The sequence below is a fragment of the Vibrio sp. 10N.286.46.A8 genome (assembly GCF_041470165.1).
In the GTDB taxonomy this organism is placed as follows: domain Bacteria; phylum Pseudomonadota; class Gammaproteobacteria; order Enterobacterales; family Vibrionaceae; genus Vibrio; species Vibrio tasmaniensis_A.
Genome location: NZ_JBFRLX010000009.1, coordinates 1 through 115,343 on the forward strand (window position 1 = coordinate 1; position 115,343 = coordinate 115,343).

Here is a 115,343-nt window from a genome sequence, read left to right on the forward strand (position 1 = left end):
ATTTCAGGACGGGACACATAAATGAAAAAAGCCCCGCTGACGTGCAGCGGGGCTTTCAAATCGAACTCGATAGCTTGTCAGTGTGCTTTCTAGTAGCAGACTACTGAAACTGTACTTAAGCGATCTTAGTCATCTCGTTAAGTGTAAATGACGTAACACTACCTTCGGTTGCTGCCATGTATTCAGCAAGGTGAGTATTACCCATGTGTGTTTGCCAAAGTTCACGTGATGTCCAGTTTTCGTAGAAAGTGAAATGTGCTGGGTTTTCATTGTCTTGGTGAAGGTCGTAGTTGATGCAGCCTTCTTCAGCGCGAGTAATATCAATCAGTTTTAGCAGCTCTGCTTTAACCAATTCAATTTTGTCTTCGTTAGCGACGATGTTTGCGACGATAGTTAGTTGAGTCATGTTCGTACCTATATTATTTTTCACCGAAATGGTGATTTGTCTGTGTTTACAGCGCCACTCTTTGTTTATTGAGCTGCAGTCTGTGTCGATGGATAAATAATAGTAGGAATATTTGTAACGATAAACAGTGCTACATTTGAATTATTGTCAAAAAATAATTGATAATAACTTGGGTATTATGTGCTATTGGGCGTAGGTTAGGAGTGTTTAGAAGCCGCCCGCCCACGCATCAAAATCGTCAATGTTGTCGAGCTCTTTTTTAGTTCTTGGGGCTGGGTAATAAGGCAGAGCCAATCTTTGAGCGGAAGGTTGCAGTTCCCAATCGGGTGTAATCTTGAGTCGGGTTAATTCATCGTTGAGGCGCACAAACATATAGTAGCCGTCGGCATGGGTATTGGCGTAACTCGCGATAGTTGCGATATCACCAGAAGGTAACTTTACGTCTCGACCGAGTGGATAGAGTTGGTGCAATGCGAAACTCACTTTGGGATCTTCAAGTTTGCCTTGCTTAAAGCGTTCTAATCCGATGGCGGTTGAAGTGGTGCGCGGCTTCCACCCTGTGAGGAACAATCCACTCAAGTTATCTTGGAACGGCTTACCCTTCCGATTGCCTTCATTGGTAATGAATTGAACCGTCAGCGTGTCTCCCGATTCTTGCAGAATTTCTAAAAACTGTTCACCAGTGCGATCGACCAAAAGCTTCATAAGACATAAATACCATTAAGAATGAAATACGATAAAGGGTACTACTTTAGGGGAGGTTTTAGTAGGGGCTATAAAGGTTATGCAGCGTGAACAATGTTTTCGGTGTTGATCCTTTCATGCCCTTAGAGCAACAACAGCTTTAACGCTTACGTAAGTAATGCGTTTGCACTATTTCATCAAGGTATGTCGTGACGCCTTTCAATGTAAAATCGACAGGGGAAACTAAGTCACCAAATAACGGAGATCCACCACCAAGTAAGACTGGAATGGTCGAGATGATCAGCTCATCAATCAAGTCTTCTTTCATGAAGTTTTGAATGGTGATGCCGCCATCGATGTACAAGTTCTTTAGGCCTTTGTTATTCAAATCCGCGACAATCTGTTTAAGATCGCCCTTCATCAAAAATACTTTACCTTCAAGATCTTGAGGTACTTCATTCAAAGTGTTGCTCAGTACATAGACTGGCTTGCTGTAAGGCCAATCAATGCCAAAGCTCAACACCATGTCCATTGTATTACGCCCCATAACCAGTGCATCGATACGATCGGTGTGGGCGTTGTAGCCCATGTCTTCACCGTCTGGATTTGGAATCGCTTGCAGCCAATCTAAGCCACCTTGTTTGTCTGCAATGTAACCGTCAAGGCTGGTTGCTATGAATACAATATTTGACATTTTTAACTCCGATAGCGATGAGAAACTTGGCATCTACACGGTAATAAATTAAAATATTCTACAGTGTAGAAATAAAGTTTAAGAGGTGACGGTATGACTGTCAAGGATCAGAAACGAGGTCGACCAAAGAGTGGATCAAGCCAACTCAGCGCGGATAGAATTCTCACCATTGCTAAAAGCATGATGCGAGAGAGTGGCAAAGTGCCAAGTATTCGAGGGTTGGCGACAGAACTCGGGGTAGATGCGATGGCCATATACCATTACTTCAAAAACAAAAACGATCTGCTTGAGGCAATCACAGTTTCTTTGATTGAAGAAGTGGCACAGCCAGAGCTGAATCAAGACTGGCAAGATAACCTATATCGGCTCAGTGTGAGTTACTTGTCGATGCTCAACGAATATAGAGGCTTGTTAGAAACCTTATTGACCATGAAATCTCTCGGGCCGATGGAGGTATTTAGTGAACGTTTTGAAGCGGTGTTGAGCCCGTTAGCGTTAACGGAAGAGCAAACCAAAAATGCGTTGGACTTGCTGGTGGATTATTTACACGGCTACGCTTTGGCGTTGAACTGTAACCCAGACCGAACAGAGCTCACCATTGAAATGGTCGAAAAGCCGCTGAGTTTATACTGTTTGGCGCTCACTCAACTTAAGTGATCTGTAGGCCAATTTACCGACCTTTAAATTTATACTGGATAATTACCTATAAATTTCAGGCTTTAGCAGTAATAATCAATGAATAGATCGGAATAGCTTGTTCATTGAAAAGCTTTACGGAAAGTTTCTAAAGACGCCATCGTGAAAAGGAAGTCAGATACATGCCTGTGCTCCAACGCATCAGTTTAACGTTAATCTTAATCGCCGTTTTAGGTGGGTGTTCTTCACTTCCTGAAGGCATCGATCATCCAACAGAACCGCCAACCTCTCCTGCACCTAGTTCTTTATCGGTTCTAACCAATGAATTTCAGCCTGAAGCTTTAGAGCAAGGCACCACTGCGGTTCGTCTGCAAGAGTCGGGTTGGGATGCTTTAGCACAGCGATTAGCGCTGGTTGAAAGTGCCGAGCACACCATCGACATTCAATACTACATCTGGAACTCTGACGAATCGGGCAGCTATCTCGCGAGCCGTTTATTAGTCGCGGCTGAGCGTGGTGTGAAGGTTCGCGTAATGCTGGATGATATCAACCTTAACGAACGTGAAGGTTTGCTGTCGGCATTGGATGCGCACCCGAACGTCGAGATTCGTATCTTCAACCCAACACCAACACGCCGCGGCTTCAGTAAATGGCTGAGCTTTGTCGGTGATTTTTCTCGCTTAAATCGCCGCATGCACAATAAGTCGTTTACCGTCGATGGCACCTTGTCTGTGGTGGGTGGGCGTAATATTGGTGATGAATATTTCGACCTTTCTGATGAAATCAATTTCCGAGACCGCGATGTATTAGTCATGGGCTCGGTAGTTAACACCATCCAAACCAGTTTTGTTGAATACTGGAACAGCCGTTGGTCTTACCCTGTCGATATGCTGGGTGATGACGAGCAACCTGATCTCTCGAAGATAGATAATATTGTCGTTCCGCATTATCAAAATTATCCTGAATTACCATTAGATCGTAAGGCTTCTGATAGCTTACTGAAAGAGGTGATTGGTGAGATGACTTGGGTGAATGCGCGCTTTGTTTACGATCAGCCCGTCCCTGAGGACTCAGATAATACCGATGAACCGAAAGCGACCGCGATTCTTCTAGGGAAGTTAGCGAGCGAATCGAAACAAGAGATCTTGTTGGAATCGGCTTACCTTGTATTCGATGATGGTCAGCTTGAAGAGTGGCAGGTATTGAACAACCAGGGGGTTGAGATAAAAGCGCTAACGAACTCTATGGCGTCTAATGATCTTGTGACTAATCACTCTGCATACGCGGGTCGACGCTACGATATGTTGGAGCATGGCATCGACCTGTTTGAGCTAAAACCAGAATCCAAGCTTTGTGAAGTATCGACTCAAGACGTGTCGAAATGTGCGCCTGAAACGGCCTATGGCTTGCACGCTAAATCCGTGGTGTTTGACCGCAGTATCGCGAGTATTGGCTCATTCAACTTCAACTTACGTTCTACCTACCTAAACACGGAATCGGTTTTGATCATCGAGAATAAAGAGATTGCTGAAACGTTAGCAAAAACTATTGAGCAAGCAATGAGTGACGACAATAGCTGGCGTTTGGAACTGGAAGACGGTGATGTGTATTGGTATTCAGGCGATCAAAGCTGGGACAGCGAACCAGAAACGGGTAAGTGGGAACGAATGCAGTCAGGCTTCCTACAGTTGTTACCGATTGAGAAATATCTGTAATCTAGCCGCCTCTGGATAAATAAAAATGTCAGCGTATATTACGCTGACATTTTTGTTTGTGCTGCTGTTTGCTGTGGTTTGTTGCAAGCTCTTAACGGCTTAACGCTTGGTCAGCTGCTTGCTGTTTAAGTAAGGCAGGATATGCGGGCGAGATTCGCCAGACAGCTTTTGAGTGATCTGCTGTGACCAACTGCTCTGCTTTTGGTTGCTTGAACGGCTTGCGTAGTAGCTTTGCATTGAATCATCGTAGCTGGCAATTTCATCTAGGCTCAGCGGTTGGTATTGGTTTTCGTGCATCACCACATGAGCTGGAAGGCGAGGCTTCACCTCTGGTTGCTGTGCCGGATGACCTAAGCACATTCCGAACAACACTGCGGTATGTAGTGGTAGTTCTAACAGTTCATCGACTTGTTGTGCGCTGTTACGCAGCCCGCCAATGTACACGCCACCTAAACCTAGAGACTCAGCTGCCAGCATGCAGTTTTGCGCCATGATGCCAGAATCTACCGCGCCAATCAGGGTCAGTTCAGTAAAGTCGGTTTTCACTTCAGGGTTGATTTGAGCGTGGCGTTGATAGTCGATACAGAACACTAAAAACTCAGCCGCATTCTCAACGTAAGCTTGATTGCCTGCGTATTCGGCTAACAGTTTACGCTTCTCTGTGTCTGTCACTCTCACGATAGAAACAGCCTGCAGTAAGCTTGATGACGAAGCCGCGAGACCAGCCTGAATAATCGCATCAAGTTGTGCTTTTTCAATCGGTTGATTTGTATATTGACGAATGGAGCGGTGCCCCAGAATAGTTTCAATCGTGCTGTTCATAACTCTCAGACAGTCCTTGTGGTTATGGCGTAAAGAATCACAATAACGACAATTATCGTGAGCGTAAAGGGTGTTTGAACCTTCCTGATTAGCGAACTCCAGTCGCAACAGATTAGTTCTTTAAGATTCTATTTATAATCGATTAATGCCAGCTGTTATGCCGCTGGCATTTTATTATTGAGCAAAAGTTGCTTCGAAATAGGCACTAAATGCTCAGAACTGTCGGATAAAATAGGGCATACTGGACTCAATATATAAACCTAAGAAAGTAAGCTCGCGCATGAATCCAATCTGCCTCAACGACCCTTTTTCTCTTCCTAATGGCCAAGTAATCAAAAATCGCCTGTTCAAATCGGCAATGAGTGAACAGCTAGGTGATAAACATCATAACCCTAAGCAAGGTTTAGTCACGCTTTACCAGCGTTGGGCTCAAGGAGGAATTGGCCTATCCATGACGGGCAACGTTATGGTCGATAGAGGTGCGCTTGGTGAACCTAAAAACGTTGTGTTGGATGAGCAAAGTGACTTAAGCGTATTTCGTGAGTGGGCGAAGGCTGGAACACAAAATGGTTCGCAGATATGGATGCAATTGAACCACCCAGGAAAGCAAATCCCTAAATTCTTATGTGATAGCCCGGTTGCTCCTTCGGCTATTTCTTTAGAGCGCGGATTAGAAAAAGGCTTCAATACGCCACGAGCTCTGACTGAGACGGAAATAATCGCAATTATTGATAAATTCGCGTTGAGTGCAAAGCTTTCAAAACAAGCGGGTTTTACTGGTGTGCAGATCCACGGTGCTCATGGTTATCTCGTGAGTCAGTTTTTGTCTTCGAGACACAATCAACGCCAAGACAAATGGGGTGGCTCACTCGAAAACAGACTTCGTTTCGTGCTTGAGGTTTATCGCGCGATTCGAAAAGAGGTCGGTGAAGATTTCCCTGTCGGAATTAAGCTCAATAGCGCTGACTTCATGAAAGGTGGCTTCACTGAAGAAGAGTCGATGCAGGTTGTGCAAACACTGAGTGATAACGGTATCGACCTGATTGAGATCTCCGGCGGCACTTATGAAAGTCCATCAATGATGGGTTCAAAGAACAAGACTGAATCAATCAAGGCCAGCACGGTAAAGCGTGAAGCGTATTTTATGGATTACATGGTGAAGGCGAGAAAGCTTGTGAGCACTCCGCTGGTGGTCACGGGTGGTTTTCGAACCGCGCAAGCAATGAATGAAGCATTAAACACCTCGGCGACCGATTTTATTGGTATTGCGCGCACAATGGCGGTTGATCCAGATTTCCCTAACAAGTTAATTGAAAACCCTAGCCACGGTATGCCGCTAACGGTGCCAACCACAGGAAAGCCCGCTTTAGACAGGATGGCGATGGTCGGGCTGGTTTGGTATGAACATCAAATGTGGCGCATCGCCTCTGGCAAGAATGCCGACCCTAAACTAAGCGCATTAGGTGTGGTGTTAAAAACAATTTTCAGCGCTGGCTGGCACGCCTTCAAAAAGCGCAGAGCGTAAGCAGTCATGGATTGTTAAATCAGAACTTTAAGGAATTGAAGTTCTGCTTTTTTCTATGATGATTTATTGTTTAGTTTGTCTAGAGAGTAAGAAAGAGTTAAAGATCGTTAAGCGAATCAATCGTCAAATGAGCCATAATGAGAGAGATATTCGCTAAGTTAGCTTTTATCGCCAGACGGCTAAATATCTCCCTGACCAAACTTTAATGACAGGTAACTATGAAACAATTGGATCTCAATTTAATCCGCGTTTTTCTGGTTTTGCTAGAAACCCAAAATACTCGCATTGCTGGCAATAAATTGGCGTTGAGTCAGCCCGCAGTGAGTAAAGCACTAGGGCGATTGAGAGAATACTTTGATGACGAATTGTTTACTCGTGTCCATTCCGGTTTGAAGCCAACTCCACGTGCGTTAGAGCTTGGTGAACGACTGCCAATGATCATGGAAAGCTTAGACGACGTGATTCTTGAAACCCCAAGCTTTGACCCTGCCGAGTATCAAGGCAACATCACGATTGCGATTAACGGTTTTATCTCGAACTGGCTCGGGGCGCGTTTATGCCTCGGTCTCATTCAAGAAGCGCCGAATGCTCAAGTCAATATTGTTAATTGGGGCTCTCAAACGCTGAAAAAATTGTTGGATGGCGAGATACAAGCAGCTATCAACTTTTCTCCAATCGACACGAATAAGCAGTTTACCCATCAGATTATCGGTGAGGATGACTTTGTAGGGTTGGTTAAAACCGGCCACCTATTAGCTGGTAAAGTGATTTCACAGCAAGAGATCGATGAAGCGGAATACGCGAGTTTGGTGATACCGGGGTGGAATGATATTCAGCCTTATATCGCCAAGCATTTGTCGACAGAGCAGCTTAAAGTGAAAGCAAGAAGCTCGTATTTGCACACGCTATTAGAGGTCATTAAACAAAGTGACATGATTCTACCGTGTTCCAAGCAGCTTGCTCTTTATCTTAATGAAGAGTTCGATTATCTCTCTTTTCCTGATTATGCGCCGGAAGAGCTCAAAAAAATCGTGTTGGTGGAATCTCATAACAAGAGAATGCACCCGATGAATCAATGGCTTAAGCGCAAAATTATCACTACCTCCCAAGCCATCATAAAAGAAAAGCAATAAGCCTCTCAAATGAGAGGCTAGGTTATTGTTAGCAGCTGTTATTGCCAGTTAATTAACACTAATCACTCGCAACTCAGTCGTTATTCCCCGCTACTTAGCCGTGACCTGTGGGAAGTTGTGCATCTCACCGGATGCTACCGCTTCATCGCTAGGACGGTATGCACGAACTGCGAAGTTCCAGCCATCATCGTTTACTTCAATTACGTTATTTGCAGCGTCACAGGTTTGCCCTTTTGGCGCAAAGTGAATCGTGTAAGAACCGTCTTTATTGGGTGTTGATGTCGTTGAATCAGCGCTGTTGTTGTTCGTCATTAACCAACCTTGGCTTGAATAGGCCGTAATTGACCAATAACCGCCTTCGTCATAACGTAATGAGGGTGCTTCAAACGTGATGTTTGCACATTCTGTTTTACCTGTGCCCGCTCGTGATGTATACACAGCATGCTCTGCCGGCATACCAGCCCAACCTACCGCAGTACCAATCATAAACTGCTTGTTATCTGATGTTGCTGTGATGTTTGGTGTGAAGGCTTCTTCTGTCTTGATGTCATTAACTAGCTTCTCCCATTTTGCTCGGACGTTATCTCGAGAAGCATCATCCCAATCTGAAGCAGGTTCAAAAGGCTTAGCTGATTTCGCATTAATGACCGCCGCATCTTGCAGTCGATGCGCTTCATCTGCGCCAGCACTTGTTGCAGTTCGCATCAGTATGTAGATGTAGTCTGAACCTGCGATTTCTGAGTCGATGTAAATTTCTTCGCCACCATAAATGGCCATGTGGTTATCATGATTGTTATTGAAGATATGCATGATCTGGTACGCATCGCCTTTCGCCAGCTTGAATGTTGCGCCTTCTGAGACATCGACAACCGCGGTTGAATAGAGCAGGTCGGTGTTAGAGCGGATAATCATTTGGTTCTCTACCGTTACGTTCTCGCGATTATGCTCAAAAACATTAACCGGTTGATGCTCTAACTGTTGAGTGAAGTAAAGGTCGCTTTCTGCACGAGCGAAGTTTTCGTCGGTTACTTCAACTGCTGCCATTGTTTGCATTGATGTGATGGTAATCAGTGTTGCTAAAATGGTCTTTTTCATATCGTTTACCTTGAGGTCGTCATTAGGAGATGACACTAATGTATCGGTTTGGCGGTGATTCTAAAAATGAATTGATGTTATTTAGATAATAACTAAAAGGAATTGAAAGGCCGGTTTTTGTGAAGCTTAGAGAGAGTTGTGACTGTTTTTTGTTCGTTTGGTGAAAGTTTTTTGCACGAAGACAGGTCGTTAGTTAATGAAGCGATGCTTTGTTCATTAACTAAGGCTTTATCGGCAGGTAAGGCTTTAGTTAATGACTGAGGTATCCGCGCTTTTAAGCACTATGCTTTAGTCATGACTAAAAGAGAATTAATTATGAAATGGCTTATCTTATCTGTAACGCTATTGTTCGTGGCAGGATGCCAATCGACAGGCTCTGACACGTCTTCACATGATCAAATGAATCGAGTTCATTCTGGTGGGTGTAGCAGCTAATCCTTTTTTGAAAATACTTTTTAGCTGCTGTTATTATCATTTCTGTCACTGTTCTTATAAAGAACTCACCTCTACAAAGCCTTGCGATTACGTGAGGCTTTCTTCTATGTAAAACAACGCATCCCTACCGATTTATGTTGTAAATTTGTGAATCTGAACTGTCTATATTCTAGGCTGTGTACTGGATCTCATTTGTTATTTGAGTCCCTTGCTAAGGTAAATAATGAATGTGTACTACCAATCACTTTACTCAACTTAAGAGGTTTCTATGCTAGGTGAAAATCACTCTCTTGTTCACGAATTTCCTGAAATGAAAGACAAAATTGCTGAGCTTGCTAAAACTGACGATGGCTTTGCAGCAGATATGAAGACATACGACAACCTTGATAAAGAGATTCGTAAACTAGAGCTGAAAGATTCACCCATTGATGACGGCTCGATGCACCAATTGAAACATGATCGTTCTGAGCTTAAAGATTCACTGCATGCTCGTTTAACGGGCTAGTGAGTTGGTAATTTTTCTGACTAGTTAAATGGCGAATTACAGACTTAGATAAAAACTCCTTCGGGAGTTTTTTTTCGTTTTGGTTCAATCACTTCTTCACAATTCAACTGAGTTAATACGTTGTATTGTTATGTGAATGACGCATAATGAGGGTTATTGGTACACGATTTTTAAGATTTTATTGGTAATCTCATGAATATTGAACACCTCAAATTGTTTGTTCGTTTAGCTTCCACACATAACATCAGCATGGCTGGGCAAGAGCTTGGTTTGTCTCCTGCTGTTGCAAGCTCGCACATCAGTAAACTGGAAGACAATTTAGGCGTTCGCTTGGTCCACAGAACCACTCGTAAGGTCTCTTTAACCGAAGAGGGGGAAGCATTCTTACCTCATGCTGAAGAAGTGTTATCGAGCGTGGATGCTGCCAAATCGGCGGTCGGTGTGGGTTGTGATTCTCCAACCGGAACGCTGCGAGTTACCGCATCTGCGTCTTTTGGGCGTTTGCATCTTGTTCCTGCTTTACCTGGATTCTTAGAGCGCTACTCTGGGTTAAAAGTCGATCTCAGGCTATCAGATTCGATGGTGGATGTTGTTGAGGGTGGCTTTGATATCGCGATTCGTATCTCGGAGCTGAAAGACTCGACACTGATTGCCCGAAAACTTGCGACAGACAAGCGTATTGTGTGTGCATCGCCTGATTACTTAATCAAATATGGTAAGCCAGCCACACCTCGAGATCTTAATGATCATCAGTGTATTAGCTTAATTGGTTTAGAAAACTGGACCTTCAATACTGAAAGCGGGCCTAAGACGATTAAGGCATCTGGGTCGTTCAGGGCAGATAACGGAGAAGCACTGCGTGACGCAGCCTCAGGTGGTTTGGGTATCACGGTGACATCGAATTGGTGTGCCTATGAACAACTGAAAAGCGGTCAGCTGGTTCAAATATTAGAAGATTACCCATTAACCTCAGAGCCTGCAATTTGGGCTGTGTACCCAAGCACAAGGTTACTTGCACCAAAGGTGAGAGCCTTCATTGACTACTTCTCTGAATACTATGGCAACCCGCCGTATTGGGAACAAACGTAGAGACAAACGTTGTACGAAAAAGCCCTGCGTGTCTAAGTTAATTTATTAGAAACGCAGGGCTTTTTATTGAGATTTGCAAATTAACTCAGTACGAGTCGTCGCAATTAAGAAAGTGTTGCTTTGATGATCTCTTCAATTTTAGCGACAACTTGCTGCGATTTATCGCCGTAAATCGCATCTGGGTGCGGGTTCGCAAACGTGTTGTTGTCGTTATCAAAGTATTGACCGCCCGCTTGTGCGAACTCATCAGACAATGATGCGCGAACTAGAATATCAGAACCAATGCTTAGGTCGCCGCCTGCAATACCGTAAGCGTCTTTCACCATCTTGCTGCCTAGTAACGAAGCTGGGTTAACCGCAACCACCATTGGCCCCGTAGAGCCTAACTCTTTTGCCATCTCGCGAGTCCACATAGTGATCGCAAGCTTGCTTTGTGCGTAAGCGTCGCCATCAGAAAGCGGTTTTTTACCTTCTAGCGCTTCGATGTTCACTGCTGCTTGCGCCGCTGAAGACAGGTTCACCACTCGGCTAGATGCATCGAGGGCAGGTAGCAGACGTTTAGTCAGATGGTATGGTGAAATAGTATTCACAACAAAACGAACATCTAAACCGTCCTTAGTGATCGGGTTCGGAGTGTTGAACACACCTGCGTTGTTAATCAGAACATCAATCTTATCGTGCTCAGCAATTATTTCGTCAGCCAACGCATCCACATCAGCCAGAACAGACAAGTCTGCCACGTAACTTTGAATTTTAGCTTCTGCAGAGATAGCCACAAGTTGCTGCTCTACGTCTTTGAGCTTGCTTGGGTTACGTCCATGCAATAAAACGTGGTGACCTTGTTGAACAAGTACTTTTGCCGTTTCGAAGCCGATACCATCGGTAGAGCCTGTGAGCAGAATAACTTTTTGCATGGAATAGATTCCTTATTAAAGCGCTGACATGGTGAGCGTTTTTAAATGTGTTGTTTCGTTGAGGTAAAGAATAGCAACCTTTTATGAAGTTGATAATCAACCGGATTAATAAAACACTATTTAGTTTTTGTTGAAAATGGGGGGAGTGAACAAAGCCTCAGTCCGTGCGAAGGAGACGATCAATCGAGAGATTTATCTGATCGAGTTCTTAGGCCGGAATAGCAGGCAATAAAAAAGCTTAGCGCGGGGGACGCTAAGCTTCGTTGTTAAGTATGTTCTTGAACCATGCTTAGGCTGGTGGGGTTAGCCTACTTGAGAAAAGCTCACTACCTTGCTTTGTAGCTTCTCTTTCAGGTAATCCGTTACTGCTTGCTGCTCTGATTCACTCATGTACAGGCCAAGTTTGGTTCTGCGCCACAAGATATCTTCGTCAGTCATCGCCATCTCTTCATTGATCAAGTAATCGATTTCAACTTGATAAACGCCATGCGCTTCGCTTGAGAATTGAATGCCAAGGTCAGCTTCGCTATTTGCGGCTTCCAGTAGCTTCCACGTGTAAGTACCAAATTGAGTCACGTAGCGAAGTAACAACGCTTCAGATGCCCAAGGGTATTTAGTGTGGATCATCTTCGCAAGCTGCTCTCTGCTGCAACTAAAGTTACCACCTGGAAGCGTGTCGTTAGCTGTCCAAGGTGCTCCCATGTTGGTTAGGTGTGGCTCAAGCTTCTTAAGTGCTGCTTCGCCGAGTTTACGGTAAGTGGTTAGTTTGCCACCGAAGATCGAAAGCAGTGGTGCTTGATCTAGCTCTGCGTCCAATTCCAACGTGTAGTCACGAGTGATCGCTTGTGGTGAATCCGATTCGTCGTCACAAAGCGGTCTTACGCCACTGTATGTCCAAACCACATCTTCACGGCCAAGCTGTTTAACAAAGTGTTGGTTAACAATATCAATCAAGTAATCCACTTCGACATCATCAATTGCGACGTTACGTGGGTCGCCTTTGTATTCAAGGTCGGTAGTGCCGATGATCGAGAACTTATCTAGGTAAGGGATCATGAACACAATACGATTGTCTTTGTTTTGCAGGATGTACGCTTGTGGTTCGTCGTGAATACGTGGCACAACAATGTGAGAGCCTTTGATCAGACGAATATTACGAGGCGAAGCTTGCTCTAATCCATCATCAAAGAACTGCTTAACCCAAGGGCCAGCTGCGTTGACCAGTGCTTTCGCTTTACGTTCAAAACGCTGGTTTGTCATCACATCAAGGATCGTCACATGCCAGATGCCGCCTTCACGGTGCGCTTTTTCAACTCGGCAGTAGTTACGAACTTCTGCGTTGTTTTCTTTTGCTGCTAATACGTTGAGCAACACCATACGCGCATCATCAACCCAGCAATCTGAGTATTCGAAGCCTGTCTTCATTTCTGGTTTCAGTAGGCCTGATTTCGCTAAGTTGACGGTCTTACTTCCAGGAAGAGTGGTGCGCTTACCCAAGTTATCGTAAAGGAATAGGCCACAGCGAATCATCCAAGCCGGGCGTAAAAATGGTCGATGTGGTAAACGGAAACGCATTGGTTGAGCAACATGAGGTGCTTTTCTTAACAAGACTTCACGTTCCGCGAGTGCTTCCGAAACCAAACGAAACTCGTAATGTTCAAGGTAGCGTAGGCCACCGTGGATAAGCTTTGAGCTGGCAGAAGACGTTGCAGATGCGAAATCATTTGCTTCGTATAAGCCAACGTTTAGACCACGACCTGATGCGTCTGCCGCGATGCCTGCACCGTTGATGCCGCCGCCAATCACGATCAAGTCTAAAGTGGAAGGTGTACTGTTGTTTGAATTATTTTGTTGAGCACTCATGGTTTTGACCTCTTTCTGAGCGAACGAGCATTTTAGAACATAATTGAATCCTATATGAACTTTCGTTTGCGGTCATTTATTATTTTCGTTTATGCGCGTTTTATGTGATTTGGGCATAAAAAAACCTCTGCTTATGAAGGCAGAGGTTCAAATAAGTCTAATTCGAGCATAGAAGCGACAGTGACAGCGAGCAAGTTTTACTTTATTAACTTTTCTATAAAGAATCGTGAATCATTTAAGAAAGTGGCGTCACTGAGCTCTTATGTTTAGTTATTCGCTCATAGGACGAGCGGTATCGATCACTTCTAATGGTATTGCGGAATCTTTAAGGATGTTGAGAATCTCTTCTGGTGGCTGCTTATTAGTAAACACCATGTGGGCTTGAGAGATATTACCGAGCTTAACCATCGCGTTACGGCCAAACTTAGTGTGGTCGACGGCTAAGAAGATGCTGCGACTGTTTTCGATGATGGCTTGTTTCACTCGAACTTCGTGGTAGTCAAAATCGAGTAACGAGCCGTCAAAGTCGATGCCACTGATGCCCAAGATACCGAAATCGAGGCGGAACTGCTTCACGAAATCGAGTGTCGCTTCACCGACGATGCCACCATCGCGGTTACGTACTTCACCGCCCGCCAAGATAACCTTGATCTCAGGGTTCGGTAGAAGGATGCTGGCAACGTTAATGTTGTTGGTCACAACTCGTAGCTGTTTGTGGTTTTTGTTGAGTGCGCGAGCAACCGATTCAGGTGTGGTGCCGATATCAACGAACAAGGTTGCGCCATCTGGGATATGTTTAACCAGCTCGTCGGCGATCACGTCTTTTTCGTTGAAGTTAAGCGCTTTACGCGTGTTATAAGAGGTGTTTTCTGAGCTTAAAGGAATGGTTGCACCACCGTGATAGCGACGGATTTTGTTGCTATCGGCAAGTTCATTGAGGTCTCGTCTGATGGTTTGTGGGCTAACATCGAACTTTTCAACGAGCTCATCGGTACTCACATATCCTTGTGTTTTTACCAGATCTACAATCTGCTGGTGTCTTGGTATCTGCTTCACTTAACTTACCACTCCCTGCGCGCAAAGGGCTCTAGCGCGTCAAAATCGAAAATATAAACTCACACTATTGTGCTCGAATTGATGAAAAGAGAGAAGTAATGATGGTAAGGAATCATGTCTAAACCGCAAAAACGCTGCTCAAAACATGGAATTTGAGCCTGAAACGCAAAAAAGAGCACAAAATAGTGCTCTTTTTAGTTTCGTTTGCTGAGGTTCGAACAATCGAATCGATTAATAAGGGAATATTCGTGCTCCTCTGTTAACTCACGCTTAGATTACTCTTCGTCGTCATCGTGCAGTTCAGACCAAACCTGTGCACACTTGATAGCACGCTTCCAACCTTTGTAACGGCGGTTACGCTTCTCTTCGTCGTGGTGTGGCATGAAGGTACGGTTAAGAACGGCTTTGTCTTGAAGCTCGTCAATGCTGTCCCAGAAACCAACCGCTAGGCCAGCAAGGTAAGCGGCACCAAGAGCCGTTACTTCTGTTACTTCCGGGCGGTGAACTTCAGTATCCAGCACGTCTGATTGGAATTGCATTAGGAAGTTGTTCGCTACTGCGCCGCCATCAACACGTAGTTTCGCTAGCTTGATGCCTGAATCCGCTTGCATCGCGTCTAGTACGTCACGCGTTTGGTAAGCAATGCCTTCCAGCGTTGCACGGATGATGTGGTTAGAGTTAACACCACGAGTTAGGCCGACAATCGTACCGCGAGCATAAGCATCCCAGTAGGGTGCGCCTAGGCCAGTAAATGCAGGAACCACGTAAACGCCGTTTGAAGAGTCTACTTTGGTTGCGAAGTACTCAGAGTCTTCTGCACCAGCCAGTAGCTTCATTTCATCACGTAGCCATTGGATAGATGCGCCACCCATGAATACCGCACCTTCAAGCGCGTATGCAGGCTCGCCTTTAGGGCCACATGCTAGCGTTGTTAGTAGACCATTCTTCGATGTTACTTTCTCTTGGCCTGTGTTCATTAGAAGGAAACAACCCGTGCCGTAAGTATTCTTAGCTTGGCCTGCTTCTACACACATTTGACCGTAAAGTGCAGCTTGTTGGTCACCCGCAATACCCGCGATTGGGATACGCGTACCGCCTTTACCACCAAGGTTCGTTTGACCGTATACCTCTGAAGAGCGTTTTACTTCTGGCATCATGACTGCTGGAATGCCCATTTCATCAAGTAGCTTCTGATCCCAGCATAGGTCATTGATGTTGAACAACATAGTACGTGACGCGTTGGTATAATCCGTAACGTGAACACGTCCTTGAGTCATCTTCCAAACTAACCACGTATCAACTGTACCGAACAGTAGTTTGCCAGCTTCTGCGTCTTCGCGAGCGCCTTCAACGTTGTCTAGAATCCATTTTACTTTGGTACCTGAGAAATACGGGTCAAGGACTAAGCCTGTATTGTCACGTACGTAGTCTTCTAGGCCACGTGCTTTAAGGTCTTCACAGATGTCTGCTGTACGGCGACACTGCCATACGATGGCGTTATAAACCGGCTTACCCGTTTCTTTGTTCCAAACAATGGTGGTTTCACGTTGGTTAGTGATACCGATACCCGCTAGCTCGTCGCTGCGAATGCCTGCTTTAGCAAGTGCTTCAACCAATGTAGAGCTTTGAGTTGCCCAGATTTCCATTGGGTCATGCTCAACCCAACCGGCTTTAGGATAAATCTGAGTAAATTCGCGTTGAGAAGAGCTTACGATGTTTGCATCGTGGTCGAGGATTACAGCGCGAGAGCTTGTGGTGCCTTGGTCTAGGGCAACAATGTATTTTTGCTCGGTCATGGTAAGAATCCTTTTTCTTTTGTTATTTATATTTTAGTAAATGTAGGGGCGCTTAGTGATTAAGCTTGAGCTTGTTCAGCTTCTTCTTCTGTTTCACATTGGTTTGGAATTGTGCAGCCTTGGCCTTCTATTGGTAGGTAAGCACCGATAACGCGTGGGTACAACCAACCACCAAAACACGCACCCGCAATTGGAGCAAGAATTGGAACGATGAAGTAAGGAATATCACGAGCACCGCTTAGTGCGAAATCCCAACCTGCAAAGTAAGCAAAAAGTTTTGGCCCGAAGTCACGAGCAGGGTTCATTGCAAAGCCAGTCAGTGGACCTAAAGAACCACCAATTACTGCGATAAGAATACCGATCAGTAGAGGATTCATTGCGCCGCGAGATGCGCCGTTGTTTTCATCACCTAACGCTAAGATAGCGAACATCAAAACAGCAGTAATCACAAATTCCACAGCAAAAGCGCCAAAGAAAGAAAGTGAAGCATGTGGGTATGTTGAGAAAATACCTGCTGTTGATAGTGCGTCTTGGCTGCTACGAACGAAGTTATGTGCGATTTCGTAATCAGTAAATAGGTTGCTGTACAGGCTGTAAACCAGCGCAGCAGAGCAGAATGCGCCAAGCAGTTGCGAAATGATGTAAGGCACCACTTTCGCTTTATCAAAGCCATGGAACATGGCCAGTGCGATGGTTACCGCCGGGTTAATGTGTGCGCCAGAAACGCCAGCAGTACAGTAAATTGCAATCGCAACACCGAAGCCCCAGATGATGCTGATTTCCCATTGTCCGAATGTCGCACCGGTTAATACCAGAGCGGCCACACAGCCAACGCCAAAGAATATGAGTAATCCTGTACCGATAAATTCAGCCAAGCATTGCCCAAATAAAGAAGGGTGTTTGTTTGTTGTCATGTTCGAGTCCTTTTTAGTTTTGCTTATCTAGCACGTGTATTGTGCATATATTTGCGAACTCGAAAATAAACGAACATCAAAAGTGAGCGTTTGAGCATAAAATTGTTAATTAAAGTCACTTGAAATGTTAATCCGAACACTTTTGCTCGGAAAAGATGCTCGCATGAACGTCATTGCTCGAATTGATAGGTTGCGAAGCCGCTCAAACTACCTATATGTAAATTAATGCGCAACTGGTACGAGGAGTTTGTGTTCGGATTTGTGATGCTACTTCGTGAGTGGCGGATTATTAGACTTAATTAGGGAGGGCTGTGTGATGTTTTTGCTATGTAACAAGGGCGTTAACAAATGAGCTTATATGCATAAATGAATAAACTGCCAACTATGTTGTAGTTTGGCAGTTTTCATTTGGGTGTATGTTCTTGTTATACGAGATGAACTTACCGCTCTAAACCAGAGCTGCCACTTTTCCTTTCGAAACCAATTGAGCTCGGATTGAGTCATACGCCCAGTTGAATGCTATCGCGTAAAGTACGAAGAAAATAACTAGGCCGATGTCCATGATCAGTACGGTTAGGAAGTCGAGTTGTAGAACCCACATCAAGACAGGCAAAGTCACTGTCATCAAGCCAAGTTCAAAACCTAATCCGTGCAGAATACGTGTTTTCTTAGTTCTTTTGCTTCGGTCTGCTCCGTAAATTTTGTCGTAGCCATAGTTGTAAACGTAGTTCCACGCCATCGCTATCAATGATATTGCGAGCGCTAAGCCTGTCATTTCACCTGCGCCGTTTCCTGTAATATAGGTTGCAAGCCCTGCCATCAAAATCAAAGCAACCAATTCAAATAGCACCATGTGCAACATGCGTTCTTTATGTGACATTTTTCTAACTCTCTTTACGATTAAATAGCCGTCGATGGGCTAATGACTTGGCTAGATAATATCTACTTAAGTGATAATATAAAGATAGTTAGTATCACATATTATGATAGTAAGTTTTGGGAGAAACCGAATGTACAACGTTGAACAACTGAAAATGTTTGTGTATGCCGTTGAATTAGGGTCATTTTCTGCCAGTGCTCGTCATTTGGGTAAGGTGCAGTCAGCGGTAAGCCAAGGCATCAGTAATCTTGAAATCGATTTTAATGTTGAGCTTTTTGATCGTTCGACTCGAAAGCCTTCACTAACCAAAGCTGGCGAGCAGTTATTTAAACAGGTGAAAGCGATCGTGCTTCAGGTTGAAGATCTGAATGTGACGGTTAGTGCGATGGGTAGCGGTGAAGAGGGGCTAATCAAAATTGCATTAGATGATTCATTATTGGTCCCGAACCTATCTAAGATCCTTAGTCAGTTCAGTCAACAATTCCCTGCTACTGAAGTTGAACTGTTTGCGTGTACCACAACAGAGGTCAATCCGTTGATTATCGAAGAGAGGGCCGACATTGGATTAATGTTTACCAACTTGGCTTTTGATGTCGGTTCTGAGCCTTGCTTTATCGGCCACTTACCGTTTATCGCTGTGTGTCATCCAAGTCATTCGCTCGCAAAATCAGGTGTGGCGAAACTCTCTGATTTACTCCCGCATCGTCAATTAATGTTGAGGGGAGACAAAGGCAAGGTGATGGACCAGTTTCCGCTGATTGCCGGAAAGGTATGGTGGTCAAACAGCTTTATTGTGATCAAAGAGATGGTACTTGGCAGTGATATTGGCTGGGCATACTTACCTAGGCACCTCGTCGAAGAGGAGCTGAATAAGCAGCGTTTAGTGGAGATTAATGTCTCATTCGATCACAAAACGTGGTCGCCGCCCGTTGATCTTGTTTTGTCTAAAACACGCTCGAAAGGCCCAGCATTGCTTTGGCTTGAACAAGCATTGAAAGGCCTATTAGACGAAACGTAAGCTGGACGAGACATAAATTGGATCAAACTGAATAAAGAAAAGGCTCACCGTTTAACGTGTGAGCCTTTCTGTTCAAAGTGATACTGCTTTTGTTAGTTCTAGTTCTAGTTCTAGTTCTAGGTGTAGACGTAGATGCTATACGCTAGGTTTAACCGTCTGACCGTTGTAGTACTTGTCTTTCATCTTAAGCGCCACGTTCACTAGATAAATCAACACAGGTACTTCAATCAGTGGACCGATAACACCGGCAAACGCTTGGTCTGAGTTGATACCGAATACTGAGATAGCAACAGCAATCGCTAGCTCGAAGTTGTTACCTGTCGCTGTGAATGCAATTGATGCGTTCTTGTCGTATTCAATACCCATCTTCTTACCAATGAAGAAGCTGATGAAGAACATTGCTGTGAAGTAGATAGTCAGTGGAACAGCAATCAACAATACGTCCATTGGCAGTTCAACAATCATCTCGCCTTTTAGGCTGAACATTAGAACGATAGTTGCCAGTAGTGCAATCAGTGTGATTGGTGAGATGCGTGGAATGAACACATCGTTGTACCACTGCTCGCCTTTCATCGACACAAGGATCTTACGGCTTAGGAAGCCTGCTAGGAATGGGATACCTAGGTAGACAAGAACACTGTGTGCAATATCGATCATCGAGATATCAACCATCATGCCTTCGTAACCAAATACTGGTGGAAGAACGCTGATGAATAGCCACGCCATAAAGCTGTAGCTCACCACTTGGAATGCACTGTTTAGAGCAACCAATGCCGCGCCGTACTCTTTGTTGCCGCCGCCGATGTCGTTCCAAACCAGAACCATTGCCACACAACGAGCAAGACCAATCAGAATCACGCCGACCATGTAACCTGGGTGGTCACCCAAGAAAGTCAGTGCCAATACAAACATCAGAATCGGACCAACAAGCCAGTTCATGATCAAAGATAGTTTGATGGCTTTCTTATCTTTTACCACGGTGCCTAATAGGTTGTAGTTAACCTTAGCCAAAGGTGGGTACATCATTAAGATAAGGCCAATCGCAAGCGGAATGTTGGTGGTACCAACAGACATTGATTCGTTCCACTGTTCGATTTGTGGGAACAAGGTGCCAAGCAGTACACCAATGCCCATGGCGATGAAGATCCACAGCGTTAAGTAACGATCGAGAAAACCTAATTTTGGTTTCATTATATTGTCTCTTTGGTTGTTATCGTTAATCGTCGAAAAACGATATTTAAAGGCAAAAAATACGCTTAGTTTATTGTGTTCGACAAACTAAGCGTGGTTAATCTATTTTAAAATGGTGTCGATAAGCGATTCAAATTGCTGAATATTATCTCGGTTAATGCGATAGCACATCTTCGGTGGTATCGATTCAGCAGTGATGAAGCCTGAGGTTTTCAAGATTCTTAGGTGCTCTGATACTGTTGATTGAGCCAAACCTAATTCGCTAACCAAGTCACTGTTCAAACAGCCGCCCGATTTTTCTAGCGTTGAAAGGATACTCAATATACGAACTCTTGCCGGGTGAGCGAGCGCTTTGGCCAGAGCTGCCATTTGCGTTTCAGCTTCGGTATCACCATGTCCGATTGGTAGAGCACAGCCACCAGTTGTAGGGCAAATTTCGTTCATATTGATGTTTCGCTTTCCATAATCGTTAAAAGACGATTAATGGTAGGCCTATTTCTTTTATTGGTCAATGCGAAATTTATAAGTCGGCTTAAATTGGCATCTCAGAACAATGGTTTTAGTTAAGCTTGATATTCGATTTTTATCTGTTTTTACCTTCTTATTGCGCATAAACAAGATCTTAGATTTAAACAGAGAAATCGACCGAAAAGCATTGCATTCACTGGCTACTCTAGCGATATAATTGAACGCAGAACCGTTACACAAGATAACGAAAAATCATAATTTGCACTTTATTCTTTACTCATAGGTAAGCCCTGAAATGCCACAACAGAACATCAAATTTATCGCTGCTGATATGGACGGCACTCTTCTTAATGAACACGGAAAGTTAGACCCAGAATTCTTCAATCTTTATGAGCGACTAGAAGCTCAAGACATCATTTTTGCTGCGGCATCGGGTCGTCAGTATTACAGCCTGATGGAAACCTTTGCTCCGCTAAAAGATCGCATGATGTTCGTTGCTGAAAACGGCACATTAGTGATGCACAAAGGGCAAGAGCTCTACAGCTGCTTACTTGATACTGATGCCATCAAAGACATCATCAAAGAAGCGCGTGCGATTGAAGGTGCACACGTTGTACTTTGTGGTAAAAAGTCTGCATACATTGAAACCAAAGATGAGCGTGCTTTAGCGGAGATCTCTAAGTACTACCATCGCCGAGAGCAAGTAGAAGACTTACTGGCGGTAGAAGACGATTTCATCAAGGTGGCTATCTGTCACTTCGACGGTTCACAAGAGAAAGTGAACCCAACTATTGATGCCAAATTCGGTGAGAACTACCAAGTGGTTGTCAGTGCAAAAATTTGGTTGGATGTGATGAACGCTGAAGCGTCAAAAGGTGCGGCGATTAAACATCTACAGAACACATTAGGTTTCACTTACGAGCAGACCATGAGCTTTGGTGACTACCTCAATGATTTGGAAATGCTAAAAGAGAGCTACCACTCTTACGCGATGGAAAACGCACATCCAAAGTTAAAAGAGATCGCACGTTTTGCTGCGCCAAGTAACGTTGACGCGGGTGTGTTCCAAGTACTTGAGAAGTTGCTAGCGTAACGCTCTTAAGCTCGACCCGATTTTTGTCAAAGCCAACTCGTGAACATGAGTTGGCTTTTTTGTTCGTTAATGTTGAATTTAGTTAAATTTGAACGATTGTTCAGGTTGTTGTAGTCTGAAGATAAATTGGATGCCTGCTTTTACTGCAGACATGCCTTATCAATGAGCATTTGGAATGACGATGAGCAAGAAACTTCAACTTGATATTATTTCTGACGTAATGTGCCCATGGTGCGTGGTCGGCTACAAAAACTTAGAGCAAGCAGTTTCAGAACTTGGCTTAGCAGAGCAAATTGAACTTGAATGGCAGCCGTTTGAGCTTAACCCTGATATGCCGCAAGAAGGTGAAAACCTGCGTGACCATATCATGAGAAAATACGGCTCTAGCGCGGAAGAGAGCCAACGTTCCCGTGAGCAACTGGCTGCTCGTGGCAAAGCGGTAGGGTTCGATTTCAATTTCTATGACAGCATGAGAATGGTGAATTCACGTCACCTGCATGTGCTGCTCGATTTCGCGTTGGCGCATGGCAAACAGACTGAGTTAAAGCTACGCTTCTTTACTGCTCATTTTTCAGAGCAGAAAAATCTTGCTGATCTTGAGGTTATCGCGCAAGAACTTGAAGCAGTTGGCTTAGACTCAACGAAGGCACTGAAGCGCCTAAAGAACATCGATAACTTGAAGCAAATTGAAGCGCAAGAGTTTGAATGGCAACGCATGGGAATCTCAGCGGTTCCTACCGTGGTATTCAACCGCAAGAGTGCGGTCACTGGTGCGCAGACGGTCGAAACGTACAAGCAAATTCTTCAAGAACTTATTGCTGAATCATAAGCCGATTATTGGTATCAATTAGAGTCTGAATTACATGGAATCATTGTCACTCGCTCAAGCGCAAAAAATTGTACTGCTTTCGCAAAAATTGCCACCTAAAAAGCAACGAAATGGAGGAACTTTGGCGAACACGCTGTCTGCGATTGAAAACCTTGGGTATGTTCAAATTGATACCATCTCTGTGATTCAGCGAGCTCACCACCATACGCTGTGGAATCGTAATCAAGACTACAAGCTTGATCATCTCGACAAGCTGCTAGAGCGTCGAGAAGTGTTTGAGTATTGGTCGCACGCTGCTGCTTATCTGCCTATGCGCGACTACCGCTTCAGCCTGCATCGAAAGAACGGGTTTGCGACCGGTAAGCTTAAGCATTGGTATAAAAAGGATGATGCACTGATGGCGCATGTTCTCAAACGCATTGAGAGCGAAGGGCCATTAATGGCGAAAGACTTTGAAGGGGATAGACCAAACCCCGGCGGATGGGGCGGTAAACCTGCCAAACAGGCACTAGAGACTTTGTTTATGCAAGGTGACTTAATGATGCCGAGCCGAGTGAACTTCCATAAGGTGTATGACCTAACCGAACGAGTTTTGCCGAGTGCTATTGATACCTCAGAACCAACGGAACAAGAGTACATCGAGCATCTAATTACGCGTTATTTAGAAGCTAATGGTGTGGGAATAGCGTCGGAAATGAGCTATCTACTCAAGAACACAAAACCTCTGATTCAGACAACACTCCAGCAGATGCTTGAAGATAAACAAGTCGTGAAGGTGGATGTTCAAGGTGCTGATTATTATGTGTTGCCTAATGCGTTTGAACTGCTGAATCAGCCTCTATCTCGAACTAAGTTAAAGATACTGTCTCCGTTCGATAATCTGTTGATTCAACGTAAGCGAATGCAATCACTGTTCAATTTTGATTACCTTCTTGAGTGCTATGTTCCAGAAGCCAAGCGTCAGTTTGGTTATTTTAGCTTACCGATTCTCTGGCAAGGTGAGCTGGTGGCACGAATGGATTGCAAGGTCGACAGGAAGAGTGGTTTGCTCAATATCCGTAACTTGGTTGTGGAAGAGCGAATTAAAAACCATGAGTCTTTGGTTCATGCTTTATGCGATGAACTAAAACACTTCATGGTGTTCAACCAATGTGATGAGATGATCGTCCATAACACCACACCCTCTGATCTTGGTAAGCGCTTGATGAGCCATTGGCAAACAGTCTAGCGGTTTTGTTGTTAAAAAAACTCTTCGTTACTTAGAAGCCTCTTTGCTAATTCGTCAGCGCTTAGTTACTCAGAAAGAGTGGCTAACAAGAATTCGACAAAGGTTCGGTTCTTCAACGACAGTTGCTTGGTTTTGTAGAGCAAGTGAATCGGTTTAGGTAACGGTGCCATGCCGGGCAAGATCTCCAATAGCATTCCACGCTCAATTTCTTCTGCGACTAAGATAGTCGGCTGTAACAACACGCCTACGCCTTGAAGGGCAGCATATCGCAATACATCCCCATTGTTCGACATCAAACGTACTTGTCCTTTGTTCCCCGCAGTGTGAGTTGCTTGGTGACTCTGAGGATCTCGGGATTGAGGTTCACTATTTTGGATATGACGGATGTGAGTATCACGTCCAATAATATCACGACGACTGCTATAGCTGAATCCAAGCGATGGGTGTTGTGCAAGGTCTTCCAACACACGAATCTCAGCATGTTGGTTAAGGTACTCAGGAGCCGCGCAGTAACACATCTCATAATCCCCTAAGTATCTGGCGACTAAACTGGAGTCAGACAGGTCACCGATTCGCACAATCAAATCAATATCGGATGAATAAGGATCGACAAGGTCGTTGTTCAGCACGAGTTCGACATTAATCGTTGGGTGATGCGCGAGGAACTTAGCCACAATCGGGGCAAGCACCTTGTTCCCATAGGTGACGGGGCAGTTTATCTTTACCGTCCCCTGTGGCTGATTTTCCAAGGTTTGAATCAGGTTTTCAGCATTGCTGATGTCTTCGAGAATTCGTTTACATTCTCGATAATAAAGCTGCCCTGAATCGGTTAAAGACTGCTTACGCGTGGTGCGATGAATCAGTTGAGAGTTGAGGCTCGTTTCGAGATGGTGGACATGTTTACTGATCATGGTTGCCGACAGGTTGAAGTGGTTGGCGGCACTGCGAAAACTGCCTTGCTCGACCACGTAAACGAAGACCTTCATGCTGGTTAACTTATCCATTGAACACTCTTGGTTGATAAACAATAAACAAAAGGTGAGTTTATCAATTATTAGGGGTTAATTATATTAATGGTAAACCGATAATTAACTAAAATAAGAGCGTGAAATGCCTCAGACGAATGAAACCATCTTTGTTACTGCAGAACTTAAGATTAAAACCAACATTGATCGTGACGCTGCGATTGAAGCCATCGAACAGTTTTGCCTAGATATGCAGAGTGAGCCGGGCTGCTTACAGGCGATAGCAACCTATGATCAAAACCAAAGCGACCGAGTTATCTTGCTTGAGCAATACGCAAACCGTGAGGCGATCAATCAGCATTTTGTGACGCCTCATACTCAAGCGTTTATTGAGCGTGATATAACGGAATTAGTACAAGCATTTGAAACTCATACGAAGGAGATCTAAGCCATGAAATGGGGAATCCTAGGAACCAGCTTTATCTCAGGCGTTATGGCAGACGCGATCAAAGGCGATGCTCAAAGCGAGCTGTATGCTGTCGCTGGTCGTACTGAAAAAACACTTAACGAGTTTGCTGAGCAGTATCAACCAACACGAACCTTCAACAGCTATGAAGCTTTGATTGAAGACGAGTCAGTCGACATCATCTACATCGCTCTACCAAACCACGTTCACCACGAATACGTGATTAAAGCGGCTCAAAAAGGCAAAGCGATTCTGTGTGAAAAATCGTTATCGGTTGATATGGAAAAAACCGAGCAAGCTCTACAAGCAGTGAAAGTATCTGGCGTGTTCTTCGCAGAAGGTTTGATGTATCTAAATCACCCGCTTATCGCTAAGCTTCATCAAGAATTAGCAACCGGTGAGATTGGTGAAGTGCGCTCAATTCAGGGTTCATACGTTGCGGCGATTGATCAGTTCGTTAACCCTGCGAGCAAAGGCGCGTTGTACAACTTAGGTTGTTATCCAATGTCGCTGATTCATTCTGTTGCGCAGCAGCAATTTGGCGAGAGCGTGTTCGATGATGTGCAGATCTCAGCAATCGGTCGACGAGGCCAAGATGGCAATATCTGTGAATCATCGGCGATGATGCGCTTCAACGACCACTTCACTGCGCAAATCCATACTGCAGAAGACCACGGCTTAAAGCATGACTTCACGATTCTAGGCAGCAAAGGCTGTATCACACTCGACACCAATCCATGGCTGCCGACCGAAGACAACACATTCACGGTTGAGATTTACGAAACATCGAAACGTGAAGTGAAAGTCGAAGCGCAAGGCGATGGCTTCCATTATCAAGTGCGTAATATTCGCCAAGCGGTTGAGCGAGGTGACACACAACTTGTAGCGCCAATGGCGAGCCACCAAGACTCTCGTGTGATCATGAAGTTACTGACGGATTGGGAACAAGCGGCGAGCTAAGATCTTCGTAAATTCTATATTCGACTCATGTTTGATTGCCTCGTCAGTGATCAAGCATGAGACGTTTCCTCTAAATCCTCCCACAAATACTTTGCATTTGAAACAGTCACAGTGTCCAATATCAGGTAGTACAAAACTGACTGAAAAACCTTATTTTTTAAGGTGTTAAATAGGACCTTTACCGCATGCGTAAATCAGATAAGAAAATCGAGAATCAAATCAGAGACGTGTTAACTGACGTTTGTGAAGACACGCTGAAAGGCTTCGATGGTTTTTTGTGGGTGACTCACTCGGTCAACTTCTCTTCATTCCCGCAAAGTTTGAAAATCGTCTGCGTATTCGATACCAATCAGGATAGAACGAACTTCTTAAATGGCGAAGGTCAACAGTGTGTCTCTGTTGCTATCCAAAAGGCGTTTAGTCAGGTTGGGATTACATTGAAGAATATCGATAAGCACGTCAGTTACGATACACAAGAAAATTGCGACCGAGACCATCAAGGGAAGTGGGACAAAAGGTTGTAAATAGGTTTGGGGGTCAGTGAACTGAGTGTTTAGGTAATGCAATGGCTGGGGGGCTATTTAGTTTATTTTAGTCGATGGGGAAAGAACTGGGAATTATTAAATATTGATTAACCTAAGGTTAACAATATTTGGCTTTTTAAGCGCATGAGTTAACTCTATTTTTGAGTAAATATAATTGAGGTGAATGGGGGTCACGTATATAAGTATCGCTAATTGAAGTTGACGTATTTTTATGATTAATAGGTAATAAATACAGCTAGTTACTGATATATGAGTCTAGGTGCGCTTAAATTTCAATGGTGTTTAAATGAACAAAAATAAAATTACCCTAACAACACTCGCAATTTTACCTTTGCTTTCAGCATGTGGTAGCGATAGTAAGAGTACCGCCGCCACCACTCCTAAGCCTACCCCTCCTCCCGGATATACCTTGCCAAGCGAATCGAGTTTGATCACCAATTACAATGTCGACAGTGCTTTTAATACGGTATTCCCAAGTAACTACCAGATAGCGAAAGATGCAGGTTTTGATTACTTTATTAAAATACCGTTACGCTCAGATTCAAGTATTAGTATTACCATTCTTGCGACAAAAGGTAGTGATGAGGATCTGCGTCAAGCCATTGGTGTGTGGACTTCTCTTTTGTCCGAAAATGGAGCGAATACAGAACTGAGTAAGCTTGATGTCTTTAAATCGATAAGTCAGCGTCAGGGTACGCTTCTTATGGCATCGTCAGAAGGTGATATTGGTAATCTTCAGCAAGAGCTACTGAGGTTGTTGAAAGCGCGTGAGCCTAAACTTGCCTCAGCTACAGCTGATAACTACCTGCAGCTGATAGCTTCAGATAATGATCTATTCAAAAAATATGGTTGGTTTGTTCATAGCCAAGCGCTTGGTTATAACGAAACGACATACGTTGGTGAGACAGAGTATTTCACTGGTTATAATTCCGTTACCAATGTAGGTAAAAGAGATGCTTCAATAGAAGAAATTCTTCATATAACTCAAGCTCAAGGAATTGCCCCTTTGACTGGTGATGGTAGCAAAGGCGGATTACAAAAAAGAATTACTGCCCATAGCTTGAGTATTTTCAAAGATTATCGGTATGACAGCACAACAGGCTTATATGTTTACGAGGATAAAGACACTAGCAAAGATTATGTGGCTAAAAGTTCCATTTGGAGTCCACAAGCAGCAGGCGCAACTCTTGATGAAAAACGTGAAGAACAATGGGATGGCGATTGGGGCGGTGACGATATAGGTAAAGACCTAGGAATGCCTGAGCAGTATAAGATGGGGCAAACCTTTTCTCACGAGTATTTTGCCGCACTAGCAGACACGTATTACGGAATGTATGGTGGGTTTAATTCAGAGTTTGGAGGAATGGATAACTACCGTTACGTTACCCGAGAAACTTTGCCTAGTGATAGTACTGGATTTGCTATCGTCAAAGAATTCTTGCCTGAATATCATCAGTATACGGCGCGGATTGACAGTTCAAAGGTCAATACGTATTTAAATGCGAACCCGTCTTTAAATAATACATTTAAGATCCAAATTTCTTCTGATGATAAAGAAAAGTACACCTTTAAATCCCAATATATTAAAAATTTGAAAATCGTAGGTTCTGAGGCTTTAGATATACTTGGAAATTCTCAGGATAATTATTTTGAGGGGAATTCTGCTAACAACACTTTCGATGGATCTGATGGTACCGATGTATTGAAGATTAATGGAAATAAAAAAGACTACTCGATCGAGAAGCTTGCTGGTGGTGTGACACAAATTTCTGGTAAATCGATTGGAACGGACAAGATTACCAATGTGGAATACATTAAATTTAACGATGAGGTTGTTAAGGTAGACAAAATCTAGCTGAAGCGACTCAAGCACCTAAATATATCCCTTCTATTTATTCCGTTGAAAACCACTTACATCAGTAGGTGGTTTTCATCTATTTTATACTGACACAGTAAGCCTAATCCCCCTCTCATTTGGCTTTTATAACGACCAACAGAATCATTTTCCCCTTAAGCTGGCGGTAGTTTCAGGTCGTCTTCATTCGGGTATTCGATGGCACACTTAAATGCTCGTCGAACCGGGTGGCTTAATGCTTGAACTATGAACTTTTCTAGACGATACTTTTTTCGTACATTGCTCCCTAAGTTGATGCGTAATGTATTGATTTTAAATGAAGTATTTTGAGTGGCCATAGGATCGATTAGGAAGTTTGAATCATGAAAACCTACATTTCTGGGCTGCTCGCACTCATTCCTTCATATTTAATCACCGGCTATTCTTTTGCTGTTGGTACAGCGATTGTACTGCCAGGGCAACATGAATCCGGCGCTGATCTTTCGGGTTCCCCGCTGTCTTTGAATGCTGTCATTGATTGGGAAATTTCGAACAGTGACCTCGTATTTGGCTCTTATGCAGATAAAACCGACAATAAGCGAGCTACGACAATTGGGTATATGTATAACCAAAAAATGGAGCTCAATTCTGGTTGGTTGGAGAACGACCTTCGTAATAACGCAGAATCACATGGCGTTAATTTTGAAGACTTCTTTCTCCATTTTTCTGAAGATACAGTGCTCGCAGAAGTTGATAACACCCACGGTGAAAATACTCTCTTAAGTGGAAAGCCTATGACCTTGGGCTATACAGCCAGTGAAGATCATGCGGGCTTTTGGCTGTATCAAGAGCCTCCTTGGGATGCTGATGTGTTTGAGAATTTCGAACAGGGCGGGGCTTTGTATGTCTATCATGCTGAACAGTTCGAACGTCTGACCTTTAAGTTCTCACAGTTTGCTGTCAGCGGCGAATTCTGGATTGAATACCCAACAGCTATTGACTCTCACGGAAGGGTTTCACAGTGGGAAAGGCTCGATGTAAAGAAAGACAAAACGCTCAATATGACCAGAAACCAATCGGTGATTTGGAACCTTCCGGGTAACTGGGTAAGAGCCACAACTCATGATGGCAGTGGGGTGAGTTATGGTGGCGGCCAGTATTTTGGTTCAACCTTTTTGAGAGAGGGTGGCCGTTTATACGTTGTGAGAGTTCGTTGGCAAAGTGAGAACGCAGACGACAGGCCGCGGTTAAAAGAAGTAAAACTCAAAAACAGCTTTCCAACCGTTAAGTTAACCGACGCTCCGACCACAACTCCGGATGGCAATGCTATCAGCCAATGGCGAAAAATTCGTGGCTTTGACGTGTCTGCAGACCTGAATGGCGATAACTACTTGTCGCCAAGCGAGTATCGAAATCGAACCAATAAGAATGCGACAGCGCGTTTTCGTTGGGAATCAAGAGTGGTGCCATTTGGTCGAATGTGGAGCACGAATTCATCTTGGTCGTTAACGAACGTCGCAAACGCGGATTATTTATCGGCCATTCATCGCTACTACAAGCAAAGCTGGGCAATCCAAGGTTTGAATGGTGCATACAACGACGACACAAATAAACTCATTGGCTCGAACCAGTTCTATGTCCATTCTGGCGGACATGTTCAAGAGTTAGGAGCTGTTGCGGGTTCAAATCAAGCGGATGCTCTCTACACGCAACAATTTTCAGCGTTTCTCAAAAATCTATCTGCTTTAGAAAGTGATGCGTCTATTGGGTTGAACATTGGTACGGCGAACTTGCTGGGTCGAAATGGGCAGTCTCATCTTAGCGAAGCCGGGTCTTTGTATCTGAGAGAGCATTACATTTTTCCGTCTACTGGATTTAGTGGTTACTCGGGGATCTCTAAATTCTGGGATAATTCTGCGCTCGCCTACAATGGAAAAGGAGTAATTTTTCAGGCGACAACGCGTTACGGGCGAGTCCAGTATCTAGGAAATAGTGAAGAGAATTGGAAGAAAGACCAATACTCGACCCTAGCGATTTACCACCTCAATCGACATGCTCAACACAGCTATTTTAATCAGTGGAACAATAGTTACGTCTATGGGAGTGATAACACGACTGCAGACATTTTCTGGCAAAGTGGTGTCCCTAAAAATATCGCTTATCAACCCAGTTCGTTATTAGCCGTTGATTTGGGAGAGCCGAGTCATCAGGTCCTACAGGGATTTGAGCCAATTCCTTTGATGCTATCGACAACGACACCTCAACCCACAGACTACACCATCGTTGGTGATTCATCGATGAGTGAAGTGGTGCATGCTGATCTGCCTAATGGTATGACTCACGTTCTACCTACGTTCACGTACTTTATGTATCAATCTAAAAATCAGGTGGCCGCGGGTGGCCCTGAAGATATGGTGTTAGCGAGAGAGTTCAGCAATGGTCGTGTGTTGTATCGCACGGATTTCCACGGTAAGAATTCGAGCTTTTATGAGGCAGAGAAGCTGATGATTGTATTGGACGTGCCGATGAAGCCTGTCGATGAAAACGGCAACATCGGAGAGTATGTGACTGAAATTCATATTGGCGGTTATGAAGGGCTGTTCTTGCTTTATTAGAATTATTTAGATAGACGAAGGGGAGCATTTGATAGAGCAGGAGGCAGAAGGCTCTAGAAATTTTGCATATCGACTGATTGATGACTGAAGCCAATTGATTTTGCCGCATTTAGTAGAGCTTGTTGGGTCTTGAATACCCTTGGTTTCAGCTTTCGGTCGGACTCTAAGAAACTATTTATTCCCCACTTGCTGCTTAGAACCATCAAGTAATAGCCATCATTGTTTGGAGAGTTTACGGCAATTGCTGATTCTAAATCGCCACGTTTGAAATGCTCCTTAAATTCGCGTAATACCATATCAATATCCTTATTCGATGATTAAAAAAGGGAGCGAATCGCTCCCTAGTTAATGTTGGTACTAATGATTACAAGAATGCGCGGTATGGCAGTTCTGGGTCATTTTTAAAGATATCTGCAAAACCACGGAAGTGTTGGTAGTGCATGCGACCTTTATCTGTAGGGTAAGTGTATCGGCCACCGACTTGCCAGAAGAAAGGTGCAAAGCCGTATTGCAGACGTTCTTTCTTCATGTTCCACAGCATTTCAATTTCACGTGGGTCATTTTGGAAGTTAGCCCAGATATCGTGGTGGAAAGGAACAACGACTTCACAATCCAAAGATTCAGCGGCACGTAAAATGTCTGAAGACGTCATTTTGTCAGTTACGCCACGTGGGTTTTCACCGTAAGAAAGCAGTGCAACGTCGATCTTGTGGTCATTACCGTGCTTAGCGTAGTAGTTTGAGTAGTGAGAATCACCAGAGTGGTAAACTGAACCGCCTGTCGTTTCTACTAGGTAGTTCACTGCACGATCGTCCATGCCACCTAAGATATCAGTGTCTAAAGAAGAAGTGCCTTCAGGAAGTGTCACTAGAGCAGTACGGTCGAATGCATCAAGAACCTTAATATTGACGTCTTTGATCTTAATCTCGTCGCCAACTTTCGCGATAACACAACGATCTTCTGGCACACCCCATTTCATCCATAAATCAACACACGCTTTAGGACCAATGAATTTAACGTGCTCGCCACAGTTTTGTAGAACGGCTGCAGCAACGTTGATGTCAATGTGGTCGCCGTGATCATGAGATGCCATAACCGCATCGATCTCTTTAATAGCGAAAGGGTCCAATGGGAAGATTGCAGTACGTAGGTTTGGCTGAAGTGCTTCAACACCGCCCATACGCATCATTTGGTGCTGATTTTTCATTTTTTGAACAGCTTGTGTTTTTTTACCAGTACCACACCAGAAGTCCATTGATAGGTTTGCACCACCTTCTGATTTTAGCCAAATACCTGTACAGCCAAGCCACCACATAGAAAATGTATTCGGTTGCACGACGGTTTGCTCGATCTCTTCATTTAACCATGTGCCCCACTCAGGGAATGTATTTAGGATCCAAGACTCGCGAGTGATTTCGTTTACGTTGCTCATGATAATACCTTTTATTTCAATAATTTGATTAATTTTGGATGTAGGGAGCCGAGCGCCTTAATTTTGATTAAGGCACTGAGCTAAATTTATTATTATTGGTGGGCTAGTTAGCCCTTCGATTTAAACTAGGATGACTTGCGTCCCTTGAGCTTCAATCCGCTTGACGACTTCGGGGTTGGCATCTTTACCAGTGATGACGATGTCTATTTGCTTGGTGCTGCAAAAGAGCATTCCGGTACGTTGTCCAACCTTTGAACTGTCGACAACAACAACGAGTTTATCGACCTGTTCAAGCATTTGCTGCTCTGCTACAGCAGTTAACATGTCGGCTTTGTAGAGGCCAGCATCGGTTAAGCCTTTACCAGAGGTAAACATCCAGTTTCCAGCATAGCCTCCCAGTGAATTGGGCGCGGGATTTAAAAAGATGTTCTGCGCTTTGTTGTATTGACCGCCAATGATGATGACATCGTCATGATCTTCGTTGATCAAGTAGCTTGCGAGTGGGAAGTAGTTCGTTACGATCTGTACATCTTCCCCACATAACTGTTGTCCAAGTAGGAACGCAGTAGAACCACAGTTGATCACAACTGTATCTCCAGCCTCGCAAAGTCCTGCTGCTGCTTGCGCAATCTCTGCTTTCTCTTCATAGAACTCAGTGCTGTTGATATTGAGTGGTGACCACTTTCTCTTCTGATTCTCTACTCGCTCAGCGCCATTTCGAACTTTTCTAAGTCGGCCAACTTCATCTAATTTAGCGATGTCACGTCTTGCAGTAGCAGGTGAAACACTAAATTTATCAATAATATGTGAGACGTTTATTGTCTGCATATCTTCTAATAGCGACACGATGCCGTTATGTCTTTGTACTTCATTCATATTTATCACTCTTTATGTCGTTGTGACAATTTGATGATTACTTTTGATTTGTTTTGATTCTAATAATCACCATCATGATTGTCAAACTACATTGCTATAAAAACTAGATCTTAATCACAATGATTTATAAGTTATTGATTTTATTTGATTTGTTGTTTTTTGGTGTGATCCGAAGCTCAATTAGGCACATTCTGGGTGTGGTTAATTGACATAAATCAAAGTAATCACAAGTGAGCATTGAATGATTACTTTTGATTGGTAAAGTCTAATTCGTGAGCAAAAATAGACATCATCACATCCTACATACCATTAAAATTAAAATTAATCAGGGGTAAAGATATGGAATTCTTATACGATATTTTCTATATTTTTTACAGTCAGGTAATGACCAAAGCACCTTTGCTACTCGGTCTTGTTACTTGTCTGGGTTACATTCTACTCAAGCGTGACGCAACAACTATTATCTCCGGCTCTATCAAAACCATCGTTGGTTTCATGATAGTGCAGGTAGGTGCAGGAACATTGGTAGCGGGTTTCAAACCAGTGATTCTGAAAATGAGTGAGATTCATGGATTGACGGGGTCAGTGATAGATCCGTACACAACCATGATGTCTACCATGGAGACCATGGGAGACAATTATTCTTGGGTTGGATATGCCGTATTACTGGCACTTGGTCTCAATATTCTTCTTGTTGCCTTCCGCCGCATCACGGGCATCAGAACCATCATGCTTACGGGACATATCATGTTCCAACAAGCTGGCCTCATTGCTGTTTTCTACTTCGTGCTTGGTGCAGGTATGTGGGAAACCATCATCTATTCAGCAATATTGATGGCGTTGTACTGGGGTATCTCGTCTAACATCATGTTCAAGCCTACCCAAGAGGTTACTGGCGGGGCGGGTTTCTCTATTGGTCACCAACAACAGTTTGCGTCATGGGTAGCGACAAAGGTTGCTCCTAAGCTTGGCGACAAAAATGACAGCGTTGACCACATCAAACTGCCTAAATGGTTACACATTTTCCACGACAGTATCGCAGCGACAACGCTAGTCATGACTGCTTTCTTCGGCATTATTCTTCTTTCATTTGGTCTTGATAACCTTCAAGACATGGCAGGAAAAACACACTGGTTTATCTATATTTTCGAAACTGGGTTGAAATTCGCAGTGGCTATTCAAGTTATCGTCACCGGCGTCCGTATGTTCGTAGCGGAATTGTCTGAGGCATTTAATGGTATTTCTCAACGCCTTATTCCTAACGCTGTGTTAGCAATCGATTGTGCGGCTATCTACGCATACTCTCCAAATGCAATGGTGTTCGGTTTCATGTGGGGCGCTGTTGGTCAATTCACAGCCGTTCTTGCAATGTTAGCCTTTGATTCTCCTATCATGATCATTCCTGGCTTTATCCCAATGTTCTTCTCGAACGCGACGATTGGTGTGTTTGCGAACCACTTCGGTGGTTGGAAAGCGGTAATGAAGATCTGTTTCGTGATGGGCATCATCGAGGTGGTTGGTTCTGCTTGGGCAATTCATATCTTTGCTCAATCGGGAGCAGAGTTTAATGGCTGGATGGGTATGGCTGACTGGGCTCTCGTCTTCCCACCTATCATGCAAGGTATTTCGAGCTCTAACATGTTCTTCTTCGGGATTTTGGCTTTAGCTGGTGTCTACATGTACTTCGCTTCTAAACAACTACGAGCTGAAGAAGACGCAGAAGCTGCCGCTGAAACAATGACCGCAGTAACACCTGAGGGCATTGAGGTTGAAGTCGCAGTACCACAACAATCAACAGCAACTGCTCAATCTCTATCAGCTCCTACAACGTCAGAAATTCGCGTCTCACCAGCAGCTGAACAGAAAGCGGTTCGTGTCTTAGTGTGCTGTGGTTCAGGGCAAGGTTCTTCAATGATGTGCTCTAAGAAAATTAAAGAGTACTTGGACAAGAAAGGCATTCCTAGTTCGACCTTTAACAGCGCTATCACTGATTACAAATCGCACCTTGGTTCATTCGACATCATCGTTACTTCGGTTGCTCTGGCAGCGAAGATCACGGGTCTGCCTGAAGGTAAGCAACAGTTAGCGGTTAAGAACATGATTATGGTGAAAACTTTCGGCGACGAGCTTGTTTCCATCATCGAGAACAACTTTCATAAATAATTAAAAACGGCTCAGTGGTATCGCACTGCTGAGCCAATAAAAACAATTATATAAGTGAGCAATAACATGAACTTAAAAGAATCTCTTATCAAGAATAACTCTATCCTACTGAACGCAAAAGCCACTGACTGGAAAGCGGCGATCAAGCTAGGTACTGACGCATTGGTTAAAGCCGGTGTTGCTGAAGAGCGTTACTACGACGCGATTACCAAAGCGATTGGTGAAGAAGGCCCTTATATCTGTATTCACGATGCGTTCGCTCTGCCTCATTGCCGCCCTGAAGATGGTGTGATTCGCACCGGGTTCGCGTTAACCGTGCTAGAAACACCGATTACTTTTGAAGGTGTTGATGAGCCTGTTGATGTACTGATCACGCTAGCGGGTAAAGATTCAGAAGAACACATCGAAGGCACGATGCAAGTGGCGAACTTGATTGAGTTCGATGAAGACTTCTCAAAACTTCGCGCATGCAAAAGCCCAGAAGAAGTGGCGCGTTTAATTGATGCTGCGTTACTGCAAGCGGAAGCAGCGTAAGGAGACAACTATGTCTAAATTTAGCCAACTGAAACAACGCGTCTTAGAAGCCAATTTGCAGCTTCCGAAGTATGGTTTGGTGACATTCACTTGGGGCAATGTCTCTGAGCTTGACCGTACTAATGGCGTGATAGCGATTAAGCCATCGGGTGTCGAATACTGCGATATGACAGCTGAAGATATGGTGGTCGTCGATCTAGAAGGCAACATTGTTGAAGGGAAACTTAATCCTTCAAGTGATACCGCAACTCATTTAGAGCTTTACAAAGCTTTCCCTGAGGTCAGTGGCATTGTTCACACGCATTCACGCAGTGCCACAATTTGGGCACAAGCCGGTATCGATATTCCAGCCTTGGGCACTACTCATGCGGACTATTTCTACGGTGACATCCCATGTACACGTCGATTGTCTCACTCTGAAATTGCTGAAGAGTATGAGAAAAATACCGGCTTGGTGATCATTGAAGAGTTCAAGCAGCGTCGAATCGATCCAATGGCAGTTCCAAGCGTGATTGTTGCAGGACATGCGCCTTTCTCTTGGGGCAAAGATGCCAACGATGCGGTTCACAACGCGGTGGTATTAGAAGAAGTTTCTGCAATGGCCTTGGCAACCCGCACCTTGAATAGCGGTATCAAAATTCAGCCAGAACTATCCGACAAACACTACTTACGTAAGCACGGTGAAAATGCTTATTACGGCCAACAGTAAATCGGTTGTTCGTTTAAGTAAGCCGTTTAACGAGCTTCGACTCTAAGTAGTTTCAATATTGATTAGGCCCGACTTCAGGGAATAAGTGAGAGGACTCTATGTATAAAGTGCTGGCGTTAGATCTCGATGGAACCGTGTTAAAGGATGATCACACGATTCATCCAGAACTGAAAAAGGCGATCCAAGAAGCCAAACAAAGTTGTCATGTCGTGATTGTGACTGGTCGACACCACACAGCAGCACGACCTTATTACTACGAATTGGGGTTAGATACGCCAATCATCTGCTGTAACGGCACTTATGTTTACGACTATCAAACTGAAACGGTACTGACTCAAAACGCGATAGATAAAGACAAAGCACTGACCTTCATCGATATGGCAGAAGAGTTTCAGCTCAAAATGGTCATGTACATCACGCATGCCATGACGTACTCACACTACAACCCATTTGCCTACATGTTGGCATTGGAAAGTTGGGCAGAAACGGCACCAGAGCAACATCGCCCTCAAATTTACCAAGTGGAGTCATTCATTGAAACGGCTCAGCAAGCCGAACACGTTTGGAAGTTTGTGGTGGAAGGTAGCCAAGACTCAGTAGACCGTTTAATGCAACACCCATGGATAGAAGAGAACTTCAACGGTGAGCGTTCTTGGTCAAACCGAATCGACTTTGCTGCGAAAGGTAACAGTAAGGGCCTACGCCTTGCTGAATACATCGCAGAACTCGGTTATCAAGCCGATGACGTCATTGCCGTCGGTGATAACCACAATGACATTTCCATGCTCAAGTACGCCGGGTTAGGCGTAGCGATGCTCAATGCTGATGACATCGTCAAGTCACACGTTCAATGCGTGTGCTCAACAGATAACAACCATGATGGCTTAGCCCGTCTAATACGTGAACAAATTAAAGGATAACAACATGACTAAACCAATGATTCAGATCGCCCTAGACCAAACAAATCTTCCTGCTGCCATTGAAGTAGCAAACAACGTTGAAAGCTTCGTTGATGTGATTGAAGTGGGCACTATTTTGGCTTTCGCAGAAGGCATGACGGCGGTTTCTACGCTTCGTAAAAACCACCCAGACCATATCCTTGTATGCGATATGAAAACCACCGATGGCGGTGCTATTTTGGCTCGTATGGCATTCGAAGCGGGCGCTGATTGGATTACCGTTTCTGCTGCTGCACACATCGCAACCATTGGTGCATGTAAGAAAGTCGCTGATGAATTTAACGGTGAAATCCAAATCGAAATTTATGGTAACTGGACAATGGACGATGCTCAATCTTGGGTCGACCTAGGTATCTCTCAAGCTATCTATCACCGTTCTCGTGACGCTGAATTAGCTGGTGTGGGCTGGACTGAAGAAGATCTCGTGAAGATGCGTGCATTGTCTGAAATGGGTATCGAGCTTTCTATCACAGGTGGCATCGTGCCTGAAGACCTATACCTATTTGAAGGCATTAAGGCGAAAACCTTTATCGCGGGTCGCGCACTTGCGGGTGACAAAGGTAAAGAGACAGCAGAAGCACTAAAAGCTCAGATCGATCGCTACTGGAACTAGGAGGCGTTATGTATCAAAACTTGTTACGCCACCGTGTTGGGCTTTATGAAAAGGCTCTACCTAACGAACTCAGCTGGGAAGATAAACTTAAGCAAACAAAAGAACTCGGCTTTGATTTTCTTGAGATATCGGTCGATGAATCAGACGAGCGTCGCAGTCGATTAGATTGGAATGACGAAGAAGTGTATGCCTTGCGTCACCTGTGTGAAAAGCATGGTGTACCGCTGCAATCCATGTGTTTAAGCGCGCATCGTAAGTTCCCATTTGGTTCAGCAGATCCGGCGATTCGTGAACAAGCAGTTATTCATATGGAAAAAGCGATCTCACTCGCTTATAAGTTGGGTATTCGTACCATTCAACTGGCTGGGTATGACGTTTACTACGAGCCAGCGGATAAGGTGACTCACCAGAGGTTCATTGAAGGCATGAAGCTTTCGGCGCAGTTGGCGGAAAGATCAGGGGTAATGCTCGCTGTGGAGATCATGGATACCGATTACTTGAACTCTTTAAGCAAGTTTGAAGTGCTGAGTCGCGAGATTAACTCGCCTTATTTCACGGCATACCCTGACGTAGGCAACATCTCTGGCTGGAACTACGACATAGTGACGGAGCTAAAACTGAGTAAGCCTCATATCACTCAAATTCACCTCAAAGACACTTATAAAGTGACTGACGAATACAAAGGGCAATTCCGAGACTTAGTGATTGGTGATGGCGAAGTAGACTTCAATGCAATTTTTGAAACGTTGAAGGAGACTGAGTGCGTCGTACCACTCGTGATCGAGATGTGGGCTCAAGATGAACGTTGGAAAGAGAACATTCTCACGGCACAAAAACGTTTGAATGATGTTTGTGTGCAAACGGGTGTTCCGAGATTGTTTGATCACTAACTCTACTTAGAATGATTAACTGGTTTCTCTTTGCGTTTTCGATGCTCCTAACGAAAAGAGAAAATGCAGCATATTGCCCCCAATATGCTGCATTTTTATATCAACTCGGCACTTTAAGCCATTTAAAGCAGCAGAAATGATGTCAATTTCGCAATAGCTACAGTGTTTAAACCGCGATCGTCACATGATCACGGCCCACTTCAGCCATCTGAATCAGGTAGTCCGTGTGGTATTTTTTCTTGATGACGATTTGGCTACCGATTTCAGCAACAATCTTTACCACTTCCAACGCATCAGAAGGATGCAATGAAGAGTCTTTTGAAATTTCGATATTAACGCCTAAATTTGCCAATTTGATGATGTCGCTAGAATGCATGGTCGTGTCCAAGGTTTTTGATTTTCGTGGACTATATCATCTTCAATTTATGCAACTCTACTTGGTTTAAGTAAAAATGGGTGAGATGTGCTCAAAATATGATTTCAATAGTAAAACAACGGCTTTTATTGCATCAATTCGTTTAATTGTCGGATTGTTGAATAAGATCATATTAAGACGATCATGAGTAGGTTTTATGTATGGTGATTAGTAGTATGAGTCTCAAAACAATATGAGAGATTGACGATGCCAAAGTTAGATAAATATAAAGGAATTATTTTTGATCTCGATGGGACTCTGGTCAATTCTATGGTGGCACACGCTCATGCATGGGAACACACTTGTCAGAAGTTTGGTATTCCCTACGACAAAGAGTGGCTCGATCAACTTGGTGGGATGCCATCGCGAAAAGTGACTCAAGAGATCCTTAAGCGTTACGATCTAACTCTTGATGCTCAACAAATTACTTCGGACAAAATCGCTAACTTTGAGGCTATTGAGCACAAAGGGGATGTTATTCCCGAGACATACGCACTCTTACAGCAACAGTATCAGTTGAAAAAGATAGGCATCGGCACTGGTGCTCAAGCCAAGCATGCAAGGGCGATTTTAAAGACGACCGATATCCCATCAATGATACGTACGATTGTGACTTCCGATGACGTAGAAAATCACAAACCTAACCCAGATACTTTTCTGAAAGTTGCTAGCCAGTTAGAGCTTGAACCGAGCGATTGTGTGGTGTTTGAAGATACGATTATAGGTCAGCACGCAGCGACATCGGCAGGCATGGATTGCTACATGGTTGAAAACGGGCAGATAACTAAATTTGTTCCAGCGAATGGTTTGGAAGTGGGTAGCGGACCTGAGCTCTGAATCTAAGCTGGTGTGAAAGTTAACAACATAAAAGAGATTGCTGAAGTGGGTGCCGATATGTTCGTTGCGGGCTCTGCTATTTTTGATAGTGAAGATTATCAACAAGCTATCGATTCAATGCGAGCGGAGTTAGCTCAATTGAATTAAGTAGTGTATCTACTGCTGCATAAAGGCTCGAAGTGTTCTGTGTATCAGGCTTCGGGCTTTTTTTGTATCTAATAGATGTTGATTTAATGAAAAATCCCGTGGAGTAAGGGAGGTTGCGTTGTTGGAGTTCTCTTCAGTTATAGCTTTTTCATTGTGTAATAAAACTACAGTTATTATTGACTTTGGTCACATAACGGCGCAAAATTGACCTCAGATCACATAACGATGAGAACACAGTATGAACGCTACAGTAATCACGAATGAAAACAACGTATCACTAGCAAAACCTTCAGTAATGAATGAAGTTCTATTTTTTGCTAAGTCTACCGTTATCATGGGTGCAATTATCCTACTTGTTGCTTCTGCTTGGGTTTAATTTCTAAAATAACCCGCGTTAAGTGTGATCAGTGGTGGTGATTAGCCACTCACTGATTCAAACTAACGTCAGAAGCACCAAATTCATTTCCTTATCTTTCTCCAGTTCACTTTCTCTATCTTCTAGGCCAATCAGGCTGACTTTTTAGTCATCGACTTAGTTACTGAATCAAGTGATTGACTAAACCAAGTTACCTATCTAAACCAACAGTTTAAACACGGTGTTTTAAACTAGACCAGTACAAAACTATCATTAATACATACGCTAATGCGGGCGCAATGTAACTCGTACTCAGCGAAAGCTCATCAATCAAACTCGCCTGTACGAATGGTAAAACAACCCCTCCAATTGAACACATAATGAGAATTGCTGCTCCTTGTGAGTTTTGCTTACCTGATGCATGTAGCGCTTGTGCGTAAATGATAGGGTAGAGCGCAGAATTACATAGCCCTACGACAAGCATCAAATAGCCAATCCAAACATAATTTTGATAGACCGCAACGGCACTAATCAAAGCGGCAATAACGCAAGACAGTGAGAAGAGATAGTGCTTGTTTACAGTGTTTCCAAACTTGGCGAATAACACTCTTCCAACAAACATTAATACCCAATAAAGAGCGATGATCTGTGTTGCGAAGACCAAACCAAGGTCGCCATATTGCTGGTCGGCAAGATACGCAATAGTAAAAGTACCAAAACTGACCTCTACACCGATGTACAGCAACAGTACCAACGCTAATTTCATAAACTGCTGATTTTTAATTAGAAGATTTAACCCTCGCCAAAAGCCAGTCATCTGTTTTGGTTTGATATCTGGAAGCGTCATTTTGCTAAAAAATACCAGTAAGCCGAAAAAGAACAGGGCGATGAATAAGAACAGATACGAAACTTGATGGGCGGTGTTGTCGACGTTAAAACTTGTAGCCACGAGAATGACAGCGGTAAGCACTAGCGGACCAAGCACAGTGCCAACAGAGTTCGATGCCGTTGCCACACTTTGACGTATAACACTCTTATCGGGTGTCGAGAGTAGTGATACGTAAGGTGAACTCACAACTTGAATTGCTGATACACCTGAGGCCATCAATAAGATCCCAATGAGTGTTGGAACAAGCTCTTCTCCTCGCACTAAATATGCCATGGCTAGACAGCCCAGAAGGCACCATATCAAGCAGAACTTCAGCGTAGTTCTATAGCCAATTTTTGCCATGACAAATGACGTTGGAAGCGACACCGTAATTCGGGTGATAAAAAAGGCCATGGGAAATAGCATCGCCATTTTATAATCGAGAGAGAAAGCTTCTTTGTAATGTGGAATTAGCGAATTACTTGAAACGGTAATTAAACCCCAGATAAAAAAGATCAGAGACAGTAAGACCAGTGGGGCATCTTTTAACGGGAATACTCTCATAGTGATTCCTTATTGATAGCGATAAAAAAAGCAGAAGATGATCTTCTGCTTTTCGATTGAGACTTTACGATGTATTGCCTATTAAGCTGTTAATCACGAACAAAATTGATGTGATGAACATGAATGTTGTATTTCTCAATAATCACTTTGGTCGCATGCATACTTTTGATTCGTTGCTCAGAATCTAAAGCAGCAGCCATTGCTGACTCGTTCTCGTAACTGTGTTGCATCATAAGCAGTAGGTTTTTATGGCTTTCAGCTTCAATCGCCTCAGGCTTGTTCAGCGTTAGCCCTTGGTTATTCGGAAATGTGCGAATAATAGGCGCGACTTCGTTTTCCATGTATTGGTAGAAGTCTTGCTTTTGTTCTTCAGTTAAATCGGCTTCAAAAAAAGCGGTGCGAAAAATTGTCATGGTCGTTTCCTTACAGTTCAAAGCCAGATTGGTTAGCGATAGATTTCAACGTTGCTTTTGCTTGTTTGATATCTTCGAACCAGTTGTCATTTTGAGCCCACATTTCAATCACTAATGGCGCGCTGTAATCAATTTCAGCGAGTGTTTTGAAAATAGCTGGGAAGTCGACTTGGCCTTCGCCTATAACAAGATCTCGGAACTGGCCTTTGCAGGTTTCTGAAACTCGCAGTGTATCTTTTAGGTGCACTTGTACTAGGTGATCACGGCTTAACTTTAGTTCGGTACACACGTCGTAGTTCCAACCAGAAATATTACCGACATCTGGGTAAGCCATGAAGTAAGGTGATGGGATCTCGCGCTTGAGCACTTCAAACTTACTTAATGAGTTGAGGTACGGAGTATCCATGATCTCTACACCTAACATGATGCCTGCACGTTCTGCCATTTTGGTGGCTTGTTGCATGCCTTCAATGAAGCGAGCGTGAGTTTCAGCCGATTGCGGTTCGTAATACACATCGTAGCCCGCCATTTGAATACAGCGAATACCAAGCTTATAAGCCAATGAAATCGCTTTTTCCATGATGATCAGCGATTCAGTGCGAATAGCATCATCCATTGAGCCAAATGGAAACTTACGGTGTGCGCTTAGGCACATTGATTGGAAAGGCATTTGGTGCTTTTCACATAGACGGCGAAGCTCGTAAATTTCTTCGTCTGACCAATCTAAACGAGCGCGGCGCTCATCGGTTTCATCCACTGAAATTTCTACAAAGTCGAAACCTGCGTCTTTAGCATAAATAAAACGCTCTTCCCAAGTGAGAGAAGCCGGCATTGCTTTCTCGTAAATACCTAATCTGAATTTGTTTTTAGAATCAAACATTCTTTTTCCTTAAAAGAGTTGTTGTTCTATACGCGTTGTTATGTCTTGAATTCTGCCAGCGATCTCTTCGTAGCCAAGTGCTTTCATTTTTGGCGTAAGCGAAGAGACACTAACCGCGTATACAGGAGAATTGTTCTTGTCAAAAATAGGGACAGCAACACAAGAAATACCCGCTTCGTTCTCTTCATCATCGAGCGCATAACCACGGCTCTTAATTTTATCGAGTACACCAAAAAACTGAGACTTGTCGAGAATCGTGTTTTCAGTTAAAGGCTTCATTGTGCTGACATTGCGTTTCCAATAGGTTTCTCGAACGCTGTCAGAGCTAAATGCTAAGTAACATTTTCCTGCCGCTGAGCAATACATTGGAGAATGCAGCCCTACGTAGGTTCGAGTTCTAAAGGAAGAATTAACGGGTTCAAACTTGTCTTTAAAAATGATGTTGTCAGCATCAAAAGAAAGGAAGTTAACCGTTTCATTCACATCGTCGAGTAGCTCAGATAGGTATGGCTTAACGGTGCCAGTGACATCAGAGTTGATAGCAGCGTGTCCAAGCTGAACCAACTTCATTGTTAAGCGATATTCTTTACCTGAACACATTTGAGCAACATAACCAGAGTCTTCAAATGTTGCTAAAATACGGTGGACTGATGACTTGTTGAAGCCAGTCCCTTCAGACACTTTTTGTAACGAAACGCCATTAGGATAATTCCCAAGGAATTCCAATACGGTCAGTGCTTTAGACAACGATTTAATTTGCTCACTCATATATGTGCTACCAGTGTTTACCTATTTCAGTATGGAAGTTTTCTGCGATGTCACGTCCATTGCTACCAGCTAACGCTCGGCCAGCAATAAACGATTTCGCAGACAGATTCTTAAACAAATGCAGATCGTCAGGAACAATACCACCAGTAATGGATAGTTCAATTCCAATATCCGATAATTTCTGCATTTTTATCAAATCTTCTTCGGTCCAGCTCACACCAGCAAGTTCCGCATCACGAGAACGGTGATAAATTGCTTGTTTAATGCCCATGTCGACCCAAGCTTGCGCATCTTCCATTGTCCAGTGTCCATACAGCTCAATTTGCACTTGGCCGTCGAATTCATCCGTTACTTTTTTCGCTGAACGAATAGTTTCGATGTGTGCTGCTGCACTTACTGTTACCCAGTTAGCGCCGGCACCCATCGCTAGACGCGTTAAAATGGCGCTGGCATCGGTGATTTTCATGTCACAGACAATGACGTGATTTGGGTATTTTTCTCGTAGGATTCTTACGCTATCTACGCCGTGGGCGAAGGCTAAAATCGTCCCGATTTCAATCACATCTAACTTATCTGCAACATGCTCTATTGAGGCTAATGCCGTGTCGATATCTGTGGCATCAAGAGCCATTTGTAGCAGTGGTTTAGATGGTTTTAATACAGTGCTAGACATCTATTTCATCCTCAAATTGTTTAAACAACTGCACCAGTCTTTGATAGTGCTTATATTTCTTTTGGTATATGTCGTAGTGTTCAGGATTCGGCTCGACACGTGACGTAGAATTAGTGATGGCTTGAGTACATTCTTCTAATAAAGCGAACTCACCTGCGCCGACCATTGCCATCATTGCGGCACCTAATGAGCCGGTTTCATCCACGTCTGATATTTCAACGGTCATGCCGGTAAGGTCAGCCAGCATTTGCATCCATACAGGGCTAGATGCAGGGCCGCCTGTCACTTTTAGTATGTTGGCTTTTGGAAAGCGCTGACGCATACGTTCTAGGTGAATGTTGTGACAGAATAAAATACCTTCCCAAATGGCTTGAATTAGGTGCCCTTTAGTATGGTGCGATTGCAGACCATAGAAGCCTGACTTTAGGCCAAGCCCTTGGTTTGAACCGTAAAGGAATGGCACAAAGTAGATACTGCTTGATGCCGGATCTAATGCTTCGACTAACGCTTGATTTTGCTGGTGGTTAAGCTCGCCATTTTCACCAAGGTAGTCGGCGAACCATTCATAGTTACCCGCGGAAGTCGGGCTCGCTTCGTGAATGATGTATTCGTTCTCGACGGCGTAATGGCCGTAAACAAAGTTGTGGCTTTCTTGCGTTACTTGCTTTGATATGCCAGACGTGACCGCCCATGTGCCCATTACGTAATTCAGAGTATCTTCAGCAGAGTTGATTCCAGAACAGATCGCTGTTGATACCACATCAAATAACCCGCCGAACACCGGCGTACCTATTGCTAGTCCGGTTTCATTGGCAACGGCCGCCGTGATTTTCCCTGCTTGTTGCTGAGGTTTTACAACGGGTGGTAGCGCATCCCAAATTTCTTCGATGCCAAAGGTTTCCAAAAGTGCTTTGTCATACTCACCGGTGATGGAGTTGAAAAAATTACTTTCTGAAATATTGGTCAGTTCTGCTGCGACTTCGCCCGTTAAGCGATATCGAAGGTAGTCGTGAGACATCATCACTGCGCCAATGTTGTTGTATCGTTCGGCATCGTTCTCTTTGATCCAGCGAATAATCGATACAGGATGACCTGTCCACAGTGTTTGCAGTGTGGTTGGATAGATCTCTTGTGCTTTACCCTGTTCTAGCCACTCTTTAACGATAGGCAGTGAACGCGAGTCAGAAGACATAATGCCGTGGCCGAGGTTTTGTCCCTCTTTATCAAGAAGGTAAACGCCTTTGCCTTGGGCTGAAATGCTCAAGCCTTTGATAGAGGTCGGTTCTACTTTTGTGGTCTCTAAAAGCTGCTTAATGACATCGACAGCGTTACCCCATAGTGCGTTTAGGTCGCGTTCTACCCAACCTTGTTTTTCGTTGATGACGCTCGCCGATACGCGGGCAAGACCTTGTTGTTCACCTTTTGCGTTAAACAACGCGGCTTTCATAAAAGTGCCGCCAGAATCAATTCCAATGTAGTAATTCATTATTTGGCTTCCAGTAAATCGTTGTGAATCTTCACCACCAGTTTTCTTACCGGTTGGCTGTCATCATTTTCAATATTGGTGATATGCACGATATTTGGCGTGAATAAATAAAATTGATTGCGTTTTGCATGAATGAAGCTGAGCTCAACCCCCGGGTATTCGTAAAACTGAAGGTCACGTTCTTGGTTATAAGGTTGTGCGTTGCTGTGTTCGCCAGTGTCTATAGCCCATGCCATTACTTCAGAACCTTCGAGAATGATCTGCAAGTCAGAATGGTATTTATGGACTTCAGGTTGGAAGTTTCCTAGAGGCTCTTTGTCATATTCCAATACAACAAACCATGCCTGTTTTGAATCAAAATCAGGGAGTTCATGGCGACCTAATGCGAGTTTTTCTTGGTCGAGACTGTTCAAGTACTCAAGCACGTTTTGAATAACGACAGGGTACGACTTGCTGATCTGCGTAGGTTGAGTATTTCCGACTAACATAAGAATTCTCTTTAAATATAAATAGCTTAATAAAGCCAATGCTTTAAATTAATGGGCATTAAATAGGTCTTGTAAAAGCGTCGCTAACCCTGTCTTATCATCATTGTTTTTAGGCGTGATCAGGTTAGCTGAGCTTTTTACGGTGTCATCTGCGTTTTGCATTGCGATGCCAAGTCCTGCTGCTTTTAGCATCGAAATGTCATTGTGGTTATCACCAATCGCGACACATTGTTCTAGGCTGATACCGAGCGGCTCAATGTAGCGAGTCAAGGCATTACCTTTGCTATTACCTGTTGCTGCGAAATCGACGCGATCAATCCAAGATCGCTCGCCGTTGAAGTTCTCTTTCACAAAAGGAATCTCTGCGAATGTGTTTACTTCACCTTCAACGACAAACTTCCACACATACTCTGAAATTTGTGCTTCATGTTGGAAGTCGTCGACCTTTTGAATGTTTGGTCGTTGGCTTTCTGGAAAGGTTTGAGACCACGTCAGTAGCGCTTCCATGTATTCAATAGGGCGTGCTCTCGAGTAGAGCATTGCATCACGCACATACATCACCATTTTCAGATCATGAGCTTGAGATAGGGTGATAAACTCAGCCGCAATTTCTTTGTCGATTGCGTTTTCTTGAATGACCGTATCGTTCTGGTAATCAAAGATGTAAGTGCCATTGCAACAAATTATTGGCGTCGATAAACCAAGCTGATCGTAATAAGGTTTTGCCGCGACATGATGGCGACCCGTAACGATAACCACATGAGTGTGTTGAGCGACTTGCTTGATGGCTTCGACTAACTCTTGGCTAATCGTGTGCTGCGAGTTGAGCACCGTCCCATCGAGATCTAACGCCAATAGCTTGTGCTTATCCAATTTATGTTTATAGGACTTATGCGGTGATGACTTATGCATGTGCGAGGCCTTACTTCTGTCCGTAGTATGAGTTCTTGCCGTGTTTACGGTTGTAGTGTTTATCTAGCAGCTCAGGTTGAATCGCTACTTCTGGACTGATAGCGCGAGTGGCTGTTGCCATGGCAGCAATCTCTTCCATTACCACTGCATTGTGCACTGCATCTGAACCATCCTTGCCCCATGTAAATGGTGCGTGGCCTGCGATGATGACACCTGGCATTGCTTGCGGGTCGATATCACGTTGGTTGAATTCTTCGATGATCACCAAGCCTGTGTTTTTCTCGTAATCTGACTCAATCTCAGCTTTTGTTAGTAGGCGAGTACAAGGCACATCACCGTAGAAGTAATCGGCGTGTGTGGTTCCAAGCGCTGGAATGTCTCGCCCGGCTTGTGCCCAGATTGTTGCATTACGAGAGTGTGTGTGAACGATGCCGCCAATGGTTGGGAAGGCTTTGTAAAGCTCAATGTGCGTAGCCGTGTCGCTTGAAGGGTTCAGCTTGCCTTCAAGGCGGTTGCCTTCTAAATCGAGAACAACGATGTCATCTGCCGTCATTACATCGTATTCAACACCTGACGGTTTTATTGCAATCACGCCACGTTCGCGGTCGATTTCAGAGACATTGCCCCAAGTGAAAGTCACTAAGCCATATTTAGGAAGTTGCAAGTTTGCTGCGAACACGCGTTCTTTTAATTCTTGGTATGTTTTTTGTTCTTGAGACATTGTGTTTGCCCATGTTGTATTGAGTGAATGACGAGCGGATTGCCTAGCTAAATTCCCTAGCTAAAAAAGAGGACTAGGCAATCGCACTCAATTACGTTACTTAGCTGCTAGTTTGATCTTGTTGATCATCACATCGCCATTTTTCTCGATGTAAGCGCTCCAAACAGGCTGGATAGCTTGTTGGAAAGCAGCACCATCAACGTCACGGTTTACTTGCATTCCGTTCGCTTCTAGTTGAGCAATCATCTTGTCTTCTTTTTCAATGCTTAGCTTACGTTGCATTGCAACCGCTTCAGCAGAGACTTCTTCAATGATTTTTTGCTCGTCTTCCGTTAGCTTGTCGAACTTACGTAGGTTCATTGTTAAAACTAGTGGTGAGTAAGCGTGTTGTGTAAGGCTTAGGTATTTTTGTACTTCGTCAAACTTGAAAGATAGCGTTACAGAAATTGGGTGGTCTTGAGAGTCAACAACGCCTGTTTCAAGTGCAGTATAAAGTTCAGATACTGGAAGCTGCTGCGGGTTAGCACCGAGCTCATTGAACATGTCGTTTAGCGCTTTCGAGCCATTCACACGCATTTGTAGGCCTTCAACATCTGAAGGAACACGAATAGGTTTTTCGTTGTTGGTCATGTTGCGGTAACCATTTTCAGGGAAACCAAGACCTTTAAGACCGAATTTTTCAAAGTTCGCTAACACTTCTTTACCCGGCTCGCCGTCCAGTACTTTGTATGCTGTTTGACGATCTGGGAACATGAACGGCAGAGTGAAGGCCGCTGATTCAGGCATTAGGCCGTTGTAGTTGTTCAAGCCAACCATCGCTAAATCGACGATGCCAGCACGTGAACCATCGATCATTTGCTTATCACTGCCCAATTGACCTTGTGGGTAGATGTTTACTTTGATTTCGCCGTTTGAACGAGCTTCTACTTCTTTCTTAAAGAACAAAGATAGGTCTTGTTGCAAATCCGACTCTGGTGCAGCGTGCGCCAGTTTTAGAGTTGTAGCGGCAAAAGCGCTAGAGCTCATTGCGATAGTCGAAGCGAGTAGAGTAAGTTTTAGTAGGGTTTTCATTATTATTTTCTCCGTCGAGGATTAACCAATGACAAACGACATTGGCACAGTGATAATGCTTGGGAAGATGACAAACAGTGTGAGCAGAGCCATGTAAGCCGCGATGAAGGGCAATACACCTTTCACTGCAGTCGACATTGGTACTCTCGCTACACCACACACTACGTTTAGTACGGTGCCTACAGGAGGCGTAATCAAGCCAATTGAACAGTTGATAACGAACAGTAGGCCGAAGTACGTTGGGTCAATCCCAGCCATCTTGATGACAGGCATTAAAAGGGGTACAAGGATTAGAATCGTTGGGCTCAAGTCCATAACCATGCCGACACAAAGTACGAGCAACATAATTACTGCCATTAATAGGCGTGGGCTATCCACCAGTGGACCTAACATTTCTGCGAGTTGTTGAGGAAGCTGAGCAACAGTAATTAACCACGCTGCAACCATTGCACAACCCACCAAGAACATAACCATTGCGGTCGAGCGACCTGCGTTGAGTACGATGTGGTAGAACTTCTTAATAGTGAGTTCTTTATAAACAAACGTTGAGATGAAAATAGCGTAAGTGGCGGCGACTACAGCGGCTTCTGTCGGTGTAAAAATACCAAAGCGAATACCGACAATGATGATGACTGGTAACATCAATGCCCATACGCCATCTTTAAGTGCCGCGCGTTTTTCAGCCTTTGTTGCACGTTCAGACGTTTCTAAGTTTTCTTTACGAACCGTCCAGCGCCACACAAACATCAATGTCATACCCATTAACAGGCCAGGAACGATGCCGCCTAGGAACAGGTTTTTGATCGAGATACCGCCAGCAACACCTACAAGGATCAGAGGGATTGAAGGTGGAATAACGGGTGCGATGATACCGCCTGAAGCAAGTAAGCCCATTGAAGGTGCTTCTGGGTATTTCGCGGCTTTCATCATTGGGTAAAGAATACTGACCAAGGCTGCTGCATCAGCTACAGCTGAGCCAGAGAGACCAGCAAGCAGTACCGAAGTCATGATTGCAACGTAACCTAAGCCACCTTGACGGTGTCCCACGTAAGTGGTTGCTAGGCGAACAATACGCTGCGACAAACCACCCGATGCCATTACTTCACCCGCAATGAGGAAGAATGGAATGGCAAGCAGAGTGAAGCTGTCGACACCATTAATTAAAGACTGCGCAAGAATGTCTGCACTAAAGAAGTCCATGTGAAGCATCAGCGCCATTGAAGACAATAACAGTGCAAACGCAACAGGAAGACCAAGTAAGATTGAGACAATCAATACCGATAAGAAAATGGCTAACGTCATTATTCTTTCTCCTCATCTAAGCTATCTAGCTGCCAGTCGGGCTTGAAGATTCGCATAAAGGCAATCACGCCCATTAACAAACCTGACACCACACCGGCTAAGTAAAATAATGCTGAAGGAAGCCCTGTAAGCTGAGAAATATCTGACCAGTTAGACATCATTTGACGGTATGAACCGACGTAAAGCATGCCGACAGAAATCAGTACTATTACCCAGCAGATACGTCTTAGTACGGGTACTGCTTTTGGGAAGAGTCGTTCAGAAAACTCTGCAACAGCGAGGTGTTCACCTCGGCGCAGCACAACGGCGGCACCGAGCATGACAACCCATACAAGACCAAGGCGAGATAGTTCTACAGAGGGACGAAGACCAGAAGAAAAGCCATAACGTAAAACTACGTTAGTAAATACGAGCACAACCATACAGGTCAGAATGACCGCCATGATGACATCGATACTTTTCCAAATACTCTTTAATACACTTTGCATAACGCTTTCCCTACCTTTGGCTAATTACAGAGACGTAATTTGTTCCCAAATTCCATCGTTAATTTCAATGCCGCCAGCTGCTTCGTGTTTCTTAATGAAGTTTTCAATTTCAGAACCAGCAATCATCACTGAACCCGTTTCTGCAGGCTCTGACTCAAGCACGTAATCGCGGATGCGCTTCATCTCTTGTGCGTAAGTGCTTTGATCCATTGTCTTGCTTAAGTCGATAGCGATAAGGAATTGAGATACACCAAACTCACCACCCATATCTTCAGTCAGCGCTGGTACTGAGTGGCCGCCAGTGATTGCCGTTAGCATCATGTCAAGTACGATTGCCATTGATGAACCTTTCCAGAAACCCATTGGAAGTAGGCGTTTGTTTTCCCACAGTACATGCGGGTCTTTAGTGAGTTCACCTTCGTTGTCAAAGCCACCAACAACAGGTAGTTCTTTGTCAGCAAGCACGAAGTTTTGTAGTTGGCCGTAAGAAAATTGGCTCATTGAACAGTCAACAACCACCGGTGGATCGCCCGCAACCGCCATGATGAGAGGGTTTGAACCAACACGGTGATCTTTACCACCCCATGCTGGCATCACTGCGATTGAGTTGGTTGATGCAATTCCTGCAAAACCTTCGCGAGCCATTTTCAATACGTAAGCACCGCCACGCATCCAGTGGTTAGAATTACGCATACCGACCATGCCAATGCCGTAGTCACGAGCCAATTCCATGGCACGTTCTGCACAGATAAGACCGTTAAGAACGCCAGGACCGTAGTTACAATCCCATTGCTCGAGTGCACCCATGCTGTTAACGCATTCTGGTTCCGCATTGAGTTTGATTTGACTTTTATCTACTTGGTCAATGAATACTGGAAAACGGTTGATGCCATGTGAGTAAGTGCCTTCGTTTGCCATCTCAACAAAACCAGCCGCAAGCTTGGTTGCCATCTCTGGCTTCATGTCGCGAGCTAAAAGGATTCGTTCGTATTCTTGTTGTAGTTTTTCTGTTGATACTAAAGGCATCTGTGTTCTCCGATAATTTGAATTCCATAATACGGAATCAATTATTGTTTTTATTCCGAAAAAATTCTGTGAGCAAAGTTACGAAATATTTCCTTATTAAGTTTTTCTCTAATAACTGTTAACTGGTTAAAAAGTGGAACAAAAAGATTTAAAGATTCCGCAATGCGAAACAAAAAGCGTGTTCAGGATCTGGTTTCTACGACTAATTGAGGTGAAATTCGACAATTTGGCGGGATTAAACTTGTCAAAAGATGGGTTATTAACCAACCGTAACTTTACTGAATATAAAATAGTGGCGGTGAAATCTGAGGTGTTGGTCAAATTCGGAGAGGGAAGTACGCACAGTTGACCCGTCTTCTATATAGTGGTTTTGTTGTTTTTGTACTATTGCTTGGTAGATATTTGTGAAGTATTGGAGCCAGCTTCTATGAAAATTGTTATTGCACCAGACTCGTTTAAAGAATCTTTATCGGCGGTATCGGTGGCGGCGTGTATTGAAAAGGGCTTTCGTGAAATCTTTCCTGACGCTGACTATGTGACTTTACCTCTGGCCGATGGTGGCGAAGGTACGGTAGATGTATTGCTACAAGGTTTAGCCGGACAAAAGCGAACAAATAAAGTTCAAGGGCCATTGGGAACATTGATTAGTGCTGAATGGGCGATGTTAGAACCGTCAGTTCAGAGCTCCAAGAGAACGGCTTTGATAGAGATAGCTGCTGCGTCTGGTTTAGACTTGCTGACACCAGAACAGCGCGATCCTTTGGTTGCTTCTTCTTTTGGTACCGGACAGCTGATATTAGAAGCGATAGAGCAGGGTGCTCAAACCATCATTCTTGGATTGGGTGGCAGTGCGACCAATGATGGTGGTGCAGGCATTGTACAAGCGTTAGGTGGTACATTGCTTGATCGTGCAGGGCAAGAGCTCAGCCGAGGTGGCGCTGTGCTAGCGGATTTGGCTTCAATTGATCTTACAGGCGTCGATTCTCGTTGCTCCGATATTGAGTTGATTGTGGCGTGCGATGTGGATAATCCATTGTGTGGTGATAACGGTGCCAGCTATATATTTGGTCCGCAAAAAGGAGGGACACCTGAACAAGTCTTAATGCTTGATAAGGCGCTTGAGAATTTTGCTCAAGTTGCAGAAACGCAAGGTTATGCCGGTGGCGATGAGCCTGTTTACAAGCGCGTGGGTTATGGCGCAGCTGGTGGCACGCCGATGGGGCTTGGTTTGTTATTCAATATCCAAATTAAACCCGGCATTGAGATGGTGCTCGATGTTTTGCAAGCTGATGATCTATTGAAAGGTGCCGACTTGGTGATTACTGGCGAAGGGCAGATGGACAACCAAACTCTGCAAGGGAAAACGCCTTATGGTATTGCTAAACGAGCGAGCTTACAAGGCATTCCGATCATAGGCATTGCTGGCTCACTGGGAACAGAAGTAGAAGCACTTTATGGTGAAATGAACAGCTTGTTTGGTACGGTTCGTTCTCCTCAGTCACTTGACCAAGTTCTGCTAGAAGCCGAACTAAACCTTACCAGAACGGCGAGAAATATCGCTGCGACTCTGAAAGTAGGCCATGCGATCTTGAAATAAAGTGAGGTTTGACAATTGGTTACTTAACATCATGGTTCGATAGGTTTTATAGATAGCAACGATAAATAGAAACGATTATATTTTATACCATTAGAGGTCTATTCTATATCCATAATATTTTAGGGGCTTTTGAAAGGAAGCCAGTATAAATATCAAGGTGCACTCACTATTGCTGCACCTTTGGACCTTAAGGAATAGATCATGAGTAAAAAACTAACTACAGCTGCGGGTTGTCCTGTTGCTCATAACCAGAATGTTCAAACTGCGGGTAAGCGCGGTCCTCAACTTCTTCAAGATGTTTGGTTTTTAGAAAAGATGGCGCATTTTGACCGCGAAGTCATTCCAGAGCGTCGTATGCACGCGAAAGGTTCAGGCGCTTACGGTACATTTACTGTTACGCATGACATTACCAAATACACCAAGGCAAAACTGTTTTCTGAAATAGGCAAAAAGACCGACCTGTTTGCACGTTTTACAACGGTTGCCGGTGAGCGTGGCGCTGCCGATGCTGAGCGTGATATCCGTGGCTTTGCATTGAAGTTTTATACTGAAGAAGGTAACTGGGACATGGTGGGTAACAACACGCCAGTATTCTTCCTTCGTGATCCTCTCAAGTTCCCAGATCTAAACCATGCGGTTAAGCGTGACCCGCGCACCAACATGCGCAGTGCGAAAAACAACTGGGATTTCTGGACCTCTCTACCTGAAGCGCTTCACCAAATCACCATCGTAATGAGTGACCGTGGTATTCCTGCGACTTACCGTCATATGCATGGTTTTGGTAGCCATACATTCAGCTTTATTAATGCAGACAACGAACGTTTCTGGGTTAAGTTCCACTTCAAATCTCAGCAAGGTATTAAGAACTTGTCTGATGCAGAAGCGGCACAAGTGATCGGCGATGACCGCGAAAGTCATCAACGTGATCTGCTAGACAGCATTGATAATCAAGACTTCCCTAAATGGACACTGAAAGTTCAAGTGATGCCAGAAGCGGACGCAGCGAAAGTGCCATACAACCCGTTCGATCTGACTAAGATCTGGCCACACGCAGATTACCCATTAATTGAGGTGGGTGAGTTTGAATTGAACCGTAACCCACAAAACTTCTTCGCTGAAGTTGAGCAGTCTGCATTCAACCCGGCAAACGTGGTTCCGGGTATCAGCTTCTCACCAGACAAGATGTTACAAGGCCGTCTGTTTGCTTACGGTGATGCACAGCGCTACCGTTTGGGTGTTAACCATCAGCATATCCCAGTAAACGCACCTCGTTGCCCTGTCCACAGCTACCACCGTGATGGTGCGATGCGTGTTGATGGTAACTTTGGTAGCACACTTGGCTATGAGCCAAACAACGAAGGCCAATGGGCAGAGCAGCCAGACTTTGCAGAGCCAGCATTGAACCTAGATGGTGCTGCAGCGCATTGGGATCACCGCGAAGATGAAGATTACTTCTCGCAACCGGGTGACTTGTTCCGCCTGATGACGCCAGAGAAACAAGCGATTCTGTTTGATAACACTGCTCGTAACCTAGGCGGCGTGCCTAAAGAGATTCAGCTGCGTCACTTAAGACACTGTTACAAAGCCGACCCTGCTTACGGAGAAGGCATTGGTAAGCTACTTGAAATCGATGTAAGCGAATTTAAGTCGTAATCAATAAGTTTGATTAGTTAAATGAAAGGCCGTTGAGTGAATCACTCAACGGCCTTTTTTGATCATGCTGTGTATTAGGTGAGTCATGTAAGTCGTACCAATTACTTGAAAATTAGCACCATTTCTATTGATAGTTTTTGCCTATCAAATTAATAAACTCATCCCATTATATTTAGTTAGGGTAACGGATTATCCTACGGCAATCAGTTTATAAAGTAGAAGAGTTTGAGATGAGTAAGAGCGCATTAATCGTTGAAGGTGGGGCAATGAGAGGCATCTTCGCAGCAGGAGTATTGGACGCTTTTATGCAAGACGATTTCCGTCCTTATGATTTTGCTATTGGCGTATCTGCGGGTGTGTCGAACCTTGTTGGTTACTTATCTCAAGCTCCGAAGCGTAGTTACAACGTGATTACTACTATGGCGACCGATAAAACCTTCTTCAACCCGACTCGTTTTGCCAAGGGTGGTAACTTGGTCGACGTTAAGTGGCTGTGGGATGAATCTAACCAACGTTACCCACTCGATTGCGGTCAGCTGTTCTCAAGTGTTCCTTTAATTGCTGCTGTAACTAACGTCGATACTGGCAGTGCCGATTACTATCATATCAAGCCTGAAAACCTTTCTAACGTGGTTGAAGCAACCACCGCGTTACCTATCGCTTACCGTGAAACACCGTGCTTCTCTGGTGGTTGCTATACCGATGGTGGTGTAGCCGACTCTATTCCGGTTCGCGAAGCCTATCGTCGTGGTGCACGAGACATTACCGTGATTCTTTCTCACCCATTAAGCTACCGAATGAAGCCGCAGAAGTATCAGTGGATGCTGAAAAAGCTGCTAAAGAAATTCCCGAATATTGCAGAGTCGATGGCGGTGCGTGCCGAAAACTATAACCAGTCTTTGGAGTTCATTCGTAACCCTCCAAAAGATGCGACCATCAAGGTGATTGCGCCACCAGAAGCGTTTGCAGTGAAGCGTTTGACAATGGATCAAACGGTCTTGAATGCAGGTTATGAGATGGGTGTGAAAGCAGGGGAAGAGCACCTTGCCATTAGAAACGGTGTCTATGGCTTAGATACCGAAGATTGTCATTTCTGCGTTTAGAACTGTTTTTGAATGCGGGATAAACGAGAAGCCACGCTGTTCACTTAGGACTAGCGTGGCTTTCTATTTCTAGATTGAGTCTATTACTAACTCAGTCTGCTATTAACTCAAGTTGTTGTTAAACCAGTTCGTTGCCGCTGGTGTTACCTGTAAAAAAGGCATCAACACTGGTGAGCGTTGTATTGGCAATGTTGAACAGAGCATCTTTAGTCAGGAAGGCTTGGTGACCTGTGAACAATACGTTGTGACAAGCAGATAAGCGACGGAATACGTCATCCACAATCACATCGTTAGATTTGTCTTGGAAGAACAACTCTTTCTCGTTGTCGTAGACATCAAGGCCAAGCGCGCCAATCTTGCTTTGTTTCAACGCTTCGATTGCTGCGGTTGAATCCAGTAGTTCACCACGGCTGGTGTTGACGATCATCACGCCATCTTTCATTTTCTCAAATGCCGTTGCATCCAACAGGTGGTAGTTCTCTTTGCTCATTGGGCAATGCAGAGAAATCACGTCAGATTCTTGGTAAAGCTCGTCGAGCTCAACGTATTTAGCGCCCAGTTCTTTTGCCAATGGGTTCGGGTACGGGTCGTAGCATAGGATGTTCATGCCTAAACCTTTCAGAATACGCATGGTTGCTAGCCCAATTTTGCCAGAGCCGATCACACCAACAGTTTTACCGTGGAAGTTAAAGCCAACCAAACCCTCAAGAGAGAAGTTCGCATCACGAGTACGTTGGTATGCTTTGTGTAGTTTACGGTTCAAACACATCATCATGCCGACCGTGTGTTCTGCTACCGATTCTGGTGAATAAGCAGGAACGCGAACCACTTGCAGACCAAACTCTTTGGCTGCGTCTAGGTCAACTTTATCAAAACCTGCACAGCGCATCGCAATCAGCTTAGTGCCGCCTTTCGCTAGAATCTCTAGCACGTCTCGCGATAGGTCGTCGTTTACAAACGCACAAACCACTTCGTTGTCGTGCGCCATTTTTGCTGTTGTTGTAGTGAGTCGAAAATCATGAAAATGGAACTCGGCGTTGAGTTCGCCTTTTGCAAGTTCAAATGATTTTTCGTCGTATGATTTTGAGCTAAAAAAAGCAATGTTGAGCATGGCTTCCTCTCTTACCTAAAATATAAATAACCCGTCTGTTTTATTAATCTAAAATTGGGCTAAAACTAATAACTCTCTTCAGTGTGCTAGAGTTTTTTTCTCTTGTCTATCACCATTAGTCATTGTAATTACTATGGTTATTTGGTCTGTTGTCTTCACTTTTTGAACATCGGAAATCACACTACGAAGTAGCTTGCTTATAAGTTCATCAATATTGAATGGATCTTACTTTCGGGTGTTGAACATCTTCTTGGTCTCTTTTTCTGACCAGAAGTTAATGTTGAATTGCGCGTCGTCACTCAGCTCTACTCGATGCCAATATTGAGGTGGGCTTGTGGCAAATTGCCCAGCTTCGATTGTGATAACACTTTCTGGTTCTGCCGCTTCCGCATCGGCAAAACCGTAGAAGGTGACCGTGCCTTCCATTACACAAATCTGGCCGAACACGCCTTCAGCGGTATTGTGATGATTGAGAAGCGCAGCCGGTATGTTGTCTTTGGTGAAAAATGGCGTTGAACGTTGAATTTTCCAGTGTGACGGAATACGTAAATGACTCATATAAAACCTCTTATCTGTCTGTATTTTGAATATAAGCTTTAGCTTTGATGGAATTGGTGACTGTGATTACCAGTAGTTTTCACTGCTGAATTGGCCGGGTTTTCGGCGTAAGTGCTTCTCGAAACCTAAGCTGGTTAGTGCTTCACTTGTGTCGCGAACCATTTGCGGATTGCCACAAAGGTAGAAAAAACTGCGGGTTTGATTGAAAGCGACAGACGTGGTTTGCTCAAGGTCGCCTCCAAGTAACAAGCTTGGGATTCGTCCGCGCAAAGTTCCGGTGACTGATTCTCTAGAAATAATTGGCACATATTGTAGTTTCCCTTGGAAGTGATTAACGAGTTGAGCGATACGGTCTCGATAAGTCAGGTCTTGCTCTGTTCTTACGGCATGAACCAGTACAAGGTTTTTGAACGAGGTGATTTTTTCAGATTCAGAGCCGTTTTGCTGTTGTATCTGCATGCTTTCGAGCATTGAGATAAAAGGCCCAACGGCGGTTCCGGTTGAAAGCATCCATAGATCCTCGGCGATCTCTGGAATCTCATTTAGCGTCATAAAGCCGCTTGGGTCTTTGCCTACAAATATGTCATCGCCTACCTTCAACTCATGAAGTTGAGGTGAAAGCTGCCCGTTCTGATCCTTAATAATCAAAAATTCCAGATGTTGATGACCTTGTTCGTGCTCTGGCGCATTCACCATGGAATAAGCACGTCTGACAAGTTCCTCCTCGTTGTTAAGTAAACCAAGTTTCGTGAACTGTCCCGCTTGATAGGGCGAGATTGGCGCACTGACTTGCAGTGAGAACAGCTGATCTGTCCATTGTGTTTTATGTAAGACTTTGCCAGTTACCAAACCATGAGGAATATCTGTCATATCATCACCTTTACTTAGAGAAGTTATCTCATTAAGGATACTCAACTATTTACACTTTGGAGTTGCATGTACCATGCCATTAGTGAGAATGCTTATCAATACTGGTTGTTAGGTAAAAATTAACTTGAATGATGTCAAATAGACTTTGTACCGCTGTGTCTAAATGACATCTTTGTTGTTTTTTGATGTGATTCCTTGTGATTAAGAACGATGAGTTGCCCTATGGGCACAGACCAAAATTAGTTCCGTGGTTTGACCCTTAATGTATTCACCAATAACTAAAGAGAATATTTTATAGATGAGTATAATGGCGGCTTTCGATCTCAATATAGCCGTGTTTTATGCTTGATAATCTTCGTATGGCCTTGAACGTATTGTTCGTGACTATCAATACCGCAATGACTGCGTTTACCGTGAGCTTCTTTGGCCTCATCAAACTGATTCTTCCAATCTCTATTGTTCAAAAGTCATGTACTCGTTTAGCGAATTTCACATTTTGGTGTTGGGCTTCGCTCAATCTTTGGATGTTGAATGTGAATAACGATATCGAGTGGCAAGTTGAGGGCGGGGAAGACATCTCGACTAAGCAATGGTACTTGATGATGTCGAATCACCTCAGTTGGGCGGATATCGTGATCTTGTCTTCGATCTTGAAAGACAAGATGCCAATGACTAAGTTCTTCCTTAAGCATGAATTGCTGTACGTTCCTTTTGTTGGTTTGGCTTGTTGGGGCTTGGATATGCCTTTCATGAGACGTCACTCACGTGAGTTTTTGATTCGTAACCCTGAGCGTCGCAATGATGACTTTGATGCAATTAATAAGGCATGTACTAAGTTCAAATGGGCACCGACAACCTTGGTTAATTTTGTGGAAGGGACTCGTGCAAACCACGAGAAACTGGCGACAGCGAAAACACCTTATCGACATCTACTTAAACCGAAAACAGGTGGTGTGGCGTTTGCTCTATCGGCAATGGGCCCAATCTTGGATGGTATTGTAGATGTCACTTTGGCTTATCCAGAAAATCAGGCTTCTCCATTTGAAGACATGCTGAAGGGTAAAATGACCAAGGTGGTGGTGCGTATTAAACTGCACCCAATGGATGAGAACGTGAACGGCAATTATTTTGAAGATAAAGCGTTTAAACGTCGTTTCCACAGTTGGTTGAATAGTACGTGGAAAGAGAAAGACGACTATCTTGATACGGTTTATGGGGTTGATACGCCCTGTGAGGTTGAAACGACTGATGAACCTGATGTGGCTTATAAGAAACAAGAACAGTAAGCTCATACCAAATCGATAGCATCAAAAAAGCCGATAGTTCATTGAACTGTCGGCTTTTCTATTGATTGGGCTTTGTCTACTCAAACAGTGCAGTCAGTGCTCACTATGTTTTAAAGCGCTAAAACAAGGATGGTCAAAGAGTGAGGAAGTTAAATCGCTTGGTAAGCTTCAATGATGTGCTTAACCTGACTGGTTTTGCCTTGCTTCTCTTGTCCTTGATGGATGCGCAAGTAGTGCTGCAATGTTTTGGCTTTGTATTGCTGTGATACTTGCTTCTGTTGTTCACAGTTCGGAGTCCAGATCTTGTCGCCGACGTTTGATATCTCAGTTACCGTTTGGTTATTGCCGTTATCATCTAGATTTTTGTCGCTTTCACCTTGGTTATTGCTGACCAATAAAATCTCGTAGTAACGACGGTTCTCTTCAATTAACACTTCATCAATTAGGCCGAAATTGAGCGCCTTTAAATGATTTCTTAGCTCGAACTGCTGATGAACCGGGCAAAGCAAAAAATCGATCGCTTTGTCTGGATGCTTGCAATGAATATCGTCGACGAGCTTTTGTGTTAGATCGCCTCCCACACCCGCAATAATGACCAGATGTCTGCCTGTGTGCTTTTCCAATGGAATCGCTGCGACATCCAAGCAGTAGACTTGCCATTGGCTGGTAACCTTTTGTTTTGCGGTTTCACCTTGGGGAAAGTAACGAGTTAGTTTGCCTTCTAGTTCATTCATCAGAGAAGGGACGATATCGACAAAATGAATCTGCGGTGCTTTGTGGTCAGATAATAGTTGAACACCCAAGAAGCCGTGATCACAACAACAGTCCCAAATATGTTGGTAGTCATTACTGACAAGGGAGTGGAGAGTTTGCAGTCGGTTACTTAGCTTCATAAGGCTCGTATCGTTAAAAAAGGGTATTGTTGTATCGAACGCGCATTGTAATGACTTTCCATAAAAACAAAAGCACCTAGGGGATTAATCCTAGGTGCTTTTTTGTTATCGGTATCGTACCAATCGGTGTGATACGAGCGTGTTAGCTAATGTCTACGACGCTTTGGCTACGCCTCTAATGTGACCTTCTACTCGATTCTTTCCAAGTTGTAGTGCGATAAGCTTTGCTTGTTCCGCAAGGGCTAAAGTAGAGTCTGTTTCGCCGTCTATTTGCGAAAACCCGACGCTGATACTGAGTGACAATGTGATATCCGGAGTGACTATGGTTTTCTCGGCGATGCTGACTCGACATTGTTCCAATTGGTGCTTGGCATCCTTCGCATCATTCGCTTTGAATAAAACGGCGAACTCCTTATCCCCAACTCGAGCAAGGCAAAGCCCTTTTGGCTTAGGGAAGTAAGAACGCATCGCTTCTGCGGCGAGCTTTATCATCTTGTCGCCAATCGCTTCACCGTAAGCTCGATTTACGTGGTCAAAGTTATCGATATCGAGCAGAGCTACATAGGTATCGGGTTCGCATGCGTAGTTGTCGATCGCGATGTTAAAACTACTTTTGTTGTCTAACTGAGTCATGAGATCTTTACTGCTCAATTGATGGTGGAGCAGTAAGTTAGACAACGAGACTTCCGTGTAATCTTTGATCATACGTAAAATACTTTGACTGATCGGCAAGGGCGCATTGACGTAAATCACCGCGATTAGCTGGTTACGAGAGTGCAAAGGGATACAGTAGTGGCGTTGGAGTATTTTGAGTTTACGTGCCAATGGATCTGCGTATTTGCTGCTTCGATAAGCCATGGTCTCGGGAGCAAATCGCTCAGCAAGGGCTTTGTCAGTATGTAGCGTTGATTTGTTTCCATGATAATCGATAGTACTGAATGAATGGCTCTCTGCTTGATAAAGGCAGAATTGAATGCCTTTTTGATAGGTAAAGCTATTGAATATGGCTTTTAACTCTCGTTTAAAGCTGGCGAGATCATCAACTTTATTCAGTTGAGATAACGACATGTTCAAGCGGTGAGCCAGGTAGTGTGCGCCAATCCATAATAGAAGCAGTGACCCGAGTACCACGCCAGTTAGCGTAAATTGGTGTGAGCTGGTGAGTATGTCGTGGCGATCAGTGCCCGAGACGAATACCCAGTTTAAGCTGTTGTCAGCATCAAATACCGTTATTTTGAAATTATCTTGATAGTAGTATTCGTGTTGGCCGACGGTCTCACCTTGCGAGAGCTGGTGGCTGATGCCTGCATGATAGCTGATGGATTTGGAGCCAATGCGTTTCGGATCAGGATGGAAAACCAATCGTTCGGTTGCTCTATCAACCACAAATACATAGCCACGGTCTAATGTCTTTAAGTCTCTCAGGCCTTGTGTGGTATGCAAAAGGTCAAACTCAATCCATATTTCTTTGTTCAACTGTTCCGTCGTGTGTTTGATCGCGAAAACCCAACGACCATCGGGCTTTTGATAGATAGAAGAGATGTAAAAACCTTCTACAACACTATCTATTGGATTCCACTGGATGGCATCGATCTGCTCATTGGAAAGAGGCAGGCCACGAGTTGAAATATATTGTTGGGATTGAGGCTGGTATTGAACAATATCGGAGAAGTTAGGTGTTCTCTTAAGAATATTGTCACTGATGTCCCTGAATTTTTGTTCACCGGCTGGGCCTGATGTAGATAAGCTTAAACTGGTTTCCAAAAAATAGAGTTTGCCGAATGTGGCTTCGATGTTGGAATTGATGATGGAACTTGCGATACGAATATTTGATAGTGATTGTTCTTTTGCCGTCGTTTCTACTTTTTCAAGTTGAGCTGCAGCAAGATAGAGCATCCCTCCAGTTAATAAAATAATGTATGGTTTAAAAAGCCGAATTAATGTTTTAGGTAAAGCCATGATATCAAAAGACGTTATAGATTCATTTTTATAGTACGGCCATACTAAACAGTTTTCGTAATCACATCAATGCAAAATGTTCCATATAAAAAATTGAGTTTGTGACGTTCAGCTAATAAAAAAGCCAGTCATAAACATAACTGGCTTCTATGGCTTCGTGTGTTCTATTAAGCTGGTTTGGCTTTTAACCTAAACCGAATCTGTCTTGTTTGGCGAATAGTGCAAAATTGCCATTGAAACGGGAGATAACAGCATTTCACCTTCGGCATGACCCGGTTTCACGTTTCGCAAGTTGGTATCACAGATGGTTACCCAGTCTTGCTGACGGTCACTCGGTAAAGAAAATCGAGCAGGAGCGTTGGTTTGGTTGATCAGATAAATCAACTCGTCGCCATCTTTGCCGATGCCTAAATGCAAGGCTACGGAGCTTAAACGGTTCCAATCATCATGTTCCATGAGTGTGCCATCAACACGGCTCCAGAATATACGGTTAGAGTTACGTTTATCGCCACTGAACGCTTTGATAAACGGCACCATGTATTGCTGACGTGCGGAGATCATCTCAGATAACCAAGCCTTGAAGTAAGTCTTACGCTCGGAATCTTCCCAGTTGAGCCAGCTGGTGACCCCGTCTTGGCAGTACGCGTTGTTGTTACCCTTTTGAGTATGAGATAACACATCGGCCGTCAAAATATGTGGAATACCGAATGCAAATAACAGGCTAGCCATGAAGTTACGCTTTTGCTTTTCGCGTGTTGCGATAACCAAAAGGTTTTCTGTGTTGCCTTCAACACCATAGTTTTCAGAGCGATTATCACCGTGTCCATCGCGGTTGCTCTCACCATTTTCTTCATTGTGTTTATGTTTATAAGAAACAAGATCTTGCATGGTGAAACCGTCATGATAAGTGATGTAGTTGACGGTTAATTTGTACGGCCAGTGTGCGGCACTGTAGATGTCACGAGAGCCCATTAAGCGAGTCGCAAACTCTTTCAAGTAGCCTTGATCACCACGCCAGAAGCTACGAGTGATATCTCGCAGTTTGTCGTTACATTCATTCCACCCCAACGGAAAATTGCCAACTTGGTAGCCATTTGGCCCGATGTCCCATGGTTCTGCAATTAACTTGGTTTCTTTCAATGCCGGATCTTGGGCGACGGCTTTGAAGAAAGCAGCCTCAGGATTGTAGTTATCGCCTTCGCGCCCTAGTGTTGCTGCCAAATCAAAACGGAAGCCGTCGACTTGGAACTCACTAACCCAGTAGCGCAGTGTATCCATGACTAAGTTCAGTGCTGGTTGGTGGGTGAGGTCGACCGTATTACCACAACCGGTGAAGTTCGCGTAATGACAGCCATGCTTAATGTAGTAGCGACTATCCAGTGCTTTTAGGTTGAAGGTTGTGCCGCCTTCACCGCCTTCTGCTGTGTGGTTGTAGACGACATCGAGAATGACTTCGATACCGTTGCGGTGCAGTTCTCGAATCGCGGTTTTGAGTTCACTAACGGCGTCTTTCTCTGCGTAGCGTGGGTCTGGCACCATAAACAAATATGGATTGTAACCCCAGTAATTCACTTTCCCCATATCCAATAGGTGGGGTTCATGCATACATGCAGCAATAGGTAAAAGTTGTAGAGAATTGATGTTTTGCTGTTTATAGAATGCAAGCATTTCGGGGCTAACTAACCCCAAATAACGGCCTTTTGTATTGGTCGCGACTTCTGGGTGAAGTTGAGATAGGCCTTTAACATGGGTTTCGAAAAGAACGGTCTCTTCGCGGCTAATACGCGGCTTTTCGACATCTTGCCAATCGAACGTGTCATCAACTACGAGACACTTCGCCATCGAAAAGCTTTTTTCATTGGTATATGGCGTTGCGTAATCGAGCGGTTCGCTTATTGCTTTAGCGTAAGGGTCGGAAAGTAAGATCGGGCCATTATCAGTTTCAGCAATGAAACCGTATTTTTGTCCCGCTTTAATACCATCAACAAATACATATCTGATATCAGCGTATTCATTTTCCAATTTATAAGTGGTGAACTCATCGTTCTCGTCAAAAAGAGCGAGAGAAAGGGATTTACAGTCAGGGGAATAAATTGAGAAGTTACAGCCAGTGTTACCTAGCGTTGCGCCTAGTGGATAAGGGCGAGCGAGCGTTCTAGTCATTGCTTGATTTCTTGTTCGTTTATCAACATCAGTGAACTATTAGTAAAAGGCTTTGTCCCATTAAGGTCAAGCAACTTCATAGAATAAATTTTGTTGAAAAATAATTCATCGATGAAGTTCAAATTATATATTTGAAGTAGATCTCACTTATGCTGAATAATTAGATCTGTGTGCTGTCTACTCCTCCTAGATTAAGTGATCCAACCCTTTAAAATACCATTCTGTATAAACTCTACTCCCTTCTCATCCCCCTTAATTTAGTTCGGGGTGGAGGAAGTCAAACTTGTCATCCCCTCTTAATATTGGCTCCGTTGAAACGAATCAGGGGAAACCCTAAACCTCTCTATCTTACGCCCACCATTACTGCCTTTGGTTGTCGCAAGAGAGCAAAAATATAAAACCTAAAATAAATCGTCCTTAATGGAGTTAAGAATGAAAAAAGTAAGTTTGATTGCTGCTGCAGTGGCTTCTGCACTTGTCGCTGGTTCAGCGTTCGCAGAAAATGACGTTGCACTTGATGTAACAAGTGGTGACTCTTCAATGGAAGTAGAGGTGAAAAACCCTACTGACGTTATCACTGACGGCTGGGAAGTTCACGGTTACATGTCTTCTAACGTTCGTGTTGTCGACGGTAAAACAGTAGACACTGAATTCGGTAAGCCAGATTACAAAACAGCGGGTACTCACGGTAAGAGTACTAACCAAGTTGAATTTGTAATTAAGAAGCACTCTGAGTACCAAAATGGTGTGTGGGCCGACTACGTTCTTCGTACTGAATATGGTAACGGTAACTCATACGCTTATTCTTCTGAAGGCGGACAAAAGAAGAATGATGATTCTCAGTTCGAAGTAAAAGAAGCTTTCGTTGAGCTAGGTGGCATTTTAGGTGAAGACACTTCTATTTGGGGTGGTCAACGTTACCTAAACCGTGCAGCAGGTCTTTTATCTGGTGAGTTTTGGAAACAATCATCTGGTATTGGTGCAGGTATTCAAACTAAGCTTGCAGGACATACTGCTGGTATCGCTTATGTAATGGCTGATCCTGATGCAGGTTCTGCAGATTCTTACGCGATTGACTGTAAACAAGATGATGGCACTACATCGACAGATCCTAGTAAATGTAAAGTCAAGAAAGATGGTGCAAAAGAAAGACAGACACTCTCTTCTATTGACTTGTACTACTACGGCGTGGATGCGGGTATCGGCAGCCTAGACTTTGACTTTAAATATGGTCAGCAAAACATCAATGGCGGTGAGAACGAAGACGGTATCGGTGCAGCTGTAACGCTTAATACAAGTTACTATGGCCTAGACGGTTGGACTCAAAACGTAATTGCTTACGGCTCTGGCGTAATGAAAAACCGTGGTGTTAACTTCGGTGGTTGGTCTGGTGGCGGTGATAAAGAAGAATCACTATTCTTGACTTCTTACGGTGTGCTTAACATCTCTGAAAAATGGCAGTTAGGTACGGAAGCAGTGTACTTTACAGCTCTTGACCAATTGTTTGGTGCTGACGGTTTGACTCGTTACATGGTTGCTGCTCGTCCTTCTTACAAACTGAACGACAACATTCGCTTAGAAGCTACGGCTTCTTATGCACATGAAGAAGGTGATGAAGGTTACTGGAATCGCACTGGTGATGCTGTAGAGAGCGATATTCTTAACCTAGAAATTGCAACTGCATTTACAGCGAACTCTGACTACTTCGGTCGTCCACAAGTTAAGCCTTACATTAGCTACATTAAAGCTGATGATGAAGCAAGTGCTAAACAAATTGGTATCGATAACGGTAAAGACGAATTTGTATTCGGTGTACACACTGAAATTTGGTTCTAAACCGTTTAAAGTATAAGGCAGCCATTGGCTGCCTTTTTCCGTTTCCCCCAACAACAACCAATAGTGAGAGAGATTACAATGACAAATAAAAGCTCTATGTTAGCCGTGGTACTAGGTGCCTTGCTAAGCGGTTGTGCTTCCGATGCTCAGGTTCAAACTAAACTCGATGCACCCACTAATGCAGAAGTATGCTGCAGCGATTTTTCGCAGTACCCATACGCACAATTGAATGATAATGAAGATTTAAAGTTTGATATCGACTTGGGATCACCTGTCGGTACATTTACAACAGGTAATAGCCACTTTGCAGCGTTCAAGTTCAGCGAGCGCTCAGGGGAGATGGTCGTTAAGCTATCGAGCTTAATGATCGATGATTCAGTTTTTGCTCCAGAAGCCATGCTTCTAGATGAAAACTTTAAGCCAGTGCAAACATTGAAGTTTGAAGACTTTAAGGTTCAGGCATCCGACGCTTTTACTCGCACGAGTTACATTGAACGCTTGCGTATTGATGCGAGCAAGACACCTTATATTATTATCTACACGCCTGCTGATGAGCTTGGCAATAAGGTGAAAGTTGATCACCCAGCAAAGGTGCGAGCAAAAGAATTTGGTGAGGTGATGCCTATGGTCACCGATCCGGTATACACCAATCAATTAGGTGGTCGTTTAGAGTTAGAAATTAAAACTTTAAAACTTCGCCCTTACCGTGCTAAACCTGCCGTAGCGCCAGTCGTTGCTGCCCCTGCCGCTATGGCAGCGACTGCAACAGCTGTTGTACCGAAGAAAGCAGACACGCAGATACGTGTGCAGCAAGAGACAAAAGACTTCTACTTGTCTGCTATACAAAATGCGGTGAAGTCAGGTGATATACCGAAAGCTTTAGGTTTGTTAGATGAAGCGAAGGCGCTTAATGTTGAAGGTGCACAAGAAGCTTTTGTGCGAGCCGTCAACGCAAAATAGCTTATTAGCTTATTAGCTTATTAGCTTGTTAGCTTGTTAGCTTGTTAGCTTGTTAGCTTGTTAGCTTGTTAGCTTGTTAGCTTGTTAGCTTATTAGTTAGCTTAATAACTTAATAACTTAATAGATTAGTAGGCTTAATGGTTTAGCAGCCCAGTATCTTAGTCGCTTAGATAGAGATAGAGATAGAGATAGAGATAGAAATAAAGATAGAACGCTCCTTTAAAGGGGCGTTTTTTATATCTGAATTTATAGACACTTCAAATTTAGAGGTCGTTATGCAATCTGAATTGATTATTATCGATGAGTTCTTTATTCCACAGTTGAATCGAACTCGAACGCTCCGCATTTACCTTCCTGCGGGGTATCACCAAACAGAGCACGCTTATCCTGTCTTATACATGCATGATGGGCAGAATGTCTTTGAGAAGTCTACAGCGACGTATGGGATGTGTTGGGACGCACAAACGACACTCGATGAGATGCAAAGGCTCGGTAAGTTATCCGGGGTAATTGTTGTCGCCATCGACAGCAGTCATGAGCTTAATGGCATGGAGCGTTACAATGAGTATTCGCCTTGGCGCGCTAACCAAGAGATAAAAGAGTTGGGTGTTGGTGATGAGCTACTTAAATTTGGTGGTGAAGGGGACGAGTACATGGCGTTTATCTGTCATACATTGAAGCCCTATATAGACCAAACATACAGAACAAAGCCGAACCGAGAGTTTACGTACCTTGCTAGCAGTTCAATGGGCGGGCTAATTAGCTTATATGGTGGCTCACTGTATCAGAATACCTTTGGCGTGCTTGGGGTTTTCTCTCCGGCATTTTGGTTCAATAAATCCTCATACTTCGAGTATATGAAAGAGTTTAGCTTTCTGTCTCCAACGAAAATATATATGGATATGGGAACGAATGAAGCTCGTGAAGAGGCAAGCGCAGATTTTGCTGACGTTTACCTGAGCGGTTCAAGGGCAATGAACACGTTACTCACTCAAAAGCCGAACGTGACGCTGTTTTATCAAGAAGGGCAAGGTCATCAACACAATGAACTGGCTTGGTCGTTGCGATTCCCGGATTTCATCGACTTTATTTTTAGACAATAAAAGAAGGCCTAACTCCGTTTTGTCTTCGTAAACGGTGTATTAGGCCTGCTTTTTTATCGCTTTATAGCCGTATCACTTTATACGTCTATAAAGCGATAGGCTTAGTATCAGCAAAGCTAGTCCTTGGCTGCTGACAATTTTTGCTTATTGCGCTTGTTCAACAAGTAGTCCTTGCTCATCAAACTGTTGTGTTGCCTTGCAAAGTCGGGCTTGGCAAATTGTAAGTCGCATAAGATGGCGTTATTTGGCTTTGGTTGAATCTCAAACTGCGCTTGTTTGTCGTTGACCGTGACCTGTTGTTGGTGACTGTCGATCATGATCTCCAACGATTGTGTTAATGGTGTCGAGATTACGGCAACAGACTCATGGTTTATGTCTAGCGTAAGCACCAATGTGATTTCGGGACTTACCGTATCTTCTAGATTTGACTGAATCTTGTAATGAGAAATCCCATTTTTAGATTCAAATGACAGTCGTAACTGGTTTCCTTGACCAAAAGGCAACGAAGCCACTAATTCGCTCCAACAACTTGGGAAATTTGGTGTTAGGTGTATTTGATTGTCCAATAAGCGTGGGCAATACCCCAAATAGTCCTGTTGCGCGTTACGAGCGTATTCTGAAACAGACCAGGCTTGAGCAAACGTCCCTGATTCTACAAGGTCGCGGTCACTTTCTTGGAAAGCATCCAAATTTTCACTCATTGTCCCTCTACAGCCTTGTGTAAGGATTTGTTTTGCCAAGTTTTTGGATAGCTGGTAACTGAGTTCTTGCTGCTTAAACTTGTTGAGCGCCGTAATAGTAAAGCCCGCATTCCACCCCCAGATCGTCCCGTTGTGATAAGCCGCGTCCTTGTGGTACATGGCTTGATTGTCGTGATAAGGATGAAAATCGACATGCTCTTGTTGTAAGGAGCAGATCCCCCATGGGAACAATAGCGTTTCTACCGCGTTCTTGACGATGTATTGCTCTCTTTCATTCTGATTCAGCGGACTTTTCTGAGGAATTGAAATCGTCATCAACTGATTCGGACGCACGCTATAATCAGGCACATCACCTTGCGATAAATGGTCGGCTAGGCGATGGTTTGTATCATCCCAAAACTTGGTGGCGAAACTCTCTTTCACTTTTCCAGCTTGGATTGTCCAGCTCTTTTCTGATTCAGAGTCGCCCACCAGAATAGCGAGTTGAATAGCGCAGTTTAAGCTTTCAAACCACAAAGCTTGGATGTCATTGGCTTTAGGGCCGCGAGGAGACCAAGGTGTCATCCCATTAATTTTTGCATCCATCCACGTATCAGGGTGGCGATGTGCCATCAGGCTATCTTTATTCGAATAATCTTCGTTCAAGCCATCTTTATTCAAGCTATCTTCATTCAAGTAATGTTTTTCGACACCCGTGATGAAACGCTTGAGAGTGGGATAAATGGCCTTAGCGAACGCCACATCGCCGGAGTAGTTGATGTACTCAAGGGCTTCACGAATCATCCAAGGAGTGCCATCGGTGGTGTTATAAATGATGTTCGTTTTACTCGTCACTCGATTCGGGATTCGCCCGTAATTCGCGGAATTTTCGTCGAGCATCTGCATGGACGCAAAGTTTTCAATGATCTCTTTTGCTTCACTAAACAGCCCATTAACCAAGCTTGTGCCCGACAAAGCGATAAAGGTGTCACGGCCCCAACAGTCCTTGAACCAAGGCAATCCAGCCCATATGCCCGTGCCGAACTCATGACTCACAAAGGTTCGGCTTGCAAGGCGCGACCACATGACCGCTCGGTTGTATTCAAGGTCGTTGGTCCACAAATAATTATTGGTTAAGAACTCATAAATCCGCTGTTGGTGAAGAACGTGTTCGTTATTTTTGATCGCTTGATTAACCAATGAGCTAGCGGTTTCAAGAGTTTCAGCAAAGCCGAGGTAGACGACAAGTTCAGTTTGTTTATCTGACGTCGTGAGCATGAGTTTTGTATTGCTCTCTGAGAGCTGAACTAGGTCGCGAAGTTCAGGGTGAGCGTCTAGCGAGATCTCTCGTGCATGTACAGCATGATTGCTTGCGATGGCGACAAACCTTGGGCAGCCGTCTGGGCAAACTTGAGGGCTGAGTTCTATGACGATGTTTGAGTCTGAGGTATGAACTTTAGAGTGAGTGGTCGGTATGTTGAGTTCTGGAATTAAGCTTAAAGCGCTCGGTTTGTTTGACGACACCGTGAGCGATACGAGTCTGGAACCTTGAATCAGGCTCAGGGACTCTCGGTTATTCTCATAATGATGTTCAATACCATAAGGCGTCAGGCTGGCACGCTTAGCCTCTAACTTGTTATTGAGCTTGCCGTCGATATAGCTGGCGAAGGTTCCCAGTATCCAACCTTGGTGGTGACGATATTTGCCACCGTTTACATAGCTATAGGTTGCGCCATGATAGTAACCATCGACATTATCCCCGAACACAAACGGAAATGACTGTGTCTCTGAGATGGTGAGCTCTTGGAACAGTTGGTCATGTGGCATTGCAAATTCAGGGTGTTGCCAGTGAGGTAGCGTCTCCTCGATCTCGATCTCTATCTCAACCTCAACCTCAGACTCAATCAGGTGAGTATCAATAGGCTCACGTTGAGGTGTTGATAGATCATTGTATTCCCCCTTGGTTACGGTGATCGTTGGCGTCGAAGAGCCAAATTGCACCTTCAAGGAGTATTGACCAGCGACAGCGGGAGAGAGCAGCAGATCATTGCCAATACCTTGTGTATTGATAAGCGGCATTGCTTGTTCCAATTCACAGAGAGTGGCTACACTTTCATGCCCTGAAAGTGTCCATTGCGTGGTGCCATCTGAATCCGAAATTTTGAAGCGGTAAAGGTCGGTAGATAAACATAGGTTTGCTCGATAGGAGCCGTCTTGCTCTTTGAACAATGGGGTGTCTAACCCCCAACCATTGAATGTACCTTTTAGGTAAAGAGTAGGGATTTGCATAGCGACTTGATTTCCAAAACAAAAAAGGCACAGCATGCGCTGTGCCAAAGGACAATAGGATATTAATAAAAAGAAAGGTTATTTGGTGATTTGTTTCGCTGCTGTGTCTAGTGCTTCTCTAACGGTTTGCTTACCCTGCATTGCGTTATCGATAGCCGCACCTTCAGCGAACCAGTAAGCCGTCATTTGCGGAATGTTTGGCATGATTTCGCCGTTTTCAGCATTCGTCATGGTTGATTTGATGCGATCATCGCTCTCAAGAATTTTTTGGAATGATTTTAGTGTCACCGCGCCAAGAGGCTTGTCATCATTCATGGTTTTCAGAGCGTCGTCTTGGAATAGGTAGTTTTCTAAGAACTCGACAGCAAGATCAGTATTTGGACTCGCAGCATTGATACCCGCACTTAGGATTCCAACAAATGGGTTACCTTTACCGCCATTTAATGTCGGCAGTTCAGCAACGCCATAATTAACACCAAGCTTGTCTAAGTTACCCCAAGACCAAGGGCCATTAATGGTCATCGCCACATTGCCATTGGTGAACTCTGCTTCTGCGACTGAGTAATCCATATTCGGGTTAACTACCCCTTGGTTTACCATATCAACTAAGAATTGAAGGCCGCGAACACCCGCTGCATTGTTAACACCTGTGCTTTTAGCGTCATAGCCTGTTGCTGTTTTTTCAAACGCGAAGGCACCACCAGCAGAAATCATCGGCCATGTGAAGTACGCATTTTTCACATCCCACATGATGGCTTTTTTGTTTTGCTTAGCCATCTCTTTCTGAATGTCAGCAAGCTCTTCCCATGTTTTTGGTGGGTTTGGAAGTAGGTCTTTGTTGTAGATTAGAGAAGGTGCTTCGATTGCTAGAGGGTAGCCCACAACTTTACCGTTGACTGTCACCGCATCCCAACTGAAGTCGACAAGCTTTTCTTTGAATTCTTTACTTGGGTTAAGTTCGTGAAGTAGGCCTGATTCTGCGTAGCCACCAAAACGGTCGTGTGCCCAGAAAATGATGTCAGGGCCGCCACCTGTTGCTGCGTGTTGTTGGAATTTAGCTTCCAGTGAATCTGGGTACTGAACGTTAATTTTCACTCCGGTATCTTCTTCGAATTGTTTACCAATTTCAGCAAGACCGGCATAACTTTTATCGCCATTGATCCAGATTGTGATTTCACCTTCTTCCATAGCAAAAGCCGGTGCATTGAAAAGAGCAGCAAGGGTACAAATAGACAGTGTTTTCAATAGAGGTTTCATAATTTCATTCCATATTCAGAAGGTTATCCATAACGATAATCACTTCTATCAGTTCTTATTATCTGCTGAAAATAATATCGACTAATTTAGCCTTTGAGAAATAGGTAAACGCACCTTTGATATAGTAAAAAACTATAGCAATGCCGATACAGTGCTGTTTTACAGGCGATCGCCATAGTTTTGTGAAGTGGCGCGTATAGAGAAATGTGAAGGCGGGCTCAAACTATTTTTGGGTGATGAAAGCCATCCAAAACTAAGCGTTAGGTTGCTTAGGTTAAGATGTGAAATGTTGGAGAGAATCGATGGCTTTGGGTAATAAAAAAGGCAAGGAGAACCTTGCCTTTGGTGTGTTGAATTTAACGTATGATTACAGTTTTACAGCAAATGATTCATACGGTGCCAGTTCAAGCTTGGCTGACAACTCAGTGACCGTTTGATAGTTATTGATCAGACAATCAAGCGTCTGAGTTTGGTATTGTTCAGGCATATCCAGTGTCAGGTTGTCGTTTGAGAAGTTACAAACTACAAACAGCTTTTCACCATCCAACTCACGTACGTAGGCGAAAACCTTGTCGTGTTCTTCAAAAACAGGGATGAATGAACCGTAGACAATCGCTGGGTGAGCTTTTCGTAACTCTATCAATGTCTTGTAGTGATAAAATATGGAACTTGGATCAGCCAACGCACTTTCGACGTTGATCTCTGGGTAGTTTGGATTCAGCTCAATCCAAGGTGTTCCGTCAGAGAAGCCTGCATTTGGTTGGTTGTTCCAATGCATGGGTGTTCTAGCGTTGTCACGGCTGTTCTCGTGAATGGCGTCCATCATGTGTTCATGAGTGACACCCGATTCCGTTTTTACTTTATAGAAATTGTGCGTTTCAATATCTTTATATTGGTCTAGATTGTCAAAAGCGACATTGGTCATGCCAATCTCTTCACCTTGATAGATGTAAGGTGTGCCTTTCAAGAAGTGCAAACACGTCGCCAGCATTTTTGCTGACTCAACTCGGAAATGTTTGTCATCACCGTATTTTGAAACCAAACGTGGCAAATCGTGGTTGTTCCAAAAAAGGGAATTCCAACCACCATCGGCCAGCTCTAGCTGCCACTTGGTCAGCACATTTTTGAACTCTCGAAGATCAAGCGGAATAGGGTTCCATTTGTCACCGTTCTCCCATGTCAGGGTAATGTGCTCAAATTGGAACACCATAGAAAGTTCATTTCTATCTTGTCCGCTGTATAGCTTGGCTATTTCTGGAGTCGCGCCCCAAGTTTCTCCAACGGTTAACAAATCCTTGTTACCAAAGGTCGCCTGATTCATTTGTTGTAATAGCTTGTGCAGCCTTGGTCCGTTACCAGTGATTCCTTTATCGATCTCTTTACCAATAAGATCAATCACATCTAAGCGGAAGCCGCCGATGCCAAGGTCAATCCACCAGTTCATCATAGTATGAACTTCTTCTTGAACCTTCGGGTTTTCCCAGTTCAAATCTGGCTGACGTTTCGAGAATAGATGGAAGTAATATTGTTGTGTGAGTTCATCCCACTGCCAAGCACTTCCGCCAAAGATCGAACCTTGGTCATCCGGTGCGCTGCCATCCTGTTTTGCATCGCGCCAAATGTAATAGTCTCGATACGGATTGTCTTTTGAAGAGCGTGCTTGCTCGAACCAACGGTGCTCATCTGACGTATGGTTTACCACTAAATCCATAACAATCTTAATGTCACGTTCCTTCGCTTCATCCATCAGTCGTTTCATCTCTTCCATCGTGCCAAACTCTTCAGCAATCGCTTGGTAGTCGGAGATGTCGTAGCCGTTATCGTCCATTGGAGATTGATAAACAGGGGAGAGCCAAATGACATTAATGCCTAGTTCTTTGAGGTAATCGAGTTTGCTGATGATTCCATTTAGGTCACCGATACCGTCATTATTCGAGTCTAAAAAGCTACGCGGGTAAATTTGGTAGACCACTGCGTCATGCCACCATTTCTGTTCCATCTCAATGTCCACTTAATAAGTTAATTGACCTTACTATAGTGATTTCATCTTACACTGGGAAATAGCATTACTAATGCTCTCTATAGAAAAATCCTATATCATGAGCTTTATCCGCTGCGCACTGTGTTCAGTGGTTTAATTTGTTGAATTTCTAACCTCGCATTTTGTGATCGAATGCAAACTAAGAGAATCCTATGAACAAGCTATACCGATACTTTCTGATGGTTGCGCATACTGGCAGTATTAAAGGTGCCGCGGAAAAGCTGAATATTAGCCAGCCCTCCTTGACCGCTGCGATCAAAAAATTAGAGAGTGATGTTGGTGTGGCTATTTTTACTCGTAAGTCAAAAGGCGTTGAGCTTACCGAGTACGGGTTGTTGTTTCGGGAGTTTGCACAAGAACAGCAAGAAAAGCATCTGTCTTTAATGCACCGCTTTACCGACATGCAGCAGCGCCAATCCGGTAAATTGAAGCTCGGCACCGGGGAAGCTTGGTGGGAACAATTTGTTTGCAAGGCGGTTGAGGAATACAAGCAACAAGAAAAAATGGGCTCGCTACATTTGGAGTTCGGTAACAACTTGTCTTTGATGCACCATTTGGTTCAAGGCGATATCGACTTGTTTGTTGGCCATGAAATCTATGGGCTGCATGAGCGATGCAAAGTAACGTTTTACCCACTCTTTCAAGACAAAGAAGCGGTGTTTGTTCGAGCCAACCATCCGTTGCTAACGAAGAAACACTTAGATCCGAGTTTGTTAAGGCGTGAGACATTAGCGTTTCCAATACTCCAAGTGACCCCCGATCACTCTCGACATAACTCTGTACTGTCTGATCACGTAAATTCACAGCCTGGCGGGCGTGATACTGAGGTGGTTGGGCGAGATGTCTATGACGTTGACTCTCTTTTTGCGAGTTTAGATATGTTGAGAATGTCTAATGCTGTCATGCCATACAGTCATAAAATGTGTGACTGGATGAAAGACAAAGGCTTCGAAACCTTGCTGATTGATGACTCTAAGTTAGGAAACGTTGGCCTCTACGCGAAACAGGGAGCGGAAGACCTCAAGATTAAGGCGTTCATTGAGATCTTACAAAAAGCCAACTTTGATTAAGCATTGCATGAAATATGAAACTCGTTTGGGTAAGCGTCCAGTCTTGGTTGTGCAGAGCAGTTTAAATAAAGTCTAAATTTGAACTAGTAGTGATCGGGTAGTACAATATAGCTATTGAATGAGTGATGACATTCAACTAACTAAAGCAACAAATACAAACAGGGTGAGTGATTATGGACACAGCAAATGTAGAAACCGTCAGTTTCTTAAAAAAAAATGCGGCTAACTTGCCTTTAAGTGAACCACTAACGATCACGCAAAATGGAAAACCTACGTATGTAGTTGAGTCGTATGAAGACCATAAAAAACGTCAAGATGCCATTGCGCTAATGAAACTGGTTAGCTTTGCAAAAAATGATGTTGTTCAAGATCGTGTAACTTCGTCTAGAGATTTAAGAAGTCGATTAGCTGCCCGTAAGTAACAAAGGTAAATATGACTCATAAAGTAGAAATTCAATACACGGAAACATTTGAAAATTCGCTAAATGATTCGATTGATCACCTAACTCAATGGAATGATGAAAAATCAGTCATTGAAGGGATTGAGAGTCTTTTAGATGCCTTTGAAGAAAATGTGAGCCATAACCCTAACATGTACTCTAGATGTTCTGAGCTTGTAGGGTTGGGGGTCACTAGTATCAGAGAGTTCAAAAAATCGGGTTTTAGGCTGTTTTATGAGGTGAATAATGGCACGGTTACAGGCCTAGTCTTATTAAGGCAAAAACAAGACATATCAATGGCTCTCGTTGATTATTGCATCATACATAAATAAAGTTATAGCAGAGATTTAGCTCATGTACTTATAACCCCGTTTAGTGACTTACGGGGTGTGTTTTAATTCGAGTTAAGCGGCTGTTGTTAAAAAGCTTTATGATGTGTTCGCTTTAAAATCCAAAGGTTATCAGCCGTAATAGAAAGCCCCTCTACACCCATTCGCTTACTCTTTGGTCTGGTGACCTGTTTTCTTCGCAAACTTTTGCATCGCTTCAGCAAAGGTTGTTGCCCCACCTTTGGCTTGTACCTGTACTACCTTATACCCCAATTTTTCTAGCGCTTGGCGCTCTGCTAAAACAGCGTCATCGTCTTGCTGGCTGCCCTGTGCTGGTTGATGAAGGTAACACCCTTCTAGTTGACCATCTTCGACCAGTTGGTGGTGTTTCAGTGCATTGATATCAAAATTCATAATCAGTCTTTTCGTGTAAATGAGGAATACCTGCGGCAAAGCCCGCAAGTATCTATAATTCGATTGTTTGTACCATAAGGCATTTTAACCATAAAAAGCGAATGGAAAAATAGTAAACCAGTGGAATGTAATCGGGAGCGGTTTATCTTAGAAATGGATGAGGTAACTGAGATCGTGCTGGAACGGTTTTGGACAAAAGTGAGTCAGTTATATTACTAAATTAGAATGTTATTGATTAGGTTTGGTATGGAAGGTAACGCCTGTAATAAGGTGTGCCCCACCGTACTAGCAAAGCACACTAAACCCCGTACCAAAACCGCCGAGTGTAATGCATCACTTTGATTGCTTTGATAACTGAATTATTTCGTAATACTCGTACCAAATATAAAAATCATGTCATCAAAACGAATTTCTACATAAAGTTCTACTGATATAAGAATGTAGATGAGTGTCGATTTCCAGTTTACTTTCATTAGGTTACTCCTTCTTGCTAAGTAACCCAATAGTGCAGAACTCATGTGGCTTTTTGGTGGTTAGCCGAAATTATTTATGGCTGCCATTTTTTAAGTGATTTTAATGCAGCTGAAATATCTCTGTTTAGGTTTGATGCCTTGTCTAGCTCCACACCATGCCTAGCTGCCAATTTACTGATATCTTGAGCAATTTGACTACAGTTTGCCGTTGTTCCTTTTTTATACTTTGAAGATTGTTCACTTAGCATTAACGCCATTAAACCTAAACTAGAAACTAAAGTATCTTCAGGTGTTCTCAATAGTCTTTTTTCTGGCTCTGTTATCTTTTGCTCAAGGACTTCCAAGTCCTTACGTAGTACAACTAACTCATTAAATTCCGGTAAATCATCCGTGGGATAAGCTCTTTCAGCGAGTCGATCGAATACTGCCTCCCCATCATTAGTAGTTAAAAAGTCGACAGGCTGAACATACCGTCCTTCTGAATCTAATAATAAGCACCCTTCAAGGTTAACTAACTCCGAATCTGTCCCTGTAATAAAGGACAATAAATGATCTTTAAAAATGCCAGTATTCAACTGTATCTTGAGAGGGCCTTCAATGCGGAAAGGATCTGATAATGAACCAATAGAAAGGCTAATGGCCTTTGGTCCACAAACGTAATTGGTCATTAATTCATCAAGTGTGTAATCCAATATTGATTTATGTGTCACATCTTGGGTTATATTTTCTAAAAACCATCCTCCAATAAGACTTGTATACATTGCAGCTTCTCGAGCCCAGCCATGTCTCACAAGCCAACAGATATCAAGTTCTCCATCAATGCATAGTTGAACTATATCTTTATCTGATACATCTTCTTCACAGATATAAGATAATCTTCTAGCAACATCATCGATGCTTAACCATTGCTTTAATTTGAAAATTTTCTTCATCTAAGCTTCTCTTAAATGCTTTGTATGGCCCTGTAATCCTGACACCTGAGATGACAATGTTAACAATGGGTGCTCTTCATCTAATGCTAACTTACCAATATAGTTCACTAATTCAGTACAAGTTCCATAGTAACTCTGTGCTTTTTCCAAAGAACACGACTCCTGCCAAGAAGCTATGACTGAAGGACAACTTTCTGGCGATACTTCTTCATCATCTATGGTAAAGGTATTGCTTACACTTTCAGTTTTACCATGAGCAAGTGAATTTCTCGCCGAGAACAAGCGAACAACTATATTTACAAATTCATTATTTTTTCGCTCGTCACGGGATACCGTATCTAAGATTGCCTTACATTTTACAATAGGTGGAATTCTGAATTTGTTATCTATTTCTGTAAAATCAGCGCCATCCTTTCCGCTCTCTTCGAAGCACTTTGCTAATTGTTTAGATTTTTGCCCATGTGAAAATTTGATCAGATTATTAGCGAGTAACTCATACCGCTCATCAATACCATATGCTTTTGCAACTCTTTCTTCGAAGCCTAATTTCTTTCCGCAATCATCAAGTTTCGCTACAACATCTAGTGATAAGTCGGAATCAAGCACAGCTTCAATTAACTCGCTCTTGTTTAATAATCTTGAGCAAATGTAGTTAAAATAACTTTCAACCATGAATGCAGTTAACGTTACTACTGTAATTCCCGCACAAGTATCACCAAAATTTTCAGCTTCTAGGGCTCTTTTTGCTGATGCAGCAAACCAAGCATGAGCATAAACTGTACCATTTGAAGTACCTCCCACCATTTATTATTGATCCTCTTACAATTTAGGGAAAAGGGCTAACAGCTTTACATATTGATGTTGGCTGCTTATTACATCAACTATATCCAAAGCACATCCGTATAATCAATTGAATATACGGGGATTTTTTTGTTAGTTCTGTGTGATATGTTGAAACATTCAACATATCACCATCTCCTATATCAAAAGGTTGTGTAAAACCATAAGCAGGTATGAAACAGGATAAGCAACTCTAGAGAATCATTAGCTTAGATAGGGATAAATCAAGCTCGCAGTTTTCTTATTGAAAAGGGCCAACAAGCTTTGGGGCAAAAACAAGTTACAGCTACCCGCCATAGCTGCTTAGAACGTGCTTTGAAAACCAACGACCGTCTGAATTTTACTTATCCGAAGACGACGTTAAGTACCGTTTCCTCTGATTTAACGCCGTCATCACCAGTTACTTTTAGAACGATTGATTAAAGGGGTAACACCCAAGCGAAAGCGGCTAGGGGGGGGAATTCTGCACTGAAGTAACCGACACCATTTTCCACATACAGCGCCTGTTGTTGGACGCCTTCAATATGTTCTTGGAGCGTATAGCTTCCGTCAGCGATGCCTAGTTTTTGAATAACCTCTGCCGTCACCTTCAACTGAATGTGGTCTGTTTTGCTTTGGCTGAAGTTAGCCGCGGCGATAACCAGTTCTTGGCTATCAAAACGCAAGAAAGCATAAACAGAATCACTTAGTTGATTGGATTGGTGTAAATCTTGGTACGCTCCGGTCATCGATGAATGGTTCAATGAAAACGTCATCACTTGTTGGTAGAAGAGTCTGAGTTGTTTTTCGTCATCGTTGAGCTGCCCACCATCGAACTTTCCACCGTTCATCCATTTTTGATGTTGAGGAACACCGATGTAGTCAAATATAGACGTGCGAGAAGGTTGTCCAAAACCTGCATTCTCCGCACCCGGTTCGCCGACTTCTTGCCCGAAGTAAATCATGGTGGGAGAGCTACTTAATAGCGCACTGACTAACATGGCTGGTTTGGCAATGTGTGGGTTACCAACAAACTCAGGAGACGCGACACGCTGCTCATCGTGGTTGTCCAAGAAGTGCATCATGTGGTGTTCGATGTCCATCATTTGATGCTGGATCTCAGGGATGATTGCCGTTGAAGCCTTACCTTGCATAATTGCTTTTAGGCCGTCGTAAAGATCGACTTTGTCATACAGGTAGTCCATTTTACCCAAGCGAATGTAATCACGATAAAGGTCCGGTTGGTACACTTCCGCCATCAAAAAGGCGTCTTGATTCTTTACTTTGATTGATGAATTGAGATAGCTCCAGAATTCGACCGGTACCATTTCTGCCATATCGTAGCGAAATCCATCGACGCCTTTTTCTAACCAATATAAGGCGATGTCTCGAAACTTAACCCATGAATCCGGCACATCAACTTGCTGCCAGAAATGGTAGTGGGCGAGGTGATCACGCATCGCGTAATCGTCCGGAAGCTCAGGAAAGTCTTTTGAACCGTCTGGTCGCACGCCATAGTTAATCTTTACGGTTTCATACCAATCGTCGAAGTTAGGTTTGCTCAAGCGCGATCCGTTTCCTGTCCATTTGGCTGGGGATTCAATAAACGGTGAGGCTAAATTCGGATGTTGTTCGCCACCAAGAGGAATGAACGCAGGTTCGATCTCGGGCAGTTCAAATGTGCTGTCAGGAATGTAATAGAAGTTATTGTTGCGATGATACTCAACCGTCGTGTCATCTTGATCACCAAAGTCACGTACGCCCTCTGGGTTATTCAAGCCTTGGTAATTACGGGCAATGTGGTTAGGGACGATATCAATGATGACTTTCAAACCATTTTCATGGCTTCTTTTGATCAAGGCTTCGAATTCCTGTAAACGCTGCGCTGGGTTGTCAGCAAGATCTGGGTTTACGGAGTAGTAATCTTTGACGGCATAAGGTGAGCCAGCCCGTCCTTTTACAACGCTCGGATGGTCGTCTGAGATGCTGATGTGCTTGTAGTCGTTGATCACAGCATGATGTGGTACTCCGGTGTACCAAATATGAGTGATGCCGAGTTCTCTAATTTCTGTCAGCGCTTTATTGGTGAAGTCACTGAACTTGCCCACGCCATTTTGTTCAATGGTTCCCCAAGGTGTGTTCTGTGTATTCTGATTGCCGAACAAACGGGTAAAAACTTGATAGATTGAATGTTTCTTGTTGTACATACTTATATTCCATCTCGAGAAGTGGAGCTGTAGGGCTTTGTCGTTGAAGCTGTGCTAGACGTTATGTTTGATATAGACGTTATATTTGATATAGAAGTTATCGTTAGGAGGCTAGCTTAATCAGAATGCGGCTTTATCCTCCTTGGGTAAGAAAATCGGGGCGTAGTTGCTGTGGTATGTGAGCGGCTGCTCAAAAAAAGGGGAGGTTAATACCTCCCCTCGCTTTTCCCCAAAAAAACAGGCTCGTCTGTGATGATTATGTGAATGTGAAGCTTATTGTTTCGTCACAGATACCACGGCTTTTTCTGCGCTGTCATTGAGTTGATGAATCGCATTCAGTGTGAATGTGTAGTTGCCGGCTTCGGTTACATTCAACTTACAGTCGCCTTCGCTGCCAATGTTGATCGAGCCTTTAGCTAAGTCGACGGAGTGACAGCCAATATCCAAGATACCCCAAGTAGAACCGCTAAACTTGAAGCCATATTCACCCACAGCCAAAGCGCCAGTGACAGAGTAAACGCCGTTACCAACGAAGTTCATCGCCCAAGCGTCCGTCGGGTTCCATCCGTTCATTGCACCACGTACATAGACGGTCGTTTTGCCATATGGCGGAATCTTAGATACGTCCTTTTGTGAGTTATCAACCGATAACCCAGCACCTTGTGACGCGCCTTGAGTTTGCACAAACACTGCGGTGGTTAATGGCGGTACGGTGAAAGTCTCAGCGGAAAAGGTGGCGCCTTTGACGATGTTATCGGCAGAGTTCTGCTGAATGGTATGGAGTGTAAAGCCCGTTGCTCCCGTGATCTTGAACGATTGAGATTTACTCGTTGAGTTTACAACAACCACAAGCGCATCAGCGGTAGTATCTAGGTCTTTGCCTGTGGAGATTCCGTCATCAATAGACATCACGATCAGGCCTTCGATTTGATCTTTGCCCACATTGCGGAAGTCGACACGCTTCATGACTTCTTCTGCTGTGTCTAAGCGGAACAGTTCACTTGAGCTGCGGATTTTTAACAGCTCTAGGAATTGCTGCTTGGTTAGGTCAATGTCCTCTTTTGCTGGTTTAGCTGTGCTGTCGGCAATGATGGTTTTGATGAGTTCCCAGTTGGCACCATCTTTGTCTTCACGAGGTAAGCCAACATTCCAGTTATTGCCAGTACCATCAAACATCACACGGTTGTACCAATCGCCAGAGTCGTAAGAATCACGCTGCATCGATTTAGAACGTAACAGTTCAGAACCCATGTGGATGAACGGGATGCCTTGGCCCAACATGACGGTCGAGAGCGATACCGACTGCATACGAGCACGTTCTGCAGAGCTTGTGCCTTCGGCGATTTTGTAAGCGTTGTTATCCCAAAGAGTTTGGTTATCGTGCTTGGAAACGTAAGAGATGTTCTCTGATGGCATTTTGGTGTAGCCGGCAGGTGCGCCGTTGTAGTCGACGTTTTTGCCCAGCTTGGTATCGCCTTTGTAATCCAGTAATACGTATTCGGCTAAGTTGCCGGCCATGCCTAAGCGCACAAGATCTTGGTTGTGTAAACGACCGTTGACTGAGTCTTGATCAACCTTGGTTTCTTCGTTGGCAAACGCGGCGTTACCGAAGCCTTGGTTAAAACGAAGTGGGTGCTTACCTTCAGAATCGACACCGCCATCAAATGGGCTACCGCCTCGCACTGCATCACGCAAACGGTCAGAGAAGGTGCCAATTTCGGTACCTGCCATATTGATCTGGTTGGCTTGTTCGAAGCGAGCGTTGTTTGCTACTTCGCCAAAGTCCCAACCTTCGCCATAGAACAGGGTATTTGGGTCGATCTTGCGCACTTCTTTCAATGCCTCGACCATCACGCTTTTTGGCTGGTGGCCCATTAAATCAAAGCGGAAACCATCAACCTGATAGTCGTCAGCCCATACCTTGAGTGAGTCGACCATCAACTTACCCATCATTAGGTTTTCAGTTGCGGTGTTATCACAACACGTTGAGCTTTCCACGCCACCAGTGTTCACATTCAGGCGGTGATAATACCCAGGGACGATCTTATCCAGTACGGACTTATCGTTCACGCCAGACGCATTGGTATGGTTATAAACCACGTCCATGATCAGTTTCAGATCCATGTCGTGCGCAGCTTTAACCATTTGACGGAATTCTAGAATACGTTTTGAACCGTTAGGATCTGTCGCGTAACTTCCCTCTGGAACGGTGTAATGAAATGGGTCGTAGCCCCAGTTGAAACTATCTAACATACGCAGATCGTTCATTAGAGCTTGGGCATCGCCTGTTGAAGAGTTATAGCTGTTGAGTACGGCTTCGATGGTTTTGTTTTCATCTTCGGTGCCGCATAAAGTCGCTGTTGGTTTTACGTTACAGAGTTTGCTAACGGTGTCGGTGATATCCACGCGGCTCGCATCATCTTCATTGATGGTAGCGATATCGAATGCAGGTAAGATATGAAGCGTAGTTAAACCGGCATCTTTCAGAGCTTTCAAATGTTTTACTGACTCACGATCGGCTTCTGTTAGCGCTAGGTACTTGCCGTTTAAGCTTGCTGTACCTAACTTATCACTGAAGCTAAAGTCACGAAGGTGTGATTCGTACAGTACGTGGTCTTCGTCTTTCTTCACCGTTGGGCGCTTATATCCAGCCCAACCTTGTGGCATCAGTGTTGAATCATCAAGGTCAATCACTTGAGAGTATGCTGAATTCTTCGACAAGCCGAGTGAGTATGGGTCGGTCACAAGGCGAGTTTCGATATTACCAGTGGTTGGGTGGTAGACCTTCACTTGGTAACGGTAATAACTATTCACGGCGTTAGAAATTGAATCCGTTGCCCAAATGCCTGTTTCCAAGCTTTCCGTCATTGGGATCACTTTTGAACTTTGTCGGTCTTCGCTGTAGAGGACGAGTTCAACATCTTGCGCGGTAGGAGCCCAAAGTTTGAAGGTCGTCGTGCTGCCTTCCACAATCGCCCCCAGTGTTTCTCCGATTGCGTTACCCGTCTCTTTGTTGGCAAATACAGCATCAAGTACGCCGGGCTTTTGAACTTCAGTTGAAGAGATAACGTCGCCATTCACATTATACGCAACAACAATGATTTGAGATTTCAAGATGGTGCGCAGCGTGCTGGCGTCAACATCAATTGATAAAGCGGGTAGGCTTGCTAGATGACGGAAGCGTTCTTTTAATGCAGAGGATAGCTTGCCATCTTTTTTGAGTTCAACGGCCTGCCCACCGACGATCGCCTTATCATCGTTTATCGTGATGCTGTTATCGAGTGCGTAGAACAACTTGAGAGAATCGGCACCGTCTGCAGCTTCCCAAGCGATTGTGTTTGAGTCCAACCAATGTGCCTTCTGGCCATCAATCTTAACTGGGCGTTCTGATATCGGTTCGTAGTACAGCGCGCTGCTGCCATGGAAACCGAATACAGATTGAGATTGACTCAGTTTGGTGAGATCAATTTTCGAGTTGGCGCTGCCAAACGCCTTATCGCCGCCATTATGCAAGATGAAGTTCATGCACTTATGAGGGTCGGATGCATCTGGGTCGACTTTCAACACGTAGTAGGCGCCATAGGTATCATTGATGCCCTTGAATTCATAAGGTACATCCCAGTCAGTCCCATTGTTACCTAATCCCATGCCGACTAAGTCAGTGCTCGTACAACCTTCACCATTCCAAAGGTGAAGCCCCCAGCCGTCGTAGGTCGAGCCAGAAGCGCGAGCCGCTGCAACATCTCGTTTGTAATAAATAACAACTTCGTTTTCAGCGGCTTTATATAGACTATTGCTGTCAGAGTTTGTTTTGCTAGTGTCGCTTCCACAGCCTGCTACCAAGGTCGCGGTGACGAGAGGCAATATCGCCTTGGCTAAAGCTGAACGTTTGAAGTTGTTTGTTTGCGCAATATTGAAGCTCTTTGTTTTTGCAATCTTCAAGGTACTTTGTAGAATCTCGTGTTTATTGGTATTTATTTCGTTCACGTTTTGATATCCATATTTTTTACGAAGATGAATATCCTAGGCTTAACGATGCTCCACTATTTGTGACGCTTATGTATTAAGTTATTTTTAATCCGTAAAAATAGGAAACCTAGTGTCGATATCACGGATTGTGGTGGTTAACGCGCTTTTTTATTGGTTCAATAGCTCATAAAATACAGTTGGTTAGCCATAGGCGTAGAAGATAGGAGTAGTCGCTAGGGGTGATAACTACGCCTTATTTATGTGAGCTTAGTGGCACTTCACTCGCTGGTTGTTTTTCCTATCAAAAAAAGTTTGTACTCATTCGCCTCAAATAGCCTTAGTGAGTCTTTAATGTGGAATGGTGACGCTATGTTGTTCATTATCCAAAGGAGTTGATGTTGTCTTCATCTATTCAAATCGCTATTACTTATCTGGTATTGGTAGCGGTATCTGCGTTGTTTTCAGAAAGTTCAAAAGCGCTCTTGGTGTGGTATTTAGTTATCGGAATAGTGACGTTTTTTGTGTACGCGAAGGACAAGAGAGCGGCAATCAATGGTAATTGGCGTGTACCAGAGAAAACTCTGCATGTTTTTTCTGTTGCTGGTGGTTGGTTAGGGGCGTTAATTGCTCAAGATAAACTGCGTCATAAAACGCAGAAGCAACCATTTAGATTTGTATTTTTCGTGACGGTGTCACTTAACGTTGTGGCTTTTGTCTGGACGTTAACGCCGAGTGGGCAGGCGACATTTGGTCAATGGCTAAGCGAGATTATTAAGCTCTTTTAAAGAAACGGATGGTTAGCACCGGTGTACTAACCATCAATAGATAAAGTAAGTCGATTAGATCATCGGAATCGTTGAGGCTAGAAGTAAGCCTGCCATACCGTAGTTGAAGCTCTTGATGCGTACTGGTGTTGTTAACCAGTGTTGCAGTTGTTTGCCTGCTGCCGTCCAGAATGTCACTGATGGCAAGTTGGCTAGTGTGAATATACTGGCGATGATCGCGAGCTCCCACCATGAACTACCACTGCTGTACACTGAAATTGCCGTCAGCGCCATTGACCAACCTTTCGGGTTCACCCACTGAAAACTTGCCGCACCAATGAAGGTCATTGGTTTAAAAGCCTTAGTACTTTTCGCTTTACCGCTCAATGCTATCTTAATCGCAAGGTACACGAGGTAAGCAAGACTCAGGTATTTCAAGATTTGGTGAGAGACCGGATAGGCGTTAAAAATCCCCATTAAGCCGAAGCCAACCAATAGCAACATGGCTGCAAACCCCAGAGCAATGCCCAGCATGTGCGGAATAGTACGGGCAAAGCCAACATTGGCTCCTGATGTCATGAGCATGATGTTATTTGGACCTGGTGTGAAGGTCGAGACAAACGCAAACAAGGCAAGTGCGCTAAGTTGTTCTAAAGGCATTGTGATTCTCCAGCAGTAAAATGAACGAAGTGACTGACCGGTCATGACTTTCACGTGTTGAGAAACATAATAGGTGGAAAGTGAGGCAATTATGTGCTTTTATTTCCTCAATTATCACTTAATGCACAATAATAAGTACTTATGGATAGATTTGACGAAAGGATATTGCAAGAGCTTAAATTGGACGGCAGAATCTCCAACATTGAGCTTTCAGAACGTATAGGATTGTCGGCTTCAGCGACCTTAAGGCGAGTACAGGATCTCGAGCGTAAAGGGATCATTCAAGGTTACCGTGCGGTTCTGGATAATGGACTGATGGGCGTTGGCTTTATTGCTTATGTTTCGATTGGCTTGTCGAGCCACAGCAAAGCGGCTCAGCTGGAGTTTGAACAGCACGTCAGTATGGAAAAAGAGGTGGTGGAGTGCCACAACATTACTGGTGCCAACGAGTACTTGCTAAGGGTAGAAACCAAAGATCTACCGGGCTATAAGAAGTTTCATGCCGATGTGCTTGGGGAATGTGCTCAGGTGCAATCGATTACGACTATGGTTGTGATGGACACCCCCAAAGATGAACGTTAGTCGAGTTTTATTTCAGGAGAGGCGCATTGCCAAATACTAACCAGTTGTTGTTGTTCTTAGATGTGGTTCAACAAGGGTCGTTTACCAAAGCGGCAACTTTACACGATATGGACAACTCATCGCTCTCTAAACAGATCAAAAAGCTTGAGCAAGATTTAGGTGTTCAGTTGCTCAACCGATCTACTCGTTCGTTCTCGTTGACGTCGGCTGGGGAAGATATTTTAGCGCAAACCTATGTGCTGAAAGATACTATTAATCAGATCCAGGGCATTGCAGATTCATATCAGTCTGAACCCAAAGGTGTGCTGCGAATTACGTCGCCGATCTATTTTGGTCAGCAATATCTGCAACCTATTATTACTCAGTTCATGAGAAAGTATCCGGATGTTCAGATTGTGCTGTCATTGGACGACAAGATCGCCAACATCATTGCAGGGCAGTTTGATATCGCGTTTCGTTTCAGTAAGCTCGTTGAATCAAACTTGATTGCCAAGAAGATTGCCGACAGTAACTTTATGCTCGTTGCATCGAACGACTTTGTGAAAGAGCACGGTGAGCCGAAGACGCCACAAGATTTGCTCTCTTTACCTGCGGTTATCTATACCAATGGTGATATGACGGTTGATCATCTGCGTATCAGTGAAGAGCCGCATGGCAACACTTTCCAAAGCCTAACGATTCGTGGCAACTATAAGGTCAGTGATGTTCGTACTATGGTGTCTTGTGTGAAAGATGGTCTAGGTTATGGCTTCCTTGATCAATCAAACTTGTATGCCTCAATGAAAGAATTGGGCTTGGTTACGTTACTTCCAGATTATGCAATCTCGACGGTTGATACGGCTATTTATGCTGTGTATCCGCATCGTAAGCAGACCAAATTGGTCAAAGAGTTCATTACTACGGTTCAAGACTATATTGGCTCTCCGACCATTTGGGAAAAGATGCAGCAAGGTTAATTATGTCGCTAGGCCATAAGCTGATAGATAAGATAGATAAGATAGAATAAGTAACGCCCCAAGACTTATAGATAAAAAGCGAGCGGGATCACAGCATTAATGGAGTGCTGACGGATAGATACTCGTAGGCTTTTTATCATTATGTATTCCTGAGATACTGAACAAAATTCATTTTAGGGCGGAACGTTTTAATAACTGCGCTTTTCCCTGTCATTCAAACATACTGCTCGCTATAGGTTGATTGCTTTCCTGTGTAGGGTGCTATTAGCCGAGTTAGGACAAAATATTTTATGAGTACAATGGGAATCGCAATTGGTGCGACCGCTCTTTCGTTAATACTGATTGCTGTTTGGTTGGTCTCTTTGTCGCTAAGAAAAAAGCGCTTGGAACAAGAACGTAAAGCTCGCGCTGTCGCTTACCGAAAAGCGATTGAAAAAGCACGTATCCAAGAGCAAAAAGATCGTCAATTTAAGGCTGAAACAGGACATGTGCCGTCGATTTTATATTTGGCGAAAGAGGCCGAACGAGTCAATCTTAAGGAAGCTCTGTATTGGTACGATAAAGCTGCCCATTTAGACAATGTCAACGGCATGTACGGCATTGTGCGTCTGAGTATGAAGTGCAAAGAAGACCTAATTTTAAGAGAAAAGGCCAATTTTTGGCAGTTAGCGATATCAGCACTGGATAACGATCCGCTTGCAAAATTCGAGGTGGGTAAAGCACTCGTGTTTGGTCGCGGAGTTGAGAAAAACCTTCCGAAAGGCAGCGCCTATATTGAAGAGTCTGCAGCTAGTGGTAACACTGAAGCGATGCTTTTTATGGGGGATTGGTGTTTAGATAGAGAGAACCCAGATTATTCTCCAGAAAGCTCTTTCATGTGGTACAGAAAAGCGGCTGAAAAGAATAGCCTAGACGGAAAAATCAAATTGGGTATGAGCTATTTGAACGGTGTTGGTGTTGTCGCTAATCATCGTGAAGCGGTTTACTGGTTTGAAACGGCAGCTGAAAAAAACTGTGCAGAAGCGATGTTTAAAGCCGGTGAGGCGTGGATTGACCATGGTGAGCACGGCAATGCTATCGCGTATATCTGGTTATTTTTATCGGCTCATTTTGGCTATGCGGATGCGAGGTATTTGAGAGATAAAGTTGGTGGGGATCTTGGTGTTGATGCCGTTGTGGGATTACAGGCTCTGACTAAGCCAATAATGACTAAGTTGACGCAAGAAGCAATCACCAAGCACTCTATCGTTAAAGCGCTCAACAAGCTCTACAAACGCGATATCCCAGTGCATAAGAAAGTGAAAGAAGCCTCTGACGAAGAGGGTGATGAGTTAGGTGTCGATAAGGCGGATTTGGATACTGAAGCCTCAAATGCTCAAGCTTCAAGTGCTCAAGGTTTAAATGGCAACAATCACCAACAGGCGGCTGAAAACCATGATGGTGACAAGGCAAGCGCGAATCGAGCATCAAAAGATAAGCAAGCTAACTCTAATAGCGGTTCTTTGGACTTTAGCCAACCGGCAGTCGAGTCTAACTGGAAGAGCAATTAATAAACCGTGTTTATGAGTTATTACCTGTATTCTGAACATGACTGAAACGAGTAGTTCTACAATTTAAAAAATCCAACGATGTTAGATGAATGTAGATGTTATAACTGACTGTATTAAGCCGCTAAGGTGATCCGTTATTCATACGGTAGGTATTATTGACTGCGGCGGGTAAAGCACTCAAACAAAAAAAGGGAAGCATCTGCTTCCCTTTTTGTTTATGTACGATTTGCTTTTTAGAGCTTAGAGCTTAGAGCTTAGAGCTTAGAGCTTAGAACTGTTTAGGTTCAGAGCAGCTAAAGGCTTATTGCTCTTTGTTTTGCTCGGCTTTACATACAGCAGCAGTGAACACTACGTCAGTTGAGCTGTTGAGCGCTGTTTCAGCTGAATCTTGAATCACACCGATAATGAAACCAACCGCTACAACCTGCATCGCTACATCGTTTGAGATGCCGAATAGGCCACAAGCTAGCGGGATAAGCAGTAGTGAACCGCCAGCAACACCCGATGCGCCACATGCTGATACAGCAGCAACAAGGCTTAGTAGAATCGCAGTGAAGATATCAATCTCAATACCCATAGTGTGTACAGCAGCAAGCGTTAACACAGTGATGGTGATTGCAGCACCTGCCATGTTGATCGTTGCGCCTAGAGGAATCGATACAGAGTAAGTATCTTCGTCTAGCTTTAGCTTCTTACAAAGGTTCATGTTCACTGGGATGTTTGCAGCGCTTGAACGAGTGAAGAATGCCGTTACACCAGATTCACGAATACATTGCAGTACAAGTGGGTATGGGTTTTGTTTTGTTTTAATGAATACAAGCAGTGGGTTAACCACAAGTGCGATGATCAGCATTGAGCTTAGTAGTACTGCTAGTAGTTGACCGTAGCTTGCCAGTGCATCGAAGCCTGTTGTTGCGAATGTTGCAGAAACAAGACCGAAGATACCGAATGGCGCAAGACGAATAATGAAGCGAACAATGTGTGAAACACTGTGGCTTAGGTCTTCGAAAACCGCTTTGGTTGTTGCAGATGCGTGGTGCAGAGCAAGACCAAGACCGATGGCCCAAGCTAGAATACCGATGTAGTTCGCGTTCATTAGTGCGCTAACTGGGTTGTCTACAAGCTTGAATAGAAGCGTATGAAGAACTTCTGCAATACCTTGAGGAGGGTTAGCACCTTCAGCGCCAGCAACCAGTGTCAAAGTGGTTGGGAACATGAAGCTCAGTACTACAGCAGTCAGTGCAGCAGAGAACGTACCAATCAGGTAAAGCACAATGATTGGACGCATATGGGTATGCTGACCTTTCTTTTGGTTTGCGATAGAAGCTGCAACAAGAATGAATACTAAAATTGGGGCAACAGCTTTCAGAGCACCAACAAACAGACTACCTAATAGGCCTGCATCTTGAGCTGCTGAAGGAGAAACCATGGCGAGAACGACACCGAAAACAATACCAGCAAGGATCTGTAGAACGAGATTTCCACGAGCGATGCGGGCGAGCATGTTGTGATTTTGCATAAAATACCTGCAATTGTTAATTTATTATAGTGATGTATCTTTTTATGAAGTTGTACCAAATCCAACTATACACTAGCAGAATTGGCGGTCATATTAGCGGGATCTAAGAGGGTGTCTAGGGATAGTTTACTTTTAGGGTTATTGTTTGCGCTAAGTGGTGTTTTTAGAGCTAAATGTTAAATAAATGTATTTTGATTGAGCTGTAAATCTGCTGATTCTCATTTGATAGATTCAAAACACTGCAAATGTAGAAATGTAAACGGCTATAGGAAAGAACATTGTGTGCATAAATAACCACACCATTATCAAATTGAAACAAAAAGCCCCACGTGATTAACACGATGGGGCTCATTGTCTTAAATTAAAGTTATCTTAAGTTAGGTTATCTTAAATACAGCTTATAGCTGTTAACCTTAAACCTTAGTCAGACGCTTTTTTAAGATTGCGGCCTTCTGATTGTACGGTTTTGTACATCTTGGAAAGCTGCTTATTGCTGGCGCGTTGTTCCGCTAACGAGGCGCCATTTCGGGCTTGTTCTCGCAATAACTTTCGATAGTTAGCAAATCGTCGCTCAGACAACTCTCCACTTTCAATCGCCTTGCGTATCTTGCAACCCGGTTCTGATTCATGATGACAATCAGAGAATCGGCAATGCGTGGCTAACTCTTCCACATCAGAAAAGGTTTCACTCACGCCTTCAGCGCAGTCAGCAAGTTGTAGCTCTCGCATTCCTGGAGTATCGAGCAGTAAGCCGCCCGATGTTAGCAAGTGGAGCGATCGTGATGTGGTTGTGTGTCGGCCTTTGCTATCGTCTTCACGAATGCCACCTGTGGCTTGTTCAGCCTCACCAAGTAATGAGTTGACTAAGGTGGATTTACCCACACCGGATGAACCCATTAAAGCCACAGTCTTGCCCGTTTTACACCAAGGCGACAAGACTTGAGTTGAGTCTTGGTCTAGGCTATTCACCGCTTCGATCATCAGCATAGAATCTAAGCTTTGCACTTGTTGTACTTTGTCTTCGTAGTCATCACACAAGTCTTTCTTGGTGAGTACGATAACGGCTTCAACCTGTGCTTCATTGGCGAGCGCTAGGTAGCGTTCAATACGGCTTAGATTAAAGTCGTTATTTAACGAAACCACGATAAATACCGTGTCGATGTTAGCTGAGATATATTGTTCGGCGACACGGCTACCTGCAGCTTTACGGCTGAAGAGTGATTGACGGTCTAATAAACGGCCGAATTGCAGTTCAGAGTTCAAGATTACCCAGTCGCCAACCGTCATTGCGGGTTGGTTTTGATGGATAGGGAGAACGATTTCGCCTTGTTCTGACGCTAGTGTATAGCCGCTGCGATGGTGCGCGGTAATACGAGCAATGACGGATTGGTCATAGTCTTCGAGTGTCAGTTGTTGTTGGAATACAGGTTGCCATCCAAGTTGTTGAAGTGACATTGGATTAGAAAATGCGTTTTGTGAATTCATGTCTATTTACCCAGACGTGCGAGCTTTCTTTTCTTATCAGTGCATTAAAGTCTTATGAGAGCATTAACTTCTTGTGAGATCTCAATTTGTTGATGAGATCAAAAGAGTTAATGAGACCAAAAAGAGTTTCTGAGATTAAAAGCGTCGAGCGTCAAAAATGTTTTGAGTTTGGGTCGAATTCAAATAGATAGGACCCCGGATTGAGTCATGCTTTACAGGCATGCAGGAATTGATCACTTACGATCAATAGTAAACCGGGTAAAAGTGTGCGGTCGTCAAAGAGTGACGATAAGTTGGTCGATCGGTATTTAAGTTGGATTAACCAAACAAGTTAACGCGTTACTTTTACTGCCAGTTTTAGTGTCTTCATTACAATCATCTTCTATTCTCCTTGGTTATTAATGTGGTCAGGCTTTGAATAAAAAGCGAGCTCAGTTTAGCAAAAAGCCACGATGGCGAGAAGTCATCGTGGCTTAAATTATTTCATCGGTTGTAAATCTGATTAATGATGATCGTGATTCATCTTTTTCATACCGCTCATCACTTTCTTCACTGGCGCATCAAAGGTCTGTGTTTCACCGTTTGCGAAGGTCAGTGTCATTTTGATTTGTTCACCTTCTTTTAGGCTGCTTTTCAAGTCAAACAACATGATGTGTAAGCTACCTGGTTTAAGTACAGCTTTACCATTTGCAGGGATGGTGATCGCTTGAACTTGACGCATCTTCATTACGTCGCCATCAACGATAACATCATGAAGTTCAACCTTTCCTGCTGCTGGTGTTGTTGCAGAAACAATAGCGCGATCTTTATCGCTATGGTTCATCAGAGTCGTGAATACCGCGCTGTTCACTGCTGAAGGCGGGGTTGCGCGCGCGTACGCGTCATGAACCATAATGTCGCTATTCGCTTGAGCAAGAGGAGTGAGCAATAAGCCTGCTAGAGCAAGTGCTTTTAACTTCATGTTGTTGTCCTTAGTTTTTTGTTTTGGTCTGGGACCTGACTTTTTGTTCGAACTTTATTCGTTAAGTTCTTTATTTTTGTACACGTTGTTTCTCGTCGCTGATGACTTGGTACGTTAGCGCGTTAATGTGTTAATAGCTTCAACAATTGGCGCTGGCGTTAACGTATGCGGCACTTTGGTAATCAGCGTGCCATCGGGTTTTAAAAAATAGAAATATGAGCTGTGGTCTAGGGTGTATTCCAACTCTGAACCTTCAAGCTTGGTCTTTCTAAAAATAACACCGTAGTTGTGTGCAAGCGTTGTTGTCACATCTAACGGGCCACTTAATCCTTCCATCATTGGGTGGAAGTATTGTGCGTATTCGTATGAGGCTTCAGCGGCATCACGTTCTGGATCGAGAGAAACAAACATCGGGCGAATCTTGGCTTTTGCTTCGTCAGAGACTTGGTTAAGTGCTCCGGCTAACATCGCCAAAGAAGTAGGGCAGACATCTGGGCAACGTGTGAAACCAAAATAAACGATACGAATTCTGTCATCGGTTTGGTCAAAGATTTCAGTTGGCTGGTTATCTTTGCCGAAAAGGGTTGTTGCGGAGAATTGTTGTTTTGCCGCGTGTTGTTTTTGAGCTTCGTTTTGCCCATCAAGATAACTTTTAACGCCAAAGCCAAGGACAAAAGCGACAACCAATGCTAACGACCAATTTCTACTCATCTTGCCATCCTTATTGCCGGATTTACAGTATCGACACCATCAGTGAGCTCACCGATCCATGTCATCTTGTCTAAAGTACATACAGGTAAAATCACATCACCTTCATAGGTATTATTGCCAATGTTTTTTAATTGAAAACGTGCCGAGCCCATTTCCATCTCTAAACCTGTAAGCGACAGCATTAATGTGTCAGAGGCTGCGCCTTCCCACACTACTTTGATTTTGGTGGGAGCCAGAGGTTGAGCCGTCTCGCGATCAAGTGTCATCGTAACTGTATTTTGCTCACACGATGTGGTGGAAAGCATGCAGTAATCATCTAAGTTAACCTCAGCAGAGGCTCGCTCCATCGCTGATTCAAATTGCTGAATTGCTTGCGGCCCATAAAAGCCTGCCACGAGAGCGATCCCAAGAGCAGCAACCTTTAATGCAGAGTGCATGTCGTGTTCTCATCTAATTTTATAAGAGCGGCGATGTTATCATATCCCTCAATATGTGCTTGTATCAAAAAGTAATTTTGTGCGAATGGTAGAACTAAAAAAGCGAAGCCATTGGCTTCGCTTTTGTCTGTTTAATAGAGAGGTGAGCTTAGTCTTTCTAAGCTCTATCCGTTCTAAACGCTTTCCAGAAGTTGGCTGAATGATTAGTCAGCGTTGCGCTCTGCAAATTTCTCTAACCCCAGAACCAAGGCAATGGCAACAATCATCATCGCAATAGCCATTACTAGCTGTGAAGGCTGAGAAGTGACGGCTTCAAAATCAAACGGTGACAAATTTTCTTGAATCAGAGGAACTTGCTCGCCTTTAGAGTTTGTACGCCAGCTGATCGTTTCTTTCCACGGCCAAATCTTCGGCAGTGTACCGATCATCAAACCAGTCAAGAATACTAATGTGAAGTCGCGGAATGAGCGCAATAACCAAGAAAGTACGTGAGAGAAAGTCAGCAGGCCAATCACACAGCCACCAAGGAATAGGGCAAGTACATCAACCTGAAATTCTTTAACGGCACCAAGTACCGGGCCGTACATACCAATTAATAGCAGAATGAAGCTCCCTGAGATACCTGGCAAAATCATCGCACAGATTGCAATCGCACCTGCAATGAGAATATTGATACTGGTAGGTTCCATTTGCAGCGGCTTAAGCACGGTAATGCTGTAAGCGAAGGCGACACCAAGCAGCAAAAATACGAATCGAATCATATCGCGCTTTTCTACTTGTTTAAGAATATGGAAAACCGACACCAAGATAAGGCCAAAGAAGAAAGACCATAGTGGAACTGGGTGGGTGACTAATAACCAAGAAATCAGTTTTGCAAATGTCGCAATGCTCGTGAATACGCCTGCGAACAGTGAAATTAGGAAAAAACCATTGATGTGGCTAAACGCGGCTTTGAAACCTTCACGCTTCCATAGTCCAAGTACGCTAGGGTTAATTCTTCGAATGCTTTCTAGTAGCGTATCGTAGATACCAGTGATGAATGCGATGGTTCCGCCCGACACGCCAGGTACAACGTCGGCTGCGCCCATTGCCATGCCTTTGAAAAAAGTACTTAAGTAGTTCATTGCTTCATAGAGTTGAGAGTGATTTTGTGCAGTATACAAACTTTAGTGTAAAAAAAGTATGAATATACCTTTGGCGAGGTGCTTTATTACCTCTTTAATTGTAAGGCAATACGTTGATGTGAACATCTGCCTTACATTTAAAATACAACTGCTTGGCGTCTTATTATTATCGGCTTCAGTGAAACTTGTTTTCTATCGATATTGCATCTTGGTTGCATTATGCAAATGCACTTTGCAATTCGCATCATGAATTAGAGGTTTTTATGCGATGCAGGGCGTATAAAACGGCTGAATTAAAGTTGGCACGTTAACTGCATTGTATACATTGACCCTTCTTAAGCCGAGGGTCACCTAGCCAACTGACGTTGTTAGTGAACTTATGATTTGTTCACAAATATATAGAGCCAATCGCGATTATTGCGGTTGGCTATTTTTTTGTCTGTCGTTTGGCTCTTTATGATCTGCTATCTGCTATCTGCTATCTGCTATCTGCTATCTGCTATCTGCTATAAACCCCATGCTCCAAACGAAAAAAAAGCCAGTCACCATAGGTAACTAGCTTAAGCTTTTCTCGAATCAATCTCGAATCGTTTAGTACCCCATCAACTGCAGTAAATTCTCCGCTGTGCTGATCGCTTCTTTGCGGTTAGCAATGTTTAGCTTTTGGTAAAGGTTACGGATGTGAGTCTTGATGGTGGTACCTGCTACATCGAGTTCTTGAGCTATCTGCTCGTTACTGAACCCTGAATAGATCAAACCAAGTACTTGCCATTCACGCTGGGTGAGTGGGCTCGTGCGCACAAGTTCAGGAATGTTTGGGTGATTGACTAAGTTTTCAACAAAGTCTTCATCAAAGTGAACCGAGCGGCTGCGTTGGGTGGTCGAGATATCTTTCATGATCTGTTGAGCACGATGGCGTTCTAAGTCACCTAAGCCAGGCTTGTTGCTCAACTTATCCAAGATATGTCCGATAGTCCCGCCGTCTACTAAGAAGTTGCCGACCATACCGGTTTGGTTAGTCATATGAAGCGCTTCTTCAAGTAGCACGCGTGCGCTGTCTTCATCGTTAATTTGTGTACGTAACACGGCTTCAACGATCAAGTTTCGGTTGGTGTCTGTAATCAGATGTGAACGCTGAGCTTCACTCTTAAGGAACGTCAGCGCTTCTTCCGCTTCTTCATACTGCTCGAGAATGATGTGAGCGCGAACGATGTTTCTCCATTGCAGTTGGCAGAAGTGGTTGCTTGCCGATTCAGGTCGAACAGCCACATTCAACCAATCACGTATCGCCTCTTTATTGCCTTTTACTTGCCAAAAAAGAATCAAAGAAAGAGAAGCGTTCGCCGTCCAGTCCACGTGGTAAGTCGATTGACGCAATAGGTGCTGAATTTGGTCGATAAACTTAGATGCTTTATCAATTTCACCGCGACTCAGTGAAATACGAGCCAGCATTGAATAGCTGTGAAGGTGCTTACTTGGCGAATGGTGACCAAGGATATCCAAGCCTTTGTAACAGCACTCTTCCGCTTCATCTAATCGGTTCCAACACCAGAATATTTGAGCTCTAACACGCAGTAAGAATTCATGCAGAGGCACGTATTTTAGCTGGTGTTCTTCGATCAATTTGAACGCACTGTCTTGCAGCTCGAATGCCGCTTGAACGTAACCCTGTGCAATTAAGATCTCGCTCTGTTGTAGAATTGCCCAAAGCGCTTGGTGGTAAACTTGATACTGGCGTGCAAGTTTTTCTGTTTGCTGCATCATCGGCAGTGCACGGCTCAAGTTGCCCATTACGTGATTGACTTCACCAACAACAGACGTGGCGACAATTCGGCTACGATAAACGGTGGTGTTCAGCTGACTTAGCGAAAGCTCTGCCAATTCTAAGGCTTTTTCAGGTTCATTACTGTTGATCGCAACTTGCGCGCGTAGGGCGTTGTATTGCCCTTGCTGTTGAGTGTCGAGTTCAATATTTCGAGCTTGATATTGTGTTTCAGCCTCTTCCAATAATGTCCCTACTTGTTCGTAGCGGTGCTGACTTTGTGCTAGCCAAGCTCGTAACATGGACAGTTTAGGGTCGCTGTAAAGTTGATCCGTAGTCAGTTGCTTGATCGCCATCTCTAACGAGGAAAGTTCGCCTTGGTTGAACATCGGCCAGCCGTGGTCTGTTAGTATTTGAATGATCAGTTCTGGGTCTTCAGCGCGCTGTGCATGGCGCAGTGCTTGGTGTGGTGTGTCTTGTTTAATCCACGCCTTCGCGGCACTTCGGTGCAATTCTGCTTCTTGTTGAGGGATTCGAGCTTGACGCTCATGTGCCAAAAATTCACCAAACAGGTTATGGAAACGATACCAGTTCTTTTCGCCTTCAAGCGGGTAGATGAATAAACCGAATCGATTTAATGATTCGATCATACCCAGTGCGTCTTCACGCTGCGTTAGCGCACAAACCAGTTCGTCGTTGAAGTGGTCAAGCACTGAACACTGCATCAAGAACTGTCGAGTTTCTTTGTCTAACAGGTCGAAAACCTCTTCAACCAAGTAATCCCAAAGATGGGCTTGATTAAAGTGGGAGAAGGACTCAGCAGACTGCGCCAGCGTGCGTTTTTGATGTTGGGCTTGCAGCGCAATAAGTTGAAGTGCAGAAGGCCAACCCTCTACATAGGTACAAATACTGTCTGCCGTTGTGTCATCAATACCATCGGCAACACGCTGATTAAAAAAGCGCGTCGTCTCTTCGGTATCAAAAGCCAGCGAGTCATTACCTAATTCGATCATTAAGTCTCGAACGCGAAGGTTTGCCGTACCTAGGGGGGGTGTACCACGACTGGTTACAACTAGCGTGAGATTGTCGGGCATGTGTTTGAGGAAAAAGCGCATTGCTTCTTGAATGTCATCATTGTTGACTAAATGGTAGTCGTCTAAAACAAGAAAACATTCATGATGATAGTCCGACATCTCGGCGAATACTTCGCTCAATAAAGAATGCAGCGATGAAAACTGTCGTTTCTCTGCCAGTTTTTGGGCATTGGGACAGGAATTTTGAGTCGCTTTATTGAGTGATTGGAGTAGGTAGTTGATAAAACGGAAGGCATCGTTGTCACTATCATCGATGCTGTACCAACCCACATTCGGCTTATCTAACAGCCACTGTGCAGCCATGGTGGTCTTGCCATAGCCCGCAGGAGAACGGAACAATACAAGCTTATAGCAATCTGCGTTCTGGAGCAGATCGAGAACCCTAGGTCGTAGGATTGCATTATGTAAGCGGCCGGGACGAGTCAGTTTCGAAGGGATCCACATGTCGAAGTTTTTCACCTATTCCGTGGCGTATGTTTTGGGGATTCTAAAACCGTAAAAGAGTTGCCCAATCACATCTGCCTAATTACTTAAGTCTGTGCTTATGTTACGTGAAGAAAAATGGCACCGACTATGATTCTCCTCAGAAACCTTGCGGTCTTGCATGTTTTTGGCTGTCTACGCCCTTAATTTGAGACTTTGCTCACGTTGCGTGGTGGTTTGTGAATGTGACTTTGTTCAGTCTTACACTGAGATTTATGCAAAAGATGAGATATGGAAAATAATTTCGTGATCTCAAACTCAGATTTGCTAATCAGTTTATTCCGGTTAAATAAAACTCACATCAATTAACGTTAAGTTATCGAACGGGAGCTTGTGATCTTAGTCACTCCAACTTTTTGTTCGAAGTTAGAACATGAGAGTCAGATCACTAACCTTACATCGGTACGCCCCCTACGCCCTCTCATCTACTCCTAGTTAGTCGTATTAACGGGAGGATGTTTAGTTAATGGTGACCATGCACGATATGTCACAGATGAATTAGAACTATTAAAAGCGAGATTTCTGAAATGAAACCAACTCAGCAAAAAACTTTCGATAAAGTGTCGTTCCAAGAAAGCGTTAAAAAGCATTTATCTGCAACTTATGCAACAACGATTGAAACAGCAGATAGCCGCGCATGGTACCTAGCAATGGGGCGTGCGCTAGCAGAATTGACAACATTTGATCTGCTAGAAACTGAAAATGATGAAAAAATCAAAAACGCGAAGAGCGTTAACTACCTTTCATTAGAGTTTTTGATTGGTCGTCTAACAGGTAACAATCTGATCAGCATGGGTCTGTACGAACAGATTACTCATGCAATGGAAGAGCTAGGCCAAAACCTAACTGACCTTCTAGAAGAAGAACGCGATCCATCGCTAGGTAATGGTGGTCTTGGTCGTCTTGCTGCATGTTTTATGGATTCTTGTGCTGCACAAGAGTACCCAACAGTAGGCTACGGTCTTCACTATGAATACGGCCTATTCAAACAGTCTTTCCAAGATGGTCGTCAACAAGAAGCACCAGACGCATGGCGTGGTGTTGAAGGTTACCCATGGGAAGTCGCTCGTCCAGAGCTAGCACAACACATTGGTTTTTACGGTCATGTAGAAGTTGAATTCATCGACGGTAAAGAAGTTCGTACTTGGGTTCCAGGTATGGAAGTAAAAGCAATGCCTTGGGATCTACCAATCGTAGGTTACGAGTCAAACACGGTTTATCCATTGCGTCTTTGGGAATGTCAGGCAATTGCACCATTCTCACTAGCAAGCTTTAACAACGGTGATTACTTCGAAGCGCAACACTCGCTAATCGATGCAGGTAACATCACTAAAGTACTTTACCCGAACGACAACCACGAGAAAGGTAAGACACTGCGCCTAATGCAGCAGTACTTCCACTCAGCAGCGTCTGTTCGCGATATTCTACGCCGCCACGAAGCAGCAGGTTTCTCTCTAGAAGATCTGCCTAAACAAGAAACGATTCAGCTTAACGATACGCACCCAACGATTGCGATTCCTGAGCTAATGCGCATCCTGATCGACGAGAAAGGTCTATCTTGGGATCAAGCATGGGAAATCAGTGCACATACGTTCGCTTACACGAACCACACACTACTTCCAGAAGCGCTAGAGACTTGGTCAGAATCGCTGATCAACCGTCTTCTTCCACGTCACATGGAAATCATTTTTGAAATCAACCACCGCTTCATGCAAGAAGTTCGCAAGATGTGGCCTGGTGACGGTGAGAAACAAGCGAAGCTTTCTATCATCCAAGAAGGTTTCCACCGCATGGTTCGCATGGCAAACCTATGTGTGATTGGTTCTTACAAAGTAAATGGTGTAGCGGCACTTCACTCTCAACTTGTTAAGAAAGACTTGTTCCCAGAGTTCAACGAAATCTTCCCAGGTAAACTGACTAACGTAACGAACGGCATCACGCCACGTCGTTGGTTGAAGTTCTGTAACCCAGGTCTATCTAATCTAATCACAGGTAAGATTGGCTCTGAGTGGCCAGCAAAACTTGAGCAGCTAGAAGGCATCGCTAAGTTTGCAACAGACGCGAAATTCCAAAAAGAATTTATGGCTGTTAAGAAAGAAAACAAACAGCGTCTTGCGGATTGGGTTCAAGAGAACATGGGTATCGAGCTAGATACTAACGCTATCTTCGACGTTCAAATTAAGCGTCTGCACGAATACAAGCGTCAGCACCTAGATTTGCTACACATTTTGTCTCTGTACCACCGTATTCTTAACGAACCTGGTTTCGAGTGTGAGCCACGCGTATGTTTCTTCGCAGCGAAAGCAGCACCGGGTTACCACCTAGCAAAAGAAATCATCTTCGCGGTTAACAAGATTGCAGAGAAGATCAACAACGATCCTCGCATCGGTAACAAGCTTAAAGTGGTATTCATCCCTGACTACCGTGTAAGCATGGCTGAAATCATCATCCCTGCAGCAGACGTTTCTCAGCAAATCTCATTAGCTGGTAAAGAAGCTTCAGGTACGGGCAACATGAAGATGGCTCTAAACGGCGCTCTAACTATCGGTACGATGGATGGTGCAAACGTTGAGATTCGTGAAGAAGTTGGTGATGAAAACATCTACATCTTCGGCCTAGAAGTTGACGGTGTTGTTGCATTGAAAGCTCAGGGTTACAACCCATACGATTACTACAATGCAGATCCACTATTGAAAGCATCTCTAGATCTACTGACTGGCGATGAGTTCACTCCAGGTCAACCAGGTCTTCTACGTGCAACGTTTGATAGCCTACTAGACGGTGGTGACCCTTACCTATGTCTTGCTGACTTCGCTTCTTACGTGAAAGCACATGAAGATATGGGTACACAATACAAAGACCAAGCAGGTTGGGCTAAGAAAGCGATTCTTAACACGGCATTGGTTGGTAAGTTCACATCAGACCGCTCAATTCGCGACTATGTGAACAACATTTGGAAACTTGAAGCGGTTAACCGTTAATAGTTGCAAAGTAGCCAAGGCAGTTTCTGCCTTGGCTCAATTAGCTTGTGAGCAAATAGACGGCTTATTCAGATAGCAATGCTTACAAACTGATTGTCACAAGCTAATTGATTAGTAAAAATTAAATAGACAACCCTACAAAAATTGAAAGCGTCAGAACGTTTTCGGAGAGAGCGATGAAAGAACAGACCGTATTAAAACAAGTCGCAGAAATGGCAAATATTGCCGATAGTTACGTTAGTGCGTGGGGCGATGAAGCACAAGTATCAGAAGAGACGATTACGTCTCTATTGGCTTCATTGGGCTACGATACAAGCAGCGATGATGCACTGCTTAAATCTGCAGAAAGAAAGCACAGAAAAGATGTACTAGACCCGGTTCTTGTCTTGCGTGACGGTGAGCCAGTAGAAGTGACACTCAATCTGGGTGTGAGTGCTCGTGAAAGTGAGTTCAGCTGGCGCTTAGAAACCGAGCAAGGAGAGGTACTTGAAGGCTATCTTCAATCTCAAGTCGTTCGTGACGAGCGTGCCGAGGGTGGCCCTTTAGTGTTTGCATTGCCAAGTGATTTGGCATGGGGTTATCACAAGCTCATTGTGAGTCGTAAGCGCCGTAAGAAACCTTACGAGATGACGTTGATTATTACGCCGAAAGCGTGCTTCAAGCAGTCACCCATTGAGCAAGGAAAAAAGCTTTGGGGACCAAGTGTTCAACTGTACACGCTAAGAACTCAGCACAACTGGGGTATTGGTGATTTCGGTGACCTAAAACAGCTTGTTTCGGATATCGCGTCTCGCGGTGGTGACTTTGTTGGTCTAAACCCAATTCACTCACTGTTCCCTGCGAACCCGGAAGGTGCGAGCCCATACAGCCCGTCTTCACGTCGTTGGTTGAACGTCTTATACATTGATGTGAGTTCAGTTCCTGAGTTCGCATTAAGCGCGGAAGCGCAACAAACGGTAGGCAGCGCCGAGTTCCAGCAGCGCCTACAGAAAGCTCGTGAAGCGCACTGGGTGAATTACACTGAAGTGTCTGAGCTGAAGATGAGCATCTTACCTCTGCTATTCGCAGAATTTAAGACTCGTCATCTAGACAAAAACAGCGACCGCGCACAAGCGTTCTTAGCGTTCGTTGAAGAGGGCGGTGAAAGCCTGATGCATCAAGCCGCGTTTGATGCTCTGCACGGTGAATTGCATGCTGAAGATTCAGGTATGTGGGGCTGGCCTGTATTCCCAGAGAAATTCCGTACATTTGAAAGCCCTGCGACCCAGAAATACATCAAAGATAACCTAGATCAAGTGCATCTCTACATGTACCTGCAATGGTTAGCCGATTGCCAAATCAACGATGCACAGTCTCTTGCTGAAGAGAAAGGCATGGCGGTTGGACTGTACCGTGACTTAGCGGTAGGCGTTGCAGATTCTGGCAGCGAGACATGGGCTGATGAAGGCAACCTAGTGATGGATGCGAGCATTGGTGCTCCACCGGATATTCTTGGTCCTCTAGGCCAAAACTGGGGCTTACCGCCACTTAACCCAGAAGTGCTTCAAGAAACCAGCTACGACGCTTACATCAAATTGCTTCGTGCCAACATGAAGCACTGTGGTGCATTGCGTATTGATCATGTTTTAGGTCTACTGCGCTTATGGTGGATTCCAAAAGGTGAAAACGCAACCAAGGGCGCGTACATCTACTACCCAGTACAAGACATGCTGTCGATTCTGGCGCTTGAATCTCATCGTTACCAATGCAGCGTTATCGGTGAAGACTTAGGGACGGTACCGGATGAAATCGTAGACATCCTTGCTGATGCTGGCGTGCATTCTTACAAAGTATTCTTCTTCGAAACATCAGAAAATGACGGTGGTTTTATTTCTCCGAAGCACTACGCGTCACAATCGATGGCAGCACTGTGTACTCACGATATGCCAACGCTTCGCGGCTTCTGGCACTGTGATGACTTGAAAATGGGTCAAGAGATTGGTTTATACCCAGACGCACAACAGCTAGAAACTTTGTTCGATAACCGCTTGGAGTGCAAGCAAGGTATCTTAGACTCAGTGGCATGGCACGGCTTCCTACCAGAAGGTGTTGGGCGTGATGCAAGTCAAGTACCGATGGATTCTTATCTTGCTGAAGCGCTTCAGTTGCACGTTGCGGCTGGTGGCTCAACACTCCTGAGTGTTCAGTTGGAAGATTGGCTAGAGATGGATAAGCCCGTTAACATCCCTGGTACGGTCGATGAGTACCCTAACTGGCGTCGTAAACTATCAATGAACTTGGACGAAATCTTCGCTCATGAAGGCGTGAATCGTATCGCCTCTAAGCTAACTGACGTACGAGAAAAAGCAGCTAAATAATGGAATCGAGTGGCTTGAAAAGAGGTGGTTTTTTGCTTACGCCGTACGAAACTACAACCTCGGTCACTCAATATTGAATGCTCATCTGGTAGAATAAACCGTCGTTATATTGCCCGCACTAATAGCGGGCATTTTTGTATTATGTTTTTTGGATGTTTGGTTAGGGAGAAGCGTTTTGGAACTAAGTTCGATTTCAAAGCAAAAACAAATATATACCCAACTATCACAGGCTTGCTTCACAGACCCATTTGCGTTTTTAGGGCCATACTTACCTTCTGAACAAGGTTCATTACGAGTGTGGATTCCTGGGGCAGATAAAGTCGAGTTGATTGTTGGAAAGGAACCTCGTATTAAGTTAGCGCGAGAGGGTGAAAGTGGTTTCATTCTTAAGCAAGAAAGAGACTTACGTTTTACTCACTACAAGCTTGCGGTTGATTGGAATGGAGTAGAGCAGATCATCGATGATCCATACCAATACCATGATCTGTACGCGAGTTATGAGGATCTTCATACACCTAAAGATATGTATCATCACATGGGAGCTCAGTTTATTACGCTAGAGCGTGATGGACAGACGATTTCAGGCACGCGTTTCTTGGTGTACGCACCGCATGCAACAGCGGCTAGCTTGGTGGGTAACTTCAACGCTTGGGATGGTCGTCGCCACCCAATGCAGCGTCTAGATTATGGTATGTGGGGCTTATTTATTCCTGATCTGGAAGAAGGCGCACAATACAAGTTTGAATTAAAAGGGCCTGATGGCGAAGGCTTGCCACATAAAGCTGACCCATGGGGTTTCTACTCTGAGCAGTACCCATCATTTTCATCTGTGACTTACGATCACGCTCGCTACCAGTGGCAAGATTCTCAATGGCAGAATCGCCCAGTGACGCAAAAGCGCAAAGAAGCCCTTTCATTCTATGAATTGCATGCCGGCTCTTGGAAGCGCAATGCTGAAGGTGAATTCCTAAACTACCGTGAGCTAGCGGCAGAGCTAATCCCATATCTAACGGATCTCGGTTACACACACGTAGAGTTGATGCCGGTTTCAGAGCACCCGTTTTACGGCTCTTGGGGTTATCAGCCAATAGGCTTGTTTGCGCCAACAAGTCGTTTTGGTTCTCCAGATGATTTCAAATTCTTCGTCGACCAATGTCACCAAGCCGGTTTAGGTGTTGTTCTGGACTGGGTTCCTGCACACTTTCCAAGTGATGATCACGGCTTAGCTAACTTTGATGGAACGCCTTTGTTCCATGATCCAGATCCACGCCGTGGTTGGCACCAAGATTGGAACTCGTATATTTACGATTTAGGCAAAGAGCATGTTCGTCGTTTCTTGGTAGCAAACGCTCTGTACTGGTTCGAACAATTCCATATCGATGGCATTCGTGTTGATGCGGTTGCTTCGATGTTGTACCTCGATTACTCGCGTAGCCATGATCAATGGATTCCGAATGTAGACGGCGGCAATGAAAATTACGACGCTATCGCGACCCTTAAGTGGATGAACGAAGAAGTTTATAAACACTTCCCTAACGCGATGACAATTGCTGAAGAATCGACGGCTTTCCCGGGTGTTTCAGCACCAACCTTTATGGGCGGTTTAGGCTTCGGTTTTAAGTGGAACATGGGTTGGATGCACGATAGCTTGTCTTACATTCAAGAAGATCCAATCAACCGTAAATATCACCACGACACGATTACCTTCCCGTTGGTTTATGCTCACAGCGAAAACTACGTATTGTCTCTGTCTCACGATGAGGTGGTTTACGGTAAAGGCTCTATCCACAACAAGATGCCGGGTGATGAGTGGCAGCAAACGGCTAACCTACGCGCTTACATGGGTTACATGTATGCACAACCGGGTAAAAAGCTGAACTTCATGGGCGCTGAATTCGGTCAAACGGCTGAATGGAATCATGACGATCAGCTGCAGTGGTTCTTGTTGGAATATGAACGCCACCAAGGTGTTCAACGCTTAACGAAAGATTTGAACAATCTATACCGCTCTGAGGCGGCAATGCACGATCTTGATTTCGACCCGAAAGGTTTTGAATGGCGTCTACAAGATTCTGCTGAAGCAAGTATCTTAGCTCATGAACGTATTAGTGAGTCAGGTGAACGAGTATTGGTTGTTTCTAACTTTACGCCTGTTCCTCATGAGCGCTTCCGTTTAGGTGTTCCAGCCCAAGGCCAGTACTCGCTATTGCTGAATACTGACTCGGCTGATTACGCAGGCAGCGGTTTTGAAGTGAAGCAGGTTGCTAAGGTTGAATCAGTAGCAAGCGAAGGTTTGGAGACGTCGATTGAGCTGCGTTTACCACCACTTTCAACGGTGTTTTACAGATTAAACTAATAACAATCACAGTAAGTCAGTGATCACAAAGACGACAAAGGGAGCCCTGAGGCTCCCTTTTTTGTTTCGATTTTCACTCTAAAACGGCTTGAATTTCGTTAAGTAGAACATCAAGCCGCACGTTATATAAGCGTCGCTTTGAATGAAAAACCTAAAATGGATACCAGAATAATTGTGGTTCTAAAACACGTTTTACGATCGCTAACACAACGATAAAGGCGATAACCATTAGCCAAACATAATCGATACGTTTCAAAGGCGCATAGCTATACCAAGTCCGTGACTTATGTCTGCCAAAACCTCGTAACGTCATTGCGTTTGAAATCTCGTCTGCACGGTCTAAGCTAGAAAAAATGAGCGGACCTAGAACCTTAGCTACGTTTTTGATGCGAGTGAGTAAAGGTGCTTTCTTCGATAGTTCAACGCCACGAGCCTGTTGAGCATGCATGATATTGATGAAGTCTTTTTTAACTTCAGGTAAATAACGCAGTGTTAAGCTGACCGCATAGGCGATTTTGTATGGAACGCCAATACGGTTGAGGCTTGCGGCAAACTCGGTCGGGTGCGTGGTAAAGACGAATATTAACGCTATCGGGAACATGCTCATGTATTTGAGCGTGACAGTGATTAAATAAAACAGAGTCTCTTGGCTCAACGAGTAGTTACCCGGCAGTGTCAGCAATAGAGTCTCGCTGCCGATGAGCTCTGTACCTTGCTGTGGAGCAAGCAGATACATGAACAAAGCATTTAGGCTTAATACACTCACCGTTCCCAATAACAAAGGCTTATAAACGCGCACAGGCACATTGGTGAGCTTTAGCAGGAATAAACCAGTCACAATAAGCAACGCGATCAATCTCAGGTCGAACGTAGTTAAAACCACAGTGACCCAAGCGAGAAAAAGTACAAATTTAGTGATGCCGTTCAGTGCGTGTAACGGTGATTTAGTATCAATGTAATTGATGCCAAATTTTACTTTTGATGCATTCATAGCGAGCTTCTCTCGTCGTCGATGAAGTACTGCATAAAAGCGTTGGTGTCGTCGATTTTCATCATAGTCGCAAGTTCATAAATGCTGGTAGTACAAAGGTTCGCACGTTCTAAAAGCGATGGCTGACTAAACACTTCCGTCATGGCTGCATTAGCAATCAACTTACTGTCTGCGATTACGATCGAACGTGTGGTGTATTCTAGAACCAAGTGCATGTCGTGTGAGATGATCACAACAGTAATGCCCAAATCTCGGTTAAGCTTTTGGATGAATGCCAGCATCGATGTGTAGTTACGGTAGTCTTGGCCTGCTGTTGGCTCATCTAAGATGAGGAGTTCGGGCTCCAACACTAAGATAGACGCGATCGTTACACGCTTTTTCTGACCATAGCTCAGAGCTTCAATGGGCCAGTGGCGGAACTTACTTAACCCGCAAAGCTCAAGAACGTTCTCTACTTTTTCTGTGACCAGCTGTTCTGCCATACCGCGGTTACGAAGACCAAAAGCAATCTCATCAAAAATCATATGATGTGAGATCATATGATTCGGGTTCTGCATCACCACACCGACTTTCTGGCTTCTTTCAAAGATGGAAAGTTCAGAGAAGTCTTGACCGTTTAGATAGGAAGAGCCTGAATCAGCATCTATCACACCCATGATGAGTTTGGTGATAGTGGATTTACCCGAACCGTTCTTGCCCAAAATCGAGACAAACTCACCCTTACCAATTTTGAAACTCACATCTTCGAGTGCATTTTTTTCGCCGTCGTAAGAATAAGTTAAGCCATGAACTTCGAGCAAAGGCTGGTACTGTTTCTCTGCTACCGGTGCCGGGCGCTCAGCAAACCAAGCTTGAACTGCTGGGCGGAATCTTTTGTAATCCAAAGCTTTGAGGTTTGAAAGTTTATCTTCGTTAGTCAGAGGGGCTTTCGCTGCTTTAAGTGCAGATAAGTAGAGAGGTTCACGAATACCGTGCGTCTCAAGTAACTTGGACGCTAAGATGTCATCCGGAGTCATATCCGCGACTATTTCACCGCGCTCCATTAAGATCACACGATCGATATCTCGATGTAGAACATCCTCAAGGCGATGCTCGATAATCACGATAGTCTTGTTGGTTTCTTTATGAAGTTGGTCGATGATCTCAATCGTTGCTTTGCCCGTTTTAGGGTCAAGGCTTGCTAGAGGCTCATCGAACAGCAAGATATCGACATCATCGACTAAAATACCCGCTAACGATACTCGCTGTTTTTGACCACCTGAAAGGTCATGAGGAGAGCGATCAAGCATATCCGCTAGGTCGACCATTTTTGCAGTCGATTTAACTAACGGGTACATATCAATGTTCGACATCAACTGGTTTTCTAATGCGAACGCGATATCTTCACCGATACTTAACCCCACAAATTGGCTGTCAGTATCTTGCAATACTGTGCCTACTTGCTCGGTATAGTCGTGCATTGAAAACTCAGAGACATTCTTGCCGTTGATCTCTAAAGAACCTGATACCTCACCTTTAATTGCATGAGGTATCAGACCATTGAGACACTGACCTAGCGTAGATTTACCACTACCACTTGGTCCAATAATGACGATTTTCTCTCCTTTCTCTATCCTTAGATTGATATTTTTTAGCGTCGGTTTATCCAGCGACTCATATCTAAAAGAGAAGTTCGAAAATGCTATAGTCATTAGCGTTTATGCCTCGGTCAGGTTACGGCTTTGTTTGTTACGTTTAGCGACTGATTTTAGGATCAGGAAGCCTACTACTGCGATAAGAATAGTGTTGCCCGCAGCGATGATAGACAGTTGAGTGAAGACTTTAGTAAACGGTTCTGCGTATAGGATGGTGTCTAGGAACGCGGAGCTACCATAACCCACAACGTTACCCGCAAGGGCAAGTATCACGAACAGTGCAAAATCTTTCATTGGCAGTTCGCCTTGTTGAAGGCGGTTCTTAGTCATCATTGGGAATAAGCCGATAACCATACCGACAATACCTGAGCCTAATACCCAAGTTAACCATACCCCCCAACCTGCGAACAAATCCGTTACCCAGTGACCGATAAAGCCAACCAAGAAGCCAACAATAGGGCCAAACAAAACAGAAAACAGTGCTAAGACTGCCATTGCTGGTTTCAATGTCGTGTTAGCAAACACTGGGACACCAAACATAGGTAAACCACCAATGCCGTACAGTGCCGCGCCAATAGCAATAACGACGACTGTTTTAGCTGAAAAGTTCATAGATAACCTCGAATACTGAAAATAAAGCATAATATTCGCCATTATTAATATGCGTCTCAATGAGAACGTTTTTTGGGCAAATATAAAAAATAAGGCGCGCATTATACAGTAGAACCCTTCCATAAGGGAAGGTAAGTGTCTAGATGTCTAAAATTCCATCTAGACGCATTAATATCATGTAAAAAGCGCAATTTTATGGTTAATCAAGCAACAAAAAAGCCAGAACGAGTCTGGCTTTTTGATTCATATTAACAATGTGTTAAGCGGGGTCGTCGTATATCTACGACCGTTTAGTGGTCTAGCTCTAGTTAGTGGTCTAGATATAGATAGTTTTGCCAACTCTTCATGCGAATAAGCACTTTACGCATGATAGATACGTGAGTGAAGCTGTCAGAATAAACGGCCACTTCGACGGCAGTACCCATAGGCAAATGGTACTCAGACAGATCATCAGTGATGGTCAGCTTAACAAATACGCGGCCGCTAGTGCGCAGTGCGTCAGTACCTAGAAGTGTGCCTCGAGCTTGAAATTGGCTTTCACCAATGGCTGGGATCACTTCATCAATGCGTCCTTTAAACACTTTTCCTGGTAGTGCTCTAAATAGAAACTCAGCTTCGTAGCCAGGTTGCAGTCGTTGTAGTGAGTTTTGTCTAAAGGCTGCGGTATAGAATTGCGCCTCAGTGTGAACAAAGGTCATCACCGGCGCTAATGGTAGTGGTACAGCCATTACACCAGGACGAAGAGCGAGTTGAGTTACGTAGCCATCGGTTGGTGCTCTTACTACCGTTTGGTCAAGATTGAATTCGGCTTTACGTAAATCAGCAAGTAAGCCTGCAACCGCTGTATTCTCACCGCCAATCTCAGAGTTAAGTGCGATCTGAGCTTGTTGTTGGTTTGCTTCGGCTACTTTCACTGCTGCTTCTGTGGCTTTGTATGCCTGTCGACGAGTATCGAGCTGTTGCTCTGTAAATGCGCCACTTTCGAAGCCTCGCTTGTATCGAGAGAATTCACGTTGTGCTTTATCTCTTTCTGCAATGGCTTTTACTTTGGCTGCTTCGGCTTCTCCAACTTGCGACTCTAGACCTAAGGCACCTTGACTCGCTTCTTTTACTTTGGCTTGCAGCTTAGCAACTTCAGCTTCAAAAGGAATCGGGTCTATTTTGAAAAGTATATCCCCTTGCTTGAGAGGCTTATTTGCTTCAACCGGAACCTCGATGACTTTGCCTCGAACCCCTGAAACAATCGGTGTCGTTGAGTAAACTTGATTACCGATTTGTGTGAAAGGGTGGTTGTAGTTCATCAATAGAATCAAAGTACCGATGAGGACAACACCACCCAGTACGGCTGTTGGGACAGTCCATTTGTTTAGTGGGATTTTGAATACTTTGAAAATCGTAATACAAAGCGCCGCGTAGGTCATTATCAGCAGTAAATCCATTACTTAGCCTCCTGATCTTGAACGTTGTTTGTCTGTTTCTCTGTGCTGTTTTGCTCAGTGCCCGCTTGCTTTAGCTGTGCGATTTCGTTCTGAAGTGCACTCACTTGGTCGATGAGAGTGTCGACTCGATGATGAATATCATGTTGTTCTTCTTCAAGCTTAGCGAAGCCCCAGCCACGATCTTTGCGCCACAACGTAGCCCAAATCCAAAGGAACGGCCAAATAGTGTGTAAAGTGAATAGGCTAACCCAGCCTGAGACATGAATAGCATCTTGATGAGGGTGATTGCGTTCTTTCGCAATTTCATAGGGAATATCGTGAATAACGATGATGCCGTAAAAGATAACTAATGCTACGAAAATCAGTAGACCGAGTGCAAAGTAGTCTAAAAACATAACAGATCCTTGTAATGTTAGATGTTAGTTACAAATATACTACGCTATCATCCAAGTAATTGTTATAAAAATGATTTACCAATCTGAAAATAATATGTTGCTGCTAATAATGAGAATAAAATCATTGATGGATCTTATAAAATCCAATTGAACTTGAATAGGTTATTTCGGATTTCTTGCTGACAAGATGACAGTTCTGATTCAAACGATGCGCATAGCCATAATCATAGCCATAACAACAATAAATAAAGGATAAATGCGGATGTATATAGGTGAATTAGCGGCCATTGGCGCTGCGATGGTGTGGGCATGTGCGACATGGATTTATGGGCAGTTTGGGCATCGCTTCTCTGCGATGCAGTTGAACATTGTTAAGGGGGTTGTAGCCTCTGGCATGATGCTGTTGGTCATGCCGTTAATACCGATGCCTGAATTCGAACTGAGTGCTAACCATTTTGGGATCTTGGCGATCTCGGGAGTCATTGGTATCGCAGTTGGTGACAGTGCTTATTTTGCGGCATTAAAAAGAATTGGTGCCAATAAGACCTTGTTGCTGGAATCTCTGGCTCCACCTCTTTCTGGTGTTTTGGCATTAATGTTTCTTGGCGCGGCACTCACTTTGCAAAGTTGGCTCGGTGTTGTGATAACAACCTTAGCGGTGACCTTTGTGGTCTTTCAGCCGTCGAAATCAGCGAACGGTAATGATATTTCTAATGACAAAGCACAGTGGGGTGGCATTGGATATGGGCTTATGGCAAGCGTTTGTCAGGCGTCGGGCGTGGTGATTTCCCATTACGCATTGGTGGCGGGTGACATTCCACCATTGTTAGGTGCTTTGATTCGCCTGACGATTGGCGTGTTTGCCGTAATGCTGATTATCCCTTTCGTTGAAAAGAAGCCGTACTCGTCGATAAAAAGAGATTTATGGGCAATGACCAAGCTCGATAAACTTTGGTTATTAGGGGCAATCTTTGTCGGGACGTTTCTCGCTCTATGGCTTCAGCAAGTGGCGTTGAAAAATGCTAACCCTGCGATTGCTCAAACATTAATAGCGACCAGCCCGGTCTTTATTTTGGTGATTTATGCGATTAGAGGAGAGAAGGTGTCAAAGCAAAGTATCATCGGGACACTTGCCGCATTAGGTGGAATCTCTTTGTTCTTTTATCAATAAGAGGCGGGCTTAGCTACAGACCTACAGACCTACAGACAGACGTGTTACTACTCTGTACACACTTGATTACGGCCGTTGGCTTTAGCTCGGTATAGCGCTTTGTCTGCACGATAGAAGGTACGCTGAGTATTTTCTCCATCGCGATGCAAAGTGATACCGATACTAACGGTTAAACCGCGCTCGCCGAGTATTTCATGCCACCCAAATTGGAAGATACGCTCTCGATAATTTTCAGAGTGCATTTCTGCTTTCGCAAGGTCAGTACTCTCAAGGATGACGAGGAACTCTTCTCCGCCAAACCTGACACATGACGCGCCTCTAAACTTAAAGTATGAACGCAGTT

General features: G+C 44.1%; 100 protein-coding genes and 1 pseudogene (1 of these 101 running past the window's edge). 42 read left to right on the forward strand and 59 right to left on the reverse strand.

Annotated elements, in window-relative coordinates:
- Positions 1-115: 115 nt before the first annotated feature.
- The 3 genes from AB4232_RS00980 to AB4232_RS00990 form a co-directional block, all read right to left on the reverse strand.
- Positions 116-406: a putative quinol monooxygenase gene (locus tag AB4232_RS00980; protein WP_017062386.1), complete on the reverse strand. Its 291-nt coding sequence runs from the start codon at positions 404-406 to the stop codon at positions 116-118.
- A gap of 207 nt (positions 407-613) precedes the next feature.
- Positions 614-1,111, reverse strand: a complete 498-nt coding sequence (locus AB4232_RS00985) for a hypothetical protein (RefSeq protein WP_372085702.1) — start codon at positions 1,109-1,111, stop codon at positions 614-616.
- A 139-nt stretch (positions 1,112-1,250) separates the two neighbouring features.
- Entirely contained in the window at positions 1,251-1,817 is a 567-nt protein-coding gene (locus AB4232_RS00990) for a dihydrofolate reductase family protein (protein WP_372085705.1), read from the reverse strand.
- Positions 1,818-1,877: 60 nt separating this feature from the next.
- On the opposite strand from AB4232_RS00990, the gene AB4232_RS00995 reads away from it, so the two are divergent.
- Entirely contained in the window at positions 1,878-2,441 is a 564-nt protein-coding gene (locus tag AB4232_RS00995; protein WP_372085707.1) for a TetR/AcrR family transcriptional regulator, read from the forward strand.
- A gap of 161 nt (positions 2,442-2,602) precedes the next feature.
- The gene (locus tag AB4232_RS01000; protein WP_372085709.1) at positions 2,603-4,135 is read left to right on the forward strand and encodes a phospholipase D family protein; all 1,533 of its coding nucleotides are present in this window, start codon (positions 2,603-2,605) and stop codon (positions 4,133-4,135) included.
- A 99-nt stretch (positions 4,136-4,234) separates the two neighbouring features.
- Here the strand turns inward: AB4232_RS01000 and nfsA are convergent, their stop codons facing one another.
- Complete coding sequence (gene nfsA, locus AB4232_RS01005) at positions 4,235-4,957, reverse strand: oxygen-insensitive NADPH nitroreductase (protein WP_372085711.1); 723 nt, start codon at positions 4,955-4,957, stop codon at positions 4,235-4,237.
- Between the two features lie 280 nt (positions 4,958-5,237).
- On the opposite strand from nfsA, the gene AB4232_RS01010 reads away from it, so the two are divergent.
- Positions 5,238-6,482, forward strand: coding sequence for an NADH:flavin oxidoreductase/NADH oxidase family protein (locus tag AB4232_RS01010; RefSeq protein ID WP_372085713.1), 1,245 nt, complete (start codon positions 5,238-5,240; stop codon positions 6,480-6,482).
- 218 nt (positions 6,483-6,700) lie between these two features.
- Positions 6,701-7,615 (forward strand): LysR family transcriptional regulator, encoded by a 915-nt coding sequence (locus AB4232_RS01015; protein WP_372085715.1) that lies wholly within the window; start codon positions 6,701-6,703, stop codon positions 7,613-7,615.
- A gap of 90 nt (positions 7,616-7,705) precedes the next feature.
- Here AB4232_RS01015 and AB4232_RS01020 read toward each other — a convergent pair whose 3' ends face one another.
- Positions 7,706-8,746 carry a DUF1214 domain-containing protein gene (locus AB4232_RS01020; RefSeq protein ID WP_017092726.1) on the reverse strand — a complete coding sequence of 347 codons (1,041 nt, stop codon included), beginning with the start codon at positions 8,744-8,746 and terminating at the stop codon, positions 7,706-7,708.
- Between the two features lie 667 nt (positions 8,747-9,413).
- Here AB4232_RS01020 and AB4232_RS01025 point away from each other — a divergent pair.
- Both AB4232_RS01025 and AB4232_RS01030 read left to right on the forward strand, forming a co-directional pair.
- Positions 9,414-9,650, forward strand: coding sequence for a YdcH family protein (locus AB4232_RS01025; protein ID WP_004732244.1), 237 nt, complete (start codon positions 9,414-9,416; stop codon positions 9,648-9,650).
- Positions 9,651-9,842: 192 nt separating this feature from the next.
- A complete protein-coding gene (locus AB4232_RS01030) occupies positions 9,843-10,739 on the forward strand; it encodes a LysR family transcriptional regulator (RefSeq protein WP_372085717.1) in 897 nt (298 codons plus the stop codon).
- 104 nt (positions 10,740-10,843) lie between these two features.
- Here the strand turns inward: AB4232_RS01030 and AB4232_RS01035 are convergent, their stop codons facing one another.
- The 6 genes from AB4232_RS01035 to AB4232_RS01060 form a co-directional block, all read right to left on the reverse strand.
- Positions 10,844-11,653: an SDR family NAD(P)-dependent oxidoreductase gene (locus AB4232_RS01035; RefSeq protein WP_102453889.1), complete on the reverse strand. Its 810-nt coding sequence runs from the start codon at positions 11,651-11,653 to the stop codon at positions 10,844-10,846.
- Between the two features lie 303 nt (positions 11,654-11,956).
- Positions 11,957-13,516 (reverse strand): glycerol-3-phosphate dehydrogenase, encoded by a 1,560-nt coding sequence (gene glpD / locus AB4232_RS01040; RefSeq protein WP_135383581.1) that lies wholly within the window; start codon positions 13,514-13,516, stop codon positions 11,957-11,959.
- Between the two features lie 270 nt (positions 13,517-13,786).
- Positions 13,787-14,572, reverse strand: coding sequence for a DeoR/GlpR family transcriptional regulator (locus AB4232_RS01045; protein WP_017100307.1), 786 nt, complete (start codon positions 14,570-14,572; stop codon positions 13,787-13,789).
- 275 nt (positions 14,573-14,847) lie between these two features.
- Entirely contained in the window at positions 14,848-16,368 is a 1,521-nt protein-coding gene (glpK, locus tag AB4232_RS01050) for a glycerol kinase GlpK (RefSeq protein WP_017108454.1), read from the reverse strand.
- A gap of 59 nt (positions 16,369-16,427) precedes the next feature.
- The gene (locus AB4232_RS01055; protein WP_102431546.1) at positions 16,428-17,282 is read right to left on the reverse strand and encodes an MIP/aquaporin family protein; all 855 of its coding nucleotides are present in this window, start codon (positions 17,280-17,282) and stop codon (positions 16,428-16,430) included.
- Between the two features lie 448 nt (positions 17,283-17,730).
- A complete protein-coding gene (locus AB4232_RS01060) occupies positions 17,731-18,162 on the reverse strand; it encodes a PACE efflux transporter (protein WP_372085720.1) in 432 nt (143 codons plus the stop codon).
- Between the two features lie 130 nt (positions 18,163-18,292).
- Between AB4232_RS01060 and AB4232_RS01065 the strand changes: the two genes are divergently transcribed.
- On the forward strand, positions 18,293-19,180 hold the full coding sequence (locus AB4232_RS01065; protein WP_372085722.1) for a LysR family transcriptional regulator: 888 nt from the start codon (positions 18,293-18,295) through the stop codon (positions 19,178-19,180).
- Between the two features lie 135 nt (positions 19,181-19,315).
- On the opposite strand, the gene arsB is transcribed toward AB4232_RS01065, so the two are convergent.
- Positions 19,316-20,371 (reverse strand): ACR3 family arsenite efflux transporter, encoded by a 1,056-nt coding sequence (arsB, locus tag AB4232_RS01070; protein WP_108195414.1) that lies wholly within the window; start codon positions 20,369-20,371, stop codon positions 19,316-19,318.
- Positions 20,372-20,473: 102 nt separating this feature from the next.
- Entirely contained in the window at positions 20,474-20,815 is a 342-nt protein-coding gene (locus tag AB4232_RS01075) for an ArsR/SmtB family transcription factor (protein ID WP_372085725.1), read from the reverse strand.
- A gap of 319 nt (positions 20,816-21,134) precedes the next feature.
- On the opposite strand from AB4232_RS01075, the gene AB4232_RS01080 reads away from it, so the two are divergent.
- The 3 genes from AB4232_RS01080 to AB4232_RS01090 all read left to right on the forward strand — a co-directional run bounded on the left by AB4232_RS01080 (position 21,135) and on the right by AB4232_RS01090 (position 23,989).
- Positions 21,135-21,932, forward strand: a complete 798-nt coding sequence (locus AB4232_RS01080) for a Cof-type HAD-IIB family hydrolase (RefSeq protein WP_102258288.1) — start codon at positions 21,135-21,137, stop codon at positions 21,930-21,932.
- Positions 21,933-22,113: 181 nt separating this feature from the next.
- Positions 22,114-22,761, forward strand: coding sequence for a DsbA family oxidoreductase (locus tag AB4232_RS01085; protein ID WP_372085728.1), 648 nt, complete (start codon positions 22,114-22,116; stop codon positions 22,759-22,761).
- 34 nt (positions 22,762-22,795) lie between these two features.
- On the forward strand, positions 22,796-23,989 hold the full coding sequence (locus AB4232_RS01090; RefSeq protein ID WP_372085730.1) for a winged helix-turn-helix domain-containing protein: 1,194 nt from the start codon (positions 22,796-22,798) through the stop codon (positions 23,987-23,989).
- 65 nt (positions 23,990-24,054) lie between these two features.
- On the opposite strand, the gene AB4232_RS01095 is transcribed toward AB4232_RS01090, so the two are convergent.
- On the reverse strand, positions 24,055-24,993 hold the full coding sequence (locus AB4232_RS01095) for a LysR substrate-binding domain-containing protein (RefSeq protein ID WP_372085733.1): 939 nt from the start codon (positions 24,991-24,993) through the stop codon (positions 24,055-24,057).
- 106 nt (positions 24,994-25,099) lie between these two features.
- Between AB4232_RS01095 and AB4232_RS01100 the strand changes: the two genes are divergently transcribed.
- The 5 genes from AB4232_RS01100 (at position 25,100) to AB4232_RS01120 (ending at position 31,374) form a co-directional block, all read left to right on the forward strand.
- Positions 25,100-25,402, forward strand: coding sequence for a putative quinol monooxygenase (locus AB4232_RS01100; RefSeq protein ID WP_372085735.1), 303 nt, complete (start codon positions 25,100-25,102; stop codon positions 25,400-25,402).
- Between the two features lie 3 nt (positions 25,403-25,405).
- Entirely contained in the window at positions 25,406-26,380 is a 975-nt protein-coding gene (locus tag AB4232_RS01105; protein WP_372085737.1) for a Gfo/Idh/MocA family protein, read from the forward strand.
- Positions 26,381-26,565: 185 nt separating this feature from the next.
- Entirely contained in the window at positions 26,566-26,904 is a 339-nt protein-coding gene (locus tag AB4232_RS01110; protein WP_372085739.1) for a Fis family transcriptional regulator, read from the forward strand.
- 307 nt (positions 26,905-27,211) lie between these two features.
- Positions 27,212-28,780, forward strand: coding sequence for a hypothetical protein (locus AB4232_RS01115; RefSeq protein WP_372085740.1), 1,569 nt, complete (start codon positions 27,212-27,214; stop codon positions 28,778-28,780).
- Between the two features lie 362 nt (positions 28,781-29,142).
- Entirely contained in the window at positions 29,143-31,374 is a 2,232-nt protein-coding gene (locus tag AB4232_RS01120) for a hypothetical protein (protein WP_372085742.1), read from the forward strand.
- 53 nt (positions 31,375-31,427) lie between these two features.
- Here the strand turns inward: AB4232_RS01120 and AB4232_RS01125 are convergent, their stop codons facing one another.
- The 3 genes from AB4232_RS01125 to ulaR all read right to left on the reverse strand — a co-directional run bounded on the left by AB4232_RS01125 (position 31,428) and on the right by ulaR (position 33,682).
- Complete coding sequence (locus AB4232_RS01125; protein WP_009845904.1) at positions 31,428-31,670, reverse strand: hypothetical protein; 243 nt, start codon at positions 31,668-31,670, stop codon at positions 31,428-31,430.
- A gap of 68 nt (positions 31,671-31,738) precedes the next feature.
- Positions 31,739-32,806 carry an L-ascorbate 6-phosphate lactonase gene (ulaG, locus tag AB4232_RS01130; protein WP_017089479.1) on the reverse strand — a complete coding sequence of 356 codons (1,068 nt, stop codon included), beginning with the start codon at positions 32,804-32,806 and terminating at the stop codon, positions 31,739-31,741.
- A gap of 120 nt (positions 32,807-32,926) precedes the next feature.
- Positions 32,927-33,682 (reverse strand): HTH-type transcriptional regulator UlaR, encoded by a 756-nt coding sequence (gene ulaR / locus AB4232_RS01135; RefSeq protein ID WP_009845902.1) that lies wholly within the window; start codon positions 33,680-33,682, stop codon positions 32,927-32,929.
- A gap of 339 nt (positions 33,683-34,021) precedes the next feature.
- On the opposite strand from ulaR, the gene AB4232_RS01140 reads away from it, so the two are divergent.
- From AB4232_RS01140 to AB4232_RS01165, 6 genes are all read left to right on the forward strand, one after another.
- Positions 34,022-35,845 carry a PTS ascorbate-specific subunit IIBC gene (locus AB4232_RS01140; RefSeq protein WP_372085744.1) on the forward strand — a complete coding sequence of 608 codons (1,824 nt, stop codon included), beginning with the start codon at positions 34,022-34,024 and terminating at the stop codon, positions 35,843-35,845.
- Positions 35,846-35,911: 66 nt separating this feature from the next.
- Positions 35,912-36,379: a PTS sugar transporter subunit IIA gene (locus tag AB4232_RS01145; protein WP_017092749.1), complete on the forward strand. Its 468-nt coding sequence runs from the start codon at positions 35,912-35,914 to the stop codon at positions 36,377-36,379.
- 10 nt (positions 36,380-36,389) lie between these two features.
- Positions 36,390-37,088 (forward strand): L-ribulose-5-phosphate 4-epimerase, encoded by a 699-nt coding sequence (locus AB4232_RS01150; protein WP_269335174.1) that lies wholly within the window; start codon positions 36,390-36,392, stop codon positions 37,086-37,088.
- Positions 37,089-37,186: 98 nt separating this feature from the next.
- Positions 37,187-38,008, forward strand: coding sequence for a pyridoxal phosphatase (locus AB4232_RS01155; RefSeq protein WP_009845898.1), 822 nt, complete (start codon positions 37,187-37,189; stop codon positions 38,006-38,008).
- Positions 38,009-38,012: 4 nt separating this feature from the next.
- Positions 38,013-38,660 carry a 3-keto-L-gulonate-6-phosphate decarboxylase UlaD gene (locus tag AB4232_RS01160; RefSeq protein WP_009845897.1) on the forward strand — a complete coding sequence of 216 codons (648 nt, stop codon included), beginning with the start codon at positions 38,013-38,015 and terminating at the stop codon, positions 38,658-38,660.
- Positions 38,661-38,668: 8 nt separating this feature from the next.
- A complete protein-coding gene (locus AB4232_RS01165) occupies positions 38,669-39,550 on the forward strand; it encodes an L-ribulose-5-phosphate 3-epimerase (RefSeq protein WP_065679210.1) in 882 nt (293 codons plus the stop codon).
- A 166-nt stretch (positions 39,551-39,716) separates the two neighbouring features.
- Here the strand turns inward: AB4232_RS01165 and AB4232_RS01170 are convergent, their stop codons facing one another.
- Positions 39,717-39,926, reverse strand: coding sequence for a hypothetical protein (locus AB4232_RS01170; RefSeq protein WP_009845895.1), 210 nt, complete (start codon positions 39,924-39,926; stop codon positions 39,717-39,719).
- Positions 39,927-40,172: 246 nt separating this feature from the next.
- Here AB4232_RS01170 and AB4232_RS01175 point away from each other — a divergent pair, with 246 nt between their 5' ends.
- From AB4232_RS01175 to AB4232_RS01185, 3 genes and pseudogenes are all read left to right on the forward strand, one after another.
- Positions 40,173-40,802 carry an HAD family phosphatase gene (locus tag AB4232_RS01175; RefSeq protein WP_102249461.1) on the forward strand — a complete coding sequence of 210 codons (630 nt, stop codon included), beginning with the start codon at positions 40,173-40,175 and terminating at the stop codon, positions 40,800-40,802.
- Positions 40,803-40,811: 9 nt separating this feature from the next.
- A pseudogene (locus tag AB4232_RS01180) lies at positions 40,812-40,949 on the forward strand (ribulose phosphate epimerase); the annotation flags it as partial.
- A 238-nt stretch (positions 40,950-41,187) separates the two neighbouring features.
- Positions 41,188-41,325, forward strand: a complete 138-nt coding sequence (locus AB4232_RS01185; RefSeq protein ID WP_012600138.1) for a hypothetical protein — start codon at positions 41,188-41,190, stop codon at positions 41,323-41,325.
- A gap of 211 nt (positions 41,326-41,536) precedes the next feature.
- On the opposite strand, the gene AB4232_RS01190 is transcribed toward AB4232_RS01185, so the two are convergent.
- The 13 genes from AB4232_RS01190 to yiaK all read right to left on the reverse strand — a co-directional run bounded on the left by AB4232_RS01190 (position 41,537) and on the right by yiaK (position 52,964).
- A complete protein-coding gene (locus AB4232_RS01190; protein ID WP_372085748.1) occupies positions 41,537-42,736 on the reverse strand; it encodes a sugar MFS transporter in 1,200 nt (399 codons plus the stop codon).
- A gap of 89 nt (positions 42,737-42,825) precedes the next feature.
- The gene (locus tag AB4232_RS01195) at positions 42,826-43,149 is read right to left on the reverse strand and encodes a hypothetical protein (RefSeq protein WP_009845890.1); all 324 of its coding nucleotides are present in this window, start codon (positions 43,147-43,149) and stop codon (positions 42,826-42,828) included.
- Positions 43,150-43,159: 10 nt separating this feature from the next.
- A complete protein-coding gene (locus AB4232_RS01200; RefSeq protein ID WP_372085750.1) occupies positions 43,160-44,029 on the reverse strand; it encodes an L-ribulose-5-phosphate 3-epimerase in 870 nt (289 codons plus the stop codon).
- Positions 44,030-44,038: 9 nt separating this feature from the next.
- A complete protein-coding gene (locus tag AB4232_RS01205; protein WP_372085752.1) occupies positions 44,039-44,797 on the reverse strand; it encodes an IclR family transcriptional regulator in 759 nt (252 codons plus the stop codon).
- 7 nt (positions 44,798-44,804) lie between these two features.
- Entirely contained in the window at positions 44,805-45,470 is a 666-nt protein-coding gene (locus AB4232_RS01210; RefSeq protein ID WP_372085754.1) for a 3-keto-L-gulonate-6-phosphate decarboxylase UlaD, read from the reverse strand.
- Positions 45,463-46,956, reverse strand: coding sequence for an FGGY-family carbohydrate kinase (locus tag AB4232_RS01215; RefSeq protein ID WP_372085756.1), 1,494 nt, complete (start codon positions 46,954-46,956; stop codon positions 45,463-45,465). Before AB4232_RS01215 ends, AB4232_RS01210 begins: the two co-directional genes overlap by 8 nt.
- Positions 46,956-47,444, reverse strand: a complete 489-nt coding sequence (locus tag AB4232_RS01220) for a YhcH/YjgK/YiaL family protein (RefSeq protein ID WP_372085758.1) — start codon at positions 47,442-47,444, stop codon at positions 46,956-46,958. The genes AB4232_RS01215 and AB4232_RS01220 overlap by 1 nt, the downstream gene beginning before the upstream one ends.
- A 48-nt stretch (positions 47,445-47,492) precedes the next feature.
- The gene (locus AB4232_RS01225; protein ID WP_135381231.1) at positions 47,493-48,356 is read right to left on the reverse strand and encodes a Cof-type HAD-IIB family hydrolase; all 864 of its coding nucleotides are present in this window, start codon (positions 48,354-48,356) and stop codon (positions 47,493-47,495) included.
- 10 nt (positions 48,357-48,366) lie between these two features.
- The gene (locus tag AB4232_RS01230) at positions 48,367-49,077 is read right to left on the reverse strand and encodes an L-ribulose-5-phosphate 4-epimerase (RefSeq protein ID WP_017096280.1); all 711 of its coding nucleotides are present in this window, start codon (positions 49,075-49,077) and stop codon (positions 48,367-48,369) included.
- Positions 49,078-49,173: 96 nt separating this feature from the next.
- Entirely contained in the window at positions 49,174-50,148 is a 975-nt protein-coding gene (locus tag AB4232_RS01235) for a DctP family TRAP transporter solute-binding subunit (RefSeq protein WP_009845882.1), read from the reverse strand.
- A gap of 21 nt (positions 50,149-50,169) precedes the next feature.
- Complete coding sequence (locus tag AB4232_RS01240; RefSeq protein WP_009845881.1) at positions 50,170-51,450, reverse strand: TRAP transporter large permease subunit; 1,281 nt, start codon at positions 51,448-51,450, stop codon at positions 50,170-50,172.
- On the reverse strand, positions 51,450-51,938 hold the full coding sequence (locus AB4232_RS01245) for a TRAP transporter small permease (RefSeq protein ID WP_372030957.1): 489 nt from the start codon (positions 51,936-51,938) through the stop codon (positions 51,450-51,452). Before AB4232_RS01245 ends, AB4232_RS01240 begins: the two co-directional genes overlap by 1 nt.
- 24 nt (positions 51,939-51,962) lie before the next feature.
- Positions 51,963-52,964 (reverse strand): 3-dehydro-L-gulonate 2-dehydrogenase, encoded by a 1,002-nt coding sequence (yiaK, locus tag AB4232_RS01250; RefSeq protein WP_372085762.1) that lies wholly within the window; start codon positions 52,962-52,964, stop codon positions 51,963-51,965.
- Positions 52,965-53,391: 427 nt separating this feature from the next.
- Between yiaK and AB4232_RS01255 the strand changes: the two genes are divergently transcribed.
- The 3 genes from AB4232_RS01255 (at position 53,392) to AB4232_RS01265 (ending at position 57,317) form a co-directional block, all read left to right on the forward strand.
- Positions 53,392-54,561: a glycerate kinase gene (locus AB4232_RS01255; protein WP_372085764.1), complete on the forward strand. Its 1,170-nt coding sequence runs from the start codon at positions 53,392-53,394 to the stop codon at positions 54,559-54,561.
- 201 nt (positions 54,562-54,762) lie between these two features.
- Positions 54,763-56,214 carry a catalase gene (locus AB4232_RS01260; RefSeq protein WP_017100300.1) on the forward strand — a complete coding sequence of 484 codons (1,452 nt, stop codon included), beginning with the start codon at positions 54,763-54,765 and terminating at the stop codon, positions 56,212-56,214.
- Positions 56,215-56,444: 230 nt separating this feature from the next.
- A complete protein-coding gene (locus tag AB4232_RS01265) occupies positions 56,445-57,317 on the forward strand; it encodes a patatin family protein (protein ID WP_371707111.1) in 873 nt (290 codons plus the stop codon).
- 118 nt (positions 57,318-57,435) lie between these two features.
- On the opposite strand, the gene AB4232_RS01270 is transcribed toward AB4232_RS01265, so the two are convergent.
- From AB4232_RS01270 to AB4232_RS01280, 3 genes are all read right to left on the reverse strand, one after another.
- Positions 57,436-58,428 carry a 2-hydroxyacid dehydrogenase gene (locus AB4232_RS01270; RefSeq protein WP_012600151.1) on the reverse strand — a complete coding sequence of 331 codons (993 nt, stop codon included), beginning with the start codon at positions 58,426-58,428 and terminating at the stop codon, positions 57,436-57,438.
- 225 nt (positions 58,429-58,653) lie between these two features.
- Positions 58,654-58,986, reverse strand: a complete 333-nt coding sequence (locus AB4232_RS01275; RefSeq protein ID WP_135381238.1) for a DUF1971 domain-containing protein — start codon at positions 58,984-58,986, stop codon at positions 58,654-58,656.
- Positions 58,987-59,052: 66 nt separating this feature from the next.
- Entirely contained in the window at positions 59,053-59,856 is an 804-nt protein-coding gene (locus tag AB4232_RS01280; protein WP_371996184.1) for a ferredoxin--NADP reductase, read from the reverse strand.
- 341 nt (positions 59,857-60,197) lie between these two features.
- Here AB4232_RS01280 and AB4232_RS01285 point away from each other — a divergent pair, with 341 nt between their 5' ends.
- Positions 60,198-61,142, forward strand: a complete 945-nt coding sequence (locus AB4232_RS01285) for an acyltransferase (protein ID WP_017100296.1) — start codon at positions 60,198-60,200, stop codon at positions 61,140-61,142.
- Between the two features lie 149 nt (positions 61,143-61,291).
- Here AB4232_RS01285 and AB4232_RS01290 read toward each other — a convergent pair whose 3' ends face one another.
- From AB4232_RS01290 to glgX, 3 genes are all read right to left on the reverse strand, one after another.
- A complete protein-coding gene (locus AB4232_RS01290) occupies positions 61,292-62,035 on the reverse strand; it encodes a tRNA (adenine(22)-N(1))-methyltransferase TrmK (protein ID WP_372085767.1) in 744 nt (247 codons plus the stop codon).
- 153 nt (positions 62,036-62,188) lie between these two features.
- Positions 62,189-63,931, reverse strand: a complete 1,743-nt coding sequence (locus tag AB4232_RS01295) for a diguanylate cyclase domain-containing protein (RefSeq protein ID WP_372085769.1) — start codon at positions 63,929-63,931, stop codon at positions 62,189-62,191.
- Between the two features lie 252 nt (positions 63,932-64,183).
- A complete protein-coding gene (glgX, locus tag AB4232_RS01300; RefSeq protein ID WP_372085771.1) occupies positions 64,184-66,157 on the reverse strand; it encodes a glycogen debranching protein GlgX in 1,974 nt (657 codons plus the stop codon).
- Between the two features lie 432 nt (positions 66,158-66,589).
- On the opposite strand from glgX, the gene AB4232_RS01305 reads away from it, so the two are divergent.
- The 3 genes from AB4232_RS01305 to AB4232_RS01315 all read left to right on the forward strand — a co-directional run bounded on the left by AB4232_RS01305 (position 66,590) and on the right by AB4232_RS01315 (position 70,056).
- The gene (locus tag AB4232_RS01305; RefSeq protein WP_012600159.1) at positions 66,590-67,993 is read left to right on the forward strand and encodes a carbohydrate porin; all 1,404 of its coding nucleotides are present in this window, start codon (positions 66,590-66,592) and stop codon (positions 67,991-67,993) included.
- A gap of 78 nt (positions 67,994-68,071) precedes the next feature.
- Positions 68,072-68,953 (forward strand): MalM family protein, encoded by an 882-nt coding sequence (locus tag AB4232_RS01310; protein WP_122046148.1) that lies wholly within the window; start codon positions 68,072-68,074, stop codon positions 68,951-68,953.
- A gap of 275 nt (positions 68,954-69,228) precedes the next feature.
- A complete protein-coding gene (locus AB4232_RS01315) occupies positions 69,229-70,056 on the forward strand; it encodes an alpha/beta hydrolase (RefSeq protein ID WP_372085775.1) in 828 nt (275 codons plus the stop codon).
- A 116-nt stretch (positions 70,057-70,172) separates the two neighbouring features.
- On the opposite strand, the gene AB4232_RS01320 is transcribed toward AB4232_RS01315, so the two are convergent.
- From AB4232_RS01320 to AB4232_RS01330, 3 genes are all read right to left on the reverse strand, one after another.
- Positions 70,173-73,073, reverse strand: coding sequence for an amylo-alpha-1,6-glucosidase (locus tag AB4232_RS01320; RefSeq protein ID WP_372085777.1), 2,901 nt, complete (start codon positions 73,071-73,073; stop codon positions 70,173-70,175).
- A gap of 30 nt (positions 73,074-73,103) precedes the next feature.
- The gene (malE, locus tag AB4232_RS01325) at positions 73,104-74,282 is read right to left on the reverse strand and encodes a maltose/maltodextrin ABC transporter substrate-binding protein MalE (protein WP_009845865.1); all 1,179 of its coding nucleotides are present in this window, start codon (positions 74,280-74,282) and stop codon (positions 73,104-73,106) included.
- A gap of 367 nt (positions 74,283-74,649) precedes the next feature.
- Positions 74,650-76,281, reverse strand: a complete 1,632-nt coding sequence (locus AB4232_RS01330; RefSeq protein ID WP_372085779.1) for an alpha-glucosidase — start codon at positions 76,279-76,281, stop codon at positions 74,650-74,652.
- A gap of 194 nt (positions 76,282-76,475) precedes the next feature.
- Between AB4232_RS01330 and AB4232_RS01335 the strand changes: the two genes are divergently transcribed.
- From AB4232_RS01335 to AB4232_RS01345, 3 genes are all read left to right on the forward strand, one after another.
- On the forward strand, positions 76,476-77,393 hold the full coding sequence (locus AB4232_RS01335; RefSeq protein ID WP_372085780.1) for a LysR family transcriptional regulator: 918 nt from the start codon (positions 76,476-76,478) through the stop codon (positions 77,391-77,393).
- A 173-nt stretch (positions 77,394-77,566) separates the two neighbouring features.
- Positions 77,567-77,815, forward strand: coding sequence for a prevent-host-death protein (locus AB4232_RS01340; RefSeq protein WP_009845862.1), 249 nt, complete (start codon positions 77,567-77,569; stop codon positions 77,813-77,815).
- An 11-nt stretch (positions 77,816-77,826) separates the two neighbouring features.
- Positions 77,827-78,165, forward strand: coding sequence for a type II toxin-antitoxin system RelE/ParE family toxin (locus AB4232_RS01345; RefSeq protein ID WP_009845861.1), 339 nt, complete (start codon positions 77,827-77,829; stop codon positions 78,163-78,165).
- Positions 78,166-78,330: 165 nt separating this feature from the next.
- Here the strand turns inward: AB4232_RS01345 and AB4232_RS01350 are convergent, their stop codons facing one another.
- The 5 genes from AB4232_RS01350 to pulA all read right to left on the reverse strand — a co-directional run bounded on the left by AB4232_RS01350 (position 78,331) and on the right by pulA (position 86,994).
- Complete coding sequence (locus AB4232_RS01350; RefSeq protein WP_009845860.1) at positions 78,331-78,576, reverse strand: hypothetical protein; 246 nt, start codon at positions 78,574-78,576, stop codon at positions 78,331-78,333.
- Positions 78,577-79,123: 547 nt separating this feature from the next.
- Positions 79,124-79,981: a hypothetical protein gene (locus AB4232_RS01355; RefSeq protein ID WP_269336906.1), complete on the reverse strand. Its 858-nt coding sequence runs from the start codon at positions 79,979-79,981 to the stop codon at positions 79,124-79,126.
- Entirely contained in the window at positions 79,982-80,785 is an 804-nt protein-coding gene (locus AB4232_RS01360) for a hypothetical protein (RefSeq protein WP_009845857.1), read from the reverse strand. It abuts the gene before it with no gap.
- 455 nt (positions 80,786-81,240) lie between these two features.
- The gene (locus AB4232_RS01365) at positions 81,241-83,007 is read right to left on the reverse strand and encodes an alpha-amylase family protein (protein WP_372085783.1); all 1,767 of its coding nucleotides are present in this window, start codon (positions 83,005-83,007) and stop codon (positions 81,241-81,243) included.
- A 273-nt stretch (positions 83,008-83,280) separates the two neighbouring features.
- Positions 83,281-86,994 carry a pullulanase-type alpha-1,6-glucosidase gene (pulA, locus tag AB4232_RS01370; RefSeq protein WP_372085785.1) on the reverse strand — a complete coding sequence of 1,238 codons (3,714 nt, stop codon included), beginning with the start codon at positions 86,992-86,994 and terminating at the stop codon, positions 83,281-83,283.
- Positions 86,995-87,371: 377 nt separating this feature from the next.
- Between pulA and AB4232_RS01375 the strand changes: the two genes are divergently transcribed.
- On the forward strand, positions 87,372-87,761 hold the full coding sequence (locus AB4232_RS01375; RefSeq protein WP_372085787.1) for a DUF1294 domain-containing protein: 390 nt from the start codon (positions 87,372-87,374) through the stop codon (positions 87,759-87,761).
- Between the two features lie 54 nt (positions 87,762-87,815).
- Here AB4232_RS01375 and AB4232_RS01380 read toward each other — a convergent pair whose 3' ends face one another.
- A complete protein-coding gene (locus tag AB4232_RS01380) occupies positions 87,816-88,400 on the reverse strand; it encodes a LysE family translocator (RefSeq protein ID WP_009845853.1) in 585 nt (194 codons plus the stop codon).
- Positions 88,401-88,541: 141 nt separating this feature from the next.
- On the opposite strand from AB4232_RS01380, the gene AB4232_RS01385 reads away from it, so the two are divergent.
- From AB4232_RS01385 to AB4232_RS01395, 3 genes are all read left to right on the forward strand, one after another.
- Positions 88,542-88,982, forward strand: a complete 441-nt coding sequence (locus tag AB4232_RS01385; RefSeq protein WP_009845852.1) for an Lrp/AsnC family transcriptional regulator — start codon at positions 88,542-88,544, stop codon at positions 88,980-88,982.
- Positions 88,983-89,008: 26 nt separating this feature from the next.
- The gene (locus AB4232_RS01390) at positions 89,009-89,938 is read left to right on the forward strand and encodes a LysR family transcriptional regulator (RefSeq protein ID WP_017096258.1); all 930 of its coding nucleotides are present in this window, start codon (positions 89,009-89,011) and stop codon (positions 89,936-89,938) included.
- Between the two features lie 299 nt (positions 89,939-90,237).
- Complete coding sequence (locus AB4232_RS01395) at positions 90,238-91,488, forward strand: tetratricopeptide repeat protein (RefSeq protein WP_372085822.1); 1,251 nt, start codon at positions 90,238-90,240, stop codon at positions 91,486-91,488.
- Positions 91,489-91,789: 301 nt separating this feature from the next.
- Here the strand turns inward: AB4232_RS01395 and sstT are convergent, their stop codons facing one another.
- From sstT to malT, 7 genes are all read right to left on the reverse strand, one after another.
- Positions 91,790-93,007, reverse strand: a complete 1,218-nt coding sequence (gene sstT, locus AB4232_RS01400) for a serine/threonine transporter SstT (protein ID WP_009845849.1) — start codon at positions 93,005-93,007, stop codon at positions 91,790-91,792.
- 420 nt (positions 93,008-93,427) lie between these two features.
- On the reverse strand, positions 93,428-94,492 hold the full coding sequence (rsgA, locus tag AB4232_RS01405; protein ID WP_372085789.1) for a ribosome small subunit-dependent GTPase A: 1,065 nt from the start codon (positions 94,490-94,492) through the stop codon (positions 93,428-93,430).
- 502 nt (positions 94,493-94,994) lie between these two features.
- Entirely contained in the window at positions 94,995-95,453 is a 459-nt protein-coding gene (locus AB4232_RS01410) for a copper chaperone PCu(A)C (RefSeq protein ID WP_017096254.1), read from the reverse strand.
- Positions 95,454-95,567: 114 nt separating this feature from the next.
- The gene (locus tag AB4232_RS01415) at positions 95,568-96,164 is read right to left on the reverse strand and encodes an SCO family protein (protein WP_139683758.1); all 597 of its coding nucleotides are present in this window, start codon (positions 96,162-96,164) and stop codon (positions 95,568-95,570) included.
- Positions 96,161-96,601 (reverse strand): hypothetical protein, encoded by a 441-nt coding sequence (locus AB4232_RS01420; RefSeq protein ID WP_009845845.1) that lies wholly within the window; start codon positions 96,599-96,601, stop codon positions 96,161-96,163. Before AB4232_RS01420 ends, AB4232_RS01415 begins: the two co-directional genes overlap by 4 nt.
- Positions 96,602-96,804: 203 nt before the next feature.
- Complete coding sequence (locus tag AB4232_RS01425; RefSeq protein WP_372085791.1) at positions 96,805-97,725, reverse strand: DUF368 domain-containing protein; 921 nt, start codon at positions 97,723-97,725, stop codon at positions 96,805-96,807.
- A 591-nt stretch (positions 97,726-98,316) separates the two neighbouring features.
- Entirely contained in the window at positions 98,317-101,025 is a 2,709-nt protein-coding gene (malT, locus tag AB4232_RS01430) for an HTH-type transcriptional regulator MalT (RefSeq protein WP_029223176.1), read from the reverse strand.
- 566 nt (positions 101,026-101,591) lie between these two features.
- Between malT and AB4232_RS01435 the strand changes: the two genes are divergently transcribed.
- The 3 genes from AB4232_RS01435 to glgB all read left to right on the forward strand — a co-directional run bounded on the left by AB4232_RS01435 (position 101,592) and on the right by glgB (position 108,758).
- Positions 101,592-104,045 carry a glycogen/starch/alpha-glucan phosphorylase gene (locus AB4232_RS01435; protein ID WP_086050576.1) on the forward strand — a complete coding sequence of 818 codons (2,454 nt, stop codon included), beginning with the start codon at positions 101,592-101,594 and terminating at the stop codon, positions 104,043-104,045.
- Between the two features lie 176 nt (positions 104,046-104,221).
- The gene (gene malQ, locus AB4232_RS01440) at positions 104,222-106,402 is read left to right on the forward strand and encodes a 4-alpha-glucanotransferase (RefSeq protein WP_009845841.1); all 2,181 of its coding nucleotides are present in this window, start codon (positions 104,222-104,224) and stop codon (positions 106,400-106,402) included.
- Positions 106,403-106,577: 175 nt separating this feature from the next.
- A complete protein-coding gene (gene glgB / locus AB4232_RS01445) occupies positions 106,578-108,758 on the forward strand; it encodes a 1,4-alpha-glucan branching protein GlgB (protein ID WP_372085794.1) in 2,181 nt (726 codons plus the stop codon).
- A gap of 151 nt (positions 108,759-108,909) precedes the next feature.
- On the opposite strand, the gene AB4232_RS01450 is transcribed toward glgB, so the two are convergent.
- The 5 genes from AB4232_RS01450 to AB4232_RS01470 form a co-directional block, all read right to left on the reverse strand.
- Positions 108,910-109,749 (reverse strand): energy-coupling factor transporter transmembrane protein EcfT, encoded by an 840-nt coding sequence (locus tag AB4232_RS01450; RefSeq protein WP_012600180.1) that lies wholly within the window; start codon positions 109,747-109,749, stop codon positions 108,910-108,912.
- On the reverse strand, positions 109,746-111,440 hold the full coding sequence (locus AB4232_RS01455; RefSeq protein ID WP_372085797.1) for an ABC transporter ATP-binding protein: 1,695 nt from the start codon (positions 111,438-111,440) through the stop codon (positions 109,746-109,748). Before AB4232_RS01455 ends, AB4232_RS01450 begins: the two co-directional genes overlap by 4 nt.
- 6 nt (positions 111,441-111,446) lie before the next feature.
- Positions 111,447-111,995, reverse strand: a complete 549-nt coding sequence (locus tag AB4232_RS01460; protein ID WP_372085800.1) for an ECF-type riboflavin transporter substrate-binding protein — start codon at positions 111,993-111,995, stop codon at positions 111,447-111,449.
- A 308-nt stretch (positions 111,996-112,303) separates the two neighbouring features.
- Positions 112,304-113,434, reverse strand: coding sequence for an HlyD family secretion protein (locus AB4232_RS01465; protein WP_372085803.1), 1,131 nt, complete (start codon positions 113,432-113,434; stop codon positions 112,304-112,306).
- Positions 113,434-113,829, reverse strand: coding sequence for a DUF3302 domain-containing protein (locus AB4232_RS01470; RefSeq protein WP_009845835.1), 396 nt, complete (start codon positions 113,827-113,829; stop codon positions 113,434-113,436). The genes AB4232_RS01465 and AB4232_RS01470 overlap by 1 nt, the downstream gene beginning before the upstream one ends.
- A gap of 262 nt (positions 113,830-114,091) precedes the next feature.
- Between AB4232_RS01470 and AB4232_RS01475 the strand changes: the two genes are divergently transcribed.
- Positions 114,092-115,000, forward strand: coding sequence for a DMT family transporter (locus AB4232_RS01475; protein ID WP_029223175.1), 909 nt, complete (start codon positions 114,092-114,094; stop codon positions 114,998-115,000).
- A gap of 47 nt (positions 115,001-115,047) precedes the next feature.
- On the opposite strand, the gene AB4232_RS01480 is transcribed toward AB4232_RS01475, so the two are convergent.
- Positions 115,048-115,343, reverse strand: partial view of a diguanylate cyclase domain-containing protein gene (locus tag AB4232_RS01480; protein WP_372085824.1) — the 3' portion only. 1,285 nt of this gene lie beyond the right edge of the window; 296 of the gene's 1,581 nt are visible here — the last part of the coding sequence; its start codon lies beyond the right edge, outside the window — the gene reads right to left on this strand; it ends in the stop codon at positions 115,048-115,050.

Coding starts and splice junctions, on each gene's coding strand:
- AB4232_RS01140 (WP_372085744.1), top strand. CDS start 34,022: ATGGAATTCTTATACGATATTTTCTATATTTTTTACAGTCAGGTAATG.
- AB4232_RS01385 (WP_009845852.1), top strand. CDS start 88,542: ATGGATAGATTTGACGAAAGGATATTGCAAGAGCTTAAATTGGACGGC.
- AB4232_RS01270 (WP_012600151.1), bottom strand. CDS start 58,428: ATGCTCAACATTGCTTTTTTTAGCTCAAAATCATACGACGAAAAATCA.
- AB4232_RS01090 (WP_372085730.1), top strand. CDS start 22,796: ATGGAATCATTGTCACTCGCTCAAGCGCAAAAAATTGTACTGCTTTCG.
- AB4232_RS01285 (WP_017100296.1), top strand. CDS start 60,198: ATGCTTGATAATCTTCGTATGGCCTTGAACGTATTGTTCGTGACTATC.
- AB4232_RS01375 (WP_372085787.1), top strand. CDS start 87,372: ATGTTGTCTTCATCTATTCAAATCGCTATTACTTATCTGGTATTGGTA.
- AB4232_RS01015 (WP_372085715.1), top strand. CDS start 6,701: ATGAAACAATTGGATCTCAATTTAATCCGCGTTTTTCTGGTTTTGCTA.
- AB4232_RS01145 (WP_017092749.1), top strand. CDS start 35,912: ATGAACTTAAAAGAATCTCTTATCAAGAATAACTCTATCCTACTGAAC.
- AB4232_RS01305 (WP_012600159.1), top strand. CDS start 66,590: ATGAAAAAAGTAAGTTTGATTGCTGCTGCAGTGGCTTCTGCACTTGTC.
- rsgA (WP_372085789.1), bottom strand. CDS start 94,492: ATGAATTCACAAAACGCATTTTCTAATCCAATGTCACTTCAACAACTT.
- AB4232_RS01200 (WP_372085750.1), bottom strand. CDS start 44,029: ATGTTTGATTCTAAAAACAAATTCAGATTAGGTATTTACGAGAAAGCA.
- arsB (WP_108195414.1), bottom strand. CDS start 20,371: ATGAAACCAAAATTAGGTTTTCTCGATCGTTACTTAACGCTGTGGATC.
- AB4232_RS01275 (WP_135381238.1), bottom strand. CDS start 58,986: ATGAGTCATTTACGTATTCCGTCACACTGGAAAATTCAACGTTCAACG.
- AB4232_RS01175 (WP_102249461.1), top strand. CDS start 40,173: ATGCCAAAGTTAGATAAATATAAAGGAATTATTTTTGATCTCGATGGG.
- AB4232_RS01120 (WP_372085742.1), top strand. CDS start 29,143: ATGAAAACCTACATTTCTGGGCTGCTCGCACTCATTCCTTCATATTTA.
- AB4232_RS01210 (WP_372085754.1), bottom strand. CDS start 45,470: ATGTCTAGCACTGTATTAAAACCATCTAAACCACTGCTACAAATGGCT.
- AB4232_RS00995 (WP_372085707.1), top strand. CDS start 1,878: ATGACTGTCAAGGATCAGAAACGAGGTCGACCAAAGAGTGGATCAAGC.
- AB4232_RS01230 (WP_017096280.1), bottom strand. CDS start 49,077: ATGTCTCAAGAACAAAAAACATACCAAGAATTAAAAGAACGCGTGTTC.
- AB4232_RS01255 (WP_372085764.1), top strand. CDS start 53,392: ATGAAAATTGTTATTGCACCAGACTCGTTTAAAGAATCTTTATCGGCG.
- AB4232_RS01240 (WP_009845881.1), bottom strand. CDS start 51,450: ATGACGTTAGCCATTTTCTTATCGGTATTGATTGTCTCAATCTTACTT.
- AB4232_RS01225 (WP_135381231.1), bottom strand. CDS start 48,356: ATGCATAAGTCATCACCGCATAAGTCCTATAAACATAAATTGGATAAG.
- AB4232_RS01115 (WP_372085740.1), top strand. CDS start 27,212: ATGAACAAAAATAAAATTACCCTAACAACACTCGCAATTTTACCTTTG.
- AB4232_RS01280 (WP_371996184.1), bottom strand. CDS start 59,856: ATGACAGATATTCCTCATGGTTTGGTAACTGGCAAAGTCTTACATAAA.
- AB4232_RS00985 (WP_372085702.1), bottom strand. CDS start 1,111: ATGAAGCTTTTGGTCGATCGCACTGGTGAACAGTTTTTAGAAATTCTG.
- AB4232_RS01055 (WP_102431546.1), bottom strand. CDS start 17,282: ATGACAACAAACAAACACCCTTCTTTATTTGGGCAATGCTTGGCTGAA.
- AB4232_RS01085 (WP_372085728.1), top strand. CDS start 22,114: ATGAGCAAGAAACTTCAACTTGATATTATTTCTGACGTAATGTGCCCA.
- glgX (WP_372085771.1), bottom strand. CDS start 66,157: ATGACTAGAACGCTCGCTCGCCCTTATCCACTAGGCGCAACGCTAGGT.
- AB4232_RS01030 (WP_372085717.1), top strand. CDS start 9,843: ATGAATATTGAACACCTCAAATTGTTTGTTCGTTTAGCTTCCACACAT.
- AB4232_RS01160 (WP_009845897.1), top strand. CDS start 38,013: ATGACTAAACCAATGATTCAGATCGCCCTAGACCAAACAAATCTTCCT.
- AB4232_RS01455 (WP_372085797.1), bottom strand. CDS start 111,440: ATGACTATAGCATTTTCGAACTTCTCTTTTAGATATGAGTCGCTGGAT.
- AB4232_RS01460 (WP_372085800.1), bottom strand. CDS start 111,995: ATGAACTTTTCAGCTAAAACAGTCGTCGTTATTGCTATTGGCGCGGCA.
- AB4232_RS01245 (WP_372030957.1), bottom strand. CDS start 51,938: ATGCAAAGTGTATTAAAGAGTATTTGGAAAAGTATCGATGTCATCATG.
- AB4232_RS01425 (WP_372085791.1), bottom strand. CDS start 97,725: ATGAACTACTTAAGTACTTTTTTCAAAGGCATGGCAATGGGCGCAGCC.
- AB4232_RS01195 (WP_009845890.1), bottom strand. CDS start 43,149: ATGACAATTTTTCGCACCGCTTTTTTTGAAGCCGATTTAACTGAAGAA.
- AB4232_RS01215 (WP_372085756.1), bottom strand. CDS start 46,956: ATGAATTACTACATTGGAATTGATTCTGGCGGCACTTTTATGAAAGCC.
- AB4232_RS01310 (WP_122046148.1), top strand. CDS start 68,072: ATGACAAATAAAAGCTCTATGTTAGCCGTGGTACTAGGTGCCTTGCTA.
- AB4232_RS01205 (WP_372085752.1), bottom strand. CDS start 44,797: ATGAGTGAGCAAATTAAATCGTTGTCTAAAGCACTGACCGTATTGGAA.
- AB4232_RS01170 (WP_009845895.1), bottom strand. CDS start 39,926: ATGCATTCTAGCGACATCATCAAATTGGCAAATTTAGGCGTTAATATC.
- AB4232_RS01220 (WP_372085758.1), bottom strand. CDS start 47,444: ATGTTAGTCGGAAATACTCAACCTACGCAGATCAGCAAGTCGTACCCT.
- AB4232_RS01080 (WP_102258288.1), top strand. CDS start 21,135: ATGCCACAACAGAACATCAAATTTATCGCTGCTGATATGGACGGCACT.
- AB4232_RS01350 (WP_009845860.1), bottom strand. CDS start 78,576: ATGAATTTTGATATCAATGCACTGAAACACCACCAACTGGTCGAAGAT.
- ulaR (WP_009845902.1), bottom strand. CDS start 33,682: ATGAATGAAGTACAAAGACATAACGGCATCGTGTCGCTATTAGAAGAT.
- AB4232_RS01165 (WP_065679210.1), top strand. CDS start 38,669: ATGTATCAAAACTTGTTACGCCACCGTGTTGGGCTTTATGAAAAGGCT.
- glpK (WP_017108454.1), bottom strand. CDS start 16,368: ATGACCGAGCAAAAATACATTGTTGCCCTAGACCAAGGCACCACAAGC.
- AB4232_RS01035 (WP_102453889.1), bottom strand. CDS start 11,653: ATGCAAAAAGTTATTCTGCTCACAGGCTCTACCGATGGTATCGGCTTC.
- AB4232_RS01410 (WP_017096254.1), bottom strand. CDS start 95,453: ATGAAGTTAAAAGCACTTGCTCTAGCAGGCTTATTGCTCACTCCTCTT.
- AB4232_RS01060 (WP_372085720.1), bottom strand. CDS start 18,162: ATGTCACATAAAGAACGCATGTTGCACATGGTGCTATTTGAATTGGTT.
- AB4232_RS01465 (WP_372085803.1), bottom strand. CDS start 113,434: ATGGATTTACTGCTGATAATGACCTACGCGGCGCTTTGTATTACGATT.
- AB4232_RS01095 (WP_372085733.1), bottom strand. CDS start 24,993: ATGGATAAGTTAACCAGCATGAAGGTCTTCGTTTACGTGGTCGAGCAA.
- AB4232_RS01335 (WP_372085780.1), top strand. CDS start 76,476: ATGAACAAGCTATACCGATACTTTCTGATGGTTGCGCATACTGGCAGT.
- malE (WP_009845865.1), bottom strand. CDS start 74,282: ATGAAACCTCTATTGAAAACACTGTCTATTTGTACCCTTGCTGCTCTT.
- AB4232_RS01475 (WP_029223175.1), top strand. CDS start 114,092: ATGTATATAGGTGAATTAGCGGCCATTGGCGCTGCGATGGTGTGGGCA.
- yiaK (WP_372085762.1), bottom strand. CDS start 52,964: ATGCCTTTAGTATCAACAGAAAAACTACAACAAGAATACGAACGAATC.
- AB4232_RS01025 (WP_004732244.1), top strand. CDS start 9,414: ATGCTAGGTGAAAATCACTCTCTTGTTCACGAATTTCCTGAAATGAAA.
- AB4232_RS01420 (WP_009845845.1), bottom strand. CDS start 96,601: ATGCACTCTGCATTAAAGGTTGCTGCTCTTGGGATCGCTCTCGTGGCA.
- malQ (WP_009845841.1), top strand. CDS start 104,222: ATGAAAGAACAGACCGTATTAAAACAAGTCGCAGAAATGGCAAATATT.
- nfsA (WP_372085711.1), bottom strand. CDS start 4,957: ATGAACAGCACGATTGAAACTATTCTGGGGCACCGCTCCATTCGTCAA.
- malT (WP_029223176.1), bottom strand. CDS start 101,025: ATGTGGATCCCTTCGAAACTGACTCGTCCCGGCCGCTTACATAATGCA.
- AB4232_RS01110 (WP_372085739.1), top strand. CDS start 26,566: ATGCGTAAATCAGATAAGAAAATCGAGAATCAAATCAGAGACGTGTTA.
- AB4232_RS01290 (WP_372085767.1), bottom strand. CDS start 62,035: ATGAAGCTAAGTAACCGACTGCAAACTCTCCACTCCCTTGTCAGTAAT.
- AB4232_RS01125 (WP_009845904.1), bottom strand. CDS start 31,670: ATGGTATTACGCGAATTTAAGGAGCATTTCAAACGTGGCGATTTAGAA.
- AB4232_RS01395 (WP_372085822.1), top strand. CDS start 90,238: ATGGGAATCGCAATTGGTGCGACCGCTCTTTCGTTAATACTGATTGCT.
- AB4232_RS01340 (WP_009845862.1), top strand. CDS start 77,567: ATGGACACAGCAAATGTAGAAACCGTCAGTTTCTTAAAAAAAAATGCG.
- AB4232_RS01185 (WP_012600138.1), top strand. CDS start 41,188: ATGAACGCTACAGTAATCACGAATGAAAACAACGTATCACTAGCAAAA.
- AB4232_RS01010 (WP_372085713.1), top strand. CDS start 5,238: ATGAATCCAATCTGCCTCAACGACCCTTTTTCTCTTCCTAATGGCCAA.
- AB4232_RS00990 (WP_372085705.1), bottom strand. CDS start 1,817: ATGCCAAGTTTCTCATCGCTATCGGAGTTAAAAATGTCAAATATTGTA.
- AB4232_RS01295 (WP_372085769.1), bottom strand. CDS start 63,931: ATGCTCTATCTTGCTGCAGCTCAACTTGAAAAAGTAGAAACGACGGCA.
- AB4232_RS00980 (WP_017062386.1), bottom strand. CDS start 406: ATGACTCAACTAACTATCGTCGCAAACATCGTCGCTAACGAAGACAAA.
- AB4232_RS01265 (WP_371707111.1), top strand. CDS start 56,445: ATGAGTAAGAGCGCATTAATCGTTGAAGGTGGGGCAATGAGAGGCATC.
- AB4232_RS01260 (WP_017100300.1), top strand. CDS start 54,763: ATGAGTAAAAAACTAACTACAGCTGCGGGTTGTCCTGTTGCTCATAAC.
- AB4232_RS01000 (WP_372085709.1), top strand. CDS start 2,603: ATGCCTGTGCTCCAACGCATCAGTTTAACGTTAATCTTAATCGCCGTT.
- AB4232_RS01330 (WP_372085779.1), bottom strand. CDS start 76,281: ATGGAACAGAAATGGTGGCATGACGCAGTGGTCTACCAAATTTACCCG.
- glpD (WP_135383581.1), bottom strand. CDS start 13,516: ATGAGTGCTCAACAAAATAATTCAAACAACAGTACACCTTCCACTTTA.
- AB4232_RS01065 (WP_372085722.1), top strand. CDS start 18,293: ATGTACAACGTTGAACAACTGAAAATGTTTGTGTATGCCGTTGAATTA.
- AB4232_RS01415 (WP_139683758.1), bottom strand. CDS start 96,164: ATGAGTAGAAATTGGTCGTTAGCATTGGTTGTCGCTTTTGTCCTTGGC.
- AB4232_RS01075 (WP_372085725.1), bottom strand. CDS start 20,815: ATGAACGAAATTTGCCCTACAACTGGTGGCTGTGCTCTACCAATCGGA.
- AB4232_RS01450 (WP_012600180.1), bottom strand. CDS start 109,749: ATGAATGCATCAAAAGTAAAATTTGGCATCAATTACATTGATACTAAA.
- AB4232_RS01380 (WP_009845853.1), bottom strand. CDS start 88,400: ATGCCTTTAGAACAACTTAGCGCACTTGCCTTGTTTGCGTTTGTCTCG.
- AB4232_RS01355 (WP_269336906.1), bottom strand. CDS start 79,981: ATGAAGAAAATTTTCAAATTAAAGCAATGGTTAAGCATCGATGATGTT.
- AB4232_RS01470 (WP_009845835.1), bottom strand. CDS start 113,829: ATGTTTTTAGACTACTTTGCACTCGGTCTACTGATTTTCGTAGCATTA.
- AB4232_RS01315 (WP_372085775.1), top strand. CDS start 69,229: ATGCAATCTGAATTGATTATTATCGATGAGTTCTTTATTCCACAGTTG.
- AB4232_RS01360 (WP_009845857.1), bottom strand. CDS start 80,785: ATGGTGGGAGGTACTTCAAATGGTACAGTTTATGCTCATGCTTGGTTT.
- AB4232_RS01155 (WP_009845898.1), top strand. CDS start 37,187: ATGTATAAAGTGCTGGCGTTAGATCTCGATGGAACCGTGTTAAAGGAT.
- AB4232_RS01435 (WP_086050576.1), top strand. CDS start 101,592: ATGAAACCAACTCAGCAAAAAACTTTCGATAAAGTGTCGTTCCAAGAA.
- AB4232_RS01235 (WP_009845882.1), bottom strand. CDS start 50,148: ATGAAAACCCTACTAAAACTTACTCTACTCGCTTCGACTATCGCAATG.
- AB4232_RS01365 (WP_372085783.1), bottom strand. CDS start 83,007: ATGTACAACAAGAAACATTCAATCTATCAAGTTTTTACCCGTTTGTTC.
- AB4232_RS01105 (WP_372085737.1), top strand. CDS start 25,406: ATGAAATGGGGAATCCTAGGAACCAGCTTTATCTCAGGCGTTATGGCA.
- ulaG (WP_017089479.1), bottom strand. CDS start 32,806: ATGAGCAACGTAAACGAAATCACTCGCGAGTCTTGGATCCTAAATACA.
- AB4232_RS01345 (WP_009845861.1), top strand. CDS start 77,827: ATGACTCATAAAGTAGAAATTCAATACACGGAAACATTTGAAAATTCG.
- sstT (WP_009845849.1), bottom strand. CDS start 93,007: ATGCAAAATCACAACATGCTCGCCCGCATCGCTCGTGGAAATCTCGTT.
- AB4232_RS01100 (WP_372085735.1), top strand. CDS start 25,100: ATGCCTCAGACGAATGAAACCATCTTTGTTACTGCAGAACTTAAGATT.
- AB4232_RS01150 (WP_269335174.1), top strand. CDS start 36,390: ATGTCTAAATTTAGCCAACTGAAACAACGCGTCTTAGAAGCCAATTTG.
- AB4232_RS01190 (WP_372085748.1), bottom strand. CDS start 42,736: ATGAGAGTATTCCCGTTAAAAGATGCCCCACTGGTCTTACTGTCTCTG.